At 61.8% G+C, this 108,463-nt stretch carries 75 protein-coding genes and 1 tRNA gene (1 of these 76 running past the window's edge); 48 read left to right on the top strand and 28 right to left on the bottom strand.

Annotated features, from left to right (window positions below; genetic code table 11):
- Nucleotides 1-158: 158 nt before the first annotated feature.
- The 3 genes from EOE18_RS12010 to EOE18_RS12000 form a co-directional block, all read right to left on the bottom strand.
- Nucleotides 159-737: a hypothetical protein gene (locus EOE18_RS12010; protein WP_127709804.1), complete on the bottom strand. Its 579-nt coding sequence runs from the start codon at nucleotides 735-737 to the stop codon at nucleotides 159-161.
- A gap of 467 nt (nucleotides 738-1,204) precedes the next feature.
- Nucleotides 1,205-4,153, bottom strand: coding sequence for a TonB-dependent receptor plug domain-containing protein (locus tag EOE18_RS12005; protein ID WP_127709802.1), 2,949 nt, complete (start codon nucleotides 4,151-4,153; stop codon nucleotides 1,205-1,207).
- A gap of 301 nt (nucleotides 4,154-4,454) precedes the next feature.
- Nucleotides 4,455-5,171 carry an IclR family transcriptional regulator gene (locus EOE18_RS12000; RefSeq protein WP_127709842.1) on the bottom strand — a complete coding sequence of 239 codons (717 nt, stop codon included), beginning with the start codon at nucleotides 5,169-5,171 and terminating at the stop codon, nucleotides 4,455-4,457.
- Nucleotides 5,172-5,524: 353 nt separating this feature from the next.
- On the opposite strand from EOE18_RS12000, the gene EOE18_RS11995 reads away from it, so the two are divergent.
- Complete coding sequence (locus tag EOE18_RS11995; protein WP_127709800.1) at nucleotides 5,525-8,440, top strand: TonB-dependent receptor; 2,916 nt, start codon at nucleotides 5,525-5,527, stop codon at nucleotides 8,438-8,440.
- Nucleotides 8,441-8,502: 62 nt separating this feature from the next.
- Here EOE18_RS11995 and EOE18_RS11990 read toward each other — a convergent pair whose 3' ends face one another.
- The gene (locus EOE18_RS11990) at nucleotides 8,503-9,723 is read right to left on the bottom strand and encodes a rhamnogalacturonan acetylesterase (RefSeq protein ID WP_127709798.1); all 1,221 of its coding nucleotides are present in this window, start codon (nucleotides 9,721-9,723) and stop codon (nucleotides 8,503-8,505) included.
- A gap of 78 nt (nucleotides 9,724-9,801) precedes the next feature.
- On the opposite strand from EOE18_RS11990, the gene EOE18_RS11985 reads away from it, so the two are divergent.
- The 5 genes from EOE18_RS11985 to bglB all read left to right on the top strand — a co-directional run bounded on the left by EOE18_RS11985 (nucleotide 9,802) and on the right by bglB (nucleotide 17,279).
- The gene (locus tag EOE18_RS11985; RefSeq protein ID WP_127709796.1) at nucleotides 9,802-11,346 is read left to right on the top strand and encodes an alpha-N-arabinofuranosidase; all 1,545 of its coding nucleotides are present in this window, start codon (nucleotides 9,802-9,804) and stop codon (nucleotides 11,344-11,346) included.
- Nucleotides 11,346-12,764 (top strand): rhamnogalacturonidase, encoded by a 1,419-nt coding sequence (locus EOE18_RS11980; protein WP_127709794.1) that lies wholly within the window; start codon nucleotides 11,346-11,348, stop codon nucleotides 12,762-12,764. Before EOE18_RS11985 ends, EOE18_RS11980 begins: the two co-directional genes overlap by 1 nt.
- A 109-nt stretch (nucleotides 12,765-12,873) precedes the next feature.
- The gene (locus tag EOE18_RS11975) at nucleotides 12,874-13,188 is read left to right on the top strand and encodes an L-rhamnose mutarotase (RefSeq protein WP_127709792.1); all 315 of its coding nucleotides are present in this window, start codon (nucleotides 12,874-12,876) and stop codon (nucleotides 13,186-13,188) included.
- 5 nt (nucleotides 13,189-13,193) lie between these two features.
- Complete coding sequence (locus EOE18_RS11970; RefSeq protein ID WP_127709790.1) at nucleotides 13,194-16,163, top strand: beta-galactosidase; 2,970 nt, start codon at nucleotides 13,194-13,196, stop codon at nucleotides 16,161-16,163.
- A gap of 69 nt (nucleotides 16,164-16,232) precedes the next feature.
- Complete coding sequence (bglB, locus tag EOE18_RS11965) at nucleotides 16,233-17,279, top strand: beta-galactosidase BglB (RefSeq protein ID WP_342772664.1); 1,047 nt, start codon at nucleotides 16,233-16,235, stop codon at nucleotides 17,277-17,279.
- 75 nt (nucleotides 17,280-17,354) lie between these two features.
- Here the strand turns inward: bglB and EOE18_RS11960 are convergent, their stop codons facing one another.
- The gene (locus tag EOE18_RS11960) at nucleotides 17,355-18,161 is read right to left on the bottom strand and encodes a rhamnogalacturonan acetylesterase (RefSeq protein WP_127709786.1); all 807 of its coding nucleotides are present in this window, start codon (nucleotides 18,159-18,161) and stop codon (nucleotides 17,355-17,357) included.
- Nucleotides 18,158-19,651, bottom strand: coding sequence for an MFS transporter (locus EOE18_RS11955; RefSeq protein WP_127709784.1), 1,494 nt, complete (start codon nucleotides 19,649-19,651; stop codon nucleotides 18,158-18,160). Before EOE18_RS11955 ends, EOE18_RS11960 begins: the two co-directional genes overlap by 4 nt.
- A gap of 140 nt (nucleotides 19,652-19,791) precedes the next feature.
- On the opposite strand from EOE18_RS11955, the gene EOE18_RS11950 reads away from it, so the two are divergent.
- Nucleotides 19,792-21,117 carry an oligogalacturonate lyase family protein gene (locus EOE18_RS11950; RefSeq protein ID WP_127709782.1) on the top strand — a complete coding sequence of 442 codons (1,326 nt, stop codon included), beginning with the start codon at nucleotides 19,792-19,794 and terminating at the stop codon, nucleotides 21,115-21,117.
- A 45-nt stretch (nucleotides 21,118-21,162) separates the two neighbouring features.
- On the opposite strand, the gene EOE18_RS11945 is transcribed toward EOE18_RS11950, so the two are convergent.
- The 3 genes from EOE18_RS11945 to EOE18_RS11935 are packed head-to-tail and all read right to left on the bottom strand — an operon-like array spanning nucleotide 21,163 to nucleotide 27,352.
- A complete protein-coding gene (locus tag EOE18_RS11945; protein WP_127709780.1) occupies nucleotides 21,163-23,847 on the bottom strand; it encodes an exo-rhamnogalacturonan lyase family protein in 2,685 nt (894 codons plus the stop codon).
- Nucleotides 23,844-24,506, bottom strand: coding sequence for a DUF6250 domain-containing protein (locus tag EOE18_RS11940; RefSeq protein WP_127709778.1), 663 nt, complete (start codon nucleotides 24,504-24,506; stop codon nucleotides 23,844-23,846). The genes EOE18_RS11945 and EOE18_RS11940 overlap by 4 nt, the downstream gene beginning before the upstream one ends.
- Nucleotides 24,507-24,538: 32 nt before the next feature.
- Nucleotides 24,539-27,352 carry a TonB-dependent receptor gene (locus EOE18_RS11935; RefSeq protein ID WP_127709776.1) on the bottom strand — a complete coding sequence of 938 codons (2,814 nt, stop codon included), beginning with the start codon at nucleotides 27,350-27,352 and terminating at the stop codon, nucleotides 24,539-24,541.
- A 545-nt stretch (nucleotides 27,353-27,897) separates the two neighbouring features.
- Here EOE18_RS11935 and EOE18_RS11930 point away from each other — a divergent pair.
- From EOE18_RS11930 to EOE18_RS11910, 5 genes are all read left to right on the top strand, one after another.
- Nucleotides 27,898-30,135, top strand: a complete 2,238-nt coding sequence (locus EOE18_RS11930; RefSeq protein ID WP_246027416.1) for a TonB-dependent receptor — start codon at nucleotides 27,898-27,900, stop codon at nucleotides 30,133-30,135.
- A gap of 133 nt (nucleotides 30,136-30,268) precedes the next feature.
- Nucleotides 30,269-32,167 (top strand): glycoside hydrolase family 2 protein, encoded by a 1,899-nt coding sequence (locus EOE18_RS11925; RefSeq protein ID WP_127709775.1) that lies wholly within the window; start codon nucleotides 30,269-30,271, stop codon nucleotides 32,165-32,167.
- Nucleotides 32,164-33,075, top strand: a complete 912-nt coding sequence (locus EOE18_RS11920; RefSeq protein WP_127709773.1) for an alpha/beta hydrolase — start codon at nucleotides 32,164-32,166, stop codon at nucleotides 33,073-33,075. The genes EOE18_RS11925 and EOE18_RS11920 overlap by 4 nt, the downstream gene beginning before the upstream one ends.
- 3 nt (nucleotides 33,076-33,078) lie before the next feature.
- On the top strand, nucleotides 33,079-35,769 hold the full coding sequence (locus tag EOE18_RS11915) for a glycoside hydrolase family 2 TIM barrel-domain containing protein (RefSeq protein ID WP_246027415.1): 2,691 nt from the start codon (nucleotides 33,079-33,081) through the stop codon (nucleotides 35,767-35,769).
- Nucleotides 35,770-35,832: 63 nt separating this feature from the next.
- Nucleotides 35,833-37,083: an MFS transporter gene (locus EOE18_RS11910; protein WP_127709771.1), complete on the top strand. Its 1,251-nt coding sequence runs from the start codon at nucleotides 35,833-35,835 to the stop codon at nucleotides 37,081-37,083.
- Between the two features lie 84 nt (nucleotides 37,084-37,167).
- On the opposite strand, the gene EOE18_RS11905 is transcribed toward EOE18_RS11910, so the two are convergent.
- From EOE18_RS11905 to manD, 3 genes are read right to left on the bottom strand one after another with little or no spacing between them, the layout of a single operon-like run.
- The gene (locus EOE18_RS11905) at nucleotides 37,168-39,603 is read right to left on the bottom strand and encodes a glycoside hydrolase family 31 protein (protein ID WP_127709769.1); all 2,436 of its coding nucleotides are present in this window, start codon (nucleotides 39,601-39,603) and stop codon (nucleotides 37,168-37,170) included.
- 7 nt (nucleotides 39,604-39,610) lie between these two features.
- Nucleotides 39,611-40,858 (bottom strand): MFS transporter, encoded by a 1,248-nt coding sequence (locus tag EOE18_RS11900; protein WP_127709767.1) that lies wholly within the window; start codon nucleotides 40,856-40,858, stop codon nucleotides 39,611-39,613.
- A gap of 46 nt (nucleotides 40,859-40,904) precedes the next feature.
- On the bottom strand, nucleotides 40,905-42,113 hold the full coding sequence (gene manD, locus EOE18_RS11895; RefSeq protein ID WP_127709765.1) for a D-mannonate dehydratase ManD: 1,209 nt from the start codon (nucleotides 42,111-42,113) through the stop codon (nucleotides 40,905-40,907).
- Between the two features lie 108 nt (nucleotides 42,114-42,221).
- On the opposite strand from manD, the gene EOE18_RS11890 reads away from it, so the two are divergent.
- The 3 genes from EOE18_RS11890 to EOE18_RS11880 are packed head-to-tail and all read left to right on the top strand — an operon-like array spanning nucleotide 42,222 to nucleotide 45,771.
- Nucleotides 42,222-42,977 carry a FadR/GntR family transcriptional regulator gene (locus EOE18_RS11890; RefSeq protein WP_127709763.1) on the top strand — a complete coding sequence of 252 codons (756 nt, stop codon included), beginning with the start codon at nucleotides 42,222-42,224 and terminating at the stop codon, nucleotides 42,975-42,977.
- 32 nt (nucleotides 42,978-43,009) lie between these two features.
- Entirely contained in the window at nucleotides 43,010-44,428 is a 1,419-nt protein-coding gene (gene uxaC, locus EOE18_RS11885; protein ID WP_127709761.1) for a glucuronate isomerase, read from the top strand.
- On the top strand, nucleotides 44,425-45,771 hold the full coding sequence (locus tag EOE18_RS11880; protein WP_127709759.1) for a mannitol dehydrogenase family protein: 1,347 nt from the start codon (nucleotides 44,425-44,427) through the stop codon (nucleotides 45,769-45,771). The genes uxaC and EOE18_RS11880 overlap by 4 nt, the downstream gene beginning before the upstream one ends.
- Before the next feature lie 37 nt (nucleotides 45,772-45,808).
- Here the strand turns inward: EOE18_RS11880 and EOE18_RS11875 are convergent, their stop codons facing one another.
- From EOE18_RS11875 to EOE18_RS11860, 4 genes are read right to left on the bottom strand one after another with little or no spacing between them, the layout of a single operon-like run.
- Nucleotides 45,809-46,147 (bottom strand): P-II family nitrogen regulator, encoded by a 339-nt coding sequence (locus tag EOE18_RS11875; RefSeq protein WP_127709757.1) that lies wholly within the window; start codon nucleotides 46,145-46,147, stop codon nucleotides 45,809-45,811.
- A gap of 23 nt (nucleotides 46,148-46,170) precedes the next feature.
- Complete coding sequence (locus tag EOE18_RS11870) at nucleotides 46,171-49,281, bottom strand: efflux RND transporter permease subunit (protein ID WP_127709756.1); 3,111 nt, start codon at nucleotides 49,279-49,281, stop codon at nucleotides 46,171-46,173.
- The gene (locus EOE18_RS11865) at nucleotides 49,278-50,414 is read right to left on the bottom strand and encodes an efflux RND transporter periplasmic adaptor subunit (RefSeq protein ID WP_127709754.1); all 1,137 of its coding nucleotides are present in this window, start codon (nucleotides 50,412-50,414) and stop codon (nucleotides 49,278-49,280) included. Before EOE18_RS11865 ends, EOE18_RS11870 begins: the two co-directional genes overlap by 4 nt.
- Complete coding sequence (locus tag EOE18_RS11860; RefSeq protein ID WP_127709752.1) at nucleotides 50,411-51,715, bottom strand: TolC family protein; 1,305 nt, start codon at nucleotides 51,713-51,715, stop codon at nucleotides 50,411-50,413. Before EOE18_RS11860 ends, EOE18_RS11865 begins: the two co-directional genes overlap by 4 nt.
- A gap of 364 nt (nucleotides 51,716-52,079) precedes the next feature.
- Here EOE18_RS11860 and EOE18_RS11855 point away from each other — a divergent pair, with 364 nt between their 5' ends.
- From EOE18_RS11855 to EOE18_RS11840, 4 genes are all read left to right on the top strand, one after another.
- A complete protein-coding gene (locus EOE18_RS11855) occupies nucleotides 52,080-52,556 on the top strand; it encodes a hypothetical protein (protein ID WP_127709750.1) in 477 nt (158 codons plus the stop codon).
- A gap of 181 nt (nucleotides 52,557-52,737) precedes the next feature.
- Nucleotides 52,738-53,688: a GAF domain-containing protein gene (locus EOE18_RS11850; RefSeq protein WP_246027414.1), complete on the top strand. Its 951-nt coding sequence runs from the start codon at nucleotides 52,738-52,740 to the stop codon at nucleotides 53,686-53,688.
- Between the two features lie 110 nt (nucleotides 53,689-53,798).
- On the top strand, nucleotides 53,799-55,322 hold the full coding sequence (gene adh / locus EOE18_RS11845) for an aldehyde dehydrogenase (protein ID WP_127709748.1): 1,524 nt from the start codon (nucleotides 53,799-53,801) through the stop codon (nucleotides 55,320-55,322).
- Between the two features lie 212 nt (nucleotides 55,323-55,534).
- The gene (locus tag EOE18_RS11840; protein ID WP_127709746.1) at nucleotides 55,535-56,761 is read left to right on the top strand and encodes an NAD(P)/FAD-dependent oxidoreductase; all 1,227 of its coding nucleotides are present in this window, start codon (nucleotides 55,535-55,537) and stop codon (nucleotides 56,759-56,761) included.
- 30 nt (nucleotides 56,762-56,791) lie between these two features.
- On the opposite strand, the gene EOE18_RS11835 is transcribed toward EOE18_RS11840, so the two are convergent.
- Nucleotides 56,792-58,012, bottom strand: coding sequence for a polyhydroxyalkanoate depolymerase (locus EOE18_RS11835; RefSeq protein ID WP_127709744.1), 1,221 nt, complete (start codon nucleotides 58,010-58,012; stop codon nucleotides 56,792-56,794).
- A 248-nt stretch (nucleotides 58,013-58,260) separates the two neighbouring features.
- Between EOE18_RS11835 and EOE18_RS11830 the strand changes: the two genes are divergently transcribed.
- The gene (locus EOE18_RS11830; RefSeq protein WP_127709742.1) at nucleotides 58,261-58,914 is read left to right on the top strand and encodes a glutathione S-transferase; all 654 of its coding nucleotides are present in this window, start codon (nucleotides 58,261-58,263) and stop codon (nucleotides 58,912-58,914) included.
- On the opposite strand, the gene EOE18_RS11825 is transcribed toward EOE18_RS11830, so the two are convergent.
- The gene (locus tag EOE18_RS11825) at nucleotides 58,911-59,267 is read right to left on the bottom strand and encodes a hypothetical protein (protein ID WP_127709740.1); all 357 of its coding nucleotides are present in this window, start codon (nucleotides 59,265-59,267) and stop codon (nucleotides 58,911-58,913) included. The two genes, EOE18_RS11830 and EOE18_RS11825, sit on opposite strands and share 4 nt — an antisense overlap.
- Nucleotides 59,268-59,384: 117 nt before the next feature.
- On the opposite strand from EOE18_RS11825, the gene EOE18_RS11820 reads away from it, so the two are divergent.
- Entirely contained in the window at nucleotides 59,385-61,430 is a 2,046-nt protein-coding gene (locus EOE18_RS11820; RefSeq protein ID WP_127709738.1) for a hypothetical protein, read from the top strand.
- A gap of 107 nt (nucleotides 61,431-61,537) precedes the next feature.
- Complete coding sequence (locus EOE18_RS11815; RefSeq protein ID WP_127709736.1) at nucleotides 61,538-63,634, top strand: phosphocholine-specific phospholipase C; 2,097 nt, start codon at nucleotides 61,538-61,540, stop codon at nucleotides 63,632-63,634.
- Nucleotides 63,635-63,636: 2 nt separating this feature from the next.
- On the opposite strand, the gene EOE18_RS11810 is transcribed toward EOE18_RS11815, so the two are convergent.
- From EOE18_RS11810 to EOE18_RS11785, 6 genes are all read right to left on the bottom strand, one after another.
- Nucleotides 63,637-64,689, bottom strand: coding sequence for a LacI family DNA-binding transcriptional regulator (locus EOE18_RS11810; protein WP_246027413.1), 1,053 nt, complete (start codon nucleotides 64,687-64,689; stop codon nucleotides 63,637-63,639).
- A 493-nt stretch (nucleotides 64,690-65,182) separates the two neighbouring features.
- A complete protein-coding gene (locus tag EOE18_RS11805; protein ID WP_164852740.1) occupies nucleotides 65,183-65,686 on the bottom strand; it encodes a TadE/TadG family type IV pilus assembly protein in 504 nt (167 codons plus the stop codon).
- A 29-nt stretch (nucleotides 65,687-65,715) separates the two neighbouring features.
- The gene (locus EOE18_RS11800) at nucleotides 65,716-66,288 is read right to left on the bottom strand and encodes a TadE/TadG family type IV pilus assembly protein (RefSeq protein ID WP_164852739.1); all 573 of its coding nucleotides are present in this window, start codon (nucleotides 66,286-66,288) and stop codon (nucleotides 65,716-65,718) included.
- Between the two features lie 89 nt (nucleotides 66,289-66,377).
- Nucleotides 66,378-67,151, bottom strand: a complete 774-nt coding sequence (gene fabI / locus EOE18_RS11795) for an enoyl-ACP reductase FabI (RefSeq protein ID WP_127709730.1) — start codon at nucleotides 67,149-67,151, stop codon at nucleotides 66,378-66,380.
- Nucleotides 67,148-68,338, bottom strand: a complete 1,191-nt coding sequence (locus EOE18_RS11790; protein ID WP_127709728.1) for an acetate/propionate family kinase — start codon at nucleotides 68,336-68,338, stop codon at nucleotides 67,148-67,150. The genes fabI and EOE18_RS11790 overlap by 4 nt, the downstream gene beginning before the upstream one ends.
- Complete coding sequence (locus EOE18_RS11785; protein WP_220446002.1) at nucleotides 68,335-69,747, bottom strand: bifunctional enoyl-CoA hydratase/phosphate acetyltransferase; 1,413 nt, start codon at nucleotides 69,745-69,747, stop codon at nucleotides 68,335-68,337. Before EOE18_RS11785 ends, EOE18_RS11790 begins: the two co-directional genes overlap by 4 nt.
- 159 nt (nucleotides 69,748-69,906) lie before the next feature.
- On the opposite strand from EOE18_RS11785, the gene EOE18_RS11780 reads away from it, so the two are divergent.
- The 5 genes from EOE18_RS11780 (at nucleotide 69,907) to EOE18_RS11760 (ending at nucleotide 73,273) form a co-directional block, all read left to right on the top strand.
- Nucleotides 69,907-70,335 (top strand): (deoxy)nucleoside triphosphate pyrophosphohydrolase, encoded by a 429-nt coding sequence (locus EOE18_RS11780; RefSeq protein ID WP_127709726.1) that lies wholly within the window; start codon nucleotides 69,907-69,909, stop codon nucleotides 70,333-70,335.
- A 102-nt stretch (nucleotides 70,336-70,437) separates the two neighbouring features.
- Nucleotides 70,438-70,514: transfer RNA gene (locus EOE18_RS11775), tRNA-Arg, on the top strand.
- Nucleotides 70,515-70,708: 194 nt separating this feature from the next.
- Nucleotides 70,709-71,344: a GTP cyclohydrolase I FolE gene (gene folE / locus EOE18_RS11770; protein WP_127709724.1), complete on the top strand. Its 636-nt coding sequence runs from the start codon at nucleotides 70,709-70,711 to the stop codon at nucleotides 71,342-71,344.
- A gap of 143 nt (nucleotides 71,345-71,487) precedes the next feature.
- Nucleotides 71,488-72,255, top strand: a complete 768-nt coding sequence (locus EOE18_RS11765) for a right-handed parallel beta-helix repeat-containing protein (RefSeq protein WP_127709722.1) — start codon at nucleotides 71,488-71,490, stop codon at nucleotides 72,253-72,255.
- A 226-nt stretch (nucleotides 72,256-72,481) separates the two neighbouring features.
- Nucleotides 72,482-73,273 carry a class I SAM-dependent methyltransferase gene (locus EOE18_RS11760; protein WP_127709720.1) on the top strand — a complete coding sequence of 264 codons (792 nt, stop codon included), beginning with the start codon at nucleotides 72,482-72,484 and terminating at the stop codon, nucleotides 73,271-73,273.
- A gap of 66 nt (nucleotides 73,274-73,339) precedes the next feature.
- On the opposite strand, the gene EOE18_RS11755 is transcribed toward EOE18_RS11760, so the two are convergent.
- Nucleotides 73,340-73,819: a peroxiredoxin gene (locus tag EOE18_RS11755; protein WP_127709718.1), complete on the bottom strand. Its 480-nt coding sequence runs from the start codon at nucleotides 73,817-73,819 to the stop codon at nucleotides 73,340-73,342.
- 276 nt (nucleotides 73,820-74,095) lie between these two features.
- On the opposite strand from EOE18_RS11755, the gene ahcY reads away from it, so the two are divergent.
- From ahcY to EOE18_RS11685, 14 genes are all read left to right on the top strand, one after another.
- Entirely contained in the window at nucleotides 74,096-75,487 is a 1,392-nt protein-coding gene (gene ahcY, locus EOE18_RS11750; protein ID WP_127709716.1) for an adenosylhomocysteinase, read from the top strand.
- Nucleotides 75,488-75,687: 200 nt separating this feature from the next.
- Complete coding sequence (locus tag EOE18_RS11745) at nucleotides 75,688-78,057, top strand: sensor histidine kinase (protein WP_127709714.1); 2,370 nt, start codon at nucleotides 75,688-75,690, stop codon at nucleotides 78,055-78,057.
- Entirely contained in the window at nucleotides 78,054-78,509 is a 456-nt protein-coding gene (gene tsaE / locus EOE18_RS11740; protein ID WP_127709712.1) for a tRNA (adenosine(37)-N6)-threonylcarbamoyltransferase complex ATPase subunit type 1 TsaE, read from the top strand. The genes EOE18_RS11745 and tsaE overlap by 4 nt, the downstream gene beginning before the upstream one ends.
- Nucleotides 78,500-79,507, top strand: coding sequence for an aminoglycoside phosphotransferase family protein (locus tag EOE18_RS11735; protein ID WP_127709710.1), 1,008 nt, complete (start codon nucleotides 78,500-78,502; stop codon nucleotides 79,505-79,507). The genes tsaE and EOE18_RS11735 overlap by 10 nt, the downstream gene beginning before the upstream one ends.
- Complete coding sequence (locus tag EOE18_RS11730) at nucleotides 79,504-80,226, top strand: nucleotidyltransferase family protein (RefSeq protein WP_127709708.1); 723 nt, start codon at nucleotides 79,504-79,506, stop codon at nucleotides 80,224-80,226. Before EOE18_RS11735 ends, EOE18_RS11730 begins: the two co-directional genes overlap by 4 nt.
- Nucleotides 80,223-83,267, top strand: coding sequence for a double-strand break repair protein AddB (gene addB / locus EOE18_RS11725; protein WP_246027412.1), 3,045 nt, complete (start codon nucleotides 80,223-80,225; stop codon nucleotides 83,265-83,267). Before EOE18_RS11730 ends, addB begins: the two co-directional genes overlap by 4 nt.
- Nucleotides 83,264-86,788, top strand: coding sequence for a double-strand break repair helicase AddA (addA, locus tag EOE18_RS11720; RefSeq protein WP_127709706.1), 3,525 nt, complete (start codon nucleotides 83,264-83,266; stop codon nucleotides 86,786-86,788). The genes addB and addA overlap by 4 nt, the downstream gene beginning before the upstream one ends.
- A 60-nt stretch (nucleotides 86,789-86,848) precedes the next feature.
- The gene (trxA, locus tag EOE18_RS11715; protein WP_127709704.1) at nucleotides 86,849-87,169 is read left to right on the top strand and encodes a thioredoxin; all 321 of its coding nucleotides are present in this window, start codon (nucleotides 86,849-86,851) and stop codon (nucleotides 87,167-87,169) included.
- 167 nt (nucleotides 87,170-87,336) lie between these two features.
- Entirely contained in the window at nucleotides 87,337-88,890 is a 1,554-nt protein-coding gene (locus tag EOE18_RS11710) for a hypothetical protein (protein ID WP_127709702.1), read from the top strand.
- Between the two features lie 118 nt (nucleotides 88,891-89,008).
- On the top strand, nucleotides 89,009-90,562 hold the full coding sequence (locus EOE18_RS11705; protein WP_127709700.1) for a M28 family metallopeptidase: 1,554 nt from the start codon (nucleotides 89,009-89,011) through the stop codon (nucleotides 90,560-90,562).
- 102 nt (nucleotides 90,563-90,664) lie between these two features.
- Nucleotides 90,665-91,003, top strand: a complete 339-nt coding sequence (locus EOE18_RS18625; protein ID WP_181953050.1) for a hypothetical protein — start codon at nucleotides 90,665-90,667, stop codon at nucleotides 91,001-91,003.
- Nucleotides 91,004-91,242: 239 nt separating this feature from the next.
- On the top strand, nucleotides 91,243-92,700 hold the full coding sequence (guaB, locus tag EOE18_RS11695) for an IMP dehydrogenase (RefSeq protein ID WP_127709698.1): 1,458 nt from the start codon (nucleotides 91,243-91,245) through the stop codon (nucleotides 92,698-92,700).
- A gap of 260 nt (nucleotides 92,701-92,960) precedes the next feature.
- Complete coding sequence (locus tag EOE18_RS11690; RefSeq protein WP_127709696.1) at nucleotides 92,961-94,139, top strand: RsmB/NOP family class I SAM-dependent RNA methyltransferase; 1,179 nt, start codon at nucleotides 92,961-92,963, stop codon at nucleotides 94,137-94,139.
- A gap of 88 nt (nucleotides 94,140-94,227) precedes the next feature.
- On the top strand, nucleotides 94,228-94,749 hold the full coding sequence (locus EOE18_RS11685; RefSeq protein ID WP_127709694.1) for a tetratricopeptide repeat protein: 522 nt from the start codon (nucleotides 94,228-94,230) through the stop codon (nucleotides 94,747-94,749).
- A 1-nt stretch (nucleotide 94,750) separates the two neighbouring features.
- Here the strand turns inward: EOE18_RS11685 and EOE18_RS11680 are convergent, their stop codons facing one another.
- A complete protein-coding gene (locus EOE18_RS11680; protein WP_127709692.1) occupies nucleotides 94,751-95,251 on the bottom strand; it encodes an RNA pyrophosphohydrolase in 501 nt (166 codons plus the stop codon).
- A 294-nt stretch (nucleotides 95,252-95,545) separates the two neighbouring features.
- On the opposite strand from EOE18_RS11680, the gene EOE18_RS11675 reads away from it, so the two are divergent.
- From EOE18_RS11675 to EOE18_RS11665, 3 genes are all read left to right on the top strand, one after another.
- Nucleotides 95,546-97,414, top strand: a complete 1,869-nt coding sequence (locus EOE18_RS11675) for a 2-oxoacid:acceptor oxidoreductase subunit alpha (protein WP_127709828.1) — start codon at nucleotides 95,546-95,548, stop codon at nucleotides 97,412-97,414.
- Between the two features lie 11 nt (nucleotides 97,415-97,425).
- Nucleotides 97,426-98,478 (top strand): 2-oxoacid:ferredoxin oxidoreductase subunit beta, encoded by a 1,053-nt coding sequence (locus tag EOE18_RS11670; RefSeq protein WP_127709826.1) that lies wholly within the window; start codon nucleotides 97,426-97,428, stop codon nucleotides 98,476-98,478.
- Between the two features lie 70 nt (nucleotides 98,479-98,548).
- The gene (locus EOE18_RS11665) at nucleotides 98,549-99,931 is read left to right on the top strand and encodes a cryptochrome/photolyase family protein (protein ID WP_127709690.1); all 1,383 of its coding nucleotides are present in this window, start codon (nucleotides 98,549-98,551) and stop codon (nucleotides 99,929-99,931) included.
- A 180-nt stretch (nucleotides 99,932-100,111) separates the two neighbouring features.
- Here EOE18_RS11665 and EOE18_RS11660 read toward each other — a convergent pair whose 3' ends face one another.
- Together EOE18_RS11660 and purF are read right to left on the bottom strand one after the other, a co-directional pair.
- Complete coding sequence (locus EOE18_RS11660; RefSeq protein WP_127709688.1) at nucleotides 100,112-100,819, bottom strand: SDR family NAD(P)-dependent oxidoreductase; 708 nt, start codon at nucleotides 100,817-100,819, stop codon at nucleotides 100,112-100,114.
- A 4-nt stretch (nucleotides 100,820-100,823) separates the two neighbouring features.
- Nucleotides 100,824-102,329, bottom strand: coding sequence for an amidophosphoribosyltransferase (purF, locus tag EOE18_RS11655; protein ID WP_127709824.1), 1,506 nt, complete (start codon nucleotides 102,327-102,329; stop codon nucleotides 100,824-100,826).
- Between the two features lie 197 nt (nucleotides 102,330-102,526).
- Here purF and EOE18_RS11650 point away from each other — a divergent pair, with 197 nt between their 5' ends.
- The 4 genes from EOE18_RS11650 to dnaE form a co-directional block, all read left to right on the top strand.
- A complete protein-coding gene (locus tag EOE18_RS11650; protein WP_127709686.1) occupies nucleotides 102,527-103,768 on the top strand; it encodes a lipoprotein-releasing ABC transporter permease subunit in 1,242 nt (413 codons plus the stop codon).
- A complete protein-coding gene (locus EOE18_RS11645) occupies nucleotides 103,761-104,432 on the top strand; it encodes an ABC transporter ATP-binding protein (protein WP_127709684.1) in 672 nt (223 codons plus the stop codon). The genes EOE18_RS11650 and EOE18_RS11645 overlap by 8 nt, the downstream gene beginning before the upstream one ends.
- Nucleotides 104,429-104,914: a glutathione peroxidase gene (locus tag EOE18_RS11640; protein WP_127709682.1), complete on the top strand. Its 486-nt coding sequence runs from the start codon at nucleotides 104,429-104,431 to the stop codon at nucleotides 104,912-104,914. The genes EOE18_RS11645 and EOE18_RS11640 overlap by 4 nt, the downstream gene beginning before the upstream one ends.
- A gap of 98 nt (nucleotides 104,915-105,012) precedes the next feature.
- On the top strand, nucleotides 105,013-108,463 hold the 5' portion of the coding sequence (gene dnaE, locus EOE18_RS11635) for a DNA polymerase III subunit alpha (protein ID WP_127709680.1). 122 nt of this gene lie beyond the right edge of the window; 3,451 of the gene's 3,573 nt are visible here — the first part of the coding sequence; its start codon is at nucleotides 105,013-105,015; its stop codon lies off the right edge, out of view.

Raw genomic sequence — 108,463 nt, 5'->3', positions numbered from 1 at the left:
CCGGCAATGACAGCTTCCGCTTCAGGGCCAGTTCCGCCACCCCAAAATCCAGAAAGGTATAAACCCAAAGCTTGACCTTGACCGCCATGGGCAGCACATAACCCATACCCACCCGGGTCAATTCTCAGTGAAAATTTACGCCCCTCCCGGGTCAATTCTCAGCGCAACTCAACAGTCAATGCATTGACTGCAAAATTGGCGCCAATTTTCTGGCCGCTGGCGGAATAGATTTGCGCGACAAGGCCGCCATCGCTGCCATCCCCCATCTGGCCGCTGTAGTCCCACCATGCGATGACAAAATTGCCATTGGCCAGACTGGCCATGCGCGGGTTGCATTGGGCGGCATTGGTGGCGGTGTTGACAAGGAATTCGTCCCCGACCTTGGCACCGGCCATGGTGTAGATCTGTGCCTTGATGGCCCAGTCGGAACTATCGCCCAACGAACCGCTGTTGTCGCACCACGCGATCACAAAATTGCCATTGGCAAGGCTGGCGATCGAGGGGTTGGTTTGTTCGTGAGAGGTAGAGGTGTTGACCAGAAATTCGGCGCCGACCTTTGCGCCATTGGCGTTGTAGATTTGTGCCTTGACGCCATAGCTGTTGGCATCGGCATATTGATCGTTCCACGTGATCACGAAACCGCCATCGGCCAGTCGCGCCACCACAGGTTCGTATTGCTCACCCGACGTTTGGGTATTCACCAGAAATTCTGCGCCAAACTTGGTATACTCGGCCATAATGGCTGCCTCTCGCGGAAAAAATGCTTTCTAGCCTCGCGCGTTATCAGCAATGCACATGTAATTATGGGTGTGTGATGGCAACTTGGGGGGTGATTGCCCTCATTGTCATAAATTTAGTGCAAATATTGGTGCGAATGCCTTGTGCATAGGGTGTATGAATAAGACAAAACCGCCGGTTTTGCCGAAGCTTCATTGGTCGGCTTCGATGTATTAGATTTTACATTCCGAGAGGATTTGCAAGTCATTTTAGGCTTTAAGCCATTAAGTAATATAGATAAAATGGTCTAACTTGGCGGAATTTTGTTATTCGCCATCACCGCGTGCTTCGCGATCCTCGAACCAGCGCCATGGGATCGTCATGGTTTCGACGCAAAAAAAAGGGGCGGCTTCCCCTATGGAAAGCCGCCCCTTGATTGTTCGCTTGGCAGGGCCCCTGGCTGAGCGCCAAAGGCCTGCCGCGGCGATTACATCTTGGCCGAGATACCGACGCGGAACTCGCGGCCGATCAGGCCGGCATAGTGCCAGGTGGTCAGGAAGTTTGGCGCGCTGGCATAGGCGGCGGGAGCCACCGGAGCCTTGGCGTTGAACACATTCTTCATGGTGGTGAAGAAGTTGACCTTGTCGGTGACCTTGACGTTCACGTTCAGGTCGTTGTTGATGAAGGGGCTGACAAAGCAGAAGTTCTTGCCCGTACCATACAGGTTGGTCGAGCAAGCGGTCGACAGGTTGCCCTGATCGGTGGCCACTTCCTTGATACGGCCCACATAATAGGTGGTCAGGCTGACCGAGACCTTGCCGATGTCCAGCGTGTTCTGCCAGTTGCCACGGATGCGCGGCGTGCCATTGCCCGAGGACAGGTCATAGGGACCGAAAGTGCCCGCATATTTCTGCACGCCGGTGCTGGTGTGCAGGTCATAATTGATCACATAGGTCGCCTCGACGCGGCTGGTCCACTTGATGTTGTTGGCCAGACGCAGGTTCACCGTGGCCGAAGCATCGATGCCCGAGGTCAGCGAATAGTTCGCGTTCACATAGGGCACGTTGATGATCAGCACGCGGGGCAGGGCGTTGGGATAGAGCGGGTCAACCGAGTCCACGGTGTTCACCGAATAGCCCGGTCCAACCGCAGCCACAGCCGCCTGAGCCGCCGCCAGCGTGGTCGAGTTGTAATAGGCGCTGACCGCCTTGCCGATGTCGGGGCCCGATACGATCAGGTTCGACTTCTTGATGTTGTAATAGTCAACCGTGAAGCTGAACCAGCGCGTGGGCTGGACAATGGTGCCCAGCGTGAAGCTGCGCGAGGTTTCGGGCTTCAGGTTGGGGTTGCCCACCACGCCACGGCCCAGCGAGTAGGACGTGTTGTACGAATTGCCATTGGCACCGCACTTGGTGAGATCGCCCGAACCGCCATGCGCCAGAATGAAGTTACAGGGCGCGGTGGTGGTCACGAAGCCGGCATACTGGCTGCGCGGGCCGCTTTCGGCGAAGGTCGGGGCGCGGAAGCCTTCCGAATAGGTGCCGCGGATCGCGAAAGCCTTCGACGGGGTGAACTTCAGGCCCATCTTGGGCGAGAAGCGGCCGAAACCTTCCGAGTAATGGTCATAACGACCCGAAATGTTCAGATCGAGCGGTTGCAGCAGCGGAGCGTCAACTTCGAAATAGGCCGCCGACACGGTGTGCTGGCCAAAGGCCGAAGCCGTGGTCAGGCCATAGGTGTCGAGATTGACGTTCTGGTTGTTGTTTTCCAGCTTTTCGGCGCGGATCTGGCCACCCACGGCCAGCTGGGCCTTGCCACCGGGCAATTCGAACAACGGGCGGGCAATCGAGGCGTCGATGCCATACATGGTCGAATAGGACGGCGTGGTCTTGTCCGGCGCGATAGAGGCGCGAACGGCGGCACTGTTGAGCGACGGGTTCACGAAATTATACGAGCCGGTGTTGATCGCCTTCATCAGATTGGCGATGTTGATCAGGCCATGCTGCGTGATCGACATATTGTCGCGCGCATAGACGCCTTCCACGCGCCAGTCGGTGCTGTCACCAATCTTGCCGTTAAAGCCGCTGGTGAAGCGATAGACGTCATTGGTGCGGTCGCTGCCTGCGGGGATATCGCCGAACATGTAATAGATGCGGGCCGCACCATTGTTCGGGTCATTGGCATAGGCGGTGGCATAGGGGTTGTTCGGGTTTAGCGTGCGATCAGCAGCCGTTGCGCAATTCACGCCCGACGAACAGATATATACGGGCAGAACGATGCCGGGGTTCGACGAGGCGATCGAGGGCGAGCCGCCGAAGGGCTGGGTGTTGCGGATAACCGAAGGCGTGCCGCTGATCGACACATAGCTGCGGCTGAAGCTGCCGGTGATGTAGCCTTCCACCGAATCCGACACGCGGAAGCTCAGGCGGCTGTTGACCGAATAGCGTTCCTGCAGCGGCTGGATCTGGCGATACATGTCGACCAGATCATATTTGCAGCCGGTGCCCGCCGCCACGGTGAAAGTCCCGCGCGAGCAATTCGCCAGACCGGGCGCCGTGTAGGTGGAGCCGAACACCGAACCACCCGACAGCGGGTTGTTCAGGTCGCTCTGCGTGCCGCGGATCATATAGGCGGTGGGCACGTTGACGGTCATAGAGGAGTCGCCGGTATTCTTGTCGATACCGCCGATGGGCGTCAGGTCCAGCGTGTTATAGGGGAAGCCGCGGCTGGCGTTCGAAACGCGGCCGTTGCGCTGATATTCGCCGTTGATGTAGAAGTTATAGCCCTTCTCATCATAATCGCCGAAACCGGCGGTCAGCTGGGCGCGCTGATAGCTGGCATCGCCATGGCCGGAAATGCCGCCTTCAACGCGGCCTTCAACGCCCACAAACTTCTTCTTCAGCTTGATATTGACCACGCCGCCGATGGCATCCGCACCATAGCTGGAGGATGCGCCGTCTTTCAGCACTTCGATCTTGTCCAGCAGGCTGAAGGGGATCGAGTTGAGGTCGACATAGGCGTTGTGGCCGTCATCGTTCAGCGGGAAGTTGGTCGAACGCAGACCATCGATCAGCACCAGCGTCGAGGACACGCCCAGACCGCGCAGCGAAACGGCCGAACCACCGGCGGAAAAGCCGCTCTGGAAGCCGGTGCCGATCGAGCCGGCGCCGTCAGCCGAGATCGAGCGGATCGCGTCCGAGGCGGTGGTGATACCGGCGCGGGCCAGCGATTCCGACGACAGCACGGTGACCGGCGAAGGGGTTTCGGTGTCGGTACGGCGGAACAGCGTGCCGGTGACGACGATTTCCTTCACTTCTTCGGCGGGCTTGGGTGCCTGCTGCGCAAAGGCGGGAGCGGCGGCCAGAGCCACGGCGCAGGCCATGGCGGCAACGCCGTAGTGCAACGCGGGACGAAGAGCGTTGGTGAAATTGGACATGGTTGTTTAATTACCCCTCAGAGCGATCCGGACGCGCCTTTCGGGCGCGGGAGCCGGATTTTTGCTCGCAATTTACATCGGTGTTAGCCCTATGGCGCCGGATTTTGCGAGGTTTCAACCATGCTTTGAAATATTGTGAAATATTACAGAAACACTGTGTCGGATGGGTAACAGGTTAAATTCCGGAGGAGGCTGTTTATCGCTCCGCCGGAATGTCTTTGGATATCAGAGATGAAAGTGGGATTTGGGCCTTGGCTGGCCACAAAAAGCCCCTGCCAGACAGCAGGGGCTCTATGCCATCTTACGGTCGCCAGCCAATCGCCGCGCTAACATCTGCCGCACATTGCTTGACGCGCGCCGTCAGGTCTTCGGCAATATCTTCGGTCAGATAATGGGCGGCGCTGGCAATACTGATCGCGACACAAATGGCACCGCGCGCGTTACGAACCGGTGCTGCAATCGAGCGAACCCCATCGCCCAATTCGCTGTCATGGCGGACAATGCCCTCGGCCTTATATTGCCGCATCAGCATCAGGAAACGATCCAATTCTTCCGGCGTGCCTTCCTCGGCATGGGCCTGCTTCCACAGCTTCTTCCAACTGGCTTCCGTGTCATCCAGCATCAGCGCCTTGCCCAGACCGGTTTCGGCAATCGGGCGGCGGTCGCCCGGCGCGGTGGCCACGCGCAGGCGCTGGCGGCCGGTCACGCGGTCAAGGTGGCGGGACCAATTCCCTTCGCGATTGCCGATGAACACGCAAAAGCCGGTCTGCGCCGAAAGCGCCTCCATGCGGGGGCGGGCAATGCGGACATAGTCGGTCTGTTCGCTGGCCAAGACGCCCAGTTGCAGCAATTTGGGCCCCAGCGCGAAACCGTCCGGCGTGACCGCCAGATAATCCCGCATGCGCAACGCATGGGCGAGGCGATGCGCCGTGGTGCGGTTCATGCCCAGCTTGCGCGCCAGATCGGCGGCGCGGATCGGTCCGTCGATCACCTCGTCCAGAATATCCAGCGCCCGCATCAGCGTTTGCGCGCCTTTCACCGTGGTGCTGTCGCTGGATGCGTCAGCCTCTGTTTCAAGTGCGGTTTCGGGCGAGCTTTTGTCCTGTTCCATAGTTTCGCTATCTAGCGAATTTGGGGCGCAACGCAATCGTGATGCACACAATGTGAAACGAGGCGGCGGTGTGTGCATTATGCAACAGTGCGAAAAATCCGGTTTGTTGCGCCAATTTGCCCTATATGTGAAACATGCTTGCAATATGTGCGTTGACAGCCGCCACTCCGGACCATTACCAAGATGATCAAACAGGCCAAGCCCAGACGCGACTCGCGGATTTGGGGAAAGGCTTGGACCGGGACATATTGGAGGATGAAATGGGGCGACTTTCTACAGCACAATTGCGCGTGGCCACTTCGGCCATGGCGCTGGTGGCGGCGGGTTTTACAGCAGCATGGGGCACTTCGGCCATGGCGCAGGCTGCACCCGAGGCACCTGCTTCTGATGCGGCTATCGTGGTAACCGGTTTCCGCTCCTCGCTCAACGCGGCTTTAAGTGAAAAGCGGAATGCCTCGGTCGCCATTGACTCGATCAAGGCCGAAGACGTGGGCAAGTTCCCTGACTCCAACCTCGCTGAGTCCATGCAGCGCGTGCCCGGCATCGCGCTGGCCCGTGGTGACGGTGGCGAGGGCAAGAATATCTCGGTGCGCGGCCTTGGTGCGGCTTTCACCCGCGTTCGCCTTAATGGCATGGAAGGCACCGCCCAGACCGGTTCGTCCGACATTTATGGCGCGGGTAACACCGGCCGCAGCTTTGACTTCAACGTCTTCCCCACCGAAATCTTCTCCGAACTGGCCGTTCGCAAGACGCCCTCGGCCGATACCGAGGAAGGTTCGCTGGGCGCGACGGTGGACCTCAAGGCGCCGCATCCGCTGGATTTCCACAAGCCTTTCGTCGCCACGGTTTCGGCCAAGGGCGTGTGGAACGAACTGAGCAAGAAGATGGATCCGCGCGTATCCGTGCTGCTGTCCAAGCAGAACGAGGCGGGCACTTTCGGCGTGCTGGCCACTTTTGCCTATAGCAAGCGCAACATCCGCGAAGTGGGCTATTCGGCGGTGAACATCCTGCCTGCCTATGTGAATGGCGGCTTCTGCTCGCCCTTGGGCTATGCCACCCAGAACCCTGTCAATAACACGCTCAAGGGCGTGGATGCGGCCAATTGCTCCACCGGCAATCCACGCACCAGCAGCACGGCGGCCTATAACCTTATCCAGTCGCGGCTTGGCATTGCCAATGTGGCTGGCGGCGGCGCCTTCTTCCCGCGCATCCCCCGCTATGTGAACTCGCGTCAGGATGCCAAGCGCATGGGCGGTTCGCTGTCCCTCCAGTGGCGCCCCGATGACCGCACCGAGATCAGCCTTGATAACCTTTACTCGCGCTTCGATGTAACCCGTTGGGATAATTACATCGACGCCTTGTCCTTTGCCCGCAACGCCAACAACAACGGGCAGCCGATGGTGTCGGTCACCGACCTGCAATTGAAGGACAATGGCTCGCTGCTCTATGGCGCGTTCAACGGCGTGGACCTGCGTTCGGAAAGCCTGCGCGACCATTTCATCTCGACCTTCGCCCAGAGCAATCTGCGCCTGCGCCACGATTTGACGGACAAGCTGGAAGTCAATCTAATGGCGGGCTGGTCGCGTTCGGTGTTTGACAATCCGGAGCGCCTGACCGTCAATCTGGACGCGATCGACACGCCCAATTTCACCATCGATTTCCGTAACAATGCCAGCATCCCCACCATGAAATATGGCATTGATGTCGCCAATCCGGCCAATTTCCGCTACGCGCCGGGCTTGGCCGATGGCACCGTGCTGGGCAATTGGAACATCATCAGCCGCAAGGCCACCACGCGCAATCTCAGCTTCGAAGCCGAGACCTCGTGGAAGGCTAGCTCGGTCTTCACCTTCAAGGCTGGCGCGCAATATCGCCAGAGCGCTTTCAAGAACAATGTCCGCGCGGTTGCTCCGGCCAATACTGCCACCACGGCTCTGCCCGCGGGCACCAGCGTGGCCGATTTCACCTATCAGATCACCGGCCTCAACACGCTGCTGACGCCGGGCGCTTTCTCCAGCTTCCTTGCCACCGATATCGACAAGTGGAAGAAGGCGGTCGGTTACGACAATTTCAAATTCTGCGGCGCGGAATGCGGCACCGGCTCGCCCGAAGTGCGTGAGGAAATTCTGGGCGCCTATGCGATGACCCAGTTCAATTTCGAAGACCAGCTGCCGATCCCCGTTCGCGGCGACATTGGCCTGCGCATGGTCAACACCCGCCAGCATACGGTGGGCTATATCCCCACCGCTGTTACCGGTGGTGCCTATCCCACGGTGGCGGTGCCTGCGATGGTGGATCGCAGCTATACCGACTGGCTGCCCTCGGCCAATGTGGTGCTGGAGTTCAACCCCAAGCTGCTTGGCCGTCTGTCGGCATCCAAGGTGATGAGCCGCCCTGAACTGGGTTCGTTGCCTTCGGGCGGTGCGTTCAATGCCACCACGCGCACGGCCACGATCGGCAATCCCTATCTGGACCCGATCCGCGCCACCGCGTTTGACGCGGCGCTGGAATGGTATTTCCGCCCCGGATCGCTGGTGTCGGTAGCCTTCTTCCACAAGAATATCGGCACTTTCATCCAGTCGGTCAGTTCGCTTGTGCCTTTCAACCAGTTGGGCCTGCCCGATGCGTTGTTGGCCGGATCGGCTGCCAATTCGGCGGATCTGTTCACCGTCAACCGTGCCCAGAACACGCCTGGTGGCAAGCTGAACGGCTTTGAAGTCAACCTTCAACTGCCCTTCACCTTCCTGCCCGGACCTCTGCGCAATTTCGGGATGCTGGCCAATTACACCCGCGTGTCGGCCAACATCACCTATAATGTGCAGGCCAATTTGAACGCGGTGGCCGATTTGATCGACATGTCGCGCAACACGGCCAGCGGCACGCTCTATTACGAAAACAGCAAGTTCTCGATCCGCGGCACGATCAATTACCGCGACCGCTTTATCCGTGGCATCCCCTCGGGCGCCAATGACAGCGACGTGCGTGCCAACCAGCCCACCACCTTTGTCGATGCCTCGGCCAGCTATAATCTGACCAAGGCCGCCAAGCTGACGCTGGATGTGGCGAACATCACCGACGAACACAATGTGCTCTATATCGACAGTGGCCGTCAGGACCCCCTGTTTGACTCGCGCATTGGCCGCACCGTGACGGTGGGCATCAACGCCAAGTTCTAAAAGAACTTTTACGCTCCCCCGCGTAGCAGGGCCGCCGGACATTTGTTCCGGCGGCCCCTTTTTTAATTGCCCAAAGGGCGCTGGCTGCTGTTGCCCTTGCTGGCGGGAATGGTGATGGCCTGCGGATGGGCCGGATCAAAGCGGGGCACGGTCAGGTGAGGGGCCAGTGCCGGAAGCGCTGCGCGGATGCCATCGGCGATGATGCGCGCGGCCATCCATGCGCCCCAATTGTTGTAATGGGTGCGATCCTTGCCGCCATCGTTGAACATTTCGGGCGCCTTGTCCGGCCCCAGCGCCTCGTAAAGCGTGATGCTGGCGCGGTTGAGGTCGATCACCGGCACGTTGAGTTCGGCCCCCAAGGCGCGCATCGCCTGCGGATAATCGCCCAGGGATGGCACGATATGCCCCTGCGCATCGAAATTGCGCCTTTCGGGGCTGGTGACCAGCACAGGATACGCGCCACGCCGCCGTGCCTCGGCAATATAGGCGGCCAGATAGGCGCGATAGGTGGTGCCCGCCTCGGCATAGGTCTGGGGCCATTGCGCTTTCTGGTCATTATGGCCGAACTGGATGAACAGATAGTCGCCCGCTTTCATCAGGCTCAAGGCCTTGTCCAGACGCAGATCGGCGAGGAAAGATTTGAGCGTCGCCCCGCTTTCGGCATAATTGGCCACCGCGACATTCTCGTCGACCATGGCGGGCAGCATTTGGCCCCAACTGGCGGTCGGTTCGGTCGGGTGGTCGGCCACCATGGAATCGCCCACCAGAAACAGCGTGGGCACTTGGGCTGGTTCGATGGAGATTTGCCGCAGGGCAGGGCGGCCCAGCATTTCCAGCGTGAGCGCATGGTCCCAATTGCGCTGGGCGGCCTGATCGGGGCGCAGGCGGACTTTTGCTGCGCCCGGTGCATTCTCCGGCACCGCGCCCAGATCCGCATTATGCACATGCACGACAAAGCGCTTCACCACCGTCTCGCCCCGCTTTGTGCCCGCATCCAGCAGCATCAGGCGGCGGTTCTCGGCCTTGATCGTGGTGCTGGCGGTGGCTTTGGCATCGCCCAGTTCCACCGTGACCAACCAATTGCCTTCGCCCACCGGAAAGGACAGCGCGCCGTCTGCTTCATAGACCGCTGTTCCATGGCCGCTCACCGCTTCCAGCTTGGCGCCTACCTGCGCTGGTCTGTTCAAGTGCCACACGCGCGGGGTGGCGGCAGGCGCATTCTGGCTCACCATGGCCAGTGCCAGTAGCGGCGCGAACAGCAGGTTTCGATAGGGGCGTAGCATGCTCTCTCCATGGGCTTGATTTCCGATATATGAAATATATTGTCGCTATATGCATATAATAACAAGTTGGGAGAAGCCATGATTCGCGTCCTTACCCGCCTTTTGCTGGGCTCTGCACTGGCATTGGCGAACGCCCCCGCCGCCATGGCGCAGGAAGCGGCCACGCTGCATGGGGAAAGCACAGGTCCCACCATCGACCGCCGCATTTTCAGCCAGTTTGCCGAGCATCTGGGCTATGGCATTTATGGCGGGATCTGGGTGGGGACGGATTCCAAAATCCCCAATATCAAAGGCTATCGCAAGGATGTGGTAGAAGCCTTGCGCGCGCTGCATGTGCCCTTGGTGCGCTGGCCGGGGGGCTGCTTTGCCGATGAATATCACTGGCGCGATGGCATTGGTCCGCGCGCCAAGCGTCCGGTGAAAATCAACACCCATTGGGGCGGCGTGACCGAGCCCAACACATTCGGCACGCATGAATTCATGGACTTTGCCGAATTGATCGGCGCGGAGGCCTATATCTCGGGCAATGTGGGCAGTTCCCCCGCAGGCGAGATGGAAGAATGGGTGCAATATATCACCGCGCCCGAAGGCACTCTGGCGCAGGAACGCGCGCGCAACGGGCGCAAGGCGCCGTGGAAGCTGCCCTATTTTGGCATCGGCAATGAATTATGGGGCTGCGGCGGCAATATGAAGGCCGATTATGCCGCTGATGTTACCCGCCGCTATGCCACCTTTGTCAAACCGGCCTTTGGCACCAAAATCCAGAAAATCGCCAGCGGCGCCAATGGTCCGGATGCGCACTGGACCGAAGTGATGATGCGCGAGGCGGGCAAGCTGATCGATGGCATCGGCCTGCATTATTACACCCTGCCCGGCGACTGGAAGGCCAAGGGTTCGGCCACGGATTTCAACGAGACCGACTATGCCCGCACCATGGCCAAGACATGGAAGATGGAGGAATTGCTGACCAAACATGCCGCCGTGATGGACAAATATGATCCGGCCAAGCGGGTCAATCTGGCGGTGGATGAATGGGGCATCTGGACCGATGTGGAGCCGGGCACCAATCCGGGCTTTCTCTATCAACAGAACTCGCTGCGCGATGCCTTGCTGGCGGGGGTGAATATCAATCTGTTCATCCGCCATGCCGACCGCGTCCGGATGACCAACATCGCCCAGATGGTCAATGTGTTGCAGGCGATGATCCTGACGCGCGACGCGCAAATGGTGCTGACGCCGACCTACCACGTGTTCGACATGTATCGCCCGTTTCAGGATGCCACTTCCCTGCCGCTGGACCTGCCCAAAATCTGGTACGGGCGGGACGAATGGGTGGTGCCCGCGCTGCATGGCGCGGCGGCGCGGGGCAAGGACGGGGCGGTGCATGTCGCGCTGGTCAATGTGGACCCCGACAAGGCGCAGCATCTGGAAATCGCCCTGTCAGGCGTGCAGGCGAGCGCGGTGAGCGGGCGGGTGTTGACCGCGGCGCGGGTGCAGGATGTGAATGACTTTGCCGATGGCGTAAGGGTGAAGCCGGTTGCCTTTAACGGCGCCGCCCTGCGCGATGGGAAGCTGGTCGTGGATCTGCCCGCCAAGGCTTTGGTCGTGCTGGAGCTGCGCTGATGCTGGTATCGAGTGACGGGCAGGCTTTGGCCCATCATGCCATTAACGAAGCTATCGCCCATGCCCATGCGCAGGGCGGGGGTGTGGTGGAGCTGCCGGCGGGGCGCTATCTGTGTTTCTCCATCCGCATGCTGTCGGGCGTAAGGCTCCATCTGGCGGCGGGCGCGGTGATCGAGGCGGCGGACCCTGTCTTGCATGGCGGCGCCTATGATTTGCCCGAGGATAATGGCGAGCAGCTCTATCAGGATTTTGGCCATAGCCATTGGTGCAACAGCCTGATCTGGGCCATCGGCCAAAGCGATATTGCCATCACCGGCCAAGGGCGGATCGAGGGCAAGGGCCTGACCCGCAACGGCCCCGGTTCACGCTGGCGCGCTCAGGCGGGGGAACGGCCTTTGTCCATGGCCGCGATGAGCGAAGAGGAAGTGGCCGCGCTGGAAACCGGCCATGCCGCGATGCAGGGGTTGGGCAACAAGGCGATTGGCCTGCGTGAATGCCGCAATGTCGAGATTTTGGGCATCACCATCGCGGGGGGCGGGCATTTTGCCATTCTGGCCACGGGGTGCTGCGGCATAGTGCTGCGTGATCTGGCGATTGATACCGAAAGGGACGGCATCGATCTGGACTGTGTCAGCGATTGTCTGGTTGAACATTGCCGCGTCAACAGCCCCAATGATGATGCGATTGTGGTGAAAACCAGTCTGGCCTTGGGGCGGAAGGTCGCGTCGGAAGATATCACTATCCGCCATTGCAGCGTGTCGGGCTATGATCTGGGCACGATGCTGGATGGCACTTTCGGGCGGCAGCAGGAACTGGCGCCCGACCGCGACAAGGTGACGGGCCGGATCAAGATCGGCACCGAAACCAATGGCGACATCCGCCGCGTGCTGATCGAGGATTGCCATTTCGAGCGCAGCCGCGGCTTGGCGATTGAATGCGTGGACGGGGCCTGTGTCGAACAGATCACCGCCCGCCGCCTGACCATGCGCGAGGTGACCAGCGCGCCGATCTTCCTGCGGCTGGGCGCAAGGCTGCGCGGGCCGGAGGGCACTGCCATCGGCCAGTTACGCCATGTGAGCGTTGCCCAGGTGGAGGCCAGCGGGATTGGCCATGAATTCCCCGCCATGGTGGTGGGCCTGCCCGATCATCGGGTGGAACATGTGGAGCTGCGCGATCTGCATTTGGCCTATGCCGGTGGCGGCACGCCGGAGGATGCCGCGCTTGATCCGCCCCTTGTCCCCAGTGCCTATCCCGAACCCAGCATGTTTGGCGTGGTACCCGCATGGGCGCTGTGGCTGCGCGATGTGCGTGATGTGGTGGTGGATAATCTGGTGGCCACGGTGGAGGCGGAGGATGCGCGCCCCGCCATGCTGTTTCACCATGTGGACGGGCTGAAAATGACCCGCATAGGTCTGTAATCACCCATTCCAGCGTGGTTTTGCCCATTTGCGCGATTGACGCGACGCAAGGGCGAATGTATCATAATACGCAATCAATGTGCATAATGCGGAATTCTTGGGAGGCGATATGGAACAGCTGGCATTCAGGATGCAGCTCTTGCCCGGCATGGTGGACGAATATCGCAAAAGGCATGACGAGATCTGGCCCGAGCTGGTGGATCTGCTGCATGAGGCAGGCATCAGCGATTATTCGATCTTTCTGGATGAAGAGACGCTGGCGCTGTTTGCCGTTCTGCGGCTGAGCGAGGGCAACCAGCGCGAGAGCCTGCCGCAATCGCCGGTGATGCAGCGCTGGTGGGCCTCCATGGCCCCTTTGATGCAGGTGCAGTCGGATAATCGCCCTTGCGAATGGCCGCTCGTCCCCATGTTCCACATGGCCTGATGGCGATGGATTTTCGCCCCCTTTTGTTGGCCGGTTCGGCGCTCGCCTTGGCCCCCATGGCGCAGGCGCAAACCGCCTTGCCGCCCGTGGCGCCCGCGCCGGTGCAGCAATTTGGCCGCGTGTCCTTTGATCAGCGTTCGCTGATGATCGATGGTCGGCGTGTGCCGATCTGGGCGGCGGAATTCCACCCCTATCGCCTGCCAAGCCCCGACTTGTGGCGCGATGTGCTGCAAAAGCTGAAGGCCAGCGGTTTCAACACGGTTACCTTCTATTTCGACTGGTCCTATCACAGCCCTAAACAGGGCGAGCTGGACTTTGCCGGCATCCGCGACATGGAACGCGCCATCACCATGGCGGGCGAGGAGGGGCTTTATGTCATCACCCGCGTTGGCCCCTATGTGAATGCGGAATTGGCGCGGGGGGGCTTTCCCGGCTGGCTGAACAATCAAAAGGCGCGGGCGCGCACTGATGATCCGGACTATCTGAAAGCGGCGGATGAATGGTTGGCAGCCATCGATGCCATTGTCGCGCGGCACCAGATCAATGGCGCGCATGGTCCGGTCATCCTGCACCAGATCGAGAACGAGCTGTCCCAGACCAGCCCTGTCCATCGCCGCTATATGGACCATCTTTATGCCGTGACGCGCAGCCATGGCATCACCGTGCCGATTTTCCACAATGATCAGGGGCGCAACGGGCAATGGGTGCCCGATGGATCGCCAGTCTCCGGTGTGGTCCATGGTCCGGTCGATATGTATGCGTTTGACGGCTATCCGGGGGGCACCTGCACCGCCGATGGCAAAGTCTCGCGCGGTAATGGCGCGCCGGACTGGGGCTATTATGGCACGGGCGGCGCGCGGGGAGGGGCTACCGCCTCGCCCGCCACGCCGGGCTTTCTGGCCGAGATTGGCGGTGGCTGGTTTGATTATTGGGGGTCAAACGGCATCTATGCCTGCAATGCGCAGCAAACGGGCGCGGGCTATGGGCGGCTGTTCTATGGCACCAATCTGGCGAATGGCATCAGCCTGCAAAGCATCTATATGGGCTATGGCGGCACATCATGGGGCTGGCTGCCCGCGCCGGTGGTGTTCACCTCCTATGACTATGGCGCGGCCATTGCCGAGGACCGCTCCCTGCGCGAAAAGGCGCTGGCGCTAAAGCCCATTGGTGGCACGCTGGCCGCCTTGCCGGAATTGGCCGCGATGGTGCCTGCGCAAAAGCTGGTGCCATCCTCCGATGCGATTAGGCTCTATCACAATCGCAGCCCAGAAACGGACACGCGCTTCATTCTGGCCACGCATCAGGCGGGCCATTGGACGGATGACACCAGCTTCACCTTTGCCGCCGATCTGCCCGACGGGCATTACCGGTTTCCGCCGATCCGGCTGAATGGCTATGATGCCAAATGGATTGTGGCGGGGGCTGATCTGGCGGGGCAAAGGCTGGTTTACACCACCAGCCAGATCCAGACCGCGCAGGCCAAGCTGCTGCTGCTGATTGGCCGCAAGGATGAGGCGGGGCGGATTGTGCTGCGCTATGGCTCGCGGCCTGTGGTCAAGGCGCCGGCAGGCGTTGGCGTCACTTGGGATGCGGCGCGGGGTGATCTGGTGCTGGATTACACGCATGGCCCGCTGGCCACGGTGGAGATCAGCGGCGGCGGGCGTTCGGCGGTCACTTTGCTGTTGGGCGATGATGCGGCTGGTGCGGCTTGCTGGCAGGCCGATGGCGTGCTGGCTTGTGGGCCTGCCTTGTTGCGCCATGCGGTGAAGAAGGGCGGCACGCTGGCCTTAACCGGCGATACATTGGCGCCAAGTCCTTTACGCGTCTGGACGCAGGCCGCGCGCGTGACATGGAATGGTGCGCCAGTGGCGATGCGCGCGGCGGCGGGCAAAGCGCTGGAGGCAGTAGCGCCTCTGGCTGGCCCTGCGCCGATTGACCTGCCGGTCTTGCAAAACTGGCGCATGGCCGAAGGCACGCCCGAAGCCTTGCCAGCCTTCGATGACCACACATGGCAGCGCATCGACCATCGCGCCGATGCCAGCCAGAGCCAGAAGCCCGCCGGACAGCCGACCCTGACCATGGACCCCTATGGTTTCCACGAGGGCGATGTCTGGTATCGCGCCCGTTTCAAGGGCGATGCCAATGCCCAGCGTCTCAGCCTGACCTATGGCGCGGGCGGGGCGGGGATGGTGCAAGTGTTTCTCGACGGGCGCCTGATCGGTCAGCAGGATTTGCCCGCTGCCATGCCGCGCCCGATCACCACCGGCAATCTGACCTTGGCCATGCCCGATATGGCCCGCGCCGCTGGGGATCATGTGCTGTCGGTCATGGTGCGCAACAATGGGCACAATTGGGATCTGACCGCGATGGACGAGCATAAGGAAGGGCGCGGGCTGATCGCGGCCTCGCTCGAACCTTTGGCGGGGCCAGCGTTTGCCGTGTCGCTCGACTGGCGCATTCAGGGCCGCAGCGGAGGCGAGGATTTTGCCGATCGCACGCGCGGCACGCCCAACAATGGCGGGCAATTTGGCGAACGGATGGGCTGGCATCTTCCCGGTTTTGATGATCGCCAGTGGTGCGCCACCGGACCTGCTTTGCCGCAGGGCGCGGCGGGCACCAATTGGTATCGCACAAACGTAAAGCTGAATGTGCCCAAGGGGCAGGATGCCACGCTGGCGCTGGCCTTTGGCGACACAGCCAAGCCGCGTTCGGCGGCGCAATATAAAGTGCTGATCTTCGTCAACGGCTGGAACATGGGGCAATTCATCGCCCATGTCGGCCCACAGCGGATTTTCCCGATCCCCGAAGGCATCCTCAATCATCGCGGGGCCAACACGATTGCTTTGGCCGTCACCAGCGACGGCAACCCCGCCAATGCGCCCGAAACGGTGCGCCTTATCACCTTGCAAAACCGCCGTGGCGGCGTGGATGTGGCGCAAGTTGCCGCGCCCGCCACCCTGCCGGTATCGAATTGAGAAATGGAGAAAAGAGTGTCTGCAAACCTGCCTGAACGCGCCGAGTTAATCGGCCTGATCCATCGTTTGATGGACAATCTCGTGTCGATCCATGACGAGACCGGCGAGTTCCTGCTGCGGCTGGAAGATGGCCGTGTGATTGACACCAAGGGCTGGAATGGCTGGGAATGGACCCATGGCATCGGCCTGTTCGGCATGTGGCGCTATTTTGAACAGACCGGCGATGAAAAGGCGCTGGGCATTATCCGTCAGTGGTTTTTGGACCAATTGCCACGCGGCACGACCAAGAATATCAACACGGTCTCGCCTTTCCTGACTTTGGCCAATCTGTATGAGCGCGAGCCCAATGCCGACTGGCTGGCCCAGATCGAGGAATGGGCCGAGTGGCTGATGGCGCCCGATGGCTTGCCCAAGACCGAGGAAGGCGGGTTCCAGCACATCGTCTATAATGATGAAAACCCCGGCGAAATGTGGGATGACACGCTGATGATGAGCGTGTTGCCGCTGGCGCGTTTTGGCCAATTGCTGAACCGCCCGCATTATATCGAGGAGGCCAAGCGCCAGTTCCTCGTGCATATCAAATATCTGTTCGATACCAAGACCGGCCTGTGGTTCCACGGCTGGGATTTCAACGGGCGGCATAATTTCGCAGGCGCTTTGTGGGCGCGCGGCAATTGCTGGATCACGATTGCCATTCCTGAAATCATCGAATTGCTGGACCTGCCCGAAGGCGATGCTTTCCGCACTTTCCTGATCGATACTTTGGCGGCGCAGGTGAAGACTTTGGCTTCCACGCAGGCGGAGAATGGCCTGTGGCACACGCTGGTGATAGACCCGACTTCCTATCTGGAAGCCTCGGCCACGGCGGGCTTTGCCTATGGTATCCTGAAGGGTGTGCGTATGGGCCTGCTGGACCCTGCCTATGAGGCGGTGGGTCTGAAGGCTTTGCAGGGCGTGATCGACCACATCAACGATGATGGCGAGTTGACGCAGGTGTCTTTCGGCACGGCAATGGGCGATACGATGCAGTTCTACAAGGATATCGCGCTCACCTCCATGCCCTATGGCCAGAGCCTTGCGATCTGCGCTTTGGGTGAGGCTTTGCAGCGTCGTTAAGCGACAATTGGGCAAAGGAAAGGGCGGCGGGACCGAGATGGCTCCGCCGCCCTTTTTGCGCCTGCCGGTGAGAGGTTAGTGGCAGGCGTAGGAACCCAGTGGCGTTGTGCGCTCCAGATCGGGGCGCTGGGGCAAAACCGTCTTGGCGGCTGGCACGGAAAGGCCCGCCAATTGCTCGGCCACCAGATGCGCCATAGCGCGTGCGCCCAACTCGGTAAAATGGGTGTCGTCGGCCAGCCCCGCGGCAAAGGCGGGATAGGCCTTGGGCGCGAGGTTCATATACAGCGCCTTGGCATTATCCGCCCCGATCCGGTCCAGCATATTGCGCGATGCGCCCTCCAGATCGATGATGGGCGTCTGGGTCAATGCTGCCAATTCGCGCATCACGGCGGAATATTCGGCAAAATCGGCCCGCGCCTTGCCTGTCGCATCAAACGAACGCCGCGCCACTGGTGTGACCAGCACAGGGAAAGCGCCAGCCCCGCGCGTTTGCCAAATGAAGCGCAGCAGATTGTCGCGATACATGGCCGGATCGGCAAAACGTTCCGGTTTGGCCTTGGTGGCGTCATTATGGCCGAACTGGATCAGCACTGTATCGCCCTTTTGCAACTCGCCCATCAGGCGGTCCCAGCGGCCTTCATTGATAAAGCTCTTGGTCGAGCGGCCGCCGATGGCGCGGTTGATGACGGCCACTTGCGGGGCGAGGCCGCAGCCCAGAAACTGGCCCCAGCCAGCTTGCGGATAGCGGGCCTTGTAATAGGTCTGCACCGTGGAATCGCCCGCCAGCAGGATGCGCGGGGCGGGCTCCTTTGGTCCTTGCTTTGGCGCAGGTGCCGCCGCGATGGACAAGCTGGCCCCTGCCAGCAGCAACAGGCGCTTCATGCCTTTTCTCCCACAGGGTTGCGGCCCCAGAGCTGGTCATAATCCCAGCCTGCCAGATCCTCGACCACTGCCTTGGCTTGCGGGCTGGTGGGTTCTGTCTCACCGCTGCGCAAATGTTCGATTTCGGCCATCAACACATCATGCGTGGCGCGGTTCAGGCGGAAACGGGTGGATACCGCAATGCCAAAGCTGAGCATCGCCCAAGTGCCGATACCCATCACCAGCACCAGCGTCAGGATCGCCCCGTCGCTTTGCGTAGCGGCTTTGGGGGCAAAGCCGCCCCAATCCATCAACAGACCCACCAGCGCCACGGCGGCGGCCTGGGTTGCCTTGCGGATAAAGGTCATTACGCCGGCAAAAGAGCCTTCGCGGCGGCGGCCGGTAACAATCTCGTCCACATCGGCCATGTAATTATAGGTGGCCCAGGGGATGTAATTGAGCGCCCCGCGGCCCATGCCCACCAGACCCATGCCGATCCAGATCCAGCCTGATGTGGCGGGCAGCCCCGCCCACCACAGGCCGATCAGCGCCACCACGCCCAGTGCGAAACACACCGCCGCCATGCGATAGGCCTGTGCAGGGCTGGCACGCAGGGCCATGCGGATGGCCAGCATCACCGCGCCCAATTGCACAATATACATCGTGCCCAGCAGGCCGGAGGCAACTTGGGTGGAACCGGCCAGCGCAAAGATCACAAAGAAGGTGAAAGCCGCGTTGAAAATATCCTGACTGATATAGCCGCCCAGATACATGCCCAGATGCAGGCGAAAGGCGCGGATACGCAAGGTGGAGGACAGGTTGCGCCACAGGCGCTTGATGGGCGACACGCCGGTGGGCGCGGGCTGGGCATCGCGCTGGCGTTCCCAGCTGAAAGCATAGAGGAAACCCGCCGTGGCCATGAATAGCCCTGCGAAAATGGCGCCCATAACGAAGAAGGTGTTGGGACTGTCACGCCCCAGCCAGTTGATCAGCCATAGCGGCAAAAAGCCCGCCAGAATGGCCGAGCCCTGCGCGAAAAGGATGCGCACGCCGGCGAATTTCGCCTTGGTGGCAAAGTCGCTGGCCATTTCGGCGGCCAGCGTTTCATAGGGGATCACTTCGAGCGCATAGGTCAGTTCGAACAGCACATAGGAAACGAGGTAATACCAGAAGGTCTGCCCCGGCAGCCACATCAGAGCAAAGCTGGGCAGCAGCGGGATCGCCGCCAGCACAAAGAAGCGCCGCCGTCCGAAACGACGCCCCAGCGCGAAACGGTCGAAATGGTCAGAGATATGCCCGATGGTGGGCGAGGCAAAAGCATCCAGAATGCGCGCCACGGCAAAGATCAGCGCGGCCTGCCCTGCGGAAAGGCCGCAGAACTTGGTGTAGAAAATCAGCACCCATGCCGAGATGACCGCCATCGAGCCTGCGCCCAGCACGTCATTGGCGCCATAGGCGATGAAATTGATCGCGCGGACCGGTCTTGGGCTGGTGCCTGCCGGATTGGCCATATCATCCTCTTCCCCGAGCCTGTTCACCTGCTGGTCTGGCTCGCCTAAAAATTCACATTGTGATCATGGTGTATACTATGTAAAACGAAACCAACAAGCGGCAATGATGCGCCGCAAGGCATATATCGGGAGAATATCAGATGGGCTTGCGCCGCATTTCCAGCCTTTTGGCCGCCGGAGCCATGCTCTTGGCACCCGCCGCCATGGCCGCTCCCGCCAGGGAATGGGTAGATGCCGACACCGGCCATCGCATCGTCCGAATCAGCACGCAGGGCGGCACCTCCAACCTTTATTTCACGCAAAGCGCCTTTACCCCCAAGGGCGACAAGATGGTGATCAAGACGCCCGACGGGATCAGTGTTGTCTCCATGGCCGACTGGTCGGTCAAGCTGCTGGTGCCCGGCCCCCATCTCAACCTGCTGTTCACCGGACACAAGAGCCGCAACGCCTATTACGCCAGTCGCGCGCGCGATGATGCGGGCGGGCCGTTTCAGGTCTATGCGGTGGATGTCGACACCGGCAAGGTGAAGAAAGTGGCCGATGTGGCGGGTGGCTCGATCGGCTCGATCAATGCCGATGAAACGCTGCTCTTGGGCCAATTTACTTTGCCGCCCGCCAAGGTGAACCCCGATGGCACGCTGATCCGCCCCGATCAGGGCAATACCTCGGTGGTGGGCGGCAACAATTATGCCGAGAACAAGCCCGACGGCACGCCCTATACCTATGCCGATGCCAAGACCCGCGCCTTGCACCGCAGGTTGCAGGCGGGCTTTCCGATGGAAGTGTTCACCCACAATCTGGTGACCGGCGAGCGCAAGGTCATCGTGGCCAGCAAGGACTGGCTCAACCATGTGCAATTTTCCCCCACCGATCCGGCCCTGATCATGTATTGCCATGAAGGGCCATGGCACGAGGTGGACCGCATCTGGACCATCCGCATCGATGGCACGGGCAAGCAATTGGTCCATGCTCGCACGATGAACAACGAGATCGCGGGCCATGAATTCTTCAGCCCCGATGGCGAGACGATCTGGTATGATCTGCAAACCCCGCGCGGTCAGGTGTTCTGGCTGGCGGGCTATAATGTGCGGACCGGCAAGCGCACATGGTATCATGTCGAGCGCAACCAATGGTCGGTGCATTACAACCAGTCGCCCGATTTCAAACTGTTTACCGGCGATGGCGGCGATAGCGAGATGGTGGCCCATGCGCCCGATGGCAAATGGCTTTATCTGTTCACCCCGCGCGCGATTGGCGATGATGCCGAAATCCCCACGGCGGACGCGGAAAAGCTGATCGTGCCGGGTTACTTCGACCAGGAGAAGCTGGTGAACATGCGCGGCAACAATTACAAGACCGAGCCGAACATGACCTTCACCCCCGATGGCAAATGGATCATTTTCCGCGCCAATTTCGAAGGCACCACCCACACCTATGCGGTGGAAGTGGCCAAGGTGGCCAAGTGATGCTTGCCCCTCCCGCTGGATGATCCGGCGGGAGGGGGCAGAGGTTTAGCGCCGGGGTTCCTGCGGGCTGTTGCGATGGGCGGGGATGCGCGCCGTGTCGATCTGCGGCCCCGCCAAGGCCAGCATCTGGATCGCGGCCAGCCCCCATTGCGCGGCGGCATTGGTGGACAGGCGCGGCCATTCCACCTGATTACCCAGCTTGACGCGCGGGTCGTGGTCCCATGTGCCAAGCCCTTCATCGCCGGAGAAGAATTCCTCCACCGCGCGGGCCATTAAAGCCTCGTCCTTGCGGGCGCGGGCGGCATAGGCGGTCATGCGGGCATAGGCCTCGCGCAGGTTGCGCGCACCAAAGGGCGGGCCGAATTTGGCCAGATAGTCGGGCTTTGGCGCATTATACCATTGGCAGAATTCTACCCATGCCTGCCGGTATGCGGGCAGATCGATCAGATCTATCAATTCGGCATTGATCTCTGTGGCGCCAAACACGGAGGAGAGATGGCTGATCGCTATCTCTTCGCCCTTGCCCAGAAAGCGGTGGGTGGATGGATCATAAGGCGCGCCGCCGGTCAGCCAGCCATGTTTCATCGCGCCAATGCTGGTCATGCCCGCTACCAGCCTGTCGCGCCACTGGCGCTGTCCTGTGCGCTCCCACTGGGTCAGCCACGCCCCTGCCACCGCCGTCCAGCTGGGGCCAAAGCCCATTTCAAACGTGCCTTTCGGGCCGGTATAGGGCTTGGCATTGGGCACTTTGCGGCCAATCTCCACATGGTCCAGCGTGCGGTCGCTATCGACCATATCGGCAATCAGATCGCCCACGCGATCATCGGCGGTGAGGTAGAAATAGATGCGGCGATAGATGGCGTTGGACACGCGGGGCTGTTTGGAACTGTCGCCCCAATGCTGCACCCCGTGGCGCGTGCCAAGCCCCTTGAACCGGCCAAGGTGATAGGTGTCCACCTCGCTGGTATGGCGCGTCATCGCCTCGGCCAGACGGAAAGGTTGGGCTGCGCCAGTGCGCAGGGCCTGATACCACAGCCACAGATCGGGCGAGAGTTCGCTATTGTCCCATGCAAAGCCGCCGATGTCATAGCGCCATTGGTGCCGGTCGGCATCATAGGTGTGCATGATGTCACCATGGTTCCAGAAACCATACCAGCTGCGCCGGTCCACTTCGCCGGCATAGAAATTGACGAGGCGCTCCAATTGGTCCTCGACAATCGTGCGGTTGGGGCTTGAACGGTCGGGCAGGGACCAGTCTCCGAACACGCCTGCCTTGTACAAATCTTCGGGCGCGGCCATCAGGCGGGGGGAGGCGGCATTGGCATCGGCCATGGCTTGCAGCGTGGCGGCATCGGGCGTGGCGGCGCAGGCCCAGAGCGTCAGCTCGTGGGTTTTGGCAATGCCGGTGGCGCTGTCCCAGCCCGGTTCGTAATCCTCGTAAGTGATGTCCAGACCCGCATTTTGCGCGTCATAACCCTCCATGCCATTGACCCCGCGCCAAGGACGCAGGTCCATCGGTTCGGCGCGGGGGCTCCATAGCCATGCGGTCAGACTGGCTTGGTCGCTAGCAGCGTGCTCGATGGCCATGGCGCTGGGATAGGTTTGCCAGAACCAGCGCTGCGCCAAGGCCGCGCCGCCGCTAGGCCCGCCGACATAGCCCAGACCCGATGCGCGATGGCCAGCGGTAGAGCCGACCCATGCATGGCCTTCGGTGGTGCGCTTTTCGATGCGATAGCCATCGGCATTGGGCTGCTCCAGCCAGAAATCGCTCCATGTGGGGATATAGTCCAGCTTGTCGCGCACCACAGCGGCCATTTGCGCCAAGGGTGGCGTGGCGCGGCCTTCGACCTGCGCCTGCCGGAAAGCCACGCCCGGATCGCGGCGCAGGCCGGTCAGCGGGCGCACGGCTTCGGCAAACAGCGGACCATCGCCGACTAGACGGATATGGCGGTCATGCGGGGCATCGCGCATCGGCACGCCAACGCGCAGGCCAATAGCGGCCAACGTGTCCTGCGAAGGGTTGCCGTCATAGATGAAGCTATGCACGACGCGCAGATGTTGTCCGCCCGCATAGGCATAGAAGCGCAGGGTAAAGGGCAGGCTGGCGCCTTGGCCTTGGCGGTGGAGGCCTTCCACTTTGACTACGGCGCGGATTGGCCCGCTTTGCTCCAGCGTGACTTGCGTGATGGTTCCGGTAAAACTCTGATCGGCCGCCATCTGGCCCACCAGCGTTACCGGCCCCATCACGCTCCGCCCGCCAATGCTGGCCGAGCGGATGAGTATGTTGCCCGATTTGGCGAAATCCCATGTCACCCCGCCACAGGTGAGGCGCAGGCTGTCCGCGCTCTGTTCGATGCGGATCGGATCGTCGGGGGCGGGGCCTTGCTGGTTGGGGGGGATGGTGATGTCATCCGGCACCGCCTGACCCGAACTGGCAGGCAGGGCATGGGCGGTCCATTTTACCGAGCCATCGGGCCAAAAGGCCAAGGGCCAGCTTTGGGCGGGGATGGGCTTGCCACCCGATGCCACGGCGAAGCTGGCCTTGCGCGAGAGGGTGCCGCGCGGCCATGCCATGCCGAAACTATGACCCAGATCGAGGGCGGGGCGATTTTCCAGCCAGCGGGCTTTCGCAGGCTTTGCCACGGGCGCGGCCTGCGCCACATCGGGTAACAGGCTGGCGGCAGGGATCAGGCTGGCGAATTTGAGAGCATCGCGGCGGGTGGCGGTCATGGCTGGGCCTTTATCGGGGTGATGGTCAGGCGGCGGATCAGCAGGTGGCTCCATGTGGTGCGCAGGCCAAACCATCCGGCGGTGTAGGGGGCTGGGTCGTCCAGCGTGAACAGGCGGTTGCCATCGCGATCCACCGTGATGGTCTGGCCATCGGCGGTCAGCGTGATCTGCGTCCAGCGGTTGGGGATCAGCAGCGCATCCTTGCGGTCATGCTGCGGCAGCAGGGGGCGCTCGCCCGGTTTGGCAATATAGCGGCGCAGGCGGGTGGTGCTGTTGCGGTTGCCGCCTATGCCCACGTAATAGGTTTGGAGCGTGTCATAAGCCTCGAACTTGCCATCGCGCTGGCCAATGGGGTTGCCGCCATTGGCATCGCTAGCCATCCAGAAAGCGTTGAGGTCGCTCACGCTGTCATTGGGGCCGCCCTTGGCCACCATTCGCGCCTCAAACCGGATGCGGATGGGGGAGGCAAGCTTTGGACGATACCAGAGGGTAAAGCCCTTGGGGGTGTCGATCTTGATCCGGTGGCCTTGGATGCGCAATCGGGAGGTCGCCTCGGCCTCTGCGCTCCAGTCGGCGGGGTTGAAATCCCGCGCCAGAGCGGCAGGGGCCGACAGCAGAAAGGCAGCGCCCGACAGGAGCCGTGAAATGCATCCTGCCATGCGCTGCCTCCCTCTTGTTTGGTCAGACCAGTTTACAGTTTGCCGCGCAGGCCAAAGTAAACACGGCGGCCAAAGGTTTCCACCGTCGACACGCGATAGGTGCTTTCTTCATCCTCGGTGCGCTGGGCATTGGTGATGTTCACCAGATCGACAAAGGCGGTCAGATGGCTGCCGATCTTCACGCTGGCCGAGGCATCCCACTGGCCATAGGCATGGCCAAAGGCGTTGAGATTGTCGCGCTCCAGCCCGATATTATAGCGCGAGCGCCAGTTATAGGAAACGCGGGCCGACAGGCGATCATCCTCGTAATAGACCGAGGTGTTGAAGCTGTGGCGCGACAGGCCGGGGAAGCCAAGCGCCACGCCCGAGTAATAGCCCACCGTCGAGAAGCCCGAATCCTTGGCATAGGTGTAATTGGCCGAGGCACCGGTATGCTTGAGCGGGCCGGGCAGGAAGCTGAAGGCAAATTGCGAGCCCAGTTCCAGACCATTGATCTGCACCGGAGCAGGGCTGTTCTTATACGTGGTGATCACATAGGTCTGGCCGTTGAAATCCTCCGATGTGGCCAGGCGATAGGGGAAGCCGTTGATATCCTTGCGCCACAAGGTTGCCGACAGATAGTTCAGCTTGCTGACATACCATTCCAGCCCGAGGTCATATTGCTGCGCGGTATAGGGGCGCAGATCGGGATTGCCGCGCGAGCCGGTCAGCGCGGTGGAATTGAGCGAGAGCGAGGGCGTGATCTTGGACAGATCGGGCGCGGCGGCAACCTTGGTGGCCGTGGCGCGCAGGATCAGCTTGTTGTCCACCAGGGCGTAACGCAAGTTGGCGCTGGGCAAGACATAGGTGGAGTTGCCGGTATAGGCCACGGGGGCAAAGGTGCCCGCCACGGTGTTGATCTTGTAACCGGTGGACAAAGTCTTGAAGTTGATGCCGCGTGCGCCGATCACCAGATCCAGATTGCGCCCGAACAGGTCAAAGCCCAGCTTGGCCGAGACATAGCCCGCCAAATTCTTTTGCCGCACATCATAGGTGGCGCCCGGCGACCAGCTGGAAGCTCCCGTAGCATCGGGAATCCCCGCCGCATTGGCCACCGCCATGCCCATGTTCATCCAGCGCGAATAGCCGTTGAAGCCCAGATTGCCGGTGTTGAAGAAATTGTGATCACCAAGGTCATAATGGCTCACGATGCTCTGGATCTGCGACAGGATCGCCGCATTGGTGCCGGTGGAGGACACCGCATCCACCGCCGAACCGGTTACCCAAGTACGGTTGGTGATCGAGCCTACGCCTGCGGTGGAGGTGTAGCCATTATAGGTGACGGTTGCGTCATGATAGATCGAGTTCAGCTTGGTAATGCGGCGCTGAACCCCGAATTTGATCGACTTTACAAAGCCGTCCAGCTTGTATTCGCCATCGAATTGCAGGTTCTTTTCGGTCTGCAGGTTAAGGCGCGGCTTGTGCTGGATCTGGAAATTGTTGATGCCGGTGGGCGAGGTGGGATCGGCCGACATGCCGATCTGGGGCGCGCCAGAGGCATTGCGGTAATCGACCGAGATATAGGTCAGGCCATATTGGTTGGCGACCGTGTCGATTTCGTCATTATAGGCGCGGGCCCATGAATAGCCGCCGCGTGCCTTCAGCGTCAGGCGGTCGGTCGCCTGCCATTGCGCGCCCAACTGGCCGGTAAAGCTCTGGCGGTCGATCGTGCCCAGAATGTTGCGATAGGTGACGCCAAGGCCGCTGGTGCTGGTGGGGTTGGTGGTGGCGGGGGCGACGAATTTGACATAGTCGGCGGCATTGCCGGCATTGATCACTGTGCTGGGGTCCAGCGTCAGCGCGGTGGTTTGTGCGCCAAACGTGGTCATCTGCATCAACTGGCTGTTCAGTGTTTGCAGGCCGCGCGTATAGGTCGTGTCGAGGTTCAGCTTGAACTTGTCCGACGGGCGCCATTCGATGATATTGTTCAGCGCATAACGCTCGGTGCTTTCGCGATACATGGCATAGCGCGGGATATCGGGATAGAAATCACCGCTGCCATCGCCATTGAGATCGGTACAGCCGGTCTGCACGGTCTGGCTGCAAGTGGCGGCTGCTGCGCCCACCTTGCGCACATTGCGCCAACCGGTGGTCTTGGCCTGATCATACCACAGGCTGCGCTTTTCATAGGTGGCCGACAGCTGGATGCCCAAAGTGTCATTGGCAAACAGGCGGCTGCCGATCAGCGCGACTTTCGGGTCCAGACGGTTGCCCAGCGTGCCGTAAACGCCCTGAACCGAACCGGCCAGATAGCCCGCCTTGCTGTCAAACGGGCGGCGGGTGACGATCCGCACCGTGCCGCCAAGCCCGCCTTCGGTCATGTCGGCGGTGGCGGATTTGACCACTTCAAGGCGGCTGATGAATTCGGCGGGAATGTCGCGGAATTCCACCGCAGGGTTGGTGGCCGCGCCAGCCACATCGGCGGCAAAGGTCGACAATTGCGACTGGCCGTTCACTTCCACGCGGATCAGGCCGGGGTCAACGCCGCGGATCGACACGGAGGAGCCTTCGCCACCTGCGCGGCTGATCTGTACGCCGGTGATGCGCTGTAGCGCTTCGCCAATGTTCTTGTCGGGGAATTTGCCAACATCCTCGGCCGAGATGGCGTCGATCACCTGATCGGAATTACGCTTGGTGTTCAGCGCATTGGCAAGGCTCTGGCGGATGCCCGACACGATGATGGCAGGGTCTGACGGAGCATTGTTGGCGGGGGCGGCGGTCTGCGCCGATGCCGCGGCAGAGAGCATGGTGGTGCCCAGCGCAAGCACGGATGCGCTGCGGCGCCAAATGCCGGAGTGTGAGGTCATCAATCGATCCTTCCCTGTACGGTTTTGTCGCACCGTTCATAATGTGAACTTAATGGGCGTTTTATGAAACTTTATCGACAAGGTTTGGTTGGCGCAAGAGGGCTTTGCTTAATTTTGCATGAAGCAATGTTTGCGGATTCTCATGATGGGAAAATCTGTCTGGCCAGATGGTGTACCTTGCTTGATGGGCGCCTTGGGGAATGGGGTGGTTGTGTCACGCCAAACAGGTAAGGCCAAAATTGGCCTTGCAGGTCGGGCGCCGTTTCGAGGCTGGATTGTGCTCATTGGCCTGATTTCCGGGGGTGATGCGGGGTTGAATAGGCGCGTTCATCCGGCATTTGGATGTCGCGCATGGGTATGCGCAAGGATTTGTGCATAAATTGGTATGACAATGGCATCGGTTTTGTGTTGTAGCCAATTTGCCGCAGTCTTCATGGTAAATGGCCGGATCACGTGTAAATTGGCCTTGCCTTTGGTTAGGCCAGTTTATAAGGTGGGGTCATTGAAGATCGGGCTATGTGGTCCGACGCAACCCAGGGGATGTTATGAAGGGTTTCCAGAACTCCGTTGGCCTTGGTGCCATGGTGGTCGCCATGGGCATGATGGCCCAGCCTGCTTTCGCCCAGACGCAAGCCGCGCCCAAGGCTGATGCAGGCGAGATTATCGTGACCGCGCAAAAGCGCGCCGAAAACGTGCAGAACGTGCCGCTGGCCGTTACGGTGCTCGGCTCGGGTCAGCTGGCTGCTGCCGGTGTGCGTCAGTTTCAGGACCTTGGCGCTGTCTCGCCTTCCTTGACGATCCGCCCCGCCGAACACCCCGTAAACGCCAACGTGTCGCTGCGCGGCGTGGGCACCTTTGCCTTTGGTATCGGCGTCGAACCCAGCGTGGCCGTGATGGTGGACGAAGTGCCGCTGGCGTTTCAGGCCCGCGCTTTCACCGATCTGCCTGACGTAGAGCGTATCGAAGTGCTGCGCGGTCCCCAGTCGACCCTGTATGGCAAGGCGGCTTCGGCTGGTCTGATCAATATCATCACCCGCAACCCGACCAGCGAGTTGAAGGTGCGCGCCAATGCCACCCTGACCGCTGACAATGAATATGGCGCCAATTTCTCGGTTTCCGGCCCGATCAGCCCCACCTTGGGCTATGTGGTGTCGGGTGCCTATTCCAAGTGGAAGGGCAATGTCACCAACCTGTTCAACGGGCAGAAGCTGAACGGCCGCGAATCGGGCAATATGCGTGCCAAGCTGCGTTGGGAGCCGACCTCGGACGCTTCGATCACGCTGTCGCTCAACTATATGAACGGCAACACCAATGTTGGCCGTCCGATCGTCTATCAGGCTGCGGGCGCTCTGTTCCGTGGCGGCGCGGGCGTAACCATTGCCACCGCTTTGCCCGGTGTGACCGCTGGTGCCGATAACCAGAACGTCAGCATCAATTACACCTCGCGCACCAAGTATCAGGGCGGCGGCGGCAACATCCGCGGCGAATTCCAGTTGGGCGATCACTCGCTGGTGACGATCACCTCCTATGACAAGTTCCGTCTGGACGACTATTTCGACTCCGACGAAACCGCTCAGAGCGCAGCAGCCTATACCAACGTCCAGATCGGTACGTTCAAATCGACCCTGTTCACGCAGGAAGTACGCCTGCTCTCGGATGGTTCGAAGCCTTTCCGCTATACGCTGGGTGCTTACTACGCCAATGTGGACTTTGAGCGTCCCTTCTATCGCGGTCCTGCCTTCTCGCTGGCCAACTGGAATGCCACGTCGAAGTCCAGCCAGATTGCCGCTTTCGTGCAGTCGGACTGGAACTTCCTGCCCAATGCCACGCTGACCACCGGCGGCCGTATTCAGAACGAAAGCATCGGCTATACGTTCCACGATATCCAGAACGGCAGCGCCCGCTTCAGCGGCACGGCACAGGACACCGCGGCTACCTACCGCGCCAGCCTGCGCTATGAATTCACCCCGCGTGTCAATGCCTTCCTGACCTATTCGACCGGTTACAAGGGCCAGACCTATGACTTGACCACCGGCTTTAACTCGGGCCGCGCTAATGCTGGTCCGATCAAGCCTGAAACCTCGCGTGACATCGAATTTGGCGTCCGTTCGCAACTGTTTGACCGCAAGGTCACGCTGAACGTTACCTATTTCGACACCACCTACAAAAACCTGCAGGCGCAGACGATTGAGACCATCGATAACGTCCAGAACTTCCGCCTGACCAATGTGGGTAAGCTGGGCACGCATGGTGTCGAAGTGGATGCTGGCTATCGTCCCAGCAGCAATTTCAACTTCAACAGCTCGTTTGCGCTGCTGGATGCCAAATATCTGTCCTTCCCCGCTGCCCAGTGCTTTGCTGGCCAGACAGCCGCGCAGGGCTGTTTTGTCGGCACGCCTTCCAGCCAGAACCTGACCGGCACCCGCGCGGTGCAGGCGCCTGCCTTCAAGACCTCGATCACGGCGGAATATACGCCCCAGATCAAGGATGGCCTGCGCGGTCTGGCTCAGGTTAACCTGCAGCACCAGAGCAGCGTCTATTATGCCGCCCGCGATCCCCAGACCTTCCAGAAGGCCTATTCGATCGTGAACCTCAACCTTGGCCTGCGTGCCGAGGACAAGCGCTGGGAAGTGACCGGCTTCGTCAACAACCTGTTTGACAAGCAATACTATCCCTCGCTGATCAACAACAATGGCAGCTGGGGCGGGGCGATGACGACCCAAGCCATCCTGCCGCGTGACTTCCGTCGCTATGCCGGTATTCGCGCCAGCCTGAACTTCTAATATCCCATCACAAGGGGGCCGGATGGCATAGGCTGTCCGGCCCCTTTTCCTGTCCAACATCCGCCATGGGGGCGGCTTTCTGCAAGCCCCGCCGCAAGAGAGCAGGGCCAGAACATTCATTATCGGAGACGGTATGCGTAAGGCTTTTGCATTGGGAGCGGTGGCGGTGGCCCTTGTAGCGGGCAGTCACACTATTCTGGCCGAAACAGCGGGAAGTAACCTGCCCTTGGCCACGGTAGACAGTGAGCCATTGCTCGTGTCGGCGGATATGCGCGACGGGCAGGACCTGTCGGGCACGTGGAATTGGTCGATCGATCCCTACCGCTCCGGCATTGCCGGTTTCCATGGCGAAACGCCCGATCGCGGCCAGCAGCGCTGGCTGGACATCGATGTGCGCAAGACCATGGCCCAAGACAACCGCATCATGTTCGAATTCGACATGGCCCATGCGCAAACCACCGCATTGCCCGGTTCATGGTTGGCCGCTTCGCCAGAGTTGCGCCATTATCAGGGGCTGGTGTGGTACCAGCGCCATTTTGATGCGCCCGCTTCGCGCAAGGGGCGCTATTTCCTGCGCTTTGGCGCGGCCAATTATGCCACCACCGTTTATATCAATGGCCAGCCTCTGGGGCGGCATGAGGGCGGCTTTACGCCCTTTGCCTTTGAAGTGACCAAGCAGTTGCGCGATGGTGACAACCAGATCACCTTCGCCGTGGATTCGCAGGCCAGTGCCAACACGGTTCCGCCCACTGTTACCGATTGGGAAAATTACGGCGGCGCCACGCGCGGCATCCGTCTGGTCCACACGCCCGACACTTATGTGGACAGCGCTTGGGTGCGCCTGACCAAAGATGGCAAGCTGGCCGTGGACGCGCATCTGGATGGCGCGGCGGCGGCGGGTCAGGCGGTGCGGTTGAAGGTTGCTGGCCTGCCGGTGGATCTGACCGGCAAGACCGATGCCCATGGCGACTGGAAAGCCACGATGGCGGCCCCGCGTGCCTTGGTGCGCTGGTCGCCGGAAAAGCCGCAGCTTTATGATGTCAGCCTGAGCGCAGGCGAGGACGAGTGGCATGACCGCGTCGGCTTCCGCACCATCGAGCGCAAGGGCGCGGATATTCTGCTCAATGGCAAGCCGGTGTTCCTGCGCGGCATTTCCATGCATGAGGAGGAAATCAGCCCCAATCCCGCCCGCATTATCACGCCGGACAATGCCCGCGCTTTGCTGGGCGAGATCAAGAACGGGCTGCATGGCAATTATGTGCGCCTTTCGCATTACCCCCATTCCGAAGTGATGACCCGCGTGGCCGACGAATTGGGCCTGCTGGTGTGGAGCGAGGTTCCCGTCTACTGGATGGTGGCTTGGGAAAACGCGGGCACTCTGGCCAGCGCCCGCAATATGCTGGCCGAGAATATTCTGCGTGACCGCAACCGCGCCTCGGTGGTGATCTGGAGCGTTGCCAATGAAACGCCGGTCAATGACGCCCGCAACGCCTTCCTGCGCACTTTGGTGGGCGATGTACGCCGTCTGGACCCAACCCGTCTGGTCAGTGCGGCTTTGCTGGTGGAGCGGGACAAGGGCGCTGCCGTGCCGACCATGACCATGGCGGACCCGCTGGCCGCCGATCTGGATGTGCTCTCCATCAACACCTATAATGGTTGGTACACGCCCGACCGCCTGGCCGAATTGCCCAAGAGCGTGTGGAATGTCCCCGCCGACAAGCCCTTGGTCTTTTCCGAATTTGGCGCCGATGCCAAGGCAGGCTTCCATAGTGCGACCAATTTGCAGAAATTTTCCGAAGAATTTCAGGCCGAATATTACCGTCAGACTCTGGCCATGGCTGACCGCGTGCCGAGTTTGCGCGGCATGTCGCCATGGATCTTGAAGGATTTCCGTTCGCCCCGCCGCCAGAACCCCGATTTCCAGATGGGCTGGAACCGCAAGGGGCTGATTTCGGAAACTGGCCAGCATAAACAAGCCTTTGATGTACTGGCAGGCTATTATGCCGCCAAGGCGGAAGGGAAGGGCAAATGAAACGTCTCGCTTGGGCAAGCCTGTTCTGGGCCACATCGGCCATGGCTGCGCCGGGGGCATGGGTGGATGGCGTGTTGCCGGTCAACAATCCGCCGGTGATGCCTGCGGTGGATCTGCCCGTATCGTTGCCCCGCGCAAACCCTGCGCATGAGGCGTGGGCGCAGCAAACGCCCGACCAGCGTCTGGTTTATAATGTGGTGACGCCGCAAATCCTGCCATGGCCCAGCAGCCTGCCCAAGGATGCGACGGCCCCTGCGGTCTTGCTGGTGCCGGGCGGGGGGTATCAATTCCTCGCCATGGACAATGAAGGCTTTGACGTTGCCAAGCGCCTCGACAAACAAGGCGTGCGGGTGTTCATCGTCAAATATCGCACCCTGCCGCTGCCTGACAGTTTCGCCGGTTTCAAGAATGCCTTGGCGGGCCTGTTCCAGCGTGGCGAGCGGCCTGCCAGCGACAATCGCCCCTATGCCGTGGCCGATACACAGGCGGCCATCCGCTATGTGCGGGGCAAGGCCGCGGCGCTGCATGTCGATCCGGCCAAGGTGGGCATTCTGGGCTTTTCGGCAGGGGCAATGACGGTGCTGGCCACCACGCAGGCCAATGCTGTCGATGCGCGCCCCGATTTCGTCGGCATGGTCTATGGCCCCACGCAGAGCAGCGATGTGCCGCCCAAGGCGCCGCCTTTGTTTGCGGTGATCGCCGCCGATGACCGTTTTTTCAAGGATCAGGACCTGAGCTTGATCCATAACTGGCGCCTGTCGGGCAGCGGGGTGGAGTTCCATCTCTATAGCGCGGGCGGCCATGGTTTTGCCTCGCAGCCCAATGGCACCACCAGCGATGCATGGTTCGATCAATTCGCGCTGTGGATGAAGGCCAGTGGTATTACTGCGAAAAGTGACAGGAAGTAACACATGAAAAAGCACGTGATGATGCAGGCCGCCAGCTTGGCCATGGCCATGGTTCTGGCCCAGCCTTTCTCCGCCTATGCTGCCGCCCCGAAAAAAGCGGCCGCGCCTGTGGCGCAAGGGCGCATCATCACGTCTTTGGCCGATGGCTGGCGCTTTCTGGGCGATGAAGCGCCACCAGAGGCGATCCAGCCCGACTTTGCCGATGGCCAGTGGCAGCAGGTTTCTGTGCCCCATACCTGGAACAGCGTGGGCTATTACCATCACCAACTGGGCGGCAAGAATACCGCGGCCAGCGTGAACAAGCGTCAGGGCGCGGGCTGGTATCGCCTGCGTTTTGATGTGCCTGCCGATCAGGCCAACCGCCGCCAATGGCTGGAATTCGATGCGGCAAGCCGCGTGGCCAAGGTCTGGCTCAACGGGCAATATCTGGGCGAACATCGCGGGGGTTTCTCGCGCTTCCGTCTGGACGCCACGCCTGCCTTGCGCGTGGGCCAGTCCAATGTGCTGGTGGTACGCGTCGACAACACCCAGCCTGCGGCGGGTAGCGCCACGGCGGATGTCCTGCCCCTGTTTGGCGACTTTTTCGTGCATGGCGGCCTCTATCGCCCCGTGCGCCTGATCAGCACTGCGCCTTTGCATGTGGATATGGGCGATTTTGGCGGGGCGGGCCTTTACGCCACGACCACGCAGGTGAACGAGCAGGGCGCGAAACTGGCGGTCAAGCTGCGTCTGGCCAATGATGGCGCCAAGGAAGCCAAGGCGCAGGTGCGCTTGACGTTGCTCGATGCCGTTGGAGCTGCCGTGGCCAATGCCAATCTGGCGCAAGGCGTGGCTTCGGGCAAGCCGGTGGAACTGGCCAGTGAACTCACCCTTGCCAATCCGCATTTGTGGCAGGGCGTCGATGATCCCTATCTCTATCGCCTGCGCGCCGAAGTGATCGCCGCTGATGGGGCGGTGGTCGATACGGTGGAACAGAATATCGGCATCCGCACCATGCGCTTTGATGCGGACAAGGGCTTCCTGCTCAATGGCAAGCCTTACAAGCTGCGCGGCGTTGGCTATCATCAGGACCGCGATGGCAAGGGCTGGGCGATCTCGGCGCAGGATATCGAGGAGGATGTGGCGACCCTGCGCGATATGGGCGTCAATTCCATCCGCCTGACCCATTATCAGCACGGGCAGGTGATCCATGATCTGGCCGACCGTACCGGCATGATCCTGTGGGATGAAGTGCCGCTGGTGTCGGCATGGACCGTGGGGGGCAAGCTGGAGCCGGAGGCGAGCCTTGTAGCCAATGCGCGCCAGCAACTGACCGAATTGATCCGCCAGAATACCAACCACCCCGCCACCGCGATCTGGAGCATTGCCAACGAGGTGGACTTTGGCAATTCGTTGCCCGCCTTTGTGTCGGGCCGCAAGGATGGCAAGACGCCCGATCCGATGCCTTTGCTGGGCCAGTTGCAGGCCTTGGCCAAGGCCGAGGACCCTTTGCGCCCCACCGCTCTGGCCACCTGTTGCGAAGGGCGTCTGTTCGGCGCGGATGTGGCCATTCCCGAAGTGGCTCCGGCGGCGGATCTGGGCGGGGCGAACCGCTATTTCGGATGGTATTTCGGCAAGGCGGGCGATCTGGGCCCGCAACTGGACAGGTTGCATGCCAAACGCCCTGCGCAGCCTTTGTCGGTGACCGAATATGGCGCGGGCGGGGCTTTGACCATCCACACCGACAATGTGTTGGGCGGCTTGCCGGATTCACGTGGCAGCGCCCAGCCTGAGGAATATGAAGGCTATATCCACGAAACCGCCTTGGCCCAGATTGAGGCGCGGCCCTATCTCTATGCCAGCTGGCTGTGGAACTCCTTCGACTTTGCCACCACCGTCCGCACCGAAGGCGATGCGCAGGATATCAACACCAAGGGTCTGGTCGCCTATGACCACAAGACCCGCAAGGATGTCTGGTATTTCTATCGCGCCAATTGGAGCGGCAAGCCGACCCTGCGCCTGACGGGGCGCCGCTATGTGGACCGCGCGCTGCCGCTGGCCGATGTGAAGGTCTATAGCAACCTGCCGACGACCGAATTGTTGCTCAATGGCCGCTCGCTGGGCACGCGCCAGAATTGCCCGCAGAGCATTTGCGTGTGGCCCGCCGTGGCGCTGGATGCTGGCGAGAACAAGCTGGTGGCCAAGGGCGGCGATCTGACCGATGCAATCGTGTGGAATTTGGCGCCTGAGCGTAAGCAGCATTTTGCCATCGACAGCGGCGCTTTGGTGGCGGCGCGGAGCAAGGACCGCCTGTTGGGTTCTGACACCTGGTTTGAAGGCGGCGAGGTGGCCTCGCTGGATCGCCCCGCCGATTTCGGCCGCGCGCCCCAGCCAGCGCGGATTGACGGTACGCCTGACCGTGATGCTGTGGCCACCTATCGTCAGGGCAGCTTTGCCTATCACATCCCCGCCGCCGCCGGACGTTACAAGGTGACCTTGTGGTTTGCCGCTGGCGAGGGCGTGCCCAAGGGCGCCTTTGACGTGGCGGTCAATGGCAAGCCGCGCCTCAAAGGCTTTGAACCCAAGGCACCCGCCACGGGCATAGGCGCAGTGGCACAGAGCTTTACCGTGACCTCGCGCGGGATGATCGATCTGGCTTTCGCAGCGGGCAGCGCGCCCGCCCGCGTCTCGCTGATCGAAATCGACGCGCAGTAATTTGCGGGCGAGGGGGCTAAGCGCCTGCCTCGCCCATTTTCTGTCTATACGAAGGATTATCCCATGCCGCGTGCCATCAAACATTTGCGCTGGTGGATTATCGGGCTGGTCACGCTGGGCACGGTGCTGAACTATCTGGCGCGCTCCACGCTGTCGGTGGCCGCCCCCGCGATTAAGGCTGATCTGCATATCACCACGCAGCAATATAGCTGGGTGGTGATGGCGTTTCAGGCCAGCTATACCGTGATGCAGACTGTGGCCGGGGCCGTGCTGGACTCGCTGGGCACGCGGCTCGGCTTTATGATCTTTGCCGTGGGCTGGGCTGTGGCCAATGCGCTGCATGCCCTATCGGGCGGCTGGGTCGGGCTGGCCTTCTTCCGCGGCTTGCTGGGCGCCAATGAAGCGGCGGCTATCCCTGCCGGTACCAAGGTGGTGTCCGAATGGTTCCCCGCGCGGGAAAGGTCTTTGGCGACCAGCGCTTTCCAGATGGGCACCAGCCTTGGCAATATGATCGCCCCGCCTTTGGTGGCTTTCTGCATTCTGTGGTGGGGCTGGCGCTCGGCCTTTGTCGTGTCGGGGCTGCTCAGTCTGGTGTGGTCGCTGGGCTGGTGGGTCTGCTATCGTCGCCCGCAGGAACATGCGCGGCTGGGTGATGACGAACGCGCCCTGATCGAGCAGGGGCAGCAGGTGGAGGCGGAAGTCGCCCCCGCTACGGGCCGGATGGCCATGCTGCGCGATCGTCATTTCTGGGCGATTGCCGTGCCGCGCTTCTTTGCCGAACCGGCGTGGCAGACCTTCAACTTCTTCATCCCGCTCTATCTGGTCAGCGTGTGGAAGCTGGATTTGAAAGCGGTGGCTTTATGGGCTTGGATGCCCTTCCTTGCCGCCGATTTCGGTTCGCTGGCGGCGGGGGTGTTGCCCGGTTGGCTGATCCGGCGCGGTTCGGGCATTATCGCCTCGCGCAAGATTTCCATGAGCTGTGGCGCCTTGCTGATGGTGGGGCCAGCCTGCATCGGGCTGGTGTCGACGCCGACGATGGCGATCATGCTGTTCTGCGTTGGCGGCTTTGCGCATCAGATGCTCAATGGCGCTTTGATTACGCTGTGTTCCGACCTGTTCCCCGGACGGCAAGTGGCCACGGCCAGCGGCATGACCGGATCGGCGGCATGGATCGGGGGTATCCTGTTCACCTTCCTGATCGGACAGAGCGCGGATACTTTCGGCTATAATCCCCTGTTTGTCAGCCTTGCCGCGCTGGACTTGCTGGGCTGTGCTGCCTTGTGGTGGATGATGGCAGGGCGTCGGCGCGACTGACGCTGTTATCTTTGGCGCATGAAAAAGGCCGGTTCGCGTGGAGGCAAACGCGGACCGGCCTTTTTGTTCGGGGTGGCTGGGGGGTTAGCCCAGCACCCATTCCACGGCAGGACGGGCGAGCCCCAGCACGGTGGTGGCTTGCGTTTCCACCGCCACGCCATTGAGAGTCACCGCCCGCGTCTCGCCCACGGGCAGGGCTATGGTCAGGCTGGCGGCAGGTGCGGCTGATTTGCCTGACCATGCGGCCTCTATGGCGATGCTGTTGGCGCTGGTGGTCACATCCAGCTTCCACAGAGGCGGATGTTCGGCATCGGGCCAAGCATCGCCGCTTTCGTCAAAGGCGGTCCATGCGATCTGCCCATTGCCGTGATGCGGATAGAGCAGGACGCAGGGCTGCGCAGGGCGGCGGCCAAAACTACTGGGCGCGATGTCCAGTAACATGGCGCTGCCCTCACGCGCCAGCATGGGCGGCAGGCCAAAGAGCGGTGCGTCCAGCACCACATCCTGACCACCCGCATGGCGCTGGTCATGGCGGATATCATACCAGGCGGCGCCTTGCGGCAGATAGGTTGTGACGGTGCGCAAGCCTTCATCCATCGCCGGAGCCACCAGCAGGTCGGGGCCGAGCAGATGGCTGTCGCCATCTTCCCAAGCGCGCGGATCATGGCCGAAATCGAGCCATAGCGGGCGCAGCGCCACATCGTAATGCGCGTGATGGCGCCAGAGCAGATCATGCAGGAAAGGCTGCAAGGCCTGCCGCATCTGCATCATGCCCACAATGGCGGGCGTGGTATTGTGATACATCCATGGCTCGTTGACGCTGCGGTCGCTGTTCCAGCTATGGATGGAAAAGCGCGGCATCATGATGCCCGCCTGCACCCAGCGCAGGAACAATTCCGGATCCGGCTTGGGACCGGCAAAGCCGCCAATGTCATGGCCCGTGTTCGATACGCCCGACAGAGCCAGCCCGATACCCATTTTCTGGTTGTAACGGATGGTTTTCCAATCGGTGTAATTGTCGCCCGACCATGTTTGCGCATAGCGTTGCATTCCCGCCATCCCGCTGCGAGTGACGACATAGGGGCGCGCGTCCGGGCGATAGGCAATCTGGGCCTGCCGACTGGCGCGCATCATCAACAGCGTCTGGACGGGCCTTTCGGCAGCAGCTGCGCGGGGGGTGCCAAAACCGGCGATACGGGCGCGTTTGTCCCAGATTTCATATTCATTATTGTCGTTCCACGTCGAGCGGATGCCATATTCCAGCAATTGCTGCGTCACCTGTCCGCGCCACCAAGCGGCGGCATCGGGGTTGGTGAAATCGACATAGGAACCCACCTCGTCCCAGAACTGGCAGATGATGGGGTCGCCATCCTCGTCGCAGACGAACCAGCCCTTTTCGGCCAATTCGGCATAGAGCGGGTGGTCGACCAGCAGGGCGGGTTTGATGTTGGGCACAAGGTCCACCCCCGCATCGGCATAGCTTTTGACGAAAGCGTCCACATCGGGGAATTTGTCGCGGTTCCAGTGGAACACGTAACGCTTGTCGCCAATCGAGGTATAGCCTGAGGAGAGGTGGAAACTCTCGCAGGGCACCTGATGGGTCGATACGCCCTCGATGAATTCGACCATACGTTCCTGCGCATTGGGCGCATCGGTATAGGTCATGGTGGAGCCGGAATAGCCCACTGCCCAGCGCGGTTGCAGGGCAGGGCGGCCGGTCAGCCATGTGTAGCGGCGGGTCACCTCGCGCGCATCGGGGCCGGCGATCATGTAATAATCAAGATCGGCTTCACCGGTGCGGATATAGCGGTAATGCGGGTGGTAATTGTCATGCTCATGCCCGAAATCGAACACGGGGTCGGCGGTCGTATCGTAAAACACGCCATGGGCCGCGCCATCACCTTTGACCACCAGCACATAGGGAATGGACTTATACAGCGGGTCATCGGCGCTGGCGTCATAGCCCATCGGGTCCAGATTGGTCAGGCGGAAGCGGCGACCGGCGCGGTCCATCGCGCCTGCCCGCTCGCCCAGCGCGTAATAGCGCTCGCCATCCTGACGGGTGACATAGTGATAGGCGGCATCATCCCACCAACCGAAATTATAGGCCTGCGTGGGGCGGTCCTGCGCAATGACGCGCCATGCGTCGCCTTCGGCCTGCTCCCATGTGCAGAAGAACCCATTGCGCGTGATGGTCAGGCGCAGGCGCGCGGTGGCGATGATGATCTGGCTCTCGCTTTCCTCCAGCGAGTAGGCGGGGGCGGAAAAGCCCTCCATGCTCATCCGGTCACGGCCCGGTTCGGCAATGTCGGTCTGGCCCGGCGCCACGGCCCAACTGGGGGGCAGCGTCAGTTCGCCCTTGGCCAGCAGCAGCACGCGGATAATGTCTTCCTCGGGCACAAAGATATGGGCGAGGGCACCGGTATCGGCGGCAAGGGTGACGCGGGCGCCGTCCTGCTGGCTGACGGAGAACAGCGGCGGATGGGCAAGGCTTGCTTTACGGAGAGGTTGCAATTGCATGGGGGGATCAAGCCTTTTGCAGGATGAGGTGGCGGCGCAGGCCAAACAGCCAGACCGCGCCGATCAGATCGAAAACGCCAAGGCAGGCGAACAGCGGTGCATAGCCGATCTTGTCCGCCAATTGGCCGATGGCCAGCGAGAAGAGCAAGCCGCCGGTCCAGCCCGCCATGCCGACCAGACCATTGGCCTTGGCAATGTCACCTTTGGGGAAAACATCGGCGGACAAGGTGTTGATGAGGACAGAGATAATCTGATGTGCAAAGCCGCCCAGCGAGAGCAGCGCAATCGCTGCATAGGGGCTGGCAACAAGGCCCACGCAGCCGGGCGCAATCATCAAAATGGCGGCAAGGGCAATGCCTGCGATGCGGGAATTTTCCAGACTGAAGCCCCGCCAGCGTTGCAGCAAGGGCGCCAGATAGCCGCCCAGAATGCCGCCCGCATCCGCCGCCAGAAAGGGCACCCATGCGAAAAGCGCAATCTGGGTAATATCCATCCCGCGTTCCTTGGCCAGATAGAGCGGGATCCAGAAGGAGAAAGTCTGCCAAGCCGGTTCGGCCAGAAAGCGCGGCACGGCAATCGCCCAGAAGCGCGGCGTGGCGGCGATGGCGCGCAAGGTGCTGGCGCTGGCGGGCACAGGGCGCTGGCCTGCGCGGATTTCATCGAGTTCCTGCGGCGTCACATAGCTGGCTTTGTCAGGCGAGCGGTAAAGCCAATACCATGCGGCGGCAAAGGCGAGGCCCATCGCGCCGGTGACGATAAAGGCGGCCTGCCAGCCATAGATTTTGGCCACTAGCGCGGCGATGACCGGCGCGATCACCGCGCCTAGCGAGGTTCCGGCATTGAACCAGCCCACCGCGACCGAACGCTCACGATCAGGGAACCATTCGCCGATGGTTTTCATGCCCGCTGGGATGGCAGCAGCCTCGGCCATGCCCAGCAAGCCGCGGAATGCCGCCAGTGACAGCCAGCCTCGCGCAAAGCCATGCGCCATATTGGCAAGGCTCCACGCGGCGGCGAACAGGGCAAAGCCTGCGGTCAGGCCAATCTTGTCAATCAGCAACCCGCCAATCGGCTGCATCACCGTATAGGCGAGCTGAAACGCGCCGACGATATAGCTATATTGCTGGGTCGTAATGGCCAGATCGGCCTTGAGTTGGGGGGCAAGGACGCCCAGCGAGTTGCGTGCGATATAATTGATGATGGTACCCACCATCACCAGCAACAATATGCGCAACCGCGCCGAGCGCCATGTCATTGTTCTAATCCTACCCCTTGTTTCTTATGGTCTTTGTGATCGGTTCTTACCAGTTCCACATCGTGCCATCTTCCAGACGGGCCACCGGCAGATAGGCCGGCTTGTAGGGGTATTTGGCTGCCAGCTTTTCGTCGATGTCGACGCCATGGCCCACCGTGTCGCCAACATAGAGCATGCCCTGATCGAACGAATAGTCATGCGGGAAGACTTCGTCGGTTTCGGGCGTGTGGCGCATATATTCCTGAATGCCGAAATTGGGCACCCAAGTGTCGAAATGCAGCGCCGTGCCCATGGTGACCGGCGAAAGGTCGGTGGCGCCGTGGCAGCCGGTGCGGATCTGATACAGGCTGGCCAGATCGGCGATGCGGCGCAGATGGGTGATACCGCCAGCGCCCACGATGGTGGCGCGGATATAGTCGATCAACTGGTTCTGGATCAGATCCTTGGCGTCCCAGATCGTGTTGAAAATCTCGCCCACAGCCAAAGGTGTGGTGGTGTGCTGGCGGATGAGCTTGAACGCTTCCTGATTTTCGGCAGGGGTCACGTCTTCCAGCCAGAACAGGCTGTAAGGCTCCAGCGCCTTACCCAATTGCGCGGCCTCGGTGGGGCTGTAACGGTGGTGGCCGTCATGCAGCAGATGATGGTCGAAGCCATAGGTTTCGCGCAGCTTTTCAAACAGCTTGGGCACATAGTTGAGCGCCTTGCGCGTGTCCCATCCGGTCAGGCTGGGCAGGGCAGCATCGGCCGGTTCATAGAACAGCTTGCCACGGCCCACGCCATAGGCATCCTTCACGCCCGGTACGCCGGTCTGCGCGCGGATGGCCTTGTAGCCCATGTCGATATAGGCGCCCACCGCATCCACGGTTTCGGCAATATCGCCGCCATTGGCATGGCCATAGACCATCACGCCATCACGGCTGCGGCCGCCCAGCAATTGGTAAAGTGGCATATTGGCCATCTTGGCCTTGATATCCCACAGAGCCACGTCCACCGCGGCAATGGCGCGCATGGTGACGGGGCCACGGCGCCAATAGGCACCGCGATAGAGATATTGCCAGATATCTTCGGAATTGCGGGGGTCCATGCCGATGATGCAGGGGATGACGTGGTCTTCCAGATAGCTGACCACGGCCTTTTCACGGCCATTGAGCGTGGCATCGCCAATCCCGTACACGCCCTGATCGGTTTCGATCTTGAGCGTGACAAAGTTGCGACCCGGACAGGTGACGATTACGCGGGCTGATGTGATTTTCATGGGATCGGTTTCCGGATTGGTCAGCTTGTGATAGAAACATTCTTGACCAATCCATGTTGGCCTGTCAACTTGCTTGTGAGTGGTAAGGCCATTTTTCGGAGTTAACAGATGAGTGATGCCGCGCCCGCCCAAGATCGCCTCTATCAAGATCTGGCGCGCAAGCTGATGGCCGAGTTGTCCAACGGGCGTTACGCCGTCGGGGACCGCCTGCCGGCCGAGCGTGAATTGTCGGTGACTTTCGGCGTGTCGCGCCCCACCGTGCGTGAAGCGGTTATCGCGTTGGAAGTGCAGGGTTTGGTGGAAGTGCGCGTGGGTTCGGGCGCCTATGTGAAGCGCCTGCCCGGCAAGGAAGACATTCCCGGTTTCAACATCACGGCCTTTGAATTGACCGAGGCGCGCCTGTTGTTTGAAGGCGAGGCGGCGGCTTTGGCGGCTACCCAGATTACCGAAGAAGGTCTGGCCGAACTGGAAACATTGGTCGAGGATATCGAGCGCGAGAATCGCAATCCCGATGGTACGGAAAAGGCCGATCGCGCCTTCCATCTGGCTATTGCCCGCGCCACCCGCAATTCGGCCATCATCGAGGCGATCGAGCGCCTGTGGGAATTGCGCGCACAATCGCCGGAAAGCGCTTTGCTGCATGAAAAGGCGCGCAGTGCGAATATCAAGCCGGTGGTGGACGAGCACAAGGCGGTGCTGGACGCTTTGCGCGCCCATGATCCATCGGCCGCGCGGGCTGCGATGCGCGCCCATCTGGCGGCAGTGCTTGACAGCTTGCTGTTTGCCACCGAAGAAAAGGCGATTGCCGCCGCACGCCGTGCTGCGCAGGCCAAACGTGAGCGCTATGCCCGCGTTACCAGTTAAACCTCTGTATAGTCATAGGAAGACCAGCAACCATGTCTCGCCCTTTGGACCTGCATCCCGACCGACTCCTGCCTTCTGACACCGGTATCAGAGCCATCGCCCGCGAGCTTTACGCCAGCGTTGCGGGCCTTCCGATTGTCAGCCCGCATGGCCACACCGACCCCAGCTGGTTTGCCAAAAACCAGCCTTTCGGCAATGCCACCGAACTGCTGCTGCGGCCTGACCATTATCTGTTCCGCATGCTCTATTCGCAGGGCGTCAATCTGGCCGATCTGGGCATTGGCCATCACAAGGCCACCTATGACCCGCGCAAGGCATGGCGCATTCTGGCCGAAAACTGGCACCTCTATCGCGGCACGCCCTCGCGCATGTGGTCGGATTGGGTGTTCAGCGAAGTGTTCGGTTTTACCCAGATGCTGGGCGCGGATACGGCGGATCTCTATTACGACACGATCACCGAGGCGCTGGCCACCGATGCCTTCCGCCCGCGCGCTTTGTTCGAGCGTTACAATATCGAGGTGATCGCCACCACCGAAAGCCCGCTCGACACGCTGGAGCATCACGCCGCCATTCAGGCTGACAACGCTAGCGGCGCATGGGGTGGCAAGGTGGTCACCGCCTATCGCCCCGATCCGGTGGTTGACCCCGAGTTTGAAGGCTTCCGCGATAACCTGAAGCGCTTCAGCGAGATTACCGGCGAGGATTGCCTGACGTGGCAGGGCTATCTGGCCGCCCATCGCCAGCGCCGCGCCTTTTTTGCGCAACATGGCGCCACCAGCACCGACCACGGCCACCCCACTGCGCAGACCGCCAACCTGTCTGCCGCGCAGGCCGAGGCCCTGTTCGACAAGGTGGCCAAGGGCAGTTTCACCGCCGCCGAGGCAGAATTGTTCCGCGCTCAAATGCTGACCGAGATGGCGGGCATGAGCCTGGAAGACGGCCTGGTCATGCAGATCCACCCCGGCTCTTTCCGCAACCACAACGAGGCCCTGTTTGCAGCGCTGGGCCGCGACAAGGGTGCCGACATTCCGATGCGCACCGATTATGTCAATGCGCTCAAGCCCTTGCTGGACAAATATGGCAATGAGGCAAACCTCTCGATCATCCTCTTCACGCTGGATGAAAGCGTTTATGCGCGCGAACTGGCGCCGCTGGCAGGCCATTATCCCTGTCTGAAGCTGGGTCCTGCTTGGTGGTTCCACGACAGCCCCGAAGGCATGCGCCGTTTCCGCCATGCCACCACCGAAACGGCGGGCTTCTACAACACCGTGGGCTTCAACGACGACACGCGCGCCTTCCTGTCAATCCCCGCACGCCATGATGTGGCCCGCCGCATCGACTGCGGCTTCCTCGCCCAGATGGTCGCCGAACACCGCATGGCGGATTGGGAAGCGGCAGAAGTCGCGCAGGATCTGACCTATAATCTCGTGAAAAAGGCCTATAAACTGTGAGCCGTCTTTCCGCACAAAACCTGCCCGCCACGGCTGCCCTTCCGGCCTATGATCGCGCGGGCAAGAGCATTGGCATCGTCCATTTCGGCCTTGGCGCTTTTACCCGTGCGCATCAGGCGTGGTATACCGACCGCGCGATGGAGGCAGATGGTGGCGACTGGTTGATCGCGGGAGTTTCCCTGCGCAGCCCCGCCGTGGGGGAACAATTGAACTCGCAGGACGGGCTCTACACTCTGGCCGAGAAATCGGGCGAGGGGACCAAACTGCGGGTGATTGGCAGCGTGGCCAAGGTGTTGCTGGCGACGCAGGATCGCGCTGAATTGGTCAACCTGCTGTCGGCTCCTACCACCCATATCGTGACCTTTACGGTGACGGAAAAAGGTTATTGCCGCCGCGCCGATGGCGGGCTGGATCTGGGGCTGGCCGATGGCGGCTTTTACCCCATTCTGGCCGAAGCGTTGGCACGTCGCATGGCGGCGGGCATTGGCGGTTTGACGCTGCTTTCCTGCGACAATCTGGCCGATAATGGGCATCAGTTGAAGCGCCTGATGGGCGAGTATCTGGCAGGCGATGCGGCCCTCTCGGCTTGGGTGGCGCAGCATTGCACCTTCCCCTGCAGCATGGTGGACCGCATCGTGCCCGCCACCACGGACGAGGATCGCGCCGAGGTGGAAGCCGCGCTGGCCCTGCGCGATGAAGGCGTGGTGATGACCGAGCCTTTCAGCCAATGGGTGATCGAGGATGCCTTTGCAGGTCCGCGCCCCGCTTGGGAAAAGCAGGGCGCGCAGATTGTGCAAGATGTGGCGCCCTATGAAACCGCCAAGCTGCGTATGCTCAATGGCGCGCATTCGGCGCTGGCCTATCTGGGGCTGGAGGCTGGCCATAGCTATGTGCATCAGGCCGTGGGCGATCCGGCCCTGCGCCAATTGGTGTTGGGGCTGATGCTGGATGAAGCCGCGCCCACCATTCCCGCGCCCGAAGGCATGGACCTGGCCGCCTATGCCCATGCCTTGATCGAGCGTTTCGACAATCCCGCTCTCAACCATCGCCTGATCCAGATTGCCATGGATGGCAGCCAGAAGATCCCCCAGCGCTGGCTGGCGACTCTGGCGGCGAACCAGCAGGCAGGGCGTCCTTCGCCAGCCTTGCATCAGGCCGTGGCGGCTTGGCTGCGCCATTTGCGCGGCGACAATGTGGCCAAATGGGGCAAGGTGGATGATCCCCGCGCCGATGAACTGGCCGCCGCGTGGCAGGCCCATGGGGCGCAGGGCGTGGTGGAGGCCATCTTTGGCGCTGACGGCTTGTTGCCCAGCGCATGGCAGCCCGAAGGCATCAGCCTGTAACGGAAAAGGCGGGGGACTTGACCATCCCCCGCCTTTCTTACTCGGCGGCTTCTGCCCCGCTGGTCAGCCGCACGAAACTGTCGATCCGCGTGGTCCACAAGAGGCCATCGCCGGTTCGCCCCGTATGGGCCTGTGCATGGATGGTGGTGCAGATTTTCTCCACCGCTTCCTCCGGCGCGACAATCATCACCATGACCTTGGGCGTATAGTCCAGCAGGTCACGCTTGATCGTGTAGGGCTCAGAGCGCTCGACCCATGTGGCGCTGCATCCATCCACCCGCACCACTGACATGCCCGGAAACTCCGGCAACTGGCGCAAGGCCACGCGCAGAGGTTCCAGTCGGGCGGGGCGGATAACGGCCTTGATCTCGATCATCGTGCAAATCCCTGTGGGCAGGCTCATGCTTCTAAAGGCTCGCTGTCAAAGAAGCGGTAAATGGTGGGTAGGACCAAAAGCGTAAGCAGCGTGGAGGTGATGATCCCGCCAATCACCACAATAGCCAGCGGGCGCTGCACCTCTGCGCCGGGGCCCGTGGAGAAGAGGAAGGGGATCAGCCCCAACAAGGCCACGGTGGCGGTCATCATCACGGGGCGGAAACGCATGGTGGCCCCATGGCGCACCGCTTCTGCCACGCTCATGCCTTCCTCGCGCAGTTTCCGGATATAGCTTACCAGCACCACGCCATTGAGCACCGCAATGCCCCATAGCGCGATAAAGCCCACCGAAGCCGGTACCGAAAGATATTCGCCCGAGACAAACAGGCCGATCACCCCGCCAATGCTGGCAAAGGGCAGCACGGTGATGATCAGGCTGGCCAGACGGATCGAGTTGAACAGCACGAAGAGCAGGAAGAAAATCGCCGCCACGGTGATTGGCACAATGATCATCAAATGGCCCAGAGCGCGTTCCATATTCTGGAACTGTCCACCCCATTCCAGATAATAGCCTTCGGGCAATTTGACCTGCGCACCCACCTTTTGCTGCAACTCGGCCACAAAGCCGCCCAGATCGCGGCCCTTTACATTCATGCCGATCACGATGCGGCGCTTGCCGCTTTCACGGCTGATTTGCGCGGGGCCATCCATCACCGAAATATGCGCCACATCGGCCAAACGCACCTGCGCGCCGCCGGGGGAGGGCACCAGCAGATCGGAAATCGCCTGAATATTGGCGCGGCGATCCGCAGGCAGGCGGACGACAGCGGGGAAGCGGCGCTCGCCTTCAAAGATTTCGGTGGCGGCTTTCCCGCCCACGGCGGTTTCGATCAGGTCGTTCACATCCGCCACATTCAGCCCGTAACGGGCCACCGCCTGCCGGTCGATGTCGATCGAGAGATATTGCTGGCCGCTGATCTTTTCGATCCGCAAGTCTTCCGCGCCCTTCAAAGAGCGGGCAACGCGGGCGATTTCTTCGGCCTTGGCCTTCAACTGTTCCAGATCGTCGCCAAACACCTTGACGGCAATGTCGGAACGTACGCCGGTCACCATCTCGTCCACGCGGTCGGAAATGGGCTGGGCCATCACGATCTGGATGCCGGGCAGGGCCTTGAGCTTTTCACGCATGGCTTCGGCAATATCGTCCTGATCCCAACCATCGGGCCATTCGTCGCGCGGTTTCAGGCTGACGATGGGGGTGGATTCATTGGGACCTTGCGGGTCTGCCGCGCTTTCCCCGCGCCCCACGCCCGACACCGCCGATTTTACCCCTGGCACCTGCATCACCAGACGCATGGCTTCCATTTCGATACGGATCGATTCGTCCAGCGCGATATTGGGAACGCGGTTGATGCCGGGCACCAGCGATCCTTCCTTCATTTCGGGAATGAAGGCGGTGCCAAGGAAGGGGAACAGAGCCACGGCAAACAGCAGGGCACCCAGAGTATAGGCCACCGTCTTGCGTTCATTGCCCAAGGCCCAGCCCAGCATTTTGAGATAACGCGCTTTCATCCACGCGATGATCTTGGTGTCATGGTCGCCATCATGCTCGGGCGCTTTCAGCAGATAGGTCGACAGCACCGGCGTCAGGGTCAGGCTGAGCACGAGCGAGACAGCCAGTGCGATGGCGATGGTGTAGGCCAGCGGGGCAAACATCTTGCCCTCCATGCCCTGCAAGGTCATCAGAGGTAGGAACACAAGGATGATAACGCCCACGCCAAAGATCACCGGCGTGGCCACTTCCACCACAGCCTGCAGGATCACGCGGGCCTTGGTCTGGCCCTTGGCGGCGGAGGTGCCCAATTGCGCAAAGGCATTTTCCACCACCACCACCGATCCGTCCACCATCAGGCCAATGGCAATCGCCAAACCGCCAAGGCTCATCAGATTGGCCGAGATGCCCAATTTGTTCATCGCCATGAAGGTGATGAGCGGGGTGAGCACCAAAGTGGCCACCACGATCAGCGAGGAGCGAATATCGCCAAGGAACAGGAAGAGGATGACCACCACCAGCACGATGCCTTCCATCAGCACCTTGGTGACGGTGTGCAGCGCGGCGTCCACCAGTTCGGAGCGGTCGTAATAGGGCACGATTTTCAGGCCATCGGGCAACATGCCCTTGCTGTTGATCTGCTCCACCTTCTCCTTCACGCGGCTGACGATCTGCTTGGCATTGCCGCCCGCCATCATCATCACCACGCCGCCCACGGCCTCGCTGGTGCCATTCTGGATGATCGCGCCCTCGCGCACGCCCGCGCCGATCTTCACCTCGGCCACATCGCGCAGATAGAGCGGTTGGCTGGCATTCTCGCGGATCACGATATTGCGCAGATCTTCCTCGTTTTTCACAAGGCCCACGCCACGGATCAGATATTGTTCGGCAAATTGCGGCAGGACACCGCCGCCTGCATTGGCATTGTTGCGCGCCACGGCGGAAAATACATCGGCCACGCTCACCTGATAGTGGCGCAACCGGTCAGGGTTGACCAAGACCTGATACTGACGCGGAAAGCCGCCCTGCGAGTTGATTTCCGCCACGCCCGAGATGGATCGCAGCAGCGGGCGCACCACCCAGTCCTGCACCAGACGGCGCTGGGTCAGCTCTTCCGGCGTCAATTGGCGGCCTTTGTCGTCGGGCCGGTCCAGCGTATATTGATAGACCTCGCCAAGGCCGGTGGAGACAGGGCCCAGCACCGGCGCAATGCCTGGCGTCAGTTTCGGCCCCAGTTCGGCCAAGCGCTCCATCACCAATTGGCGGGCGAAATAGACATTGGTCTGCTCGGTAAACACCAAGGTGATCAGCGACAGACCCGGCTTGTTGAGCGAGCGCATCTCCTCCAGCCCCGGCAGGCCGGTCATCGCTACCTCGATCGGGGCGGTGGCCATGCGCTCCACTTCCTCGGGGCTGCGGCCAGAGGCTTCGGTGGCAATCTGCACCTGCACATTGGTGACATCGGGGAAAGCGTCCACCGACAATTGCTGAACCGCGGCAAAGCCAAAGCCCAGCAGCGCCAGCGCCACCACCACCACAATCAGCCGCTGTTTCAGCGCGGCGCGGATCAGCCCTGTGATCATTGCCCTTCCACCGCCTGCCGGTTGCGTTCAGTGTTAAGATAGAAGCTGCCTTCCACCACCACATTCTCGCCAGCCTTCAGGCCGGTCAGCACCACGCGCTTGCCCGCCTGATCCTCGCCCAGCTTGACCTGCCGCAGGCGATAGTGGCCATTGGCCTCGGCTACGAAAACATGGTCCAGATTGTTTTCGCGCACCACGGCGGAGGAAGGCACCACCAGACGCGGCTGCGCCTCGCCCTTGACCAGCATCGTGGCCAGCATGGAGGGTTTCAGATCGCCCTTGGCATTGTCCAGTTCGGTGCGGATCACCACCGTGCGGGTGGTGGGGTCTACAGTCTGGCCCACAAACACCAGCTTGCCGCTGCGCTTTTCCCCGCCCAGCGCGGGTATATCCAGATCCACCACTTCGCCCACGCGGACAAAGCGCACCTGCTGCTCGGGCACTTGCGCCACGGCCCAGACCTTGGACAGATCGGCCACCACGAAAAGCGCATCCGAAGGCTGCACCACTTGCCCCAGCGAGAGATGGCGTTCGACCACCACGCCGCTCATGGTGGAGGTGACTTGCGAGGCGGAATGGACCGCGCCCCTTGCGCTCAATTGCCCCAGCGCCGCGCCCGATACGCCCAGCAGGCGGAGTTGGTCAGCCGCCGCGCGCATTTCGGCGGCGGAGACCTGAAACTCGCTCTCACGCTTTTGCAACTCGGCAGCCGAGATCACATCGGCGGCAAACAGGGTCTTGGCGCGTTCGGCATTGCGGCGGTTCAATTCATAGGCCGATTTGGCCCGCACATAGGCCAGTTGCTGCGTGGTCAGATCGGTGCTGGTAATCTGCGCCAGCACCGTGCCGCGCCCCACCATCTGCCCGATATTGGCCGCCATAGCCGATACGCGACCCGTCACCGTGGCGCCAATGCGGGCCACGCGGTTCTCGTCAAAATCGATCTGGCCCGCCACGCGCAGGGTTTCGGCCACCGGCATGGTTTCCACCTTGGCCGTTTTCAGCCTCTGCACCAAAGCCGCGGGCGCCACTACCAGCATGGGGTCGGCAGGGGCTTTGGCTGAGGGCTTGTCCTCGCTCTCGCCGCATCCGGCCAGCAGCAGGGGGATAAGCAGGAAGGTCAGCTTTTTCATGGGTTGATCCGGTTGGCTGGAGTCGGGCTGGAAGCGGGGTTTTGTGAAGGTGCGGCGATCAGGCGCTGGATATCCACCCAGGCGGCGGCCAGTTCAAAGCGACTGGCGATCAGATCAGCGCGGGCGGAACGGAACACGCGCTGGGCGTCCAGCACATCCATCAGCCCGCGCTCGCCCGCGCGATAGGCGGTTTCGGCCACGGCCACGGCAGCGCGGGCCTGCGCCACCACGCCATTTTCCAGAGCCACCACCTGCGCCTGCGCCACTTCATATTGGCGCAGGGCAATTTCCAGATCCTGCCGGATGGCATAGGTCTGGGCGTCCAGCGCCAATTGGCTCTGCGCCAGTTGCGCCTTGGCCTCGCGCACGGGGCCAAGGCGGCGGTCCCACAGGGGGATGGACAGGTTGAGGCCGATCATATCCTGCCGGATCTCGCGGTCCACCTGACGATTGGCGCGCAGGGTTACTGTGGGCAGGCGTCCGGCTTCCTCATAGTCCAACCGGTGGCGGGCCTGTTCGCTTTGGGCGCGGGCTTGATCGAGCGAGGGATTGGCCGAAAGCGCCTTGTCCACCAGACCACCCAGCGGGGGCAGCGGCAAGGGTTGGTCCAACTGGCCGGTGACGGTGTAATCCACCGGCAATTGCGGGCCGACCATGGCGCGCAGCTGGAGCAGAGCCTGTTCCTCGCGCAGCATGGCGGCCTGTGCGTTTTTCTGCACGTTGAGCAGATCGGCCTCGGCGCGGATCAGTTCGATGCGGGGCGCGTCGCCTTGCTCCACCCGCAATTTGATCTTGGTATAGACCGATTGCATCAGCGAGAGGTCTTGCTGGGTATTATCCTTTTCCGCCCGCCGCCGCAGCACATCGAAATAGGCACGGCGCAGATCGGCAATCCAGTCATTCTCGAACACGCGATAGGCTGCCGCGCTGGCATCGCGTCCGGCCTTGGCAGCGGCAATGCGCGGGTTGCGGCGAAAGGGCAGGTCCAGCGGCTGGCTGATCGACAGGCTGTCCAAGGCTCCCGAAACCCCGCTGACGTTGGGGCGATAACGGGTGGAGCCGGCCATATATTCCACCTGCGGATCGGGATAGGCACGCGCGGTTTGAATAGCCGCAGCCGCGCCATCCACCGAACGCGCCGCCGATTGCAGGGCAGGGTTGCCGCTTAACGCCAGATCTTCGAGTTGACTCAGTGTGTAGGTTTCACCGGCGATGACTGATGGGGCGCATAGTAACAATGCCAGCGAGCAACCGGCTCGCAGCCAGGGTCTATCTTTGCCGGAATTGGCCGTCAGAGGCATGATACATTCCTGCTTTAACCATAGGTTCTTGGCATGCGGGCCAAGTGCAAGTGCAGCATTAGACAAGTGATCTCGCTTGTCGCTTGCTGAATTGTAAGGAAATGTTTCTGGCCGTGCTGCGGCGTTGACGAGCTGCTCTTTTCTGGTGGGGGTAGGGTTCACGAAGTAGAGTATTAATATGCCGCCTTAATATGATCAGTGATTCTACGTTATCAAAAAAATTGTTTGGAACCCTTATTGGCTGGGGAACTTCTGACGTAGTTTATGGTTAATGTATCGGTAGCAATTCACAAGGATTGCGAAAAAAGACGAGAGTAGAATGGTTTGGCGAAATTCCCGCCCGACGGCAAGTGGGGGACTGATCATGAACTACCATCAATCGGCCTATGCTTTTAGTGCTAATGCGAGCGCAATCATGCTTTCGCAGCAAGTCGAGGCTCGTGACCTTATCCCTGCCCGGGAAGTTCGGGTCCGTTATCTGTCGCTGGGTGACAGCAGTCGATTCCTTTGCAACCATTGGATCGATAGTGTTTTTTCTTCGGTTCAACACTTCCGCTACGCAGAAAATGATACCCATTTCCTCTCCAGTATGCGCTCGGATTTTGACTGCCTGATCGTGGGCGGGATGGATGCGGGCCGTATGGTCGATGTGCTTCAGGGCAATATGCCGCTGCTGCGCAACCGCCTGCTGGTGGCATTGATGGTGGATTCCACACCGGAAGATCGCGCCAAGGTGATCCGCGCCGGTTATGATGATGCCATGGATGTCGATGGTACCGGCCATGCCGAGGCAACCGCGCGCGTGCGGGCCATGTGGTCGCGGATGAAGGGTCGCCGTTAAGGCGTCTGATTGTAATGGGAATAGGGAACCATCCCCCCGATGGCGCCATTTCGACACGGGCGGTAACGGTTTCAACCTGTGGCAAAGGGCTTGCCAAGCGGCGTGGTTTGGCCGAAATACGGACATATTCCCCATAGGGCGGGAACCGGACTGGTAGGAACCAGCCGTGGTGGAGAGGTCCGTGTCGCAATCAGACTCCAAGCATAGCGCATTGGTGTTCAGCACCATCCATTCATCACAGGCAGCGCTGTCGGCGGTGGCGGCGAGCTGGTGCCGTTCGGCCTTGCATCATGGGCTGGACCCGGCTCGTAGCCTGCGTGGTGAGAGGTTGGAGGCGGCCGAGTTGCAGCGCAGGCTGGCCAGCCATGGCGATCTGCTGGCGGTGGCCGAGCCGGTGCTGGACCGTCTCTATGCGCAGGTGGGCTTGACCGGTTGCTGTGTGATCATGGCCGATAGCGAGGGGGTCATCCTGCAAGAGCGCAAAAGCGCCGCTGATGCGCCTTTCTTTGAATCCTCCGGTCTGGTGTCGGGCAGCAATTGGAGCGAGGCCAGCGAGGGGACCAATGGCATTGGCACCTGTCTGGTCGAGGCGCGTCCGGTGACGATCCAGCGGCATGAGCATTTCTCGGCACGCAATATAGCGGTGTCTTGTATGGACGCACCGATTTTCGATCCCGCAGGGCGGCTTGCGGGCGCGCTGGATGTATCAAGCGCGCGGGCGGACCATGGCGATGGTATGGCCTCGCTGATCGGGGCCTTGGTGCAGGATGCGGCGCGGCATATCGAGCGGGATTATTTCTGCCGTCATTATTCGGGCCGCCGCATCGTGCTGGCCGCAGGCGCGCGCGGGCAGGCCTTGCTGGCGGTTGACCGTGATGGGCTGGTGGTGGGGGCGACACGCGCCGCGCGCTTGCTCTATCATCTGGGCAATGAGGTCGATTTGGCACCGCGCCCGCTGGACGATCTGATCGGTGGTGCGGCGGGCTATGAGTCGAGCGAAAGGGCCACCTTGCGACAGGCTTTGGCGCGTAGCGGGGGGAATGTGGCGGCGGCGGCCAAGTTGCTGGGCATCGGGCGCGCCACTTTTTACCGGCGTATGGAACGAGCCGGGCTGGACCTGTCTCAAGAATGAGACAGCGGGGCAGGGGCGTCTATGGCCCCCCGCTAGGCGGCTAGGGCAAAGCGTGGGACACAGCTTTCATCAAATCGGCCAGCAAGGCCCGAAGATGAGAAGCATGAACCATGGAAGACGTTTTGACCGCTCCGCGCACGCAATTGAACTCGCCCTTTGCCGCCAGCTATGACAATTTCATCGGTGGTCGTTGGGTCGCTCCGGTCGCTGGCCGCTATTTTGACAATATCTCGCCCATTACTGGCCAAAGCGTTTGCCGCGTGGCTCGTTCGGACGCTGCTGATATTGAACTGGCGCTGGACGCTGCCCATGCTGCCCGCGAAGGCTGGGGCCGTACCAGCCCTGCCGAACGCGCTCTGGTGCTGACGCGCATCGCCGACCGTCTGGAAGCGAATCTGGGCAAGCTGGCGCTGGCCGAGACATGGGACAATGGCAAGCCGATCCGCGAAACGACCGCCGCTGATATCCCGCTGGCGATTGACCATTTCCGCTATTTCGCCGGTTGCATCCGCGCTCAGGAAGGCAGCATTGGCGAGATCGACCATGACACGATGGCCTATCACTTCCATGAGCCCTTGGGTGTGGTGGGGCAGATCATTCCCTGGAACTTCCCGATCCTGATGGCGGCATGGAAGCTGGCTCCTGCGATTGCGGCGGGTAACTGCGTGGTGCTCAAGCCTGCCGAACAGACTCCTGCCTCGATCCTCGTGCTGGCCGAAATCATCGCCGATCTGCTGCCTGCGGGCGTGCTCAACATCGTCAACGGCTTTGGCATCGAAGCAGGCAAGCCCTTGGCCTCGTCCAAGCGCATCGCCAAGATCGCCTTTACCGGTGAAACCAGCACCGGTCGCCTGATCATGCAATATGCCTCGGAAAACCTGATCCCCGTCACGCTGGAACTGGGCGGCAAGAGCCCCAACATCTTCTTTGAAGACGTTTGTGCCGCTGACGATGATTTCTTTGACAAGGCAGTCGAAGGCTTTGTGATGTTCGCGCTCAATCAGGGTGAAGTCTGCACCTGCCCCAGCCGCGCGCTCATTCAGGAATCGATCTATGATCGCTTCATGGAAAAGGCGCTGGCCCGTGTGGCCGCCATCGTTCAGGGCAGCCCGCTGGACATGGCGACCATGATCGGCGCGCAGGCCAGTCAGGAACAGCAGGAAAAGATCCTGCGCTATATCGACATTGGCCGTGACGAAGGCGCGCAAGTGTTGATCGGCGGCGGCGCGGCGCAACTGGGTGGCGACCTGTCGGGCGGCTTCTATGTGCAGCCCACCGTGTTCAAGGGCCATAACAAGATGCGCATCTTCCAGGAAGAAATCTTTGGCCCTGTGGTGTCCACCACCACGTTCAAGACGCAGGAAGAAGCGCTGGCCATTGCCAATGACACCGCCTTTGGCCTTGGCGCTGGCGTGTGGAGCCGTGATGCCAACACCTGCTACCGCTTTGGCCGTGCCATTCAGGCGGGCCGTGTGTGGACCAATTGCTACCATGCCTATCCGGCCCATGCCGCTTTCGGTGGCTACAAGCAGTCGGGCATTGGCCGCGAAACCCACAAGATGATGCTCGACCACTATCAACAGACCAAGAACATGCTGGTCAGCTACAGCCCCAAGAAGCTTGGCTTCTTCTAACCCTCTCTCCCAGAGCCTCCGGCGCAAGCCGGAGGGCGTCCGGCGCGGTCCCACTCCCAATACACACCGGCCGCGTCGGACGTTCTTCTAAGGGTTGGTCTTGGTTTTCATGTCCAAGGCCAACCCATTTTTTTGCCTTTCGCAGTTTGGCGCATTGTTCGCCACGGGCATTGCGCGCCAAGGGCGGGGTCTGTTTGAAAGGGAGCCTCACCATGTTGCATCGTCGCCATTTCCTGTCTGCCAGCGGGGCCTTGGTGGCGGCCCCTGCTTTAAGCAAGGCGGCGGCGGTGGCCGGTGGCGCGCCCGATGTGGCCGTGGTGGGGGCAGGGGTGTTTGGCGCCTTTGCCGCGCTATCCCTGCGCGAGGCGGGCCTGTCGGTGGTCAGCCTTGACCAATATGGGCCGGTCAGCCCGCGCGCTTCCTCCTCGGGCGAGACGCGTTCGATCCGTTCGGGTTATGGCGATCAGGCGTTCTATTCGGCCATGTCGGTCAAGGCACTGGCTCGCTGGCGGGCGCGGGAGGCGGAGTTCGGGCGCAAGCTGTTATACCCCAGTGCGCGGATCGAACTGACCGACCATTGGACCGACGGGATGAAGGCGCAGCGTCAGATCTTTGACGATCTGAAACTGCCCTATGAATTGGCCGACCGTGCCGAATTGCGCCGCCGGTTCCCGCAAATGGCGTTTGACGATGTGGATTTCGCTTTCGTGGAAACCGCCGCCAGTTCGGTGCTGGTAAAGGCACGCGAAGCGGTGCTGGCGGTGATCGAATCCTTTGAGAAAAAGGGTGGCCAGTCCCGCTTTGCCCGCGCGGTGCCCGGTGACGCGAAGGGCGGACGGTTGCTGAACCTCAAGCTGGATGGCGGAGACAGCCTGTCGGCGGGGAATTATGTTTTCGCGGTTGGCCCTTGGGCGGGCAAGCTGTTTCCAGACCTCGCCAAGCCGCGCGTTAACGTGTGGCGCAGCGAATATCTCTATTACGGCACGCCGGCGGGCGATCCGCGTTTCAGTTGGCCGCATCAACCCTTGTGGCATGACCATATCCGTGGCGGCTGGGGCTTTGGCAGCATCGAGCGCGGCCTGAAATATTCTGTCGCTCCCGGCCCGCGTGTGGCGCTGGACCCCGATACTGCCGAACGCATGCCGCGTGAGGAACTGATCAAGGCCTCCCGCGCCTATATCGCTGCGCGCTTCCCCGCTCTGGCGGGCGCGCCGATCATGGAAAGCCGCGTGTGTCAGGTCGATGATGCGCCCAACACCCATTTCATCCTCGACCGCCATCCCGATTATGCCAATGTCTGGCTGGCCTTTGCGGGCGGTGGGCATGGTTTCAAGCATGGCCCGATGGTGGGTGAACATGTCGCGCGTTTGGTGATCGGCCAATCCGTCGACCCACAGGCGCAGCGCCTGTTCAGTCTGGCCAGCCACCCGATGACTTAACTCCCATCATGGTTTAACTCCCATCATGGTTTAACCCATCGCCAGCACCAGATTGCGCACCTGCGGGTAAATCTGCTTTTCCCATTTGGAGCCGGAGAAGACGCCATAATGGCCGACCCCCGGCTGCAAATGGTGGCGGCGCAAATGGGGGCGTAGAGACGTGCACAGGCGATGCGCGGCGGCGGTCTGGCCCACGCCGCAAATATCGTCCCGCTCGCCCTCGACGGTCAGCAGGGCGGTGTTGCGGATCGCCCCGCAATCCACCAATTGCCCGCGATGCATCATCTCGCCCTTGGCCAAAGTGGCGCGCTGGAACACCTGGTCGATGGTTTCCAGATAGAATTCCGCCGTCAGATCCAGTACGGCCATATATTCTTCATAGAAATCATGGATTTTGTGGGCATCGCCAGAACGTTGGTCGACGCGGGCCTGATAGAGTTTGCGGAACTGGTCAAAATGGCGAGACGGGTTCATCGACATAAAGGCGGTGAGTTGCAGGAAGCCGGGATAGACGCTGCGCCCGGCGCCCTTGTAACGCCATGGCACTTGGCTGATCAGATTGGCCTCGAACCAGTCGAAACTGTTGGCATTGGCCAGTTCATTGACGATGGTCGGCGCTTCGCGCACATCGACCGGCCCGCCCATCAGCGTCAGGCTGCGCGGGGTGGAGGGATCGCGTTCCGCCGACATTACCGCCACCGCCGCCAGCGCCGAAACGCAGGGCTGGCACACGGCCAGCAAATGGCTGCGCGGCCCGAGTTCCTGCAGGAAGGTGATGACGTAATCGGTGTAATCTTCCAATCCGAAGCGCCCTGCGGACAGCGGCACATCCCGCGCATTGCGCCAATCGGTGATGTAAACATCATGGTCGCGCAGCAGCACTTCCACCGTGTTTTTCAACAGCGAGGCATAATGGCCCGACAAGGGGGCCACCACCAGCATCTTGGGCTGGGGCACCAGCACCTCGTCCTTGGCGAAATGCAACAGGTCGCCAAAGGGCAGATTGGTGATCACTTCCTCACGCACGGCCACCTTTTTGTTGCCCACTTGCGCGGTATCAATGCCGAAAGATGTGCGTTCATGCGTTATGGCGGAAAGGGCAAAGGTCTCGCACAGGGCATGCAGGCGGCGCGGGAAAGCCCAGTCATCCAGTTCCGGCCAGAACTGGTCACGCAGCGCCAGCGCGCCAGCGGCCATTTGGCGCGATGGCGCCATCATGTCGGAAAAGGTCTGATAGGCTTGATATAACATGATACGTCCCGTTCGATCTCTGCGCGACCGGCATGGTTCGATGACAGAATCATGCGCAGGCGGCAGGTCTTTATGCCTGATGCTGCGCTGCATCATCGCGCTTGGCAAGCAGTTTACGGGATATTTACCCTGTTTGCACCTATGCAATGCCGCACTGGCGAAATCTGAAACAGGGCGTATAGTCGCCCCAAAGGCCCGCCCCATACGCATATCAAAGGGCAGGCCCGCGCGGATACAGGAGCAGACCTATGGCCAAGGCCACGCTGACGATTTCGAGCAAAACCTATTCGGCATGGAGCCTGCGTGGCTGGTTGTTGTGCCGTATGGCGGGGCTGGAGGTCGAGGAAAAGCGGGTGGAGAACAATGCCGCCAACCGCGCCGAACTGCTGCTGCTCAGCCCTTCGGTGCTGGTGCCGCGCCTGACGCATCAGGGGGCCAGTGTGTGGGACACTCTGGCCATTGCCGAATATCTGAACGAACTATACCCGCAGGCGCATCTGCTGCCCGCTGATCCGATTGCCCGCGCCCATTGCCGCTCGATCAGCGGCGAGATCCATTCCGGCTTTACCAATCTACGTTCGGCCTTGCCGATGAACCTGAAGGTTAGCCACCAGAAATTCCCTGTCTTTTCCGGCGCGCGTCCTGATATCGAGCGGATCGAGGCGATCTGGCAGGAATGCCTGTCCACCTATGGCGGGCCTTTCCTGTTTGGCGCGGAGCCCACGATTGCGGACGCCATGTATGCGCCGGTCACCACGCGCTTTATCACCTATGCTGTGCCGGTCAGCCCCGCCAGCGCGGCCTATTGCCAGACCATCGCGCAATGGGCGCCGATGGTGGAATGGCGCGAGGCTGCCTTGGCCGAGGCAGAGGAAATGGAAGAGCTGGAGGTCGAGTTTTAATCGCAGCTTTGGCGAAGGTCGGGCAGCCTTTCGGGGGAAAGGCTGTGTGGCCATGGGCGGCAATATTGGCCAGACGAAGCCATGATCGCCGCCATCGGCAGGCCAAATCCCTGCCCGCCCAAGCGCAAGGCCAGCGCATGGGCCTGTGGCAGGGCGATAATGTCGACCTGTGCCGCCAGAGCGGGTGGCAAGGCAGGCGGACGGTCCACCCATGCCAGCGCGATGCGATCCGGCGCGGCGGCGGCGACCAGACGCGGCAGGTCGCGCAATTCGGCTATGCAGGGCGCGCACCATCGAGCCCCCAGCAGGATGATCTTGCGGGGCTGCGCGGACGGGCTTTCCTGCGCGGCCATGGCGTGGTCGGCCCAAAATAGCCCCAAAATCGATAGGCCGAATTTCAAACAGTTGGACAAGTTGCGCATCGGCTTTTAGTAAAACGACAAAATTGTTTTGCCAACGGGAATGGTTCGATGCGCGCTTCTTCGGCTTTATTGTCCTTCCTTGGCTCTTGTGCCTATGTCGGCACGGCTTGGGCACAGGCACCTTCGGCCCCTTCAACCCAAGATTTGCAAAGCCGCTTCAACGCCGCCACCGATGCATGGGCGGCCAATGATTGCGCCACGGCTTTGCCGATCTTTGCCGGTCTGGCGCAGGACGGGCGGTTCCGGCCCGGTTCCTTGCCCTATGCCGCGATAGCGGTGCGCCGTGGCGATTGCATGGTGAAAACCGGCGATTTTGATCAGGGCGAGACGCAACTGCTGGCTGGCCTGCCGCGTTTGCGTGCTGCGGGGGCGGATTTCGCACAGGAAGTCGGGCAGGCAGAGGGGCAATTGGCGGCTCTGGCCATCCGTCGTTGGGACCATGATGCGGCGCTGGTGCATCTCCATGCCGCTCTGGCCACCCAGACCGGCGCGGCGCGTTTGGGCAATCTGGCGCGTCTGGCGCAAGTGACCAGTTTTGATGGAGGTCGCACGGCGCTGGATGCCATTGACGAAGCGTTGAATATTTTGAGCAAAGAGCCGGATGTGGGCAAGCCTGTGCTGGCGCCATGGTATAATCTGCTCGGTCGTGTGCTGCTTAATCAGGGGCAGGCGAAGGAAGCGATGGCCGCCTTGCGCAAGGCCTATGACATGACCGGCGGTGAAAAAGCGACCATGAGCCTGTCTGATACTTTCATCCGCGCCGATCTGGCCCAGGCGGCGATGTTGGCGCGTGACCGTGATCAGGCCTATCGCTATATGGCGCAGACGGGGGCAGGGCGTTTGCCCAAATCGCCTTTCAGCACGGCGCGCTTCATCCATCCGCCCGCTTGCGGTGTGGAAAGCGGGCTGGAGCCGGACGATGTGGCGGTGGTGGAATTTACCATTGCCGATGATGGTACCGTGTCACGGGCGCAGCCGGTTTATGGCAATGGTTCCTATGCCAAGGCCGCGACTTTCGCCCGCGCGGTGCAGGGATGGCGCTGGAAGGCGGAGGATGCGGCCAATATTCCGGCCTTTTTCCGCTATGCCGCGCGGGTGGAATTGCGCTGCACCCGATCCGAAGGCGGCGGTGGCATGTCTCCGATGGAGCCTTTGCGGCAAAGGTTCGCGCAATGGGCCTTGCCTCTGATCGAGCCTTATCAACCGAGGCCTTTGGTCAAAACGGATTGGTTGACCTTGGCCGAATCCGCGCAAAAGGCGGGGGATGGCCCTGCGGAATTGGGCGCAAGAGTGCTGCTGGCTTTAAGTGATTTGCGGCGCACGGCCGATGTGCTGGCCTCGATCGATCGGGCGCAGGAATTGGCAGGGGGTGCTGCGATTCCGGCCGAAGCCCGCCATGCCGCACTGGTCATCCTGACAGCGGCACGGCCCCATCCTGCCAATCGCGACAAATCCGATGTCGACCGTGTGAATGATCCGGCGATGTTGGCTTTGGCCGCCGATGGGCCATTGGCCAATGACGCTTTGGCGGAGGATACGGCGCTGTTGCTGGGCACGCCCCGCCGCCCGAAATCGGCCGAAACCGATCAGGCCCTGACCAATCTGCGCAAGGTGGCCGAGGACCAACGCCTGGGCGAGCATCACCCCCTGCGCCAGTTTGCCCAGTTGCGCCTTGCCAATGATATCGCGCGCAAAGGCGATTTGGCGCAGGCACAATCCTATTTTGCCTCGACGGGTCTGACGCAGGAACAATGCGCCTTGATTGGCCCCAAGCCTGCGCTGACCAGTTCTGGCGGAGGGTCATCCTTCCCGTTGGAAGCGCTGCGTTACGGGTTTGAAGGCTGGGTCCAGATCGAATTCGACATTACCGCCAAGGGGCGGGCGGTGGATTCGCGGGCTTTGGTTTCCTATCCGCCTTTCATTTTTACCAAGTCCGCCACCGTTTCGGCCGACAATGTTCAATATCAGTCCAGTTACCGCCCATCGGGTGGTCAGGCCTGCGCGGCCAATTTGGAGATGGTCCGTTTCACGATCCCCGGCAACACCAATACGGTTTCGACGGTAAAGCCCAAAACCCCGCCGAAAAGCTCGTGATAGTCGCATAATGTCGTAGGGCTGACATCTTGTGCGCCTAGGGCGGGCGGGTAAGCTGAACCGGATTTCGGCCAGCGACCCAACCGCTTTGCACAGGATCTTGACCCATGATCGACCGCCGCTCCTTGTTGCGCCAGTCCTTGCAGGGGGCGGCCATGGCCAGCCTGCCCGCCAGCCTGTCTTCGGCCTTGGCGCGGGCGGCTGCCATCGGGCCGGACCGGCGCACCGGCACTCTGGGCGATGTGGCGCATATCGTGGTGCTGATGCAGGAGAACCGAGGGTTCGACCATTATTTCGGCACGATGGCCGGTGTGCGCGGCTTTGGTGATCGCTTCCCTATTCCCTTGCCCGCAGGCCCCGATGGTCGCCCGCGCATAGTGTGGGACCAGCGCGACGCCACCGCGCAACCGCCGCGCAGCCTGCGGCCATTCCCGCTTCGCACGCAGGAAGATTTCGCCCTGATGCGCATGATTGGCACGCCCCATCAATGGGCCGATGCGCAGGCCGCATGGGACCATGGCCGCATGGCCCATTGGCCCGAGGCCAAGACCCAGCGCGCCATGGCCTATTACCAGCGCGAGGATATCCCCTTCCAATGGGCGATGGCCGAGGCGTTTACCCTGTGCGATGCCTATCACTGTTCGATGCAGACCGGCACCAACACCAATCGCCTGTTTCACTGGACCGGCACCAATGATCCATTCGGGCGAGGGGGCGGACCGGCCTTGAACAATCCCGACGATGATCTGGCCAAGCCTGACGCGGCCTCCAAACCGCGCTTCTTCTGGAAAACCTATCCGGAGCGTTTGGAGGAGGCAGGGGTTAGCTGGGGCATTTATCAGGATATGGCGGATAATTTTGGCGACAATCCGCTGGCCAATTTCCTGCAATATCGCGCCGCCTATCGCGGGGATGCTGGGGCCAACAAGGTTCTGGCGCAAAAGGGCCTATCCACCCGCGCGCTGGATGGATTGCGGGCCGATGTGGTGGCGGGAACCTTGCCGCAAATCAGCTGGATCGTCGGCACGGCGGAGAGTTCCGAACATCCCGGCCCATCCAGCCCCGCGCAAGGGGCGGCCTATACGGCGCAGGTGATCGAGGCTTTGACTGCCAATCCTGCCGTCTGGGCGCGCACGGTGCTGCTGGTCAATTTTGACGAGAATGACGGCTTCTTTGACCATGTCCCGCCGCCAGCCCCGCCTTCGCCCGACGCCGATGGCTTGGGCGGTTATGCAGGGGCCAGCACCGTGTCCACCGAGGGCGAATACCACCGCCTGCGCGCACCGGGCATGGAGGCGGGGGATGCGCGGGAATTGCGCGGGCGGCCCTATGGGCTGGGGCCGCGTGTGCCAATGTATGTGCTTTCGCCATGGTCGCGCGGGGGCAAGGTGCATTCCGAAGTGGCCGACCATACTTCGGTGATCCGCCTGATGGAGGCGCGCTTTGGCGTGAAGGAGCCGAACATCAGTCCTTGGCGGCGGGCGGTGTGCAGCGATCTGACCACCGCTTTTGATTTTGCAGCGCCCGCGGTCAAACCTGCGATCCCTGCGCCTCTGAAAATCGCCGCCGCCGATGCCCCCGCCCGCCGCGCCAGGGCACAGGCCATTGCCAAACAGCCCGATGCCAGCGCGCCCATGGAGCAGCCCTATCCGGTGCAGGCGGGGGGTGTGAAACCGGCATGCCCTGCTCGCTATCGTCTGGAAGTGCAGGGGGGCTTGGTCGAGGGCCAGCTACGCCTGACTTTTGCCGCTGGCGAAGGGCTGGCGGGCGTTTTCCATGTTTACGACAAGCTGGCGCTGGACCGCGTGCCGCGCCGCTATACGGTGGAGGCGGGGCAGAGCATCAACGCCGATTGGGCGCTGCATGATGGGGCCTATGATCTGTTCGTGCTGGGGCCAGCGGGCTTCCACCGCGCCTTTGCCGGTCATGCGGGGGCAGAGCCTATGGTGCAATGGCTGGTGGCCGATGGCGCGGTGCAGGTGCGGGTGTCAGGCGGGGCGGTGAAGGTGGACCCTGCTGCCTATGCTGCGCAGCATAAGGCTTGGGACGCGCCTGTTTCTGGAGGCGTGCAAAGCTGGCCCTTGGCGCCGACGCATGGTTGGTATGACTTGCAGATCACCGGCGCCAATGGATGGCAGCGCCGCTTGGCGGGGCGTGTCGATGGCGCTTGGGCGGCGGTGACTGATCCGGCGATGGGAGCCTGAATTCAGGCAGCGGTGGCCTTTTGCGGGGCCGCCGCTGCGCTGCTTTCACGCACCACCAGTGACACGGGAACGCGGCGGCGCGGGGCTACCTCGCCTGCCACGCTGGCCAACATGCGTTCGACCAGCACTTCGCCTGCTGCGGCAAAGTCCGGCTCGATGGTGGAGAGTGGTGTCACCGCAATCGCGCCGGAGCGCACTCCGTCAAAGCCGACCACGCCCACATCGCCCGGCACGGACAGGCCGCGTTCCTCCAGCACGGCCATCGCGCCCAAGGCGAGATCGTCGCAGGCGGCAAATATGGCGTTGAAAGCCTGCCCGCTGGCCAGCAGCGCCTGCGCCGCTCGGCGGCCCTGTTCGTGACGCGACAGGCCGGGGGCCACTTCGATCAGGCGCGGCGTTTTGCCTGCTTGCTCCATTGCCGTGACATAGCCAGCATAGCGTTCGGCAAACTGGCGCTGGGGGCAATTGTTGTCGCCCACATAGGCGATGGATTTGTAACCCTGCGCCAGAAGATGCTCCACCGCCAGCGCCGCGCCCGCATGATTGTCGGCCCGCACCCAGTCCAGATCATCATAAGGCGCGCCCCAGCACACGATATGCGTGCCGTTTTGCGCCGAATTGCGGAAGAAATTCCAGGCGGTGTGATTCTCGCTGGTGCCGATCACGATGATGCCCATCGCGCGGCGGCCCTGTTCATAGCTGTCTTTCAACCGGTCGCGCGCACCCTGGAACGACACGATGGTTTCCAGCCCGCGTTGCGATGCGGCCGAACAAATGGCGGCCAGCAAGCCATAGTGGAACGGGTTGAGCACCCGCACATCCTCATGCTCGGGGCAGACCATCACCACGGCAATCGTCTCGATCCGCCCGCTGCGCGTGCGCGAAGCTGCAGCGTCAATGTGGTAATTGAGCGAGCGGGCGATGTCGAGAATGCGGTTGCGCGTTGCCTCGGCCACAATCGGGTCCCCGCTCAAGGCGCGGGAGACGGTGGACTGGCTGACACCGGCGGCTTCGGCCACATCGTAGGAGGTAATGCGGTGGCGTTGTTTGACCATGGCGCCACCTATTGCGCCAGCGGATCTGTTTGTCCATCCGGCATGAATAAAGATACGACCGGTTTTTGAAGCCGGAAATGTAAAAAGGGCGCTCGGCATGGACCGTAGCGAGAGCGAACCCTCATTCGGTCAAGCCGCAACGCCCTTCGCTCTCGGCAAAACCGTAGCGAAGCAAGCTTCATTCGGTATAGCCGGAAAGCTTCGGTTTCCCGTCATTACGGATGTAATCTCTAGTCGGATTTGATCTGGTCTGTCAAAAAAATCCGAAAGAAAAATAACAATTTGATCGAATGGATTATGCAACCGTTTGCGCATATATCCGATTTGGTGATTATTTCCAATTGTGACGGGAATATTGCCAAAAAATCCGCAGAAATACGGTTACCTCACATGCATTGATGCGAATCAAGGCGCAGCGCCAAGGCAGTGTGATTCGTCTGAATGATTGTTCAGGAATGGGCTTATTTGGTCCGACTTTCCCAATAGGCAGTCATCAGGACAGCGGTATGGATCCGGACTTGCGTGGCACCATGTAAATGCTCTGGTTCAGCGACATGGTGCGAAAGCCGCGATAGGAAATGGGCGCGACATAGGCATAGCCTGCCTCGCCCAGCACCAGATAGGTGCCGGTCGAGGCAAGGCCGCTGGGGATAGTGACCGTGCTGCCTACGTTACGCGCGGTGGTGTTCTGGGCCTGGCTCCATACGACCGTGGCGCTGGTGCTTGAGGCAACCAATATCTCGCTGACCCGCACGGTGGCTTGCGTATTGGAATAGGGCCACAGGATTTGCGTCGAGGCGGCCATGATGGTGGTGAGGTCGCTGCTGGTTACAGAGCTATAGCGGGTGGTTAGGTCGGCGACAGTGCGGGCAACGGCAGTAACTTTGCGGTTGGCGGACAGGGCATCGAACAGCACATAGCCCGACAGGAACATCAGGATGAACAGGGGCGCGACAATGGCAAATTCGACGAGGGCCAGCCCTTGCCGGTCCTTCACCAAATCTGGCCATAACCGGTGCGGGTGCATCAATAGCGCTCCGCCTTGATCACCGCGGTGGCCAGTACGAGATGTTGATTTTTGCCAGTGGTGACCAGCGAGAAGCCCAGCGGGCCCGTGAGCGTTGGCCAGAGGTAGATCATGCGCAGAACGATGATCTGGCCCGAACTGCCCGTGGTGTAGTTGAAGCTGTTGGTGACATTGCCGCTGCTGTCATAGGTGATGGTTGGCGCGCCCAGAGTGGCGGCGGAAAAACTGCTGGCGGTGGAAACGTCGATATAGAGGCGGGAACAGGAGAGGAAGGGTGGCAGAGTCGTACAGGCGGCGGTCTTGAACTGGGCGGCAGTATAGGCATTGGTGGTGGTTTGGCCGGTCAGCAGCAGGCGGGCGGCGGCATCGGCGCTGGTTTGCAGGCCCTGTTCTGCCAGAAACAGGAAGGCGGTCTGGAAAATGGCGACGATCAGCGCGAAAAAGGCCGGTGCTACCAGCGCAAATTCGACCAGCGTTGCCCCGCTTTTGCTGGCCAGCAAGGCGCGCAACAGGGCAAGGCGCGGCTTTGCCAGCGCAACCTTTCCTTTCCGCCCTATCAAAAGCCCGCGCAAAATCCTGTCCTTTCGGATGGTATTATGGCGCGGGTCTGGTCAAGGCACTGCAGCCTGACCTATCGGTAAACTGACGTAGGTTGTTCCGTTCAAGCCAGCAAATGTTGCCCGCCATCGACAGGAATGATCGTGCCGGTAATCCGCCTTGCCGCATCGCTGGCCAGAAAGGCGGCCAAGGCACCTACATCGGCAATATCGACCAGATGGTGTTGTGGCACTTGCGCGGCGGCGCGTTCCAGCATTTCATCAAACCTGTCGATCCCGCTGGCAGCGCGGGTGGCGATCGGGCCGGGGGAAATGGCATGGGCGCGGATGCCCTTGGGGCCCAGTTCGGCGGCAATATAGCGCGTGGCGCTTTCCAGAGCGGCCTTGACCGGCCCCATTAGATTGTAATGTTCCACCACCCTTTCGGAACCATAAAAGGTCACGCAGAGCAGGCAGCCGCCATCCGTCATCAAGGGTTCGGCCAGACGGGCCATGCGCAGAAAGCTGTGGCAGGACACATCCATTGCCTCGCCAAAACCTTGGGCCGAACAATCGACCACGCGGCCATGCAAATCCTCTCGCGGGGCAAAGGCGATGGAGTGCAGGACGAAATCCAGCCCGCCCCAGTTGTTCCGCGCTTGGGCGAACAGGGCTTCAAGCTGGCCCTCCTGCCGCACATCGCAGGGGGCGATCCATTCCAGACCCAATTGCTCGGCCACCGGCTCGACAAAGGGCTTGGCCTTCTCGTTCAAATAGCTACCCGCCAGTCGCGCGCCGCATTGCGCAAAGGCGCGGGCACATCCGGTGGCGATGGAATGTTCATTGGCGATGCCGATAATCAGCCCGCGCTTGCCGCGCAGATCGACCAGAGGGGTCATGGATGTTGGCCTTTCAAAACGGAGAGCGTTTCCAGCGCGATCATCTTTTCCTCATCGGTGGGGATGACGCGCAGGCTTAGCGCGCTGTCGGGCGCGCTGATGATCGGGGCGTGGGTCTGGTTCGCGCTATCGTTCAGCTTCGCCCCCAGCCAGCCCAGACGCGCGGTGATGCGGGCGCGGGTGGCGGCGCTGTTCTCGCCAATGCCAGCGGTGAAGACGATGCCGTCCAGCCCGCCCAAGCTGGCCACCAAAGCGCCGATCTCCCGCACCACGCGCCAGCAGAACAGGTCAATGGCTTCAGCGGCTTCGGGCGCTGCGCTGGCCTCCAGCGTCCGCATGTCCGAGGCAATGCCCGATACGCCCAGCAGTCCACTGTCGTGATAGAACATATGCTCGACCGCGGCGGCGGACAGGCCTTCCTGTTGCTGCAAATGCAGCACCACGCCGGGGTCCAGACTGCCACAGCGCGTCCCCATCATCAGCCCGTCCAGCGCGGTAAAGCCCATGCTGGTATCGACGCTTTGCCCGCCTTGCATGGCGCAAAGGCTGGCCCCGCTGCCCAGATGCGCCACGATGACGCGGCCCTGCGCCAAGGCGGGGTCCACCATCGCCAATTGTCGCGCGATATAGGCATAGGACAGGCCGTGGAACCCGTAACGCCGCAGCCCTTTATCATGCCATGCGCGGGGCAGGGCAAAGCGGGTGGCAACGGCGGGCAGCGTATGGTGAAAGCCGGTGTCGAAACAGGCAACCTGCGGCAAATGGGGCGCGATATCGGCAATCGCATGGATGGCGGCCAGATTATGTGGTTGGTGCAGAGGCGCCAAGGGGCAGAGTTCATCCAGCGCCGCCAGCACCGGCGCGTCCACAAGGCATGGCTCGATAAAGCGCCCGCCGCCATGCACCACGCGATGGCCGATGCCGATGAGTTGCCGCTGGTCGAGATGGCTTTGCGCCCATTCAAACAATTGGCTCAGCAAATCGGCATGGGTTAGCCCTGCGCCATCGGGCCATTCCTGCGCCATCAAGGGCGCGCCTTGGCCATCGACCACGCGCAGGGCGGGGGCTTCCCCGATCCGCTCCAGCTTGCCCCGCGCGGAGAGTTGCGGTTCCTGTGCCTCGTCCAGCGTGTAAAGCGCGAATTTGATGCTGGAGGAGCCAGAGTTGAGCGCGGCAATCGCGGTCATTGTGCACTAACTTTCGCCCGCGCCATCAACACCGCCACCGCGCAGGAGGCCAGCCTCGTGCGCAGACTATCGGCCCTGCTGGTCAGGATGATCGGTACTTGCGCGCCCAGCACGATCCCCGCCGCATCGGCCCCGCCCAGAAAGGTCAATTGTTTGGCCAGCATATTGCCTGCTTCCAGATCGGGTACGACCAGAATATCGGCCTGACCGGCCACGGGGGACACGATCCCCTTTTCCGCCGCCGCCGCTATGCTGATCGCATTATCCAGCGCCAAAGGTCCGTCCAGCAACCCTCCGGTGATCTGCCCGCGCTGCGCCATTTTGCACAGGGCGGCAGCGTCCAGCGTGGAGGGCATCTCGGGATTGACCACCTCCACCGCCGCCAGAATGGCCACCTTGGGTTCGGCCATCCCCAGCACCTGCGCCAGGCCGATGGCATTGCGGATAATATCGGCCTTCTCGGCAAGGCTGGGGGTGATGTTGATGGCGGCATCGGTGATGATCAAAGGCGAAGGGTGGCGCGGCACATCCATCACATAGGCGTGGCTGATCCGCCTTTGTGTGCGCAGGCCGCCATTATGGGCCACCACCGCGCCCATCAATTCATCGGTGTGGAGCGAGCCTTTCATCAGCAGGCAAGCCTCACCTGCGCGCACCAGAGCGACCGCTTGCGCGGCCGAATCATGGCTGTGTGCGCTGGCCACCAGACGATAGGGGGAGATGTCCAGTCCCGCCTCAATGGCGGCCGCCTGAATGCGGGCGGGCGGGCCGACCAGAATGGGCAGGATCAATCCCGCCTCGGCTGCTTCCAGCGCGGCGGTCAGCGTGGCGGGCGTACAGGGATGGGCAACGGCGGTGGGCAGGGGGGCGCCTTGCTTGGCATGCTCCATCACATGGCGATAACCGTCATGCGCCATCACGGAGACATCAGGCATATCGACGCGGGGGCGGCGGATCTTTTCCTTGGGCGCTTTCACCTCGGCGCGGCCCTCGATCACGATCTCGCCGCGCTGGTTGGTGCAGGCGCAGTCGAGCAGCACGATCTCATGCTCGGCGCGCTTTTCCGCCACGGTGACCGTGGCCTGCACCGTGTCGCCGGGCACCACCGGATGCAGGAAACGCAGGCTTTGGCCCAGATAGATGGTGCCGGGACCGGGCAGTCGCGTGCCCAGCACCGCCGAGATCAGCCCGCCGCCCCACATGCCATGCGCGATAATATGGTGAAACCGGCTGCCCGCTGCATAATCGGGGTCCATATGCGCGGGGTTGATGTCGCCCGACACGGCGGCGAAGACCTGAATATCCTGTTCGGACAGGGTGTGGGACAGGCTGGCGCTGTCGCCCAAGCGGATTTCGTCGAAGGTTCGGTTCTCGATCATGGGTTGTTCGGTAAGTGCTGGATCGTTCATCGCGGGATCGCTCCTGAACCGGCGCCTGAAGGGGGAGGGGGAGATTGACGCCTGACGTGCTGCTTTTCGCAATTGCGGCAAGGGTGGTCCTTGATACCGGTCAAGCTTGCCAGCGATGGCGCGATGGTCAAGGGGAGGAGGGCAGAAGGAGTGGCCCGCATGGCAGATGGTGCAGCGCAAATGATGTTGCCGGTGGTGGCAGTGGCCTTGCTGGATGAACAGGGGCGGGTGCTGATGCAGCAGCGCCCTTTGGGCAAGCAGCATGGCGGTTTATGGGAGTTCCCCGGCGGCAAGGTCGAGGCGGGCGAAAGCCCGCAGCAGGCCGCCGCGCGTGAACTGGCCGAGGAGTTGGGGGTAGGGCTGGCCCCTTGCGCCTTGGATGCCGTGGGCTTTGCGGCAGAGCCGGTGCTGGCCAAAGGGCGGCGTTCGGTGGTGATTCTGCTCTTTGCCGCGCGGCATTGGCAGGGCACGCCGCAACCGCAGGAAGGGCAGAATATGGCATGGTATGGGGTGGAGGATTTGGCTGCTCTGGCCATGCCGCCGCTCGATTATCCTTTGGCGCGAGCCCTAGTGGCGTGGCGGAGATAGAATGATCGCGCGCGGAAAAGGCCGGAAAATAAGGGTTTTGAAAGAATTTTGAAAATTCCCCTTGTCAAGCCGGAGGAGCGCTTCTAAAGGCGCGTCTCCCAAGCACCCGTAGCTCAGCTGGATAGAGCATCAGACTACGAATCTGAGGGCCGGGCGTTCGAATCGCTCCGGGTGCACCACAAGACCGATTTTTCCCATTCCTGAAAGTTTTGCCCGCTGGTGCAGCATGCCTGATCGGGCAATTACACTTGCTTTGCGCGACAGATGGGCCAAAAGCGCGTGCAGACAGGGCCTTGGGTCCTGCACAACAGTGCTGGCGATGCCGCGAGAGGGGATAGACCCCGTAACGCCCCGCCAAGCGGAGATATGCAAGATGAGTTTTACCGCTGACCACGGCCATATTCACGCCAGCGCGCATGATCACGACGAGGCGCCCAAGGGCAAGCTTCCCGTGCCGCAGGATGTGCAGGAGGCGATCCGCACGCTGATCCGCTGGTCGGGCGATGATCCAGAGCGCGAAGGCCTGCTGGACACGCCCGCCCGCGTGGCGCGCGCGTGGAAGGAATATTGTCAGGGCTATGACGAGGACCCTGCCCAGCATCTGGCCCGCCAGTTCGAGGAAGTGGGCGGCTATAACGAGATCGTTCTGTTGAAAGACATCCCGTTCCAGAGCCATTGCGAACATCATATGGCTCCCATCACCGGCAAGGCGTCGATTGCCTATCTGCCGCGTCACAGCGTGGTGGGCATTTCGAAATTGGCCCGCGTGCTGCACGCCTATGCCCGCCGTTTGCAGATTCAGGAGCGCCTGACCGCCCAAGTGGCGCAGTGCATCTGGGACAATCTGAACCCGCATGGCGTGGCGGTGGTGATCGAGGCCCAGCATGGTTGCATGACGGGACGCGGTGTGCGCACGCCGGGCGTGGGCATGGTGACCAGTCGCCTCTATGGCACCTTTCTGTCCGATCCGCGCAGCCGCAAGGAAGTGCTGAGCCTGATGGGCTACTGATCTTGGGCTTTGTGGCCTGATATGTCCTATAATTCCTGCGGTTTCCGTAGTTTTACCCTGTCAAAATGAACCCACTCGGGTTCGACGCTGAAGGGCCCGCGCCGTAAACTGGCGCGGTTTTTTTTGTTGCAGAGGGCAGGGATATGCATTGGCGCGGATTATCGGTGGGGCTGGCGGCGGCGGCTTTGTCCGCGCCCAGTCCGGCATGGGCCTTGATCGATCAGACCTGGGTGGCGGAGGAGGGGTTTGATTCCGGCTCCTGTCAGGCGATCTCGCCCTGCGCCACTTTGGCTTATGCCATTACCCAGACCATGGCTGGCGGAACGGTGATCGTATCGGGCAGCGGCTATTATGGCGCGGCCACGATTGACCGGTCGCTGACCATTCGTGGCGAATATGGCACGCCCACCATCACGGCGAGGTTGACGATTGCGGCGGGAACAACGGACCGTGTGGTCCTCGATAATCTGTTCATCCAATGCAAGGCGGCCGCGCGCGGGGTCGCCTATGCCACAGGAGTGACCATCACGCAGGCCTATGACGTGTTGATGAAGGGCGTCACGGTAAAGGATTGCGCGGCCAGCAGCGGGGTAGCCGCAGGGGTCTATCTGGACGTTTCGACGCAGAGTCGGTTGACCATGTATGATTGCGCGCTTTTCAACAACACGGTGGGCGTGTGGATCACGGGCGCTGCGGGCAAGGCGCATCTGAAAATGTTCCGCAGTCTGGTTTTGGGCAATCCGGAATCGGGCGTGCGTATTGTCGGTAGCGGCAATGACGTATTCCTGTCCGACAATTCGATGCTGGGCAGTGTAAAGGGTTTGGATTTGCAGAGCGGCGGAACGTCCAAATCTTTCGGGAACAATGCTTTGACCAGCGGGGACGTGCCGATTGCCTTGCCGCTATATTGACCCTGCGCATGTTAACCATAATGGCGCATATTTGGTGTGGCGTGGGGCTTGAAGGGGTGAAAAACTTTGGACTATAAATGGCATGTTGAGCAAATAATTGGCCGGTTCCCTGCTTAGGTTTCGTCACTTAAGCTTTGGCTGGGGATGGTTGACGATTTGACTTTATCTGCATTGCGGATGGCCTCTGCGCATGGGGGCTGCATTCCGCGCCGCGAGGTTGGTCCCGATGTCCGAAGCGTTCCTGCATTCTGTTGCCGAATATGCCAGTCTGATCGTGGATTGTCTGGCTATGGCGCGGGCGCGGGAAGTGGTGGAGGTGACGCAGGCACCGGGCGGAATCGCGCGGCAGATCGTCCCCTATCTGGAACAATACGACGGGCGTTTGACCGTGATCGATCCGGCACCGGACGCAGAATTCCTGCACTGGCAAATGTTGCAGCCACAGGTGATATCGGTCGCGGCCCATAGTCTGGACGCGGTGGGGTTGCAGAATGATGTGGACGCATGGATATTGGATGGCGACCACAATTACCACACGGTTTCCAATGAATTGCGGATGGTCAGCAGTCTGGCTGACCGTGATGGGCGTCCTGTTCTGGCCTTTGTGCATGACGTGGGTTGGCCATGGGGGCGGCGCGATTTCTATGGTCAGCCTGACCGGATTCCGTCCCATGCCCGCCACGCTGCGGGCCGCCATCTGCCTGCGGTGCCCGATGAACTTTGCCTTTGGGGCGGGGATCAGGCTGCCTATGCGGTGCAGGAAGGTGGGCCGCGCAATGGCGTGTTGAGCGCGGTGGAGGATTTCCTGCGCGACAGTCGGGAGATGGACCTATCGCTGGCCTATGCCCATGTGCCCGCCATCTTCGGGCTGGGGGTGATTTATGACAAGGCGGCGCCCTATGCTGCGGCTTTGGCACAGCGGTTGGCGCCATGGGATCGCAATCCCTTGCTGGCGCGGATGGAGGACAATCGCTTGCGCCAGATCGGGGCGGACCCGCGTTGGAGCGATGTGGCCTGAGCGCACATAAAAGCCCCGACAAGCGCATCGGCTTATCGGGGCTGCTTGATTAGGTATCAGGCTGGATTACAGGTTTTCCAGCACATATTCAGCGGCCGAAACCTTGAATTCACCCGGGGCTTCGACGAAGAGCTTGTCCACCACGCCGTCCTTGGCCACCAGAGCGAAGCGCTGGCCGCGCAGGCCGAGGCCAAAGCCGGTGCCGTCCATGGTCAGGCCCAGCGCCTTGGCAAAGTCGCCATTGCCATCGGCCAGGAAGGTGATGTCTTCGCTGCCCTTTTCCGCACCCCAAACGCCCATCACGAAGGGATCGTTGACGGCGGTGCAGATGATTTCGTCCACGCCGGCAGCCTTCAATTCAGCTGCCTTTTCCACGAAGCCGGGCAGGTGCTTGGCCGAGCAAGTGGGGGTGAAGGCGCCGGGCACGGAGAAGAGGGCGACCGTCTTGCCCTTGAAATATTCGGCAGTTTGCACCGGCTCGCGCTCGGCTGCGGTGGACTTTACCAGCTTCACATCGGGCAGGGTTTCACCAACGGCGATCGTCATGTCATTCTCCTTGCATCGGCCGTGCGGATCGGGGGCCGCCGGCTCAGTCTTGGAATATAGGGAGCCAAAGTGCGGCCGCAACCGCGCTTGTGCTTTTTACCTTTCAATTTTCGCTTGCGTGCGGCCCCTCATCGGGAGGAATGCGGAGGATGTGGGCAACCATATAAAGGAAGCTTTATATGCATTGCGTGCGCTCATGCGCTCGGCTAAAGGGCGGCACATGGCGGCTGCGTTAAGGCGTGGCTGCAAACCAGATATACGGTAGGAGACACCAAGGTGAGCAGCCAGGATTATGTGATCGCCGACATCGGCCTTGCCGACTTTGGCCGTGCGGAAATTGCCATTGCCGAAACCGAAATGCCCGGCCTGATGGCTCTGCGCGCCGAATATGGCGCTGCGCAGCCCTTGAAGGGCGCGCGCATCACCGGTTCGCTGCATATGACGATCCAGACCGCCGTGCTGATCGAAACGCTGGTGGCGCTGGGCGCGCAGGTGCGTTGGGCAACCTGCAACATCTATTCGACGCAGGACCATGCCGCTGCCGCCATCGCCGCGCAGGGCATTCCCGTTTTCGCCATCAAGGGCGAATCTCTGGCCGATTATTGGGACTATGTGGGCTCGATCTTCGATTGGGGCGATGAAACCGCCAATATGATCCTCGACGATGGCGGCGATGCCACCATGTTCGCCCTGTGGGGCGCGCGCGTGGAAGCGGGCGAAAAGCTGTTTGAACCCAGCAATGCCGAGGAAATCGAGTTCGTCCGCGCGCTCAACGCTTTCCTGAAGCGCAAGCCCGGTTATCTGACCGAAAGCGTGAAGAACATCCGCGGCGTTTCGGAAGAAACCACCACAGGCGTGCATCGCCTCTATCACATCGCCAAGGACGGCAAGCTGCCTTTCCCCGCGATCAATGTGAATGACAGCGTCACCAAGTCGAAGTTCGACAACCTCTATGGTTGCAAGGAATCTTTGGTCGACGCCATCCGTCGCGCCACCGACGTGATGCTGGCCGGCAAGGTCGCATGCGTTGCCGGTTTCGGTGACGTGGGTAAGGGTTCGGCCGCTTCGCTGCGCAATGGCGGCGCCCGCGTGATGGTGACCGAAATCGACCCCATCTGCGCGCTGCAGGCCGCGATGGAAGGCTATGAAGTCGTCACCATGGAAGATGCGGTCAAGCGCGCCGACATTTTCGTGACCTGCACCGGCAATGAAGACGTCATCACCGCCGAGCATATGGCCGCCATGAAGCCGATGAGCATTGTTTGCAACATTGGCCACTTTGACAGCGAAATCCAGATTTCGGCCCTGTCGAACTACACCTGGACCGAAGTGAAGCCCGGCACCGATCTGGTCACTTTCCCTGATGGCAAGCAGATCATCGTGCTGGCCAAGGGCCGTCTGGTGAACCTTGGCTGCGCCACTGGCCACCCCAGCTTTGTGATGTCGGCCTCCTTCACCAACCAGACTTTGGCCCAGATCGAGCTGTTCACCAAGACTTCGCAATATAAGAACGAAGTTTACGTGCTGCCCAAGCATCTGGACGAAAAGGTAGCCGCGCTGCATCTGGAAAAGCTGGGCGTAAAGCTGACCCAGTTGAGCCAGAAGCAGGCTGATTACATCGGCGTGCCGCAGGCTGGCCCGTTCAAGGCGGATCACTACCGCTATTGATCGCTTGATCTGAAGCGTAAATGCCAACGCCTCGCGCAGGAGAGATCCTTCGCGGGGCGTTCGCTTTTGGGGCTGTTGCGCGGGTAATTCCGCGCATTCCCACCAAGCCGGACCCAACTCTGTCCGTCAGGCCGGCGTAACTGGGGCCAAAGCCGTTGCATCTATTGCCAAGCGCGGCGGTGATGCTTAGCTGGTGCCCTATGATATTGACCCCTCTTGCCATGGTGATGCTGGGCCTGATGCTGGCGGCTTGGGCGCTGGCAGGTTTGCGGGCCTTGAGCTTTGCTCGCAACAGCCAGCAATCCGCGCGCCAGTCGCAGCTGACGGCCGAAAAAATGGCCCGCATGATCGAGGAAAGCCCCGCGCAACTGCTGATCGTGCGCAGCGATGGTCGGCTTGAAGGCTCGCCGCGTCTGGCCTCCTGGCTGGGTTTTGAAAATCTGCCGACCTATCTCAACGAATTGGAAGGTAGCGGGGCGCAGGCCGGTTTGGGCCTGTCATCCGAACAATTGGAGGCCTTGGGCGAGGCGGTGTTGACCACCCAGCGCACGGGCCGCCCTTTCCGCCTGTCACTGGCGCCGCGCGGTTCGCGGCGCAGTCTGGCTTTGCGCGGATGCCTGGCCGATCCGCAAGTGGCGCCCGCCGGTTCGGCGCAGGTCTGGGTGTTTGACGCCAGCGATTCCGAACATCAACTGGCCAGCGCCCGCGCAGAGGCCTTACGCGCCAAGGGCGACTTTGCCGCTTTGGTGGGCCTGATCGAGGCTGCGCCCATCCCCATGTGGTTCCGCGAGCCCAAGGGCACGCTGCGTCTGGTCAATTCCGCCTATGTCCGCGCGGTGGCGGGGCAAAGTGCCGAACAGGTGGTGGGCGAAGGTGTGGAACTGATCGAACGGGTCGATGGCCTCTCGCCAGTGCAGGTGGCCGCTCAAGCCATGCTGGAGCGCCGCCCGATCGAGCGTATGGTCGCCGCCACCATCAATGGCCAGCGCCGCGCGCTTCGCGTGTCCGACCTGCCTTTGGGCACCGAAGGCGTGGCGGGCTATGCGATCGACGTGGAGGAGATGGAGGAACTGTCGCGCAACTTCCGTGCCTTCCGCGAGGCGCAGCGCTCGATGCTCGATCTGCTCTCCTCTGGCGTGGCGCAATTTGACTCCCGCCGCCGCCTGACCTTTGCCAACCAGACCTTGCAGGCTTTGTTCTCGCTGCGCCCTGCCGATCTGGCCGATGCGCCCTCGTTTGAACGCCTGCTGGATGCTGCCCGTGAGCGTGGCCGCGTGCCGGAAATGCGCGACTATCGGGCGTGGCGCAAGGAGCGCGTGGGCTGGTTTGCCTCGGCGGCCGCGCAGGAAGAGGCTTGGCCTTTGTCCGATGGCACCCATTTGCGCGTAGTGACCCAGCCTTTGCCCGATGGCGGCATGTTGCTGGTGGTGGAGGACCGCAGCGAGACTTTGCGCATTGCCGCCATGCGCGATACTTTGCTGCGCACCCGCACCGCCACATTCGACAGCCTGTTCGAGGCGGTGGGCGTCTTCGCGCCCGACGGGCGGATGCAATTGTGGAACCGCCTGTTCGCCACCGTCTGGGGGCTGGAGCCTGAAGCGCTGGACGAACATCCGCGTATCAACGACCTGTTGGTGAAAATCGCCCCCAGCCTGACCAAGCCTGCGCAGGCCAAATCCTTGGGCGAAGTGGTGCGCGCCGCCACGCTGGAACGTCGCCAGACCGGCGCGCGTGTGGCCATGGCAGATGGGCGAACGCTGGAATTTGTGGGCGTGCCGCTGCCCGATGGCAATGGGTTGCTAACCATTCTGGACATCACCGGATCGCAAAAGGCCGAGGATGCCTTGCGCGAACGCAATGCCGCTCTGGTGGAGGCGGATCAGCTCAAGACGCGCTTCCTTGCCAATATGAGCTATGAATTCCGGACGCCGCTCACCAGCATTGGCGGTTTTGCCGAATTGCTGGCCGAAGGGCTGGGCGGGGAATTGAGCGAGGACGGGCGCGATTATGTCCGCGCTATCCTGTCCTCGGTGGAGCGTCTGTCGGACCAGATCGAGAATGTGCTGGACCTTTCCCAATCCGAAGCGGGGCTTTTGCCTTTGGCGCGAGAGGATATTGACCTTTTCGCCATGATCCGCCGTCTGGTGGAGGAGCGGGCGGCGAAGGTAGATCAGGGCCAGCTTGATCTGGACCTGCGCGGCAGCAGCAAGTCTGTCGGCCGCATCTGGGGGGATTCGCGCCGCTTGGCCCGCGCCTTTGGCCATTTGCTGGACAATGCCATTTCGGCCACCCCTGCGGGCGGGCGCATTCTGGTGGCCGTATCGCGCATGAAAGAGGATAATGGCGAGCGGATCAGGCTGGTGGTGTCGGACAATGGTCCGGGCATGGATGCGGCCACTTTGGCCCGCGCGCTGGATGGGGCGAAGGTGTCGGACGATGGCACCGCGCTGGAACGGCGACAGGGGCTGGGCCTGCCCTTGGCGCGGCAATTGATCGAGGCGCATGGCGGCTCGCTGGAGCTACTGTCCGAACCGGGTGAGGGCACGGCGGCAATCGTGGAGTTGAAATGAGCGTGAGGCAGGAATTGCTGTTGCCCGATCTGGCGGCGATGGAGGCATGGGGCGCGCAGATCGCGCAGAACCTGCGGGCGGGTGATGTGGTGGCGCTGGAAGGCGGTTTGGGCGCGGGCAAGACCACGCTGGCCCGCGCCATCATCCGCGCCATGGGGCATGAGGGCGAGGTGCCTTCGCCCAGCTTTGCCATTATCGAGGTCTATGACGCTCTGCCTCTGCCCTTGGTTCACGCCGATTTCTACCGCCTGTCCCATCCTGCCGAGGCGGAGGAACTGGGGCTGGAAGATTATCGCGCGGGCGGGGTTCTGTTGGCCGAATGGCCGACTCATGCGGGCGGCTTTGCGCATGAGGCGGGTTGCCTGTCCATCACGCTGGAATTTATGGAAGATGGTCGCAGGGCCATTGTCGAAGCAGGGGAAGATTGGCTAGGGCGGTTGCCATGTCTGTAAACGCTCATCAGCCGAATCTGCCGCAAGGCCTTGCCGAATTTGTCCAGTCCGCCGGTTGGGGCGGGGCGGTGGTGGAGCCCTTGGCGGGCGACGCTTCCTTCCGCCGCTATTTCCGCTTGCGGCAGGGGGATGGCGCAACGGCGATGCTGATGCATGCTCCGCCGCCGCATGAGGACCCGGCGCCTTTCCTTGCCGTGGGCCAATGGTTGGCTGATGCCGGTCTACGTGCGCCCGCCATTTTGGCGCAGCAGGCCGAACAGGGCTGGGTGCTGTTGGAGGATTTCGGCGATTGCCGGATGCGCGACCATCTGGACGCCAACCCGCAGGATGAGTCGGCGGTATATGAAGGCGCGCTCGATGCGCTGGTGGCACTGACGCGTTTGCCCGCAGGTCCGTGGGCGCCTTATGACGAGACGGTCTATCTGCGTGAAGCCGCGCTGCTCACCGAATGGTATGCCCCCGCTGCTGGTCTTTCGGTGGATGCGGAGGGCTATCTTGCTGCATGGCGCGAGGCCTTGGCCCCGATGATCGCAAGGCAAGATGCAGGCGTCACCGTTTTGCGCGATTACCATGCCGAAAATATCATGCTGCTGTCTGACGGGCTGAAAGATCAGGGCTTGCTGGATTTTCAGGACGCTTTGGTCGGCCATCCGGCCTATGATCTGGTCAGCCTTTTGCAGGATGCGCGCCGCGATGTTTCGGCGCAGCTGGAATCGGCGATGCTGGACTATTACCTTGCGGCCACCGGTTTCGAGCGTGAGGCCTTCCTTGCCGATTACGCCCTGCTGGGCGCGCAGCGTAATGCCAAGATCGTGGGCATTTTCGTCCGCCTCGCCCGCCGCGATGGCAAGGCGCGCTATCTTGATCTGATCCCCCGCGTCTGGGCGCAGATGGAGCGCGATTTGCGCCACCCCGCTTTGGCGCCGGTTGCGCGCTGGTTTGAAGCCAATATCCCCGCCGCCATCCGCGCGGCCAAGGGCGGGAGCCTATCCGCATGAGCAAGCTGGCATCCGACACCGCCATGGTGCTGGCCGCAGGTCTTGGCAAGCGTATGCGCCCTTTGACCGCCACCCGTCCCAAGCCGATGGTGCCGGTCGCGGGCAAGCCCTTGATCGACCATGCGCTGGACCGTCTGGCCGAGGCGGGCGTGGCAAGGGCCGTGGTCAATGTGCATTATCTGGCCGACCATATCGAGGCCCATGTTGCCAAGCGTTTGGCGCCCGTTGTTACCATTTCGGATGAACGCGGCGTCTTGCTGGAAACCGGCGGCGGCATGGTCAAGGCGCATCAGGCGGGCCTGTTGCCCGATCCCTTTTTCGCGGTGAACAGCGATAATGTCTGGCTGGATGGCCCGCGCAACGCCTTTGCCGAATTGTCCGCCGCGTGGAACCCCGATGCGATGGATGCGCTGCTGTTGATGGTGCGCCATAGCGCCGCGCCGCTCTATCGCGGCATGGGCGATTTCCAACTGGACCCGTTGGGCCGCGTCAGCCGCCGCAAGGCGGGCCGCATGGCACCCTATATTTACACCGGCATCCAATTGGTGTCCCAGCGCCTGTTGCGCGATGCGCCCGAAGGCGGCTTTTCCACCAACATCCTGTGGAACCGCGCGCTGGAGGAAGGGCGTCTGTTCGGCATCGTGCATACTGGTGAATGGTTTGAGGTGGGCACCCCGCAATCCATTGCCCCCACCGAGGAATTGTTGAACCGCGTGTGAGCATACCAACCCCGCAAAAGGCCCGTCAGCCCAAGGTTTACTCCATTCCGGCCCACCATGGCTTTGCCGATGCTTTGGTGGCGGGGTTGGTCCCGCGTTATAGCGACCCTGATCTGGGGCTGGCGCGGCTGACGCTGCTCTTGCCCAGCCAGCGTGCGGCGCGGACCATCACCGAAGCCTTCGTGCGTGCGGGCACCGATGCCGCGCATAAGGGCATGCTGCTGCCGCGCATGGTGGTGGTGGGCGATCTCGATCTGGACGAGGCCTTGGGCAGCCTGCTCGATCCGGTGGGCGCGGCCGAACATCTGCCCCCTGCGGTGGATAAAACCCGCCGCTGGCTGCGTCTGGCCGAGATTATCGGCATGGTCGAGGGGGAGGCGGCTCCCAAGGGGGCGGCCCGTTTGCGCCGCGCCGCCGAAGTGGCCGCGACGATTGACCGACTGGCGGTGGAGGGCATTGCGCCCGATCATCTGCTGGCCGATCCGGTGGTGGCCTTGGTGGGCGATCAGGCCGAGCATTGGCGGCAATCGACACTGGCTTTCCTGAAAATCCAGACCCATTGGCGCGCCGAACTGGAGGTTCGCGGCGAGGTGGACCCGCCGGTGCGGCGCAATGGTCTGTTTGACCATGCCGCCGCGATCTGGCGCGACAATCCGCCGCCTTTCCCGATTGTGGCGGCAGGCGTCACCAGCGCCTCGCCCTCGCTGGCCCGCCTGCTGCGCGTGGTTTCGGAAATGCCGCAAGGGGCGGTGGTGCTGCCCGATCTCGATCTCACGCTGGATGACGAGGTGTGGGACGAGCTTGGCCGCGCCGGTGTGGCCGATGCGGCGGGCGGAGCGCCTTTCGGACGGGAGGACGCGCCCACCCACCCGCAATATCATTTGAAGCTGCTGCTCAACCGCATGAGCGTGGCGCGGGGCGAAGTGGCACCATGGCATCGCGCCGGCCCCAGCGCCGCGCCGCCGGAACGCAGCCGCGCCATTTCCAACCTGTTTCTGCCCCCGCGCGCCTCGGCCCGCTGGGTGGATCTGCCCGAAAGGCAGCGTCGCATGTCGGCCGTGCGGCTGATGGAAAGCGAGCATCCCGGCCATGAGGCGCAGGCGATAGCCATCCTGATCCGCGAGGCATTGGAACAGCCTGAAAGGCGCGTGGCTTTGGTCACGCCCAATCGAGGCCTCGCCGCCCGCGTGGTGGCGCATTTGCAGCGCTGGGGCATTCAGGCTGATGATACGGCGGGCCGTGCTTTGCCGCAAACTGCGCCGGGGCGATTGTTATTGCTGCTGGCCGAAGTGGCGGGCGAAGGGGCGCCGCCGGTGCCTTTGGTGGCGTTGCTGGGCCATCCTCTGGTGCGCCGTGGCGAACCGCGCCGTGCATGGCTGGAGCAATTGCGCAGGCTGGATCTGGCCCTGCGCGGGCCGCGCCCCGCTGCTGGCATGGAGCCGATCCGCGCGCTGATCGCCCGTATCGAGGGCAAGAGCGGCCCCGCCCAATTTTCCGCATGGTGGGCGGAGGTAGAGACTATTGTCGGCCCCTTGCTGGCCCTGCCCGAGGATGCGCCGCTGGCCGATCTGCTGGATGCGATCATCGCGGCGGGCGAGGCTTTGTGCGGCGAGGATCTGTGGAACGAGGCGGCGGGCCGTTCGCTGGCCGGTTTTGTCGATGATCTGCGTCTGGGCGCCTTGGCCGAGGGCACGGTGTTGCCCCGCCGCGATCTGGCCGCGGCCTTGCGTCTGGCGATGGATGGTGTGGCGGTGCGTCCGCCATGGGGCGGCCATCCCCGCGTGGCGATCTATGGCCTGCTGGAAGCACGTATGACCCGCAGCGATCTGGTGATCTGCGGCGGGCTAACCGAGGGCAATTGGCCCGGCAGCCCTTCGCCCGATCCCTTGCTGCCCCCTGCGGTATTGCGCCATCTGGGAGTGCCGGGGGCGGAATTCCGCATCGGCCTTGCCGCGCATGACCTTGCCGGATGCCTTGGCGCGCCCGAAGTGGTGCTCAGTTGGGCAAGGCGGGATGAAGGCTCGCCGGTGATCCCCAGCCGCTTCGTTCTGCGCGTGCAGGCCATGCTGGGCGAGGAATTGGCACGCAAGCATCGCGAAGAGACGGCTTTGGTGCTGGCGCGTGATATTGATGTGGCCAATGCCGTGCCGCCCCATCCGCGCCCGCAGCCCATGCCCGATGCCCAGCAGCGTCTGGTGGACATTCCGGTTACCGCCCTCGACCGGCTCCGCGCCGACCCTTACCAATTCTATGCCCAAGCCATTCTGGGCCTGCGCAAGCTGGACCTGCTGGACGGCCCGCCCAGCGCAGCATGGCGCGGCACGGCGGTACATGAGATTTTGGACATTTGGCACAAGGCAGGAGCCAGGCAGGGGCAATTGATCCCCACCGCGCATCAGGTGCTGGACAAAATGAGCGCGCATCCTCTGGCGCGCAGCCTGTGGCGTCCGCGTCTGCTGGCCGCGCTGGAATGGGTGGAGGCGGAAATCGTCAAGCAGCGCGCGGAAGGGCGCAAGGTTCTGGCCACCGAAGTGCGTGGCGACATGCATATTGACGGCATCCGCATCCATGGCCGCGCCGACCGGATTGACATGATGCCCGATGACAGCCTTGCGGTGGTGGATTACAAGACCGGAACCCCACCTTCGGGCAAAATGGTGCAGGAGGGTTTTGCGCTGCAATTGGGCCTGATCGGCATGATCGCGCAGAGCGGAGGGTTCGACGATGTAGCGGGCGATCCGCGCCATTTCGAATATTGGTCCTTGGCGCGATCGAAGGAAGGCACTTTCGGCTTTTCGCAGGAGCCAGTGCTGGAAGGGCGCAAGAAATCGGGCATCCCGCGCGATGAATTTCTGGAAAAGACGCAGGATTTCCTGTGCGAGGCGATTGCGAAATATCTGTTGGGTAGTGAACCTTTTACCGCCCTGCTGCGGCCCGATATCAAGGGCTATAATGATTATGACCAATTGATGCGTCTGGACGAATGGATCGGTTGGCTGGGTGGCGAGGAAGCCCCCGAAGCCGAGGATGAAAACGCATGAGCGGGCCTGCCAAACTCCACCCCCTGTTTGGTGATCAGGCGCGGGCGGTGTTGCCGGACCAGACAGTCTGGCTATCGGCCAGCGCGGGCACGGGCAAGACGCAGGTGCTCTCCGCGCGCGTATTGCGGCTGTTGCTGGAACCGCAGGTACGGCCCGAACAGATCCTCTGCCTGACCTTTACCAAGGCGGGGGCCACCGAAATGGCCGAGCGTATCAACGCCACGCTGGCGCGTTGGGTGCGTGCTGATCCGGTAAGGCTGGCGCAGGAATTGCAGGCGATTGGCGCGGATATCACGCCAGAGGTGCAAGCCCGCGCGCGCACCCTGTTTGCCGCCGTGCTCGATTGCCCCGGTGGTGGTTTGCGCATTGATACGATCCATGCCTTTTCCCAATGGCTGCTGGCCGCTTTCCCGCAAGAGGCGGGGCTGCATGCCGGTGCCCGCCCGATGGAGGAGCAGGAAAAGGCGCTGTTAAGCCGCCAAGTGCTGGCCGACCTGTTGCTGGATGCCGAGGCGCGGGGTGATTACGGCATGTTGCGGGCGCTGGAATCGCTCAGCCTGCGGATGGGACCGGAGGATGTCGAGCGCTGGCTGATGCGCTGCGCCGGTGCGCGCAGCCTGTGGTTTGGCACGGGAAGCTGGGTGCCGCCCTTGCTGCCACGGGTAAAGCAATGTCTGGGGCTGCCGTCTGATGCCAGCATGGCGCAGGTGGTGGCGCTGTGTGAGGACGATGCGTTTGATGTCCGTTCGGTGCATTATGTGCTGGATGTGGTCAAGCAATGGACTGATAAGAAGGGTAATCTGACCCCTACGGCGGAGAAGAAGGCCAATCCGATCAGCGATTGGCTAGCGGCTTCGGCAGAGCAGAGACTTGCAGAACTGGGTAAGCTTTACGGGGCGATTTTCGGCACCAAGGGCGAGCCGACCTACCTCAAAAATCTGGATGCGATTGCGCCGGGTTATGGCGAATATTGCTTCCGCGTGGGCGAGAAAATCGCCGCTGTCCGCGCAAGGCAGGCCTTGGTGCGATTGGCCGAATGGTTGGCACCTGCGCTGGAACTGGGCCGCGCTTTTGCCTTGGCGTGGGACGAGGCCAAGGCGCGCGAGGGCCTGATCGATTTTGATGACCAGATCGCCCATGCCGCCCGCCTGCTGGCCCGATCGGACATGGCGGATTGGATTCGCTATAAGCTGGACCGCCGTTTCGACCATATTCTGGTGGACGAGGCGCAGGATACCAATGCCTCGCAATGGCAGATTATCGAGGCGCTGACCGAGGAATTTTTCGCCGGTGAAGGCGCGGCGGAAGATGCGGTAAGAACCCTGTTTGTGGTGGGCGATTACAAACAGGCCATTTTCGGGTTTCAGGGCACCAGTCCGGAAAACTTTGAAAAAGCGCGGCAAAGGGTGCGCAGCCGGATGGGCGGGGCGGCGGACAATGCCGCCAGCTATCGCGGCGGGGGCGAGGCGCCACGCTTGCTGGAACTGGGGCTGGAGCGTTCCTTCCGCACCGGCGCGACGGTGCTGGACTTTGTGGACCGTGCCATTGCCCATATAGGCCCAGAGGCTTTCGGCCTTGGCGCCTTGCCCGAACCCCATGTGGGTGAGGTGAGGCCCGGTGCGGTGGTGCTGTGGCGGGCTGTGGGCGGCAAGGAGGAGGCCGCTGACGAGGAGGAGGCCGAGGAGGCGCAGAACTGGCTGTCCAAGCCCGAGCGCGAGATGGCCGACCGCATCGCGCGGCAGGTGAAGGCATGGATCGACCACGGCTTTCCGCTGGTGAAAGGCATCAAGGCGGGCGATCCCCCGCGCCGTGCCACGCCCGATGATGTGATGGTGCTGGTGCGCAAAAGGCGCGAGCTGGCGGGCTTGATCGTGGCGCGGTTGCATGCGGCGGGGGTGCCGGTGGCGGGGGTGGATCGTCTGCGTCTGGGTGCGCCTTTGGCGGTGCGCGATGTGGTGGCGGCCTTGCGCTTTGCCGCGCAGCCGCTGGATGATCTCAACCTTGCCGCGCTGCTCGTTTCGCCCATCTTTGGCTGGAGTCAGGAGCAATTGCTGGCCCATGGCTATCGTCAGGGCAAGACCAAGCTGTGGGACCATTTGCGCCGCCATGCCACGGGCGAGGCGGCAGCGGTCGTGGTGCAATTGCAGGACTTGTTGGGGCGGGCCGACTTTGATCCGGTGCCTGACCTGTTGCACTGGTTGCTGGTGGGGCCTTGGGCGGCGCGCAAGGCTCTGGTGGCACGTCTAGGGCGCGAGGCCAATGACCCGCTCGATGAATTGGTCAATGCCGCCTATGCCTATGCTACCACCTCCACGCCCAGCCTTGTCGGCTTTCTGGCTTGGTTTGACGCGGGCGATGGCGAGTTGAAGCGCGAGGCGGGCAAGTCGGCGGGGTTGGTGCGGGTGATGACCGTGCATGGTTCCAAGGGTTTGCAGGCGCCGATTGTTATTCTGGCCGATGCCACGGGCGATCCGGCCAAGGGTATGGGAACGCCTTTGGCCGTCCCCGATCCGATGGTGATGGCGGGAGACGAGCCGCGCATCATCCCGCTGCCCGGCCTGAAAAAGGATGAAAAGCAGGGGCCGATTGCGCAGGCCGAGGCTTTGGCGGCGAAGGCCGAGGCCGAGGAGCATTGGCGCTTGCTCTATGTGGCGATGACGCGGGCGGAGGAGGCGCTGTTCATCGGCGGGGCCTTGGGCGCCAAGGAAAAACAGCCTGCAGCGGGCAGCTGGTTTGCGCGTCTGGCAGAAATGTTTGGCGACGAGGCTTGGGTGGAGGACCCGATCTGGGGTGCCACTGCGACCTTTGGTTCTCTGGCCGAGGGAGGGCAATGGGCGGCGCAGGCTGTGGAGCTTGACCTCAACGCAGGCAAGCCCGGTTGGCTGTTGCGCTCTCCACCGGAGGAAGCGCGGCCTCCGCGGCCCTTGGCGCCCTCCAGCCTTGGCGAGGAGGCTGGCGCGCAGCCGCCCAGCGCCAGCAGCGCCACGCGGGCTATGGCGGCGCGGCGCGGCGTGTTGATCCACGCCTTGTTGGAGCGCTTGCCCCCTGTGGCCGAAGATGCCCGCGCGGCTGCGGCTGAGAAATGGCTGGCGCGACAGGCGGCGGATCTGGGCGAAGAGGCGCGTGAAGAAATCGTGCAGGCTGCGCTCAACGTGCTGGCGGACCCTGCATGGGCAGATCTGTTTGGGCCTGATGCCTTGGCCGAAGTGCCGATTGCCGCCACGGTGGGTGGGCAGGTGGTGGCCGGCACGATTGACCGGTTGCTGGTGGAAAAAGACCGCATCCGTCTGATCGATTTCAAGACCGCGCGCCGCGCTCCGCAGCAGGCAGACGACATTTCCGTCAGCATCCTGCGCCAGATGGCCGCCTATGCACTGGCGCTGGAGGCGGCCTATCCCGGGCGGGTGGTGGAGGCTTCTGTGCTCTACACCGAAGGGCCGCGTCTGATCGCCTTGCCCGAAGCCTTGCTGGCACCGCACAAGGAGCGCTTGTTGCCCCAACAGCAAAGTTTGGGGCTTTAGGGCGGTTGCCATGCGCAAGGCAGCGCTTATTTAGACGATAACACTTCAGGAGATTACCCCATGGCCACCATCAAGGTTACCGACGCAAGCTTTTCTTCCGACGTTCTGGCTTCTGACAAGCCGGTGGTGGTGGATTTCTGGGCCGACTGGTGCGGCCCGTGCAAGATGATCGGCCCCGCTCTGGAAGAAATCAGCGACGAACTGGCCGATTCGGTGACCATCGCCAAGGTGGACATCATGGAGAACACCGATATCGCCAGCCAGTTTGGCGTGCAGTCGATCCCGCTGCTGATCGTGTTCAAGGACGGCAAGCCCGTGGCCCAGAAGCTGGGTGCGGCCCCCAAGAGCCAACTCAAGGCTTGGATTGAAGGCGCGCTGTAACGCGCGCGGGGATTGAAGGCGCGCCAAAACGCGCTGGCATGTCCGGCAAGAACAAGGGGCGGTAACCTGCGGGTTGGCCGCCCTTTTTCTTGGGCCTGTCTGCCCTCTGTCCAATTGGTCTTTGTCAGGTTACGCCTGTCAGGCAATTGATTCTTGCGAGGGTGTGCATGAAATTGTCGCTGTGGATTAAGAGTGTTTCGACGGCCGGTGGTCTGGCCTTGACTTTGAGTGGTGCCGCCATGCCTGCCCATGCCGAATGGCAAGAGGCCAAGTCCGCCCATTTCCGTGTCTATGGCAATATGGCCCCCGATGTTTTGCGCAAACGGACGATCAATCTGGAGCGTTTCGATGCGGTGTTGCGCAGCCTGTTGAAGGCGGAGGATGAAGGCATGCCTTCAACCATCTATGTCACCGCCGGTTCAGCGCAAATTTCAAATATGATGGGTGGTCGCGGTGTCGTCGGCTTTTACCGGCCCAGCTATGAAGGTTCGTTTGCCTTCATTCCCGCATCGATGTCCAATGGTGAAACGCTGACGCCTTCCCAGGTGATGTTTCACGAATATACCCATCACATATTGCTGTCGAATACACAGTCATTCTATCCGCGCTGGGCTACCGAAGGTCTGGCCGAACTGTTTTCGACTCTGGCTTTTGACGACAAGGGCAATGCCATTATCGGTGCGCCGGTTACCGATCGTGATTGGGCGATCCAAGGCATGCACCATTGGAAGGTTAAACGTCTGATCGAGGCCGACGAGAACCCACCAAAGGAAGACGAGCAGATCGAGCTTTACAGCCGTGGCTGGTTGCTGTGCCACTATCTGTTGATCAGTGGGAAAAGGCCGGGCCAATTCTTTCAATATCTTGACCGGTTAAGCCGTGGCGAGAAGCCTATGGCCGCGGCTGAAAAGGTGTTCGGCGACCTTGCCAAGTTGGATGATGAAGTGGAGACCTATGTCCGTCGTTCGACTTTTCCCAGCTGGCTGGTTCCGGCGGATAAGATCAAGACCGCAACGACTGTAAACTTGCGTCCCCTTCGCGAAGGGGAGGCGGCGATCATGCCCTTTCGTATGGAGTCTGTTCATGGCATCCGGCCGGAAAGGGCCGAGGCGCTTGCCGCGCAGGCCCGTCCGATTGCCGCGCGCTATCTGGATGACCCATTTGTGCAGCGCGCGATGGCCGAAATGGAATTTGATGCCAAAGCCTATTCCGCCGCCGATGCTGCCGCGCAGCGCGCGCTGGCCGTGGAGCCGGACAATACCGGCGCCAGCGCCTATCGCGTGCGGGTGGCGGTGAAAAAGGCGCAAGCGAGCGGCAAGGCGGAGGATTGGGCGCTGGCGCGGCAGTTGGTGTTGAAGGCCAATCAACTCGCCCCCAATGACCCACTGCCCTATGTGCAATTCTATGATCTGGCCCGCGCGCAAGGTGGCGCGATGCCTGCCGGTGCGGAGGACGGGATCTTGCGGGCGGTCGTATTGGTGCCTTCGGATGCGCAAGTGCGTTTGCGCGCGGCGATTGTGCTGATCGGGCAGGGGGATATCGCGACGGCTCGTAGCCTGCTTGCGCCCATGGCGCTTGATCCGCATGGCGACCATGGGCCGATCGGCGAATTGGTCAAAGCGATGGATGCGGGGCAGGATAAGGTTGCCTTGCAGTCTAAAATCAACGCCTTGCATTTGAATATCAACCAATTCGCACCCGAGAAAAAGAGCGCGACTTAAGCCTTTGTCCGCCAGTCGTGCCGCGATGGTGATGCATGGATGCAACGCTGGGATTTATCCCCATTCCGGCACGATGGGGTGCTTGTCGGCGGGCTTGGTTGGTGTAGGTTCACCGTCGATGAAACGAGGCTGGGCTGCGATAAGGCGTTTGAACCGGCGGCGGGGGGCAGGGGTGCTTTCCGGCGTCGGTTTGGCTTGCGGATTGGCCTTGTTGGTGGTCGGCACAGCGCAGGCGCGTACCGAGGTCAAGCCGGACAAATTGCTGCAAGAGCAATTGCTGGCCCATATCCGCATTTTGGCCAGCGATGATTTTGCCGGACGCGAACCGGGCACCGATGGCGAGGCCAAGAGCCTGCGCTATATCGCCCGCCAGTTTTACGACATCGGTCTGGTGTCGGGCACCAACCAGCCTGCCAACCCTTGGTTCGCGCCGGTCCGTATCGTGTCGCGTCGGCCTGCGGCGGGCGTGGCACAATTCTATCGACGCGGGCGCAGCCTGCCGGTGTCGGCAGAGGATGTGCTGGTGCTGACCTCTGGTCGCAGGGCGTTAATTCAGGGCGCGCCGCTGTTGTTTGTCGGGCGGGGCTTGGCTGTGCCGCCGCGTTCGGAATTGGCGGGGCGGGTGGCGGTCATCCTTGATCGACCGCCAGCTGGCGAACAATTGGGCGATACGGCGCGGCAAAATGCCTTGCTGGCTGGCGGGGCGGCGGCGGTCATGACGGTGCTGGACGGGCCACGCAATCTGGCCATGGTCAGTGAAAAGCGCAGTCGCTCGGCCTATGCCTTGGCCAGCGAGGCTTTGGGCGGCGATGTGGAGGCCTATGTCACGCCCGCCGCGCTGGACCAGATGCTGGATGGTGTGCCCGACACTCTGGCCAGCCTGCAACGTGAGGCGGACAGGCCTGATTTCGCCCCGCGCCTGCTGGATGTCAGCGCCAGTCTGGAAGCGACCACGCGTGAGACGGTGATCCTGACGCATAATCTGGTGGCGCGCCTGCCGGGCAAGAATAGCGATGCCGGCGCGGTGGTGCTGATGGCGCATTGGGACCATTTCGGCACTTGCGCCGCGCCGCCCGCGCCGCATCTTTTGTGCAATGGTGCGGTGGATAATGCCAGCGGTGTGGCGGGCATGATCGAAGTGGCGCGGCGGGTGGCCAAGCTGCAATTGGACCGCGATGTCTATTTCGTGGCGACCACGGGTGAGGAATGGGGCCTGCTGGGCGCGGAGGCTTTTGCGGAAAATCCGCCCTTGCCTTTGCAGAATATTGTGGCGGCCTTCAATCTGGATTCCCTTGCCATTGCTCCTGCCGGAACGCCTTTGGGCATTGTGGGCAAAGGCCTGACTTCGCTCGACACCGGCATCGCCAATGTCGCCCGCGAACAACATCGCAAGCTGGATCCGGGCGAGGGGCCCAACCGTTATATCAGGCGGCAGGATGGCTGGGCCTTGTTGGCGCATGATGTGCCTACGGTGATGGTGACCAGCGCCTATGGCGATCTGGCGCGGTTGGAGCGGTTTTTCGACGGCGATTACCACCGGCCCGGTGATGTGGTGAAGGCTGGGCTGGAACTGGGCGGGGCGGTGGAGGATGTGGCTTTCCATGTCGCTCTGGTGCAATATTTTGCGGATAATGGACGTTTCCAGCCCTATATGTCCAATGTTCAGCGGTGATCCTTTGTGCTTTACTGAAGTTGCGGCGCAAGTTGCCGCATTCATGAACCGGACAGGGCGGCTCCCCTACCGCTTGGGCCAGAGTTGAAACAGGAGATTGCCATGAAGAAGTTGATGCTGCCCCTCGCGCTGGTTGCCGTTCTGGCCCTGCCTGCTGCAGCCAATGCCTCGCCCTGCCGCAATGCCAAGGGGCAGTTTGCCAAGTGTGGCACGCCCGGCGCGATGCCTTCCGGTGGCAAGGCCGCTCCTGCGATGAAGCCTGCCGGTCCGGCGATGGCGCCTGCCATGGCTCCGGCCATGAAGCCCGCAGCGCCTGCCCCCGCGATGAAGCCTGCGGCCCCCACCATGAAGCCTGCGGCCGCGCCCGCCATGGCCCCTGCGATGGCTCCGGCCAAGAAGGGCCCCTGCAAGGACGCCAAGGGCAAATTCATCAAGTGCTGATGCCGATGCGGGGCCGCTGTCAGGTGGCTTCCGGATAATAAGGCCCGCGCTGTCCTGTCAGGATAGGCGCGGGCTTTTGCATGGGGGCGACAAAATTTTTTCGCTCAAAGCGCCTCTGTCATCAAATTCTCGCAAAAAGCCCCCTAGCCCTTTGCGTCATGCTTGTTTACATGGGCCGCCACGAATCCACGGGCGGCTTGCCTGCCCCACAGACTTGATGAGAGACCAGCGTGGCGATCATGGACATTTCCCTCGGCCTTACCTTTGACGACGTTTTGCTGCGTCCGGCCGAATCCGACATCGTTCCCTCCATGGCCGATACGCGCACGCGTCTGACCAAGGGAATTGCCCTCAACATCCCCGTCATTTCCTCGGCCATGGACACGGTGACCGAAGCGGATATGGCGATTGTCATGGCGCAATTGGGCGGCATTGGCGTGCTGCACCGCAATCTGACCATCGAGGAACAATGCGCCGCGGTTCGCGCGGTGAAGCGCTTTGAAAGCGGCATGGTGGTCAATCCCATCACCATAACGCCCGATGCCACGCTGGGCGAGGCCCGCGCTATCATGCAGGCCAACCGCATCAGCGGCATTCCTGTGGTGGAGGCCGGTGGCAAGCTGGTCGGTATCCTGACCAACCGCGATGTGCGTTTTGCCGATAATGCCGCGCAGCCGGTGCGTGAATTGATGACGCATGAAAATCTGGCCACCGTCTCGCATGGCGTGTCGCAGGATGAAGCGCGCAAATTGTTGCACGCCCGTCGCATTGAAAAGCTGCTGGTGGTGGACGATGCCTATCGCTGCATCGGCCTGATCACGGTCAAGGACATGGAAAAGGCCGTGAATTATCCCTCGGCCACCAAGGATGCCGCTGGGCGTCTGCGCGTGGCGGCGGCCACCACGGTGGGCGACAAGGGTTTTGAGCGCACCGCCGCTCTGCTGGACGCGGAATGTGACGTGGTGATCATCGACACCGCCCACGGCCATAACCGTGACGTGGCCCGCGCTGTTGAGCGCGTGAAGAAGCTGAACGCCAATGCGCAAGTGGTGGCGGGCAATGTCGCCACCGCCGAAGCGACCCGCGCGTTGATCGACGCTGGCGCGGATGCGGTGAAGGTGGGCATCGGGCCCGGCTCGATCTGCACCACGCGCATCGTGGCTGGTGTGGGCGTGCCCCAGTTGACCGCCATCATGGAAGCGGCGGAAGCGGCCGAAAAGGCTGGCGTGCCGATCATCGGTGACGGCGGCCTGCGCACATCGGGTGACGCTGCCAAGGCACTGGCCGCTGGCGCCAGCACGATCATGGTTGGCTCGCTGTTGGCCGGTACGGAAGAAGCGCCGGGCGAAACCTTCATCTATCAGGGCCGCGCCTATAAGGCCTATCGCGGCATGGGCTCGGTTGGCGCGATGGCGCGCGGCAGCGCCGACCGCTATTTCCAGCAGGACATCAAGGACCAGATGAAGCTGGTGCCTGAAGGTATCGAAGGTCAGGTGCCTTATAAGGGCCCTGCCAAGGATGTGGTGCATCAGTTGGTGGGCGGCATCAAGGCGGCCATGGGCTATACCGGCAGCGCCACGATTGACGATCTGCGCACCAAGGCGAAATTCGTGCAGATCACCAATGCGGGTTTGAAGGAAAGCCATGTGCATGATGTGACCATCACGCGTGAGGCGCCCAATTATCCGACGCGTTAAGGGTTGGGTTTGGCCTCCGGCGGGCCAAGGGATTTATCCCTTGGCAATCCCGATAATCGGTTGTGCCAGATTTGATTGTTTAAGGCCTGCGGCGCTGGGTGTTGTACTACATTGCGCCGTAGGCTTTAATATTTGATGCGTTGCCAAATTTGGCAAAACATCGAGCCCCATTGCGCCACGCAAAATTAACGGGAGCGCGAGGGACGAGTCCCTCGCATTTCTATATCCAGCCCTCTCAAGTCAGGCAAAACCGCAAACCCATGACCCCCCAAGCCCGTGTCCAAGCCGCGATAGAGATCCTCGACGAGGTGATCGCCAGCGCAAGGCGCGGCGGGGCACCGGCGGATCGGGTGATCACCGAATGGTTCCGCACCCGCCGCTTTGCGGGCAGCAAGGACCGGCGGGCGGTGCGTGAACTGGTCTATAGCGCTATGCGGGCATGCGGGGCGGTGCCGGAAACGGGGCGTGCGGCGTTGCTCAGGCTGGCGCAAGGCGATGCTGCTCTACCGCCTTTGTTCGATGGTTCCCGCCATGCGCCCGCGCCGATCGAGGCGGGCGAGCAGCCTGCCGAGGCCGGCATCGCCCCGCGCTGGCTGGAGCAGCGTCTTGCTGTCAGCGGTATTACGGGTGAGGCGGCGCAGGCTTTGCTCAGCCGCGCCCCGCTCGATATTCGCGTCAACGCCCTGAAGGCTGATCGCGCCACGCTGGCCCTGCCCGAGGCGGGCGAGCCTTTGCTGGCCCCGCAAGGCTTGCGCTATCCCGCCAACACGCCGGTGGAGCAATGGGATGCCTATCAGGCGGGCCAGATCGAGGTGCAGGATGGCGGATCGCAACTGACCTGTCTGGCGGTGGATGCGCGGGGCGGCGAAACGGTGGTCGACCTTTGCGCGGGCGGCGGCGGCAAGACTTTGGCGCTGGCGGCCTCCATGGGCAATCGCGGGCAATTGATTGCCTGCGATGTCGATCGCGCGCGCCTGTCCCGCCTTGCCCCGCGAGCCGAGCGGGCAGGGGTGATTATCGCGCAAACCCTGTTGATGAACCCCAACCGCGAGCGTGAGGCTCTGGCGCCTTTTCTGGGCAAGGCCGATGCGGTGCTGATCGACGCGCCTTGCAGCGGCACGGGAACATGGCGCCGCCAACCCGAAGGCCGCTGGCGCCTGACCGAGGCAGAACTGGCACGGGTGACCGGTATCCAGTCGCGGCTGCTCGATCTGGCAGTGGAATTGGTGAAGCCGGGCGGGCGGATCATCTTTGTCACCTGTTCGCTGCTGGATGAGGAAGGCGCGGGGCAATTCACCGCCTTCCTTGCCCGCCAGCCCCGCATGCAGGCCGAAACCCTCACCATCGCTGCGGGCGAGCCACGGGGCGGCGGTTTACGCTTTTCTCCCCTGTCCGATGGTACAGACGGGTTCTTCGTTGCCCGTGCCCGCTTGTTGTAAGCTTGCGGCCTGTGGTAACGGTTCGTTCATGTTAGATGCCACACCAGACACTAGGCGCTTACGCCCTGTCACGGCCAAGGAATTGTTGATGCGTTTTGCTCCTGTCTCGCTTGCTCTCTCCATCGCCTTGGCGGTGAGCGCGAGCAGTGGGCATTCGGCGCAGGGCGATGTGTTGAACCCGCGCGCTGCCGCGCTGGAGGCCGAAGGGCGTGCGGCCTTGACCACGGGTGAGGTCGATCGCGCCATTGATGCCTTTGAAGCGGCCTTGGCGGTGCAACCGGGCAGCGGGCGTATCACGCTGGCTCTGGCCGAGGCGGCGCGGCGGCAGGGGATGCAGGGCAAGGCGCTGCATTATTACCGCGTGGTGCTGACCCGTGATCCGGCCAACGTGGATGCCATTGCGGGCGAGGGCGAGGCTTTGGCCGAAAAGGGGGCGCTGGATAAGGCCAAGAGCAATCTGGCCAAGCTGCAGGGCATTTGCGGCGCGCAATGTGAGGCGGCAACCCGTCTGTCGGCGGTGATTGCCAAGGGTCCTAATCCCAAGGTGGTGAGCGCCGCCGATGTGGCCGCCAAGGATGTGGCGGCCAAGGCGGCTTTCTCCACCAACTAAATCAGATCAGCGCGCGGAATTCATCCAGCACGGCACGGTAGACGCGCTTTTTGAACGGCACGATCAGGTCGACCACGCTTTCGGCATCCACCCATTTCCATGCCTCGAATTCGGCAGGGTTATGGGCGTTCAGATTGATGTCGCTATCCTGGCCGGTAAAGCGCATCAACACCCAGTGCTGGCGCTGGCCGCGATATTTGCCCTTCCACAATTTGCCGATCAGATGTTCGGGCAAATCATAAAGCAGTTCCGTTTTGGTCTGCGCCAGCAGCACGGCATGGGATTCGCCCACGCCGGTTTCCTCGTAAAGCTCGCGATAGGCGGCGGTGCGCAGGTCTTCGCCATCGTCAATCCCGCCCTGGGGCATTTGCCAGAAATCGCCGTCCTGACCCACTTCGCTTTCGCGCTGGTCGATTCGCGCGCCGACAAAGACGCGGCCCTGCGCGTTGACCAGCATGACGCCAACGCAGGGGCGATAGGGCAAAGATGCAAGATCGGTCATGTGTTTGGGCAATCTCTCATTGGTCCGGTAGAGGCAGGATAAGCGCCTCATGCGGTGGATCAAAGCGTAAAAACAGGTGGGGAGGCGCCGATAGGATGAAGATTGCGACTTGACTAGAGGGCGCAAGAGGTTTTGGGCGTCTGGCGGATTGTCGGTTTTATGGCTGACAGTTTTTCTCAATTGCACAGGCGCGGTTTTGGCGCTTAGGGGCAGTCGTTCTCGGTGGATCTGCGTTGTAGGAGCAGGGCCGAGTTTGGAAGGACGAAGATGGCAACTCAAGTGGATGCGGGCCAAATGGATGTGGGCTCGGAAGCTGGTCGCGTGACGGATAACACACCCGAAACGGTCGTTGTGCGGTTTGCAGGCGATTCGGGCGATGGTATGCAGTTGACGGGCGGTCAGTTCACGCTGTCCACCGCGCTGGCCGGCAATGATCTGGCGACCTTCCCCGATTTCCCATCCGAAATCCGCGCGCCGCAGGGCACGCTGTTTGGCGTCTCGGCCTTCCAGATCAATTTCGGCAGCACCGAGGTTTCCACCGCGGGCGACCAGCCCGACGTGCTGGTGGCGATGAATCCGGCTGCTTTGAAGGTCAATCTGGCCGATCTGAAGCCCAGCGGCCTGATCATTGCCGACACGGGCGAGTTCACCAAGCGCAACCTTGAAAAGGCCAAATACGAGGTCAATCCGCTCGAAGATGGCAGCCTTGCCAAGTGGACCTTGCTGGCTTTCGACATTTCCGCGCTGACGCTGCAGGCGGTGAAGCCTTTTGGCCTTGGCAATAAGGAAGCGCTGCGTTGTAAGAACATGTGGACGCTGGGCCTTGCCCTGTGGATGTTCGACCGCCCGCGCCAGCCTTTGATCGACTGGCTGAACGCCAAGTTCGCCAAGAAGCCCATTCTGGCCGAAGCGAACATTGCCGCGCTTAACGCTGGCCATGCCTATGGCGAGACGGCGGAAATCGGCGGTCAGGTCAAGAAGCTGACCATCGAGCCCGCCCCGCAGGCTCCTGGCCTTTATCGCACCATCACCGGCGCCGATGCGATCAGCCTTGGTCTGGTGGCAGGTGCGCAATTGGCCGAACTGCCGATGTTCTTCGGCGGCTATCCCATCACGCCTGCCTCGGCCATTTTGCACAATCTGGCCAAGATGAAGGAATTTGGCGTCACCACCTTCCAGGCGGAGGACGAAATCGCGGCCATCGCTGCCGCTATCGGCGCGTCCTATGCGGGCAGCCTTGGCGTTACCTCCTCCTCCGGCCCCGGCATCGCGCTCAAGGGTGAGGCCATGGGGCTTGCCGTGATGGCTGAATTGCCGCTGGTGATCATCAACTCGCAGCGTGGCGGTCCCTCGACCGGACTGCCCACCAAGACCGAGCAGAGCGATCTCTATCAGGCGGTCTATGGCCGCAATGGCGATACGCCCATGCCGGTCATTGCCGCGCGCAGCCCCGCCGATGCGTTTGAATGCGCCATTGAGGCGGTGCGCCTTGCCGTGCAATTCATGACGCCGGTAATGCTGCTGACCGATGGCTATATCGGCAATGCGGCTGAGCCTTGGTCTGTGCCTGATCCGGAAGGTTTTGAACCTTTCCCCGTCAGCTTCATGAGCGAAACCAACAATCCCGGTGGCAAGGTCCTGCCCTATAAGCGCGACGAAAAGGGCGTTCGCCCGTGGATCAAGCCCGGCACGCCCGATTTGATGCACCGCATCGGCGGTATCGAAAAGGCACCCGACACCGGCGACCTCGATTACTCGCCCCCGGTACACCAGTTGCAGACCGACGCCCGCAAGGCGAAGGTGGATGGCATTGCCCACCACGTTCCTGCTCAGGAAGTCAGCCAGGGCACGACCACTGGCAAGCTGGCGCTGGTCGGTTGGGGCAGCACCTATGGCGCGATCCATCAGGCCGTGCGCCGTGCGCGCGCCAAGGGGCTGGATGTCAGCCATATCCATGTCCGCCACATCTGGCCGATGCCCGCCAATCTGGGCGACTTGCTCAAGGGCTATGACAAGGTCATCGTGCCCGAAATGAACACCGGCCAGTTCAAGACTGTGCTGCGCGATCAATATCTGGTCGATGCCAAGCCGCTCAACAAGGTTTCGGGTCAGCCCTTCACGATTGCGGAGCTTGAAGCCGCGATTGAAGCTGCTCTGGCCTAAGGGGAAGAATGATGAACGATATGACTCCCGTCGCCGTCAAGACCACCCTCAAGGACTGGGAATCCGATCAGGAAGTGCGCTGGTGCCCCGGTTGCGGTGATTATGCCATCCTGAAGGCGGTGCAGCGCACGCTGCCCGAACTGGGCGCCGATCCGGCCAAGACCGTGTTCGTGTCGGGCATCGGCTGCTCCAGCCGTTTCCCCTATTACATGTCCTCCTATGGCTTCCACACGATCCATGGTCGTGCGCCTGCCTTTGCCACCGGCATCAAGCTGGCCAATCCCGAACTGGATATCTGGCTGGTGACCGGTGACGGCGATGGCATGTCCATCGGCGGCAACCACACGATGCATTTCCTGCGCCGCAACATCAATTCGCAGATCCTGTTGTTCAACAACGAGATCTACGGCCTGACCAAGGGCCAGTATTCGCCCACGAGCCGCGAAGGCACGCCCAGCCCGACAACGCCTTTGGGCAGCGTGGACCGTCCGATGCAGCCTTGCGCCTTTGCGCTGGGTGCGGGCGCGCGTTTTGTGGCGCGTGGCTTCGACACGTCGAAGAACCTGCCCGAAGTTCTGAAGGCCGCCCATGCCCATCAGGGCGCAGCCTTTGTGGAAATCTTCCAGAACTGCATCGTCTATAACAAGGATCGCTTTGCCGATTTCACCGAAAAGGCCGTGGCCGACACGCGCCAGCTCTGGCTGAAGGATGGCGAGCCGATGCTGTTCAACAAGGGCACGCAGGGGCTGCGCCTCAACACCGACCATCTGCATCTGGAGATCGTCGACGTTGTTGATGGCGACTGGCAGGCCGCCGATGTGCTGGTGCATGACGTGAAGAACCGCAGCGTGGCGCATATGCTGGTGGAACTGCCCATGGCGGACTTCCCCGTGGCGCTGGGTGTGGTCTATGATGATCCCAAGCCCACCTATGAAGGCGCCGTTCTGGCGCAGGACGAGGTTGCCCGCGAAGGCAAGCAGGCCAATCTGGCCAAGCTGTTTGCCCGTGGCCAGACCTGGACGGTGGATGCCGCCGAGGATCAGGGGCCTTTGTCCAACGTGTAACGCTTTTGCCCTTTAGGGCAGGCAAGGATCGGCCGCTCCGCAAGGGGCGGCCGTTTTGCTATGAGAGGGGATGACACAAACTTCCATCCTCCTGTGGTTTCGCCGCGATCTTCGCCTTGCCGATCAGGCCGCTGTGCTGGCGGCTGCCTCCAGCGGCGCTCCGGTCATCCCCGTCTATGTGCTGGATGATGAAACCCCGCGCCATCGCAAGCTGGGCGCGGCCTCGCGCTGGTGGCTGGATGGCAGCTTGCGGGCGCTGTCCAAAGCGTTGGAGGCCCGAGGCAGCCGCCTGATCCTGCGCCGGGGTGCATCGCCGCAAGTGCTGGCCGAATTGGCGGCGGAGGTGGGGGCACGAACGATCCACGCCCTGCATCATTACGAGCCTTGGTGGCGCAATGCGGAAAAGGCCTTGGTCAAGGAGGGGCTGAACCTCCATCTGCACCATGGCAATTTTCTGTTGCCCCCCGGCACGGTGAAGACAGGCGGAGGCACCAATTTCCGTATCTACACGCCTTTTTGGCGCGCCTCGCAGCAACTCTTGCCCCCGCCCTTGCCCTCTGCCGCGCCGGACAGATTGGCGGTGCCCGCTGCATGGCCCGACAGTGACCGTCTGAGCGATTGGTGCCTGTTGCCCACCAAGCCGGATTGGGCCGCCGGTTTCCGCGCCGAATGGACGCCGGGTGAGGCAGGAGCATTGGCCCGCCTCGATGCCTTCACCCCCCACCGCGCCAGTGCCTATAATGACCGTCGCAATTACCCCAGCGAGGAGGGCACGAGTCGCCTGTCCCCCCATCTGGCTCTGGGCGAGATCAGCCCCGCGCAAGTCTGGCATGCGGTGGAAGGTTGCGGAGCAGGGGTAGAACAGTTCCGCGCCGAACTGGGCTGGCGTGATTATGGGCAGAATATCATCGCCGAATTCCCCGATTATGGCGCGCGCCCTGCCAAGCCCGCATTCGATGCCTTCCCATGGCGAGAGGATGCGCAGGATCTGGCCGCGTGGCAGCAGGGACGCACCGGCTATCCCATCGTGGATGCCGGCATGCGGCAATTGTGGCAGACGGGCTGGATCCATAATCGCGTGCGGATGATCGTCGCCAGCTTCCTCATCAAACATCTGCTGCTCGATTGGCGGGTGGGCGAGCAATGGTTCTGGGACACGCTGGTCGATGCCGATTATGCGCAAAATGTGGTCAATTGGCAGTGGTCAGCGGGCAGCGGGGTGGATGCCAACCAGTTTGCCCGCATCATGGCGCCCTTGACCCAAAGCCCCAAATTCGACGCGGGTGACTATATCCGCCGCTATGTCCCCGAACTTTCCGCGCTGGGAGAGGAGGAAATTCATGATCCCACCCCGATCATGCGCCGCCGTTGCAATTACCCCATGCCGATCGTCGGCCATGTCGAGGCGCGGCAACGTGCTTTGGCGGCCTATGCGACTATCAAGGCGGGGTGAAAAGGGGGCGCGACCGGTGGTCTGCGGGTGGTGGGGGTGCGGGGCCACCAATCGCGCCCTAGGGCCTTGGGGAAAAGGCCCCGACAGCCTACGGGCCGCGCAATAGCCCGCATAGCCGTGTCGCTGGTGCTCCCTGCGACACGGGAATAATGCGCCCAATCTATGACTGGAAGTTTAGCTTTATGCGTTAACGCGCAGGCGATGCGGGCTAGCGTAATCTTCCGCAAGCAAGGCCAACAAGGCATCGGCCACCACTTGGGGTTCCTTCACGCTTTTGGGGTCCTCGCCCGGATAGGCCTTGGCGCGCATGGCGGTGCGGGTGGCGCCGGGGTCGATAATGCCCACGCGCACGCTGGAAATGCCGCGCACTTCCTGCGCATAGCAATCGAGCAGCACTTCCTGCGCCGCCTTGGTAGCGGCATAGGCGCCCCAATAGGCGCGCGGCTTGGTCGCCACCGAAGTGGTGAGGCCAATCACCTGTCCGGCAGGAGCCTTTTTCAGCAGCTTGTCAAAAGCGCCCAGCAAGGCTTGCGTGGCACCGACATTGGTCGCCACCGCCTTGTTAAACGCCTTCATGTCCAGATCGACCACCGGGCCCAGCATGGGCAGCACGGCGGCATTGATCACCAACAGGTCCAGCTTGCCCCAGCGCTGTGCCACGGCATCGGCCAGACGGGCAATCGCATCGCTCTCGGTCAATTCCATCGGCGCGATGGTGGCGGTGCCGCCTGCGTCATGGATGGCCTGTTCCACCGCTTCCAGGGCTTTCACATCGCGCGCGGTGATAATCACATGCGCGCCCGCCTTGGCCAGCGTTTGGGCAATGGCCGCGCCAATACCCTTGCTGGCGCCGGTGACCAGCGCGATCTGGCCCGTCAAGTCCGTCATCGGATCAGCCCTCGGTTTCGCCAGCGGTGACCTGTGCCGAATAGTCGGTCAGGCGGGTGGGATATTCACCGGTAAAGCATGCATCGCAGAATTGCGGGCAGGAGGGGTTACGCTCGCTATGGCCCACGGCGCGATAGAGGCCGTCGATGGAGATAAAGGCCAGGCTGTCGGCCTGAATATAATCGGCCATCGCTTCCAGATCCATGCGCGCGGCCAGCAGTTTGCTGCGCTCCGGCGTATCCACGCCATAGAAGCAGGAGTTTTCGGTCGGCGGGCTGGCGATGCGCATATGCACTTCGGACGCACCGGCATCGCGCATCATCTGCACGATTTTGAGCGAGGTAGTGCCGCGCACGATCGAATCGTCGATCAGCACGATACGCTTGCCCGCCACCAGAGCGCGGTTGGCATTATGCTTGCGCTTGACCTCGGCATGGCGCTTGCCATCGCCGGGCTGGATGAAGGTGCGGCCGACATAGTGGCTGCGGATGATGCCCAGTTCAAAGGGAATGCCGCTTTCCGCTGCATAGCCAATCGCGGCGGGCACGCCCGAATCCGGCACCGGCACCACGATATCGGCCTCGACAAAGGCTTCTTTGGCCAGTTCCACGCCGATCTGGCGGCGCGACTGGTAAACCGACTGACCGGCAAGGATCGAATCGGGGCGGCTGAAATAGACCTGTTCGAAAATGCAGGGGCGTGCGGGGTTATCGCCAAAGGGGCGGTGGCTGGAAATCACGCCCTTGTGGTCGACCTGAATCAATTCGCCCGGTTCGACTTCACGTTCGAAATCGGCACCGACCACGTCCAGCGCCACGGTTTCGGAGGCGAACACCACCGCATCACCAATGCGGCCCATCACCAAGGGGCGGATGCCCAAGGGGTCGCGGCAGGCGATCATGCCTTCGGGCGTCATGCAGATCAGCGAATAGGCCCCTTCGATCAGGCGCAGCGCGTCGATGAAGCGATCGAGCAAAGTGGGATAGCGCGAGGTGGCGACCAGATGGATGATCACTTCCGTGTCGGAGGTCGACTGGAAGATCGAACCCTTTTGCACCAGATCACGCTTGAGCATCATGGCGTTGGAAATATTGCCATTATGCGCGATGGAAAAACCGCCCGTGGCCAGATCGGCAAACAGGGGCTGGATATTGCGCAGGCCAGAACCGCCCGTGGTGGAATAGCGCACATGACCCGAAGCCATCGATCCGGGCAGATCGGCGAAAATGTCCTGATTGTTGAACACATGGGCCACATGGCCAATGCCGCGGTGCGAGAAGAAATCGCCTGCATCGCCCACGCCATCATAGCTGGTGATGCCGACCGCTTCCTGACCGCGATGTTGCAGGGCGTGCAGGCCCAGCGCCACCATGGCCGAGGCCGAACGCGCGCCGATGACGCCGAAAACGCCGCATTCCTCACCCAGCTTGTCGCCATCGGGGCCGACATCCCATGGCGCTTCGTCGCGCTCGTTGGTCAGGGGCAGGGCGGTATGGGCGGGTTGGGTCATTTTGCAGGTCATGCCGGGTTTGCGACTCTTTGTGTAAGAGGGACGCCGGAAAGGCGGGTGCATTTGGCCCCACTTGCCCATGAAAGCAAGGGGGAGCGCAAAGGGGTGGACGTGCCGCGCTCATTCATTGCGCTGCAACGCCGCCGCGCCTAGAGGACGAGGCCTTGACCAGCAACCCTTCTTATCAGGCTTATCCCGTGATTCTTACCCCTTTTGAATGGACCGTGGCCAAGCGATACCTGTTACCCGGGCGTGGCGAGGCCTTTATCGCGCTGGTGGCGGGCATTTCGCTGGTGGCGGTGGCGCTGGGCGTGGCGGCGCTGGTGGTGGTGATGAGCGTGATGAACGGCTTTCGCGCCGAATTGCTGGACAAGATTGTCGGCCTCAATGGCCATGCCATCGTACAGGGCTATGGCGGGCGGATCGATGATTGGGAACAGGTGCTGGCACAGGCGCGGGCCACCAAGGGCGTGGTGAAGGCCAGTCCCTTGGTCGAGCAGCCCTTGCTGGTAACCTATGAGGGCCGCGTGCAGGCCATCCTGCTGCGCGGGCAGACCGCGCCCGATATTGCCGCTTTGAAGCCCAAGGTTAAGTCGGGCTCTATCGCCACGGTGGCTCCCGATGCGGGCGTGGTGGGGATTGGCGCAAGGCTGGCGGAAAATCTGGGCGCGCAGGTGGGCGATACGATCACGGTGATCAATCCGGTTGGCCGTGATACACCCTTTGGCACGGTGCCGCGTCAGGTGGCCTATCGTATCGGGGCGGTGTTTGAAGTGGGCGTCTATGATTATGACAATGCCTTTGTGATCCTGCCTCTGGCCGATGCGCAGACGCTTTTGCTGTCGGGCGATACGATTGGCATGATCGAAGTGACCACACAGGATGCTGACAAGGTGAGCGAGATTCTGGCCCCCTTGGCCAAAGCGGTGGAGGGACGCGCGATCATCACCGACTGGAAGGCGATGAATGCGCAATTGTTTGAAGCGATTGCGGTGGAGCGGGTGGCAATGTTTGTCGTGCTCTCGCTGATCGTGCTGGTGGCCGCGTTCAATATCCTGTCCTCGCTGATTATGCTGGTGCGCGCCAAAACGCGCGACATTGCTATCCTGCGCACGATGGGCGCTTCGCGGCGGTCGATCATGAAGATATTTCTGGCCATTGGCGGCACGATTGGTGCGTTGGGCACGGGTGCCGGTCTGGGCTTGGGTTATACCTTCCTGTTCTTCCGCCAGAATATCGTGCAATTCGTGCAATTGGTTACGGGGCAAAACCTGTGGGACCCGAAAATCCGCTTCCTCACCGAACTGCCCAGCCGTTCCGATCCGATGGATATTGTCGGCATTGTGGCAATGGCTTTGGGCCTGTCTTTTGTGTTCACCCTGTTCCCTGCCTTCAAGGCGGCGGGAACCGATCCTGTGCAGGTGCTGCGCTATGAGTAATCTGCTGCAATTATCGGGCGTAACCCGCAGTTTTGAACAGGGTGGGGTGCGGGTCGATGTGCTGAAAGGCGTGGACCTGACCATTGCCGAGGGCGAGATCGTGGCGCTGCTGGGCCCTTCGGGTTCGGGCAAGAGCACCTTGTTGCAGGCGGTGGGCCTGCTGGAAGGCGGCTTTGGCGGGCAGATCACGTTGGCGGGGCGGGATGCCAGCGCGGCCAGCAGCGACGAGCGCACCAATATGCGGCGCGACCTGATCGGCTTTGTCTATCAATTCCACCATCTGCTGCCTGATTTCACGGCGGTTGAAAATGTCACACTGGCGGGCCTTGTTGCGGGCCGCGCAAGGGCGGAGGCAGAAGAGCGCGGGCAGGCTTTGCTCAAAGCGTTGGGGCTGGGGGCGAGGCTGGGGCACAAGCCCAGCCAATTGTCCGGCGGCGAGCAGCAGCGCGTGGCTGTGGCGCGGGCCTTGGCCAATGCGCCGTGTTTGGTGCTGGCCGATGAACCCACCGGCAATCTGGACGAGGCCACCGCCGATCTGGTGTTTGACGAATTCCTGCGTCTGGTCAAAGATCAGGGCGCATCGGCCTTGATCGCCACCCATAATGAGCGATTGGCCGCGCGCATGGACCGCGTGGTGCGGTTGAAGGAAGGGCGCCTGCTATGACCGCAAAAACGATCGCCGATTTCACCGCCACCCTGCCCAATGGCACGCAGATCAATCTGGCCGACAAACTGGGCAAGGTATTGCTGGTGGTCAACACCGCCAGCAAATGCGGCTTTACCCCGCAATATGACGGGCTGGAAAAGCTGTGGCGCGATTATGGGGACCGCGGCTTTGAAGTGATCGCTTTCCCCTGCAACCAGTTTGGCGGGCAGGAACCGGGCAGCGCGGACGAGATCGACCAGTTCTGCCGCGTCAATTTCGGCCTGTCCTTCCCCTTGATGGGCAAGGTGGAGGTGAATGGCGCGGGGACAGATCCCCTGTGGCAATGGTTGAAAGATAGCGCGCCGGGCATTTTGGGCACCAAGGCGGTGAAATGGAATTTCACCAAATTTCTCATCAACCGCGAGGGGCAGGTGGTGGAACGCTTTGCCCCGCAGGTGACGCCGGAAAAGATGGCCGCCGCGATTGAAGCGCTTTTGTAAGGCCTGTGGCCTTATCCACAGGCTTGCCCACATGCTGTGAACAGGGCGCTGGGGCCATGTGGTTGCACCCGCCCCCTCGCGCGCCCTAGTCCTTCCCTATGGCTGATTTCTCCCCCTTCGTCCCTTTGCGTGTTTTCTCCAGCTATACGATGCTGGATGGTGCGATAGATCCCAAGGCCATGGCCAAACTGGCCAAAAAACAGGGCTTTCCCGCGATTGCGGTGGTGGATCGCAACGGGCTCTATTGTGCGCCAGCCTTTTCCAGCGCGTGCAAGGATGTGGGGGTGCAGCCGATCGTGGGCACTTTGTTGTCCGTGGCGCGCAACGCAGGCGGGCAGCAGGGCGGCTTGCCCTCCGCCCCGCAGATCGATGCGCTGGCCCTGTTGGCGCAAAATGAAAAGGGTTGGCTCAACCTCTGCCATCTGGTCAGTAAGGCGCATCTAGAGCGCCCGCTGGAATTTGAACCCCATGTGCGCCTGTCCGATCTGGAAGGCCATACCGAAGGGCTGATCTGTCTGACCGGCGCGGGGGAAGGGGCCTTGGCCCGCCTGTTGGCGCAAGGGCAGGTTGAAGCCGCCGAGCTTTATGCCGACCATTTGCAGGATCTGTTCGGCAACCGGCTCTATATCGAAATCGCCCGCACCGATGATCCGTCGGAAGAAGGCAGCGAGGAGGCGCTGATCGATCTGGCCTATGCGCGCGATCTGCCTTTGGTGGCGACCAACCCCGCCCATTTTGCCGATGCCAAGGATTGCGTCGCGCATGACGCCATGCTGTGCATCGCGGCCAGCACCCATGTCGATGCGCCCGAACGTGCCCGTTCCAACCCGCAGCATTGGGTGAAACCCGCGCCGGTGATGGAGCAATTGTTCGCCGATCTGCCCGAGGCTTTGGCCAACACTTTGGTGGTGGCGCAGCGCTGCGCCTACATCCCGCCCAAGCGCAAGCCCCTGCTGCCCAGCCTTGCCGGTGACAAGGAAGGCGAGGCGCGCATGATGGTCGACCATGCCCGCGCAGGTCTGGCCAAACGGCTTGCCCCCTATTGGCCCGGCGTGGACGAGGCGACCTTGGACGCGGCCTTGGCCAAGCCTGCCGAAGAGCGTGCAGCCGCCTATGAGGCCTTGGCACCTCTGGGGGTTGATGCCAGCTTTATCGAATATGCCGACCGGCTTGATTTCGAGACCGCCATTATCAACCGCATGGGCTTTGCCGGCTACTTCCTGATCGTGGCCGACTTTATCCAATGGGCCAAGCAGAATGACATTCCGGTGGGGCCGGGGCGCGGTTCGGGGGCTGGCTCGCTGGTAGCATGGGCGCTTACCATTACCGATCTTGATCCGCTCAAACTGGGCCTGCTGTTCGAACGTTTCCTCAACCCCGAACGCGTGTCGATGCCCGACTTCGACATCGACTTTTGCGAAACGCGGCGCGGCGAGGTGATTCGCTATGTGCAGGCCAAATATGGCGCGGACCATGTGGCGCAGATCATCACTTTCGGTAAGCTGAAAGCCCGCGCGGTGCTGCGCGACACGGGCCGTATTTTGCAAATGTCCTATGGTCAGGTCGACCGCTTGACCAAGATGGTGCCCAACCATCCCACCGACCCTTGGACGCTCGATCGCGCGCTCAATGGCGTGCCGGAACTGCACCGCGAATATACCAATGATCCTGAAGTAAAGCGCTTGATCGATCTGGCGGTGCAATTGGAGGGGATGCCGCGCAACTCTTCCACCCATGCCGCCGGTGTGGTGATCGGTGACAGGCCGTTGGCGCAACTGGTGCCGCTCTATCGCGATCCGCGTTCGGACATGCCGGTGACGCAATTCGACATGAAATATGTCGAGGACACTGGCCTCATCAAATTCGACTTTCTGGGCCTTAAAACGCTCTCCATCCTGCGCAAGGCGGTGGATCTGCTGGGGCGGCGGGGGATCAGCATTGATCTGTCCACCCTGCCTTGGGATGATGCGCAGGTTTATGAATTGCTGAAGCGCGGCGATACGGTGGGCGTGTTCCAGCTGGAATCCGAAGGCATGCGGCGCACGCTGGCGGCGGTGAAGCCCACCAATTTCGGGGATATTATCGCGCTCGTCTCGCTTTATCGCCCCGGCCCGATGGACAATATTCCCTTGTTTGGCCGTCGCAAGAACGGGTTGGAGAGCATTGAATATCCCCATGAAAAGCTGAGCGGCATTCTGGCGGAAACCTACGGGATTTTCGTTTATCAGGAACAGGTGATGCAGGCCGCGCAGATCCTTGCCGGTTACTCGCTGGGCGATGCAGACTTGCTGCGCCGCGCGATGGGTAAAAAGGTGCAGGCCGAAATGGACGCCCAGCGCCTGCGCTTTGTGGAAGGCTGCGGGCGGCTGTCGGATATCCCCCCCGCCAAAGCCAATGAACTGTTCGACTTGATCGACAAATTCGCTGGCTATGGTTTCAACAAATCCCACGCCGCGGCCTATGCGTTGCTCGCCTATCAAACCGCATGGATGAAAACCCATTACCCGCATGAGTTTTACGCGGCCGCCATGTGTTTCGATATGCATCAGTCGGAAAAGCTGGCGGTGTTTGTCGACGACATGCGCCGCAATGGTTTCGAGATTGCCGGTCCCTGCCTCAACCATTCCGAGGCGGAGTTCATGGTCGAACAGACCGACCACGGCCATCAGGTGCGCTATGCCTTGGCGGGCATCCGCAATGTGGGCGAAAAGGCGATGGAGCAAGTTGTGGCCGAAAGGCAGGCCAATGGCCTGTTCAAGGATCTGGCCGATCTGTTCGGGCGGGTGCCTGCAGGGTCCCTCAACCGCCGCATGCTGGAAGGCCTGGCCGCCAGCGGCGCGTTTGACGCGCTGGAGCCTAACCGCGCCAAGGTATTGGCCAATGCCGATATGCTGCTGGCCGTGGCTGACGAGGCCGAGCGCACCCGCACCAGTGGCCAGCATGGCCTGTTTGGCGGGGATGAGGCGGGCGCAGGCAATATCCGGCTGAACGAGGTGGCGCCTTGGTCCCGCGCGGATCAAATGGCCAAGGAGCGCGAGAATTTCGGCTTTTACTTTGCCGCCCATCCGGTGGAGCAATGGCGCGCTGTCGCCAGCGCCAATGGTGCGCGCAGCTATGGCAGCCTGATGGCGGGCGGCGTGGCGGGCCGCACCAGCGCTGTGATGGCGGCGATGGTGGAGAATGTGCAGAAGCGCAAGACCAAGCGCGGCAAGGACTTCATTATGGCCGATTTTTCCGACCAGTCGGGCAATTTCTCGGCCTCCTGTTTCGAAGAAGGTCTGGTCGATTCCTTCGTCAATTGGGCGCGGGAAGGGGCCTGCGTGCTACTGACCGTGGAACTGGACAGCCCCAGCGCGGAGGAACCGCCGCGCGTGACCATTCGCGGGGCGCAGCATCTGTCGGAAGTCAAAGCCGTGGCCAAGATGACGCTGAGTATGGAAGTGTCGCGGCCCGAGGTCTTTGGCGAATTGGCCACCATCCTGCCGCGCGGCGGCATGGGCAGCGTGGAGGTCGTGCTGAAAACCGGCGGAGAGCGTGAGCCGCGCCTGC

Origin of the sequence: Novosphingobium umbonatum, assembly GCF_004005905.1 — a bacterium.
Taxonomy (GTDB): domain Bacteria; phylum Pseudomonadota; class Alphaproteobacteria; order Sphingomonadales; family Sphingomonadaceae; genus Novosphingobium; species Novosphingobium umbonatum.
The sequence above is the reverse complement of the archived record's forward strand: the minus strand, read 5'-3'. Positions and strand labels throughout refer to the sequence as shown.

Excerpts from the sequence above, each read along its gene's own strand:
- EOE18_RS11765 (WP_127709722.1), top strand. The coding sequence starts at position 71,488 with ATGCATTGGCGCGGATTATCGGTGGGGCTGGCGGCGGCGGCTTTGTCC.
- EOE18_RS11730 (WP_127709708.1), top strand. The coding sequence starts at position 79,504 with ATGAGCAAGCTGGCATCCGACACCGCCATGGTGCTGGCCGCAGGTCTT.
- EOE18_RS11990 (WP_127709798.1), bottom strand. The coding sequence starts at position 9,723 with ATGCTACGCCCCTATCGAAACCTGCTGTTCGCGCCGCTACTGGCACTG.
- EOE18_RS11660 (WP_127709688.1), bottom strand. The coding sequence starts at position 100,819 with ATGACGGACTTGACGGGCCAGATCGCGCTGGTCACCGGCGCCAGCAAG.
- purF (WP_127709824.1), bottom strand. The coding sequence starts at position 102,329 with ATGACCCAACCCGCCCATACCGCCCTGCCCCTGACCAACGAGCGCGAC.
- EOE18_RS11925 (WP_127709775.1), top strand. The coding sequence starts at position 30,269 with ATGCGTAAGGCTTTTGCATTGGGAGCGGTGGCGGTGGCCCTTGTAGCG.
- EOE18_RS11945 (WP_127709780.1), bottom strand. The coding sequence starts at position 23,847 with ATGACCGCCACCCGCCGCGATGCTCTCAAATTCGCCAGCCTGATCCCT.
- EOE18_RS11870 (WP_127709756.1), bottom strand. The coding sequence starts at position 49,281 with ATGATCACAGGGCTGATCCGCGCCGCGCTGAAACAGCGGCTGATTGTG.
- bglB (WP_342772664.1), top strand. The coding sequence starts at position 16,233 with ATGGACAATCTCGTGTCGATCCATGACGAGACCGGCGAGTTCCTGCTG.
- EOE18_RS11860 (WP_127709752.1), bottom strand. The coding sequence starts at position 51,715 with ATGCCTCTGACGGCCAATTCCGGCAAAGATAGACCCTGGCTGCGAGCC.
- addA (WP_127709706.1), top strand. The coding sequence starts at position 83,264 with ATGAGCGGGCCTGCCAAACTCCACCCCCTGTTTGGTGATCAGGCGCGG.
- EOE18_RS11920 (WP_127709773.1), top strand. The coding sequence starts at position 32,164 with ATGAAACGTCTCGCTTGGGCAAGCCTGTTCTGGGCCACATCGGCCATG.
- EOE18_RS11680 (WP_127709692.1), bottom strand. The coding sequence starts at position 95,251 with ATGACCGATCTTGCATCTTTGCCCTATCGCCCCTGCGTTGGCGTCATG.
- EOE18_RS11905 (WP_127709769.1), bottom strand. The coding sequence starts at position 39,603 with ATGCAATTGCAACCTCTCCGTAAAGCAAGCCTTGCCCATCCGCCGCTG.
- EOE18_RS11710 (WP_127709702.1), top strand. The coding sequence starts at position 87,337 with ATGAAATTGTCGCTGTGGATTAAGAGTGTTTCGACGGCCGGTGGTCTG.
- EOE18_RS11865 (WP_127709754.1), bottom strand. The coding sequence starts at position 50,414 with ATGAAAAAGCTGACCTTCCTGCTTATCCCCCTGCTGCTGGCCGGATGC.
- EOE18_RS11640 (WP_127709682.1), top strand. The coding sequence starts at position 104,429 with ATGACCGCAAAAACGATCGCCGATTTCACCGCCACCCTGCCCAATGGC.
- EOE18_RS11755 (WP_127709718.1), bottom strand. The coding sequence starts at position 73,819 with ATGACGATCGCCGTTGGTGAAACCCTGCCCGATGTGAAGCTGGTAAAG.
- manD (WP_127709765.1), bottom strand. The coding sequence starts at position 42,113 with ATGAAAATCACATCAGCCCGCGTAATCGTCACCTGTCCGGGTCGCAAC.
- EOE18_RS11955 (WP_127709784.1), bottom strand. The coding sequence starts at position 19,651 with ATGGCCAATCCGGCAGGCACCAGCCCAAGACCGGTCCGCGCGATCAAT.
- EOE18_RS11960 (WP_127709786.1), bottom strand. The coding sequence starts at position 18,161 with ATGAAGCGCCTGTTGCTGCTGGCAGGGGCCAGCTTGTCCATCGCGGCG.
- EOE18_RS11830 (WP_127709742.1), top strand. The coding sequence starts at position 58,261 with ATGGCCAAGGCCACGCTGACGATTTCGAGCAAAACCTATTCGGCATGG.
- EOE18_RS11665 (WP_127709690.1), top strand. The coding sequence starts at position 98,549 with ATGACACAAACTTCCATCCTCCTGTGGTTTCGCCGCGATCTTCGCCTT.
- EOE18_RS11950 (WP_127709782.1), top strand. The coding sequence starts at position 19,792 with ATGGGCTTGCGCCGCATTTCCAGCCTTTTGGCCGCCGGAGCCATGCTC.
- EOE18_RS11980 (WP_127709794.1), top strand. The coding sequence starts at position 11,346 with ATGCTGGTATCGAGTGACGGGCAGGCTTTGGCCCATCATGCCATTAAC.
- EOE18_RS11815 (WP_127709736.1), top strand. The coding sequence starts at position 61,538 with ATGATCGACCGCCGCTCCTTGTTGCGCCAGTCCTTGCAGGGGGCGGCC.
- EOE18_RS11985 (WP_127709796.1), top strand. The coding sequence starts at position 9,802 with ATGATTCGCGTCCTTACCCGCCTTTTGCTGGGCTCTGCACTGGCATTG.
- EOE18_RS12010 (WP_127709804.1), bottom strand. The coding sequence starts at position 737 with ATGGCCGAGTATACCAAGTTTGGCGCAGAATTTCTGGTGAATACCCAA.
- fabI (WP_127709730.1), bottom strand. The coding sequence starts at position 67,151 with ATGACCCCTCTGGTCGATCTGCGCGGCAAGCGCGGGCTGATTATCGGC.
- EOE18_RS11910 (WP_127709771.1), top strand. The coding sequence starts at position 35,833 with ATGCCGCGTGCCATCAAACATTTGCGCTGGTGGATTATCGGGCTGGTC.
- EOE18_RS11645 (WP_127709684.1), top strand. The coding sequence starts at position 103,761 with ATGAGTAATCTGCTGCAATTATCGGGCGTAACCCGCAGTTTTGAACAG.
- EOE18_RS11785 (WP_220446002.1), bottom strand. The coding sequence starts at position 69,747 with ATGAACGATCCAGCACTTACCGAACAACCCATGATCGAGAACCGAACC.
- trxA (WP_127709704.1), top strand. The coding sequence starts at position 86,849 with ATGGCCACCATCAAGGTTACCGACGCAAGCTTTTCTTCCGACGTTCTG.
- EOE18_RS11975 (WP_127709792.1), top strand. The coding sequence starts at position 12,874 with ATGGAACAGCTGGCATTCAGGATGCAGCTCTTGCCCGGCATGGTGGAC.
- EOE18_RS11825 (WP_127709740.1), bottom strand. The coding sequence starts at position 59,267 with ATGGCCGCGCAGGAAAGCCCGTCCGCGCAGCCCCGCAAGATCATCCTG.
- EOE18_RS11890 (WP_127709763.1), top strand. The coding sequence starts at position 42,222 with ATGAGTGATGCCGCGCCCGCCCAAGATCGCCTCTATCAAGATCTGGCG.
- EOE18_RS12005 (WP_127709802.1), bottom strand. The coding sequence starts at position 4,153 with ATGTCCAATTTCACCAACGCTCTTCGTCCCGCGTTGCACTACGGCGTT.
- EOE18_RS11970 (WP_127709790.1), top strand. The coding sequence starts at position 13,194 with ATGGATTTTCGCCCCCTTTTGTTGGCCGGTTCGGCGCTCGCCTTGGCC.
- EOE18_RS12000 (WP_127709842.1), bottom strand. The coding sequence starts at position 5,171 with ATGCGGGCGCTGGATATTCTGGACGAGGTGATCGACGGACCGATCCGC.
- EOE18_RS11760 (WP_127709720.1), top strand. The coding sequence starts at position 72,482 with ATGTCCGAAGCGTTCCTGCATTCTGTTGCCGAATATGCCAGTCTGATC.
- EOE18_RS11835 (WP_127709744.1), bottom strand. The coding sequence starts at position 58,012 with ATGTTATATCAAGCCTATCAGACCTTTTCCGACATGATGGCGCCATCG.
- EOE18_RS11670 (WP_127709826.1), top strand. The coding sequence starts at position 97,426 with ATGAACGATATGACTCCCGTCGCCGTCAAGACCACCCTCAAGGACTGG.
- EOE18_RS11900 (WP_127709767.1), bottom strand. The coding sequence starts at position 40,858 with ATGACATGGCGCTCGGCGCGGTTGCGCATATTGTTGCTGGTGATGGTG.
- EOE18_RS11685 (WP_127709694.1), top strand. The coding sequence starts at position 94,228 with ATGCGTTTTGCTCCTGTCTCGCTTGCTCTCTCCATCGCCTTGGCGGTG.
- EOE18_RS11810 (WP_246027413.1), bottom strand. The coding sequence starts at position 64,689 with ATGGTCAAACAACGCCACCGCATTACCTCCTACGATGTGGCCGAAGCC.
- EOE18_RS11840 (WP_127709746.1), top strand. The coding sequence starts at position 55,535 with ATGTTGCATCGTCGCCATTTCCTGTCTGCCAGCGGGGCCTTGGTGGCG.
- EOE18_RS11705 (WP_127709700.1), top strand. The coding sequence starts at position 89,009 with ATGAAACGAGGCTGGGCTGCGATAAGGCGTTTGAACCGGCGGCGGGGG.
- EOE18_RS11735 (WP_127709710.1), top strand. The coding sequence starts at position 78,500 with ATGTCTGTAAACGCTCATCAGCCGAATCTGCCGCAAGGCCTTGCCGAA.
- tsaE (WP_127709712.1), top strand. The coding sequence starts at position 78,054 with ATGAGCGTGAGGCAGGAATTGCTGTTGCCCGATCTGGCGGCGATGGAG.
- EOE18_RS11875 (WP_127709757.1), bottom strand. The coding sequence starts at position 46,147 with ATGATCGAGATCAAGGCCGTTATCCGCCCCGCCCGACTGGAACCTCTG.
- EOE18_RS11855 (WP_127709750.1), top strand. The coding sequence starts at position 52,080 with ATGAACTACCATCAATCGGCCTATGCTTTTAGTGCTAATGCGAGCGCA.
- uxaC (WP_127709761.1), top strand. The coding sequence starts at position 43,010 with ATGTCTCGCCCTTTGGACCTGCATCCCGACCGACTCCTGCCTTCTGAC.
- EOE18_RS11930 (WP_246027416.1), top strand. The coding sequence starts at position 27,898 with ATGAAGGGTTTCCAGAACTCCGTTGGCCTTGGTGCCATGGTGGTCGCC.
- EOE18_RS11940 (WP_127709778.1), bottom strand. The coding sequence starts at position 24,506 with ATGGCAGGATGCATTTCACGGCTCCTGTCGGGCGCTGCCTTTCTGCTG.
- EOE18_RS11690 (WP_127709696.1), top strand. The coding sequence starts at position 92,961 with ATGACCCCCCAAGCCCGTGTCCAAGCCGCGATAGAGATCCTCGACGAG.
- EOE18_RS11915 (WP_246027415.1), top strand. The coding sequence starts at position 33,079 with ATGAAAAAGCACGTGATGATGCAGGCCGCCAGCTTGGCCATGGCCATG.
- EOE18_RS11780 (WP_127709726.1), top strand. The coding sequence starts at position 69,907 with ATGGCAGATGGTGCAGCGCAAATGATGTTGCCGGTGGTGGCAGTGGCC.
- adh (WP_127709748.1), top strand. The coding sequence starts at position 53,799 with ATGGAAGACGTTTTGACCGCTCCGCGCACGCAATTGAACTCGCCCTTT.
- EOE18_RS18625 (WP_181953050.1), top strand. The coding sequence starts at position 90,665 with ATGAAGAAGTTGATGCTGCCCCTCGCGCTGGTTGCCGTTCTGGCCCTG.
- EOE18_RS11790 (WP_127709728.1), bottom strand. The coding sequence starts at position 68,338 with ATGACCGCGATTGCCGCGCTCAACTCTGGCTCCTCCAGCATCAAATTC.
- EOE18_RS11935 (WP_127709776.1), bottom strand. The coding sequence starts at position 27,352 with ATGACCTCACACTCCGGCATTTGGCGCCGCAGCGCATCCGTGCTTGCG.
- EOE18_RS11995 (WP_127709800.1), top strand. The coding sequence starts at position 5,525 with ATGGGGCGACTTTCTACAGCACAATTGCGCGTGGCCACTTCGGCCATG.
- EOE18_RS11745 (WP_127709714.1), top strand. The coding sequence starts at position 75,688 with ATGATATTGACCCCTCTTGCCATGGTGATGCTGGGCCTGATGCTGGCG.
- EOE18_RS11820 (WP_127709738.1), top strand. The coding sequence starts at position 59,385 with ATGCGCGCTTCTTCGGCTTTATTGTCCTTCCTTGGCTCTTGTGCCTAT.
- EOE18_RS11675 (WP_127709828.1), top strand. The coding sequence starts at position 95,546 with ATGGATGTGGGCTCGGAAGCTGGTCGCGTGACGGATAACACACCCGAA.
- guaB (WP_127709698.1), top strand. The coding sequence starts at position 91,243 with ATGGACATTTCCCTCGGCCTTACCTTTGACGACGTTTTGCTGCGTCCG.
- folE (WP_127709724.1), top strand. The coding sequence starts at position 70,709 with ATGAGTTTTACCGCTGACCACGGCCATATTCACGCCAGCGCGCATGAT.